Origin of the sequence: Actinoalloteichus caeruleus, from assembly GCF_049311605.1 — a bacterium.
GTDB lineage: Bacteria > Actinomycetota > Actinomycetes > Mycobacteriales > Pseudonocardiaceae > Actinoalloteichus_B > Actinoalloteichus_B caeruleus.
This window is the reverse complement of sequence record NZ_CP186005.1, coordinates 5,858,741-5,972,205: the sequence shown is the minus strand read 5'-3', so window position 1 is coordinate 5,972,205 and position 113,465 is coordinate 5,858,741. Positions and strand designations below refer to the sequence as shown.

106 protein-coding genes and 1 tRNA gene (1 of these 107 cut by a window edge) are annotated in these 113,465 nt (G+C 72.4%); 70 read left to right on the top strand and 37 right to left on the bottom strand.

Annotated features, from left to right (window positions below; all coding sequences use genetic code 11):
• Positions 1-71 precede the first annotated feature (71 nt).
• Complete coding sequence (locus tag ACOJVX_RS24805; protein WP_418153938.1) at positions 72-1,634, top strand: MDR family MFS transporter; 1,563 nt, start codon at positions 72-74, stop codon at positions 1,632-1,634.
• A 272-nt stretch (positions 1,635-1,906) separates the two neighbouring features.
• On the opposite strand, the gene ACOJVX_RS24800 is transcribed toward ACOJVX_RS24805, so the two are convergent.
• Positions 1,907-3,559 carry an alanine/glycine:cation symporter family protein gene (locus tag ACOJVX_RS24800; RefSeq protein WP_422647116.1) on the bottom strand — a complete coding sequence of 551 codons (1,653 nt, stop codon included), beginning with the start codon at positions 3,557-3,559 and terminating at the stop codon, positions 1,907-1,909.
• 551 nt (positions 3,560-4,110) lie between these two features.
• Here ACOJVX_RS24800 and ACOJVX_RS24795 point away from each other — a divergent pair.
• The 9 genes from ACOJVX_RS24795 (at position 4,111) to ACOJVX_RS24755 (ending at position 15,193) form a co-directional block, all read left to right on the top strand.
• A complete protein-coding gene (locus ACOJVX_RS24795; RefSeq protein WP_422647586.1) occupies positions 4,111-5,565 on the top strand; it encodes an SLC13 family permease in 1,455 nt (484 codons plus the stop codon).
• Positions 5,566-5,793: 228 nt separating this feature from the next.
• Entirely contained in the window at positions 5,794-8,388 is a 2,595-nt protein-coding gene (gene clpB / locus ACOJVX_RS24790) for an ATP-dependent chaperone ClpB (RefSeq protein ID WP_026419730.1), read from the top strand.
• 166 nt (positions 8,389-8,554) lie between these two features.
• A complete protein-coding gene (locus tag ACOJVX_RS24785; protein ID WP_026419729.1) occupies positions 8,555-9,268 on the top strand; it encodes a hypothetical protein in 714 nt (237 codons plus the stop codon).
• A gap of 101 nt (positions 9,269-9,369) precedes the next feature.
• A complete protein-coding gene (locus tag ACOJVX_RS24780) occupies positions 9,370-10,143 on the top strand; it encodes an SDR family NAD(P)-dependent oxidoreductase (RefSeq protein ID WP_103057029.1) in 774 nt (257 codons plus the stop codon).
• Between the two features lie 73 nt (positions 10,144-10,216).
• Positions 10,217-10,801 (top strand): orotate phosphoribosyltransferase, encoded by a 585-nt coding sequence (gene pyrE, locus ACOJVX_RS24775; RefSeq protein WP_418153899.1) that lies wholly within the window; start codon positions 10,217-10,219, stop codon positions 10,799-10,801.
• A gap of 104 nt (positions 10,802-10,905) precedes the next feature.
• Positions 10,906-11,721 carry a LemA family protein gene (locus ACOJVX_RS24770; RefSeq protein ID WP_043509877.1) on the top strand — a complete coding sequence of 272 codons (816 nt, stop codon included), beginning with the start codon at positions 10,906-10,908 and terminating at the stop codon, positions 11,719-11,721.
• Between the two features lie 98 nt (positions 11,722-11,819).
• Positions 11,820-12,464 (top strand): TrmH family RNA methyltransferase, encoded by a 645-nt coding sequence (locus tag ACOJVX_RS24765; protein WP_081715593.1) that lies wholly within the window; start codon positions 11,820-11,822, stop codon positions 12,462-12,464.
• Positions 12,465-12,526: 62 nt separating this feature from the next.
• Positions 12,527-13,720, top strand: a complete 1,194-nt coding sequence (locus tag ACOJVX_RS24760; RefSeq protein ID WP_035292524.1) for a glycoside hydrolase family 76 protein — start codon at positions 12,527-12,529, stop codon at positions 13,718-13,720.
• Between the two features lie 75 nt (positions 13,721-13,795).
• Positions 13,796-15,193, top strand: a complete 1,398-nt coding sequence (locus tag ACOJVX_RS24755) for an FAD-binding oxidoreductase (protein ID WP_422647115.1) — start codon at positions 13,796-13,798, stop codon at positions 15,191-15,193.
• 260 nt (positions 15,194-15,453) lie between these two features.
• Here ACOJVX_RS24755 and ACOJVX_RS24750 read toward each other — a convergent pair whose 3' ends face one another.
• The 3 genes from ACOJVX_RS24750 to ACOJVX_RS24740 all read right to left on the bottom strand — a co-directional run bounded on the left by ACOJVX_RS24750 (position 15,454) and on the right by ACOJVX_RS24740 (position 17,984).
• Positions 15,454-15,714 (bottom strand): hypothetical protein, encoded by a 261-nt coding sequence (locus ACOJVX_RS24750; RefSeq protein WP_030104364.1) that lies wholly within the window; start codon positions 15,712-15,714, stop codon positions 15,454-15,456.
• A gap of 36 nt (positions 15,715-15,750) precedes the next feature.
• Positions 15,751-16,980, bottom strand: a complete 1,230-nt coding sequence (gene nagA, locus ACOJVX_RS24745; protein WP_418153902.1) for an N-acetylglucosamine-6-phosphate deacetylase — start codon at positions 16,978-16,980, stop codon at positions 15,751-15,753.
• 407 nt (positions 16,981-17,387) lie between these two features.
• Positions 17,388-17,984 (bottom strand): SigE family RNA polymerase sigma factor, encoded by a 597-nt coding sequence (locus ACOJVX_RS24740; protein ID WP_422647114.1) that lies wholly within the window; start codon positions 17,982-17,984, stop codon positions 17,388-17,390.
• Positions 17,985-18,330: 346 nt separating this feature from the next.
• On the opposite strand from ACOJVX_RS24740, the gene ACOJVX_RS24735 reads away from it, so the two are divergent.
• The 6 genes from ACOJVX_RS24735 to ACOJVX_RS24710 all read left to right on the top strand — a co-directional run bounded on the left by ACOJVX_RS24735 (position 18,331) and on the right by ACOJVX_RS24710 (position 23,214).
• Positions 18,331-18,606 (top strand): hypothetical protein, encoded by a 276-nt coding sequence (locus tag ACOJVX_RS24735; RefSeq protein ID WP_418153904.1) that lies wholly within the window; start codon positions 18,331-18,333, stop codon positions 18,604-18,606.
• A 316-nt stretch (positions 18,607-18,922) separates the two neighbouring features.
• Positions 18,923-19,216, top strand: coding sequence for a YciI family protein (locus tag ACOJVX_RS24730; RefSeq protein ID WP_418153905.1), 294 nt, complete (start codon positions 18,923-18,925; stop codon positions 19,214-19,216).
• A 330-nt stretch (positions 19,217-19,546) separates the two neighbouring features.
• Positions 19,547-20,581, top strand: a complete 1,035-nt coding sequence (gene fbaA / locus ACOJVX_RS24725; protein WP_418153906.1) for a class II fructose-bisphosphate aldolase — start codon at positions 19,547-19,549, stop codon at positions 20,579-20,581.
• A gap of 92 nt (positions 20,582-20,673) precedes the next feature.
• Complete coding sequence (locus ACOJVX_RS24720) at positions 20,674-21,093, top strand: DUF3151 domain-containing protein (protein WP_026419717.1); 420 nt, start codon at positions 20,674-20,676, stop codon at positions 21,091-21,093.
• Positions 21,094-21,172: 79 nt separating this feature from the next.
• On the top strand, positions 21,173-21,880 hold the full coding sequence (locus ACOJVX_RS24715) for a hypothetical protein (RefSeq protein ID WP_418153907.1): 708 nt from the start codon (positions 21,173-21,175) through the stop codon (positions 21,878-21,880).
• Between the two features lie 95 nt (positions 21,881-21,975).
• On the top strand, positions 21,976-23,214 hold the full coding sequence (locus ACOJVX_RS24710; RefSeq protein WP_418153908.1) for an FUSC family protein: 1,239 nt from the start codon (positions 21,976-21,978) through the stop codon (positions 23,212-23,214).
• Between the two features lie 34 nt (positions 23,215-23,248).
• Here the strand turns inward: ACOJVX_RS24710 and ACOJVX_RS24705 are convergent, their stop codons facing one another.
• On the bottom strand, positions 23,249-23,509 hold the full coding sequence (locus tag ACOJVX_RS24705) for a hypothetical protein (protein WP_026419716.1): 261 nt from the start codon (positions 23,507-23,509) through the stop codon (positions 23,249-23,251).
• A 309-nt stretch (positions 23,510-23,818) separates the two neighbouring features.
• Here ACOJVX_RS24705 and ACOJVX_RS24700 point away from each other — a divergent pair, with 309 nt between their 5' ends.
• Positions 23,819-24,280, top strand: a complete 462-nt coding sequence (locus ACOJVX_RS24700; protein ID WP_051314188.1) for a pyridoxamine 5'-phosphate oxidase family protein — start codon at positions 23,819-23,821, stop codon at positions 24,278-24,280.
• Between the two features lie 107 nt (positions 24,281-24,387).
• On the opposite strand, the gene ACOJVX_RS24695 is transcribed toward ACOJVX_RS24700, so the two are convergent.
• Both ACOJVX_RS24695 and ACOJVX_RS24690 read right to left on the bottom strand, forming a co-directional pair.
• Positions 24,388-25,029: an HNH endonuclease family protein gene (locus ACOJVX_RS24695; RefSeq protein WP_418153910.1), complete on the bottom strand. Its 642-nt coding sequence runs from the start codon at positions 25,027-25,029 to the stop codon at positions 24,388-24,390.
• Positions 25,030-25,317: 288 nt separating this feature from the next.
• Positions 25,318-25,989: a hypothetical protein gene (locus tag ACOJVX_RS24690; RefSeq protein WP_418153911.1), complete on the bottom strand. Its 672-nt coding sequence runs from the start codon at positions 25,987-25,989 to the stop codon at positions 25,318-25,320.
• Between the two features lie 59 nt (positions 25,990-26,048).
• On the opposite strand from ACOJVX_RS24690, the gene ACOJVX_RS24685 reads away from it, so the two are divergent.
• Positions 26,049-27,338: an adenylosuccinate synthase gene (locus ACOJVX_RS24685; protein ID WP_026419713.1), complete on the top strand. Its 1,290-nt coding sequence runs from the start codon at positions 26,049-26,051 to the stop codon at positions 27,336-27,338.
• Between the two features lie 18 nt (positions 27,339-27,356).
• On the opposite strand, the gene ACOJVX_RS24680 is transcribed toward ACOJVX_RS24685, so the two are convergent.
• Entirely contained in the window at positions 27,357-28,976 is a 1,620-nt protein-coding gene (locus ACOJVX_RS24680) for a Na+/H+ antiporter (protein ID WP_422647585.1), read from the bottom strand.
• Positions 28,977-29,215: 239 nt separating this feature from the next.
• Here ACOJVX_RS24680 and purD point away from each other — a divergent pair, with 239 nt between their 5' ends.
• From purD to ACOJVX_RS24625, 11 genes are all read left to right on the top strand, one after another.
• Positions 29,216-30,481, top strand: coding sequence for a phosphoribosylamine--glycine ligase (gene purD, locus ACOJVX_RS24675; protein ID WP_030104374.1), 1,266 nt, complete (start codon positions 29,216-29,218; stop codon positions 30,479-30,481).
• Positions 30,482-30,588: 107 nt separating this feature from the next.
• Positions 30,589-31,104, top strand: a complete 516-nt coding sequence (locus ACOJVX_RS24670; protein WP_418153912.1) for a hypothetical protein — start codon at positions 30,589-30,591, stop codon at positions 31,102-31,104.
• A gap of 229 nt (positions 31,105-31,333) precedes the next feature.
• Positions 31,334-31,828 carry a hypothetical protein gene (locus ACOJVX_RS24665; protein WP_418153913.1) on the top strand — a complete coding sequence of 165 codons (495 nt, stop codon included), beginning with the start codon at positions 31,334-31,336 and terminating at the stop codon, positions 31,826-31,828.
• Positions 31,829-32,274: 446 nt separating this feature from the next.
• Positions 32,275-32,820: an RNA polymerase sigma factor gene (locus ACOJVX_RS24660; RefSeq protein WP_103055927.1), complete on the top strand. Its 546-nt coding sequence runs from the start codon at positions 32,275-32,277 to the stop codon at positions 32,818-32,820.
• The gene (locus ACOJVX_RS24655; protein ID WP_418153914.1) at positions 32,820-33,686 is read left to right on the top strand and encodes a hypothetical protein; all 867 of its coding nucleotides are present in this window, start codon (positions 32,820-32,822) and stop codon (positions 33,684-33,686) included. Before ACOJVX_RS24660 ends, ACOJVX_RS24655 begins: the two co-directional genes overlap by 1 nt.
• A 170-nt stretch (positions 33,687-33,856) precedes the next feature.
• On the top strand, positions 33,857-34,756 hold the full coding sequence (locus ACOJVX_RS24650; protein WP_418153915.1) for a hypothetical protein: 900 nt from the start codon (positions 33,857-33,859) through the stop codon (positions 34,754-34,756).
• A gap of 191 nt (positions 34,757-34,947) precedes the next feature.
• Positions 34,948-36,381, top strand: coding sequence for an adenylosuccinate lyase (purB, locus tag ACOJVX_RS24645; RefSeq protein WP_026419705.1), 1,434 nt, complete (start codon positions 34,948-34,950; stop codon positions 36,379-36,381).
• A 206-nt stretch (positions 36,382-36,587) separates the two neighbouring features.
• The gene (locus tag ACOJVX_RS24640; protein WP_026419704.1) at positions 36,588-36,971 is read left to right on the top strand and encodes a hypothetical protein; all 384 of its coding nucleotides are present in this window, start codon (positions 36,588-36,590) and stop codon (positions 36,969-36,971) included.
• Between the two features lie 150 nt (positions 36,972-37,121).
• Positions 37,122-37,874: an ESX secretion-associated protein EspG gene (locus ACOJVX_RS24635; RefSeq protein WP_162147323.1), complete on the top strand. Its 753-nt coding sequence runs from the start codon at positions 37,122-37,124 to the stop codon at positions 37,872-37,874.
• A 38-nt stretch (positions 37,875-37,912) separates the two neighbouring features.
• Positions 37,913-39,214, top strand: coding sequence for a PPE domain-containing protein (locus ACOJVX_RS24630; protein WP_422647113.1), 1,302 nt, complete (start codon positions 37,913-37,915; stop codon positions 39,212-39,214).
• A 132-nt stretch (positions 39,215-39,346) separates the two neighbouring features.
• Positions 39,347-40,252, top strand: coding sequence for a phosphoribosylaminoimidazolesuccinocarboxamide synthase (locus tag ACOJVX_RS24625; RefSeq protein WP_418153919.1), 906 nt, complete (start codon positions 39,347-39,349; stop codon positions 40,250-40,252).
• 47 nt (positions 40,253-40,299) lie between these two features.
• Here the strand turns inward: ACOJVX_RS24625 and ACOJVX_RS24620 are convergent, their stop codons facing one another.
• A complete protein-coding gene (locus ACOJVX_RS24620; RefSeq protein WP_030104385.1) occupies positions 40,300-40,935 on the bottom strand; it encodes an MBL fold metallo-hydrolase in 636 nt (211 codons plus the stop codon).
• A 920-nt stretch (positions 40,936-41,855) separates the two neighbouring features.
• On the opposite strand from ACOJVX_RS24620, the gene ACOJVX_RS24615 reads away from it, so the two are divergent.
• Positions 41,856-42,275 (top strand): hypothetical protein, encoded by a 420-nt coding sequence (locus ACOJVX_RS24615; protein ID WP_418153920.1) that lies wholly within the window; start codon positions 41,856-41,858, stop codon positions 42,273-42,275.
• A 355-nt stretch (positions 42,276-42,630) separates the two neighbouring features.
• The gene (locus ACOJVX_RS24610; RefSeq protein WP_418153921.1) at positions 42,631-43,221 is read left to right on the top strand and encodes a hypothetical protein; all 591 of its coding nucleotides are present in this window, start codon (positions 42,631-42,633) and stop codon (positions 43,219-43,221) included.
• Between the two features lie 106 nt (positions 43,222-43,327).
• On the opposite strand, the gene ACOJVX_RS24605 is transcribed toward ACOJVX_RS24610, so the two are convergent.
• A complete protein-coding gene (locus ACOJVX_RS24605) occupies positions 43,328-43,642 on the bottom strand; it encodes a hypothetical protein (protein WP_418153922.1) in 315 nt (104 codons plus the stop codon).
• A 784-nt stretch (positions 43,643-44,426) separates the two neighbouring features.
• Between ACOJVX_RS24605 and ACOJVX_RS24600 the strand changes: the two genes are divergently transcribed.
• The 4 genes from ACOJVX_RS24600 (at position 44,427) to ACOJVX_RS24585 (ending at position 46,573) form a co-directional block, all read left to right on the top strand.
• Positions 44,427-45,260, top strand: a complete 834-nt coding sequence (locus ACOJVX_RS24600) for a helix-turn-helix domain-containing protein (protein WP_418153923.1) — start codon at positions 44,427-44,429, stop codon at positions 45,258-45,260.
• Positions 45,261-45,280: 20 nt separating this feature from the next.
• Entirely contained in the window at positions 45,281-45,481 is a 201-nt protein-coding gene (locus ACOJVX_RS24595; RefSeq protein ID WP_418153924.1) for a DUF397 domain-containing protein, read from the top strand.
• Positions 45,482-45,510: 29 nt separating this feature from the next.
• Complete coding sequence (locus ACOJVX_RS24590; protein WP_418153925.1) at positions 45,511-45,717, top strand: hypothetical protein; 207 nt, start codon at positions 45,511-45,513, stop codon at positions 45,715-45,717.
• Positions 45,718-45,997: 280 nt separating this feature from the next.
• Positions 45,998-46,573: a hypothetical protein gene (locus ACOJVX_RS24585; RefSeq protein ID WP_418153926.1), complete on the top strand. Its 576-nt coding sequence runs from the start codon at positions 45,998-46,000 to the stop codon at positions 46,571-46,573.
• Between the two features lie 184 nt (positions 46,574-46,757).
• Here ACOJVX_RS24585 and ACOJVX_RS24580 read toward each other — a convergent pair whose 3' ends face one another.
• Complete coding sequence (locus tag ACOJVX_RS24580) at positions 46,758-47,123, bottom strand: winged helix-turn-helix transcriptional regulator (protein ID WP_026065982.1); 366 nt, start codon at positions 47,121-47,123, stop codon at positions 46,758-46,760.
• 120 nt (positions 47,124-47,243) lie between these two features.
• Here ACOJVX_RS24580 and ACOJVX_RS24575 point away from each other — a divergent pair, with 120 nt between their 5' ends.
• Positions 47,244-48,119 carry an NAD(P)-dependent oxidoreductase gene (locus ACOJVX_RS24575; RefSeq protein ID WP_026419697.1) on the top strand — a complete coding sequence of 292 codons (876 nt, stop codon included), beginning with the start codon at positions 47,244-47,246 and terminating at the stop codon, positions 48,117-48,119.
• Between the two features lie 52 nt (positions 48,120-48,171).
• Here ACOJVX_RS24575 and ACOJVX_RS24570 read toward each other — a convergent pair whose 3' ends face one another.
• Complete coding sequence (locus ACOJVX_RS24570; RefSeq protein WP_030104624.1) at positions 48,172-49,386, bottom strand: alpha-hydroxy acid oxidase; 1,215 nt, start codon at positions 49,384-49,386, stop codon at positions 48,172-48,174.
• Between the two features lie 348 nt (positions 49,387-49,734).
• Here ACOJVX_RS24570 and purS point away from each other — a divergent pair, with 348 nt between their 5' ends.
• Genes purS through purL form a run of 3 tightly spaced genes read left to right on the top strand, consistent with a single transcriptional unit; the run spans position 49,735 to position 53,011 of the window.
• A complete protein-coding gene (gene purS / locus ACOJVX_RS24565; RefSeq protein ID WP_016698769.1) occupies positions 49,735-50,007 on the top strand; it encodes a phosphoribosylformylglycinamidine synthase subunit PurS in 273 nt (90 codons plus the stop codon).
• On the top strand, positions 50,007-50,678 hold the full coding sequence (purQ, locus tag ACOJVX_RS24560) for a phosphoribosylformylglycinamidine synthase subunit PurQ (protein WP_016698768.1): 672 nt from the start codon (positions 50,007-50,009) through the stop codon (positions 50,676-50,678). The genes purS and purQ overlap by 1 nt, the downstream gene beginning before the upstream one ends.
• Positions 50,675-53,011 carry a phosphoribosylformylglycinamidine synthase subunit PurL gene (gene purL, locus ACOJVX_RS24555; protein WP_211237566.1) on the top strand — a complete coding sequence of 779 codons (2,337 nt, stop codon included), beginning with the start codon at positions 50,675-50,677 and terminating at the stop codon, positions 53,009-53,011. The genes purQ and purL overlap by 4 nt, the downstream gene beginning before the upstream one ends.
• Positions 53,012-53,250: 239 nt before the next feature.
• On the opposite strand, the gene ACOJVX_RS24550 is transcribed toward purL, so the two are convergent.
• Positions 53,251-54,159 (bottom strand): lysozyme, encoded by a 909-nt coding sequence (locus tag ACOJVX_RS24550; RefSeq protein ID WP_211237565.1) that lies wholly within the window; start codon positions 54,157-54,159, stop codon positions 53,251-53,253.
• A 180-nt stretch (positions 54,160-54,339) separates the two neighbouring features.
• Here ACOJVX_RS24550 and ACOJVX_RS24545 point away from each other — a divergent pair, with 180 nt between their 5' ends.
• The gene (locus ACOJVX_RS24545) at positions 54,340-55,377 is read left to right on the top strand and encodes an SAM-dependent methyltransferase (protein ID WP_081893393.1); all 1,038 of its coding nucleotides are present in this window, start codon (positions 54,340-54,342) and stop codon (positions 55,375-55,377) included.
• A 380-nt stretch (positions 55,378-55,757) separates the two neighbouring features.
• Entirely contained in the window at positions 55,758-57,926 is a 2,169-nt protein-coding gene (locus tag ACOJVX_RS24540) for a putative bifunctional diguanylate cyclase/phosphodiesterase (protein WP_026419692.1), read from the top strand.
• A 71-nt stretch (positions 57,927-57,997) separates the two neighbouring features.
• Here the strand turns inward: ACOJVX_RS24540 and ACOJVX_RS24535 are convergent, their stop codons facing one another.
• A complete protein-coding gene (locus tag ACOJVX_RS24535; protein WP_026419691.1) occupies positions 57,998-59,899 on the bottom strand; it encodes a glycoside hydrolase family 15 protein in 1,902 nt (633 codons plus the stop codon).
• A gap of 535 nt (positions 59,900-60,434) precedes the next feature.
• Here ACOJVX_RS24535 and ACOJVX_RS24530 point away from each other — a divergent pair.
• From ACOJVX_RS24530 to purM, 3 genes are all read left to right on the top strand, one after another.
• On the top strand, positions 60,435-60,821 hold the full coding sequence (locus ACOJVX_RS24530; protein ID WP_026419690.1) for a sterol carrier family protein: 387 nt from the start codon (positions 60,435-60,437) through the stop codon (positions 60,819-60,821).
• Between the two features lie 269 nt (positions 60,822-61,090).
• Positions 61,091-62,632, top strand: a complete 1,542-nt coding sequence (gene purF, locus ACOJVX_RS24525; protein ID WP_103057034.1) for an amidophosphoribosyltransferase — start codon at positions 61,091-61,093, stop codon at positions 62,630-62,632.
• A 162-nt stretch (positions 62,633-62,794) separates the two neighbouring features.
• Positions 62,795-63,901, top strand: coding sequence for a phosphoribosylformylglycinamidine cyclo-ligase (gene purM / locus ACOJVX_RS24520; protein ID WP_372492986.1), 1,107 nt, complete (start codon positions 62,795-62,797; stop codon positions 63,899-63,901).
• Positions 63,902-64,932: 1,031 nt separating this feature from the next.
• Here purM and ACOJVX_RS24515 read toward each other — a convergent pair.
• On the bottom strand, positions 64,933-65,118 hold the full coding sequence (locus ACOJVX_RS24515) for a DUF3073 domain-containing protein (protein ID WP_026419687.1): 186 nt from the start codon (positions 65,116-65,118) through the stop codon (positions 64,933-64,935).
• Between the two features lie 183 nt (positions 65,119-65,301).
• Between ACOJVX_RS24515 and ACOJVX_RS24510 the strand changes: the two genes are divergently transcribed.
• Complete coding sequence (locus ACOJVX_RS24510; protein WP_026419686.1) at positions 65,302-66,195, top strand: hypothetical protein; 894 nt, start codon at positions 65,302-65,304, stop codon at positions 66,193-66,195.
• Here the strand turns inward: ACOJVX_RS24510 and ACOJVX_RS24505 are convergent.
• From ACOJVX_RS24505 to ACOJVX_RS24490, 4 genes are all read right to left on the bottom strand, one after another.
• Entirely contained in the window at positions 66,188-67,144 is a 957-nt protein-coding gene (locus ACOJVX_RS24505) for an asparaginase (protein WP_418153936.1), read from the bottom strand. The genes ACOJVX_RS24510 and ACOJVX_RS24505 overlap by 8 nt on opposite strands.
• 81 nt (positions 67,145-67,225) lie before the next feature.
• Positions 67,226-67,801 carry a hypothetical protein gene (locus tag ACOJVX_RS24500; RefSeq protein WP_026419684.1) on the bottom strand — a complete coding sequence of 192 codons (576 nt, stop codon included), beginning with the start codon at positions 67,799-67,801 and terminating at the stop codon, positions 67,226-67,228.
• An 89-nt stretch (positions 67,802-67,890) separates the two neighbouring features.
• Positions 67,891-68,748 (bottom strand): 3-keto-5-aminohexanoate cleavage protein, encoded by an 858-nt coding sequence (locus ACOJVX_RS24495; RefSeq protein ID WP_026419683.1) that lies wholly within the window; start codon positions 68,746-68,748, stop codon positions 67,891-67,893.
• 93 nt (positions 68,749-68,841) lie between these two features.
• Entirely contained in the window at positions 68,842-70,014 is a 1,173-nt protein-coding gene (locus tag ACOJVX_RS24490) for a YgfZ/GcvT domain-containing protein (protein ID WP_030104613.1), read from the bottom strand.
• Between the two features lie 236 nt (positions 70,015-70,250).
• Here ACOJVX_RS24490 and ACOJVX_RS24485 point away from each other — a divergent pair, with 236 nt between their 5' ends.
• Complete coding sequence (locus ACOJVX_RS24485) at positions 70,251-71,108, top strand: aminodeoxychorismate lyase (protein ID WP_030104611.1); 858 nt, start codon at positions 70,251-70,253, stop codon at positions 71,106-71,108.
• 126 nt (positions 71,109-71,234) lie between these two features.
• On the opposite strand, the gene ACOJVX_RS24480 is transcribed toward ACOJVX_RS24485, so the two are convergent.
• The 8 genes from ACOJVX_RS24480 to ACOJVX_RS24445 all read right to left on the bottom strand — a co-directional run bounded on the left by ACOJVX_RS24480 (position 71,235) and on the right by ACOJVX_RS24445 (position 76,208).
• Entirely contained in the window at positions 71,235-71,873 is a 639-nt protein-coding gene (locus tag ACOJVX_RS24480; protein WP_418155812.1) for an FABP family protein, read from the bottom strand.
• A gap of 247 nt (positions 71,874-72,120) precedes the next feature.
• Positions 72,121-72,420 carry a DUF1416 domain-containing protein gene (locus ACOJVX_RS24475; RefSeq protein WP_030104610.1) on the bottom strand — a complete coding sequence of 100 codons (300 nt, stop codon included), beginning with the start codon at positions 72,418-72,420 and terminating at the stop codon, positions 72,121-72,123.
• A 2-nt stretch (positions 72,421-72,422) separates the two neighbouring features.
• Positions 72,423-73,265: a sulfurtransferase gene (locus tag ACOJVX_RS24470; protein WP_103055938.1), complete on the bottom strand. Its 843-nt coding sequence runs from the start codon at positions 73,263-73,265 to the stop codon at positions 72,423-72,425.
• 29 nt (positions 73,266-73,294) lie between these two features.
• The gene (locus tag ACOJVX_RS24465) at positions 73,295-73,765 is read right to left on the bottom strand and encodes a DUF4395 domain-containing protein (protein WP_026419677.1); all 471 of its coding nucleotides are present in this window, start codon (positions 73,763-73,765) and stop codon (positions 73,295-73,297) included.
• A 138-nt stretch (positions 73,766-73,903) separates the two neighbouring features.
• Positions 73,904-73,981, bottom strand: a complete 78-nt coding sequence (locus tag ACOJVX_RS24460) for a putative leader peptide (RefSeq protein ID WP_417853639.1) — start codon at positions 73,979-73,981, stop codon at positions 73,904-73,906.
• 170 nt (positions 73,982-74,151) lie between these two features.
• Positions 74,152-74,523 (bottom strand): thioredoxin family protein, encoded by a 372-nt coding sequence (locus ACOJVX_RS24455; RefSeq protein ID WP_051314167.1) that lies wholly within the window; start codon positions 74,521-74,523, stop codon positions 74,152-74,154.
• 120 nt (positions 74,524-74,643) lie between these two features.
• A complete protein-coding gene (locus tag ACOJVX_RS24450) occupies positions 74,644-75,435 on the bottom strand; it encodes an LmeA family phospholipid-binding protein (protein ID WP_026419675.1) in 792 nt (263 codons plus the stop codon).
• Positions 75,432-76,208: an alpha/beta hydrolase gene (locus ACOJVX_RS24445; protein WP_418155814.1), complete on the bottom strand. Its 777-nt coding sequence runs from the start codon at positions 76,206-76,208 to the stop codon at positions 75,432-75,434. Before ACOJVX_RS24445 ends, ACOJVX_RS24450 begins: the two co-directional genes overlap by 4 nt.
• A gap of 151 nt (positions 76,209-76,359) precedes the next feature.
• Here ACOJVX_RS24445 and ACOJVX_RS24440 point away from each other — a divergent pair, with 151 nt between their 5' ends.
• The 6 genes from ACOJVX_RS24440 to pstB all read left to right on the top strand — a co-directional run bounded on the left by ACOJVX_RS24440 (position 76,360) and on the right by pstB (position 82,280).
• On the top strand, positions 76,360-77,130 hold the full coding sequence (locus ACOJVX_RS24440; RefSeq protein ID WP_051314186.1) for a winged helix-turn-helix transcriptional regulator: 771 nt from the start codon (positions 76,360-76,362) through the stop codon (positions 77,128-77,130).
• 27 nt (positions 77,131-77,157) lie between these two features.
• Positions 77,158-78,120 (top strand): mycothiol synthase, encoded by a 963-nt coding sequence (gene mshD, locus ACOJVX_RS24435; protein ID WP_422647112.1) that lies wholly within the window; start codon positions 77,158-77,160, stop codon positions 78,118-78,120.
• A 219-nt stretch (positions 78,121-78,339) separates the two neighbouring features.
• Positions 78,340-79,455 (top strand): phosphate ABC transporter substrate-binding protein PstS, encoded by a 1,116-nt coding sequence (gene pstS / locus ACOJVX_RS24430; RefSeq protein ID WP_030104605.1) that lies wholly within the window; start codon positions 78,340-78,342, stop codon positions 79,453-79,455.
• A gap of 209 nt (positions 79,456-79,664) precedes the next feature.
• Entirely contained in the window at positions 79,665-80,570 is a 906-nt protein-coding gene (gene pstC / locus ACOJVX_RS24425) for a phosphate ABC transporter permease subunit PstC (RefSeq protein ID WP_035273710.1), read from the top strand.
• Positions 80,571-80,575: 5 nt separating this feature from the next.
• The gene (gene pstA, locus ACOJVX_RS24420; protein WP_026419672.1) at positions 80,576-81,487 is read left to right on the top strand and encodes a phosphate ABC transporter permease PstA; all 912 of its coding nucleotides are present in this window, start codon (positions 80,576-80,578) and stop codon (positions 81,485-81,487) included.
• Between the two features lie 16 nt (positions 81,488-81,503).
• Complete coding sequence (gene pstB, locus ACOJVX_RS24415) at positions 81,504-82,280, top strand: phosphate ABC transporter ATP-binding protein PstB (RefSeq protein WP_422647111.1); 777 nt, start codon at positions 81,504-81,506, stop codon at positions 82,278-82,280.
• Positions 82,281-82,328: 48 nt separating this feature from the next.
• Here pstB and ACOJVX_RS24410 read toward each other — a convergent pair whose 3' ends face one another.
• The 5 genes from ACOJVX_RS24410 to dusB form a co-directional block, all read right to left on the bottom strand.
• A complete protein-coding gene (locus tag ACOJVX_RS24410; RefSeq protein WP_245588873.1) occupies positions 82,329-83,177 on the bottom strand; it encodes a helix-turn-helix domain-containing protein in 849 nt (282 codons plus the stop codon).
• A gap of 146 nt (positions 83,178-83,323) precedes the next feature.
• The gene (gene phoU, locus ACOJVX_RS24405) at positions 83,324-83,980 is read right to left on the bottom strand and encodes a phosphate signaling complex protein PhoU (RefSeq protein ID WP_026419669.1); all 657 of its coding nucleotides are present in this window, start codon (positions 83,978-83,980) and stop codon (positions 83,324-83,326) included.
• A gap of 85 nt (positions 83,981-84,065) precedes the next feature.
• Complete coding sequence (locus ACOJVX_RS24400; RefSeq protein ID WP_422647110.1) at positions 84,066-87,353, bottom strand: LCP family protein; 3,288 nt, start codon at positions 87,351-87,353, stop codon at positions 84,066-84,068.
• Positions 87,354-87,564: 211 nt separating this feature from the next.
• Complete coding sequence (locus ACOJVX_RS24395; protein WP_051314165.1) at positions 87,565-88,368, bottom strand: GGDEF domain-containing protein; 804 nt, start codon at positions 88,366-88,368, stop codon at positions 87,565-87,567.
• A gap of 539 nt (positions 88,369-88,907) precedes the next feature.
• Positions 88,908-90,050, bottom strand: a complete 1,143-nt coding sequence (dusB, locus tag ACOJVX_RS24390; RefSeq protein ID WP_016697503.1) for a tRNA dihydrouridine synthase DusB — start codon at positions 90,048-90,050, stop codon at positions 88,908-88,910.
• 407 nt (positions 90,051-90,457) lie between these two features.
• Between dusB and ACOJVX_RS24385 the strand changes: the two genes are divergently transcribed.
• The 6 genes from ACOJVX_RS24385 to ACOJVX_RS24360 all read left to right on the top strand — a co-directional run bounded on the left by ACOJVX_RS24385 (position 90,458) and on the right by ACOJVX_RS24360 (position 94,853).
• A complete protein-coding gene (locus ACOJVX_RS24385) occupies positions 90,458-91,405 on the top strand; it encodes a DMT family transporter (protein WP_026419665.1) in 948 nt (315 codons plus the stop codon).
• 51 nt (positions 91,406-91,456) lie between these two features.
• Positions 91,457-92,386, top strand: coding sequence for an AEC family transporter (locus tag ACOJVX_RS24380; protein WP_016697506.1), 930 nt, complete (start codon positions 91,457-91,459; stop codon positions 92,384-92,386).
• 100 nt (positions 92,387-92,486) lie between these two features.
• Positions 92,487-92,559: transfer RNA gene (locus tag ACOJVX_RS24375), tRNA-Lys, on the top strand.
• A gap of 436 nt (positions 92,560-92,995) precedes the next feature.
• A complete protein-coding gene (locus ACOJVX_RS24370) occupies positions 92,996-94,165 on the top strand; it encodes an erythromycin esterase family protein (protein ID WP_337662249.1) in 1,170 nt (389 codons plus the stop codon).
• Between the two features lie 143 nt (positions 94,166-94,308).
• Positions 94,309-94,620, top strand: a complete 312-nt coding sequence (locus tag ACOJVX_RS24365; RefSeq protein WP_418154707.1) for a Scr1 family TA system antitoxin-like transcriptional regulator — start codon at positions 94,309-94,311, stop codon at positions 94,618-94,620.
• 26 nt (positions 94,621-94,646) lie between these two features.
• Entirely contained in the window at positions 94,647-94,853 is a 207-nt protein-coding gene (locus ACOJVX_RS24360; protein ID WP_026065773.1) for a DUF397 domain-containing protein, read from the top strand.
• A gap of 294 nt (positions 94,854-95,147) precedes the next feature.
• Here the strand turns inward: ACOJVX_RS24360 and ACOJVX_RS24355 are convergent, their stop codons facing one another.
• Complete coding sequence (locus ACOJVX_RS24355; protein WP_422647109.1) at positions 95,148-95,330, bottom strand: hypothetical protein; 183 nt, start codon at positions 95,328-95,330, stop codon at positions 95,148-95,150.
• A gap of 333 nt (positions 95,331-95,663) precedes the next feature.
• Between ACOJVX_RS24355 and ACOJVX_RS24350 the strand changes: the two genes are divergently transcribed.
• The gene (locus ACOJVX_RS24350) at positions 95,664-96,569 is read left to right on the top strand and encodes an alpha/beta fold hydrolase (RefSeq protein ID WP_418154709.1); all 906 of its coding nucleotides are present in this window, start codon (positions 95,664-95,666) and stop codon (positions 96,567-96,569) included.
• Between the two features lie 73 nt (positions 96,570-96,642).
• On the opposite strand, the gene ACOJVX_RS24345 is transcribed toward ACOJVX_RS24350, so the two are convergent.
• Together ACOJVX_RS24345 and ACOJVX_RS24340 are read right to left on the bottom strand one after the other, a co-directional pair.
• Positions 96,643-97,302: a response regulator gene (locus ACOJVX_RS24345; RefSeq protein WP_016697513.1), complete on the bottom strand. Its 660-nt coding sequence runs from the start codon at positions 97,300-97,302 to the stop codon at positions 96,643-96,645.
• Positions 97,299-98,447 (bottom strand): sensor histidine kinase, encoded by a 1,149-nt coding sequence (locus ACOJVX_RS24340; protein WP_026419661.1) that lies wholly within the window; start codon positions 98,445-98,447, stop codon positions 97,299-97,301. The genes ACOJVX_RS24345 and ACOJVX_RS24340 overlap by 4 nt, the downstream gene beginning before the upstream one ends.
• A 641-nt stretch (positions 98,448-99,088) precedes the next feature.
• Here ACOJVX_RS24340 and ACOJVX_RS24335 point away from each other — a divergent pair.
• Positions 99,089-99,805, top strand: coding sequence for a hypothetical protein (locus ACOJVX_RS24335; protein ID WP_016697515.1), 717 nt, complete (start codon positions 99,089-99,091; stop codon positions 99,803-99,805).
• A gap of 100 nt (positions 99,806-99,905) precedes the next feature.
• On the opposite strand, the gene ACOJVX_RS24330 is transcribed toward ACOJVX_RS24335, so the two are convergent.
• Positions 99,906-100,481 carry a hypothetical protein gene (locus tag ACOJVX_RS24330; RefSeq protein ID WP_016697516.1) on the bottom strand — a complete coding sequence of 192 codons (576 nt, stop codon included), beginning with the start codon at positions 100,479-100,481 and terminating at the stop codon, positions 99,906-99,908.
• Positions 100,482-100,625: 144 nt separating this feature from the next.
• Here ACOJVX_RS24330 and ACOJVX_RS24325 point away from each other — a divergent pair, with 144 nt between their 5' ends.
• The 4 genes from ACOJVX_RS24325 to ACOJVX_RS24310 all read left to right on the top strand — a co-directional run bounded on the left by ACOJVX_RS24325 (position 100,626) and on the right by ACOJVX_RS24310 (position 105,281).
• A complete protein-coding gene (locus ACOJVX_RS24325) occupies positions 100,626-101,144 on the top strand; it encodes a nitroreductase family deazaflavin-dependent oxidoreductase (RefSeq protein ID WP_155886208.1) in 519 nt (172 codons plus the stop codon).
• A 492-nt stretch (positions 101,145-101,636) separates the two neighbouring features.
• A complete protein-coding gene (locus ACOJVX_RS24320; protein WP_155886207.1) occupies positions 101,637-102,653 on the top strand; it encodes a GNAT family N-acetyltransferase in 1,017 nt (338 codons plus the stop codon).
• Between the two features lie 140 nt (positions 102,654-102,793).
• Positions 102,794-104,248, top strand: coding sequence for a hemolysin family protein (locus ACOJVX_RS24315; RefSeq protein ID WP_016697519.1), 1,455 nt, complete (start codon positions 102,794-102,796; stop codon positions 104,246-104,248).
• A complete protein-coding gene (locus ACOJVX_RS24310; RefSeq protein WP_422647108.1) occupies positions 104,238-105,281 on the top strand; it encodes a hemolysin family protein in 1,044 nt (347 codons plus the stop codon). Before ACOJVX_RS24315 ends, ACOJVX_RS24310 begins: the two co-directional genes overlap by 11 nt.
• 39 nt (positions 105,282-105,320) lie before the next feature.
• On the opposite strand, the gene ACOJVX_RS24305 is transcribed toward ACOJVX_RS24310, so the two are convergent.
• Positions 105,321-106,541: an ROK family protein gene (locus ACOJVX_RS24305; RefSeq protein ID WP_422647107.1), complete on the bottom strand. Its 1,221-nt coding sequence runs from the start codon at positions 106,539-106,541 to the stop codon at positions 105,321-105,323.
• 208 nt (positions 106,542-106,749) lie between these two features.
• Between ACOJVX_RS24305 and xylA the strand changes: the two genes are divergently transcribed.
• The 6 genes from xylA to ACOJVX_RS24275 form a co-directional block, all read left to right on the top strand.
• Positions 106,750-107,922 carry a xylose isomerase gene (xylA, locus tag ACOJVX_RS24300; protein ID WP_026419658.1) on the top strand — a complete coding sequence of 391 codons (1,173 nt, stop codon included), beginning with the start codon at positions 106,750-106,752 and terminating at the stop codon, positions 107,920-107,922.
• Between the two features lie 62 nt (positions 107,923-107,984).
• Positions 107,985-109,052 carry an alcohol dehydrogenase catalytic domain-containing protein gene (locus ACOJVX_RS24295; protein WP_030226646.1) on the top strand — a complete coding sequence of 356 codons (1,068 nt, stop codon included), beginning with the start codon at positions 107,985-107,987 and terminating at the stop codon, positions 109,050-109,052.
• Positions 109,049-110,473 (top strand): xylulokinase, encoded by a 1,425-nt coding sequence (gene xylB / locus ACOJVX_RS24290; RefSeq protein ID WP_030226643.1) that lies wholly within the window; start codon positions 109,049-109,051, stop codon positions 110,471-110,473. The genes ACOJVX_RS24295 and xylB overlap by 4 nt, the downstream gene beginning before the upstream one ends.
• Positions 110,474-110,679: 206 nt before the next feature.
• Positions 110,680-111,768: a Gfo/Idh/MocA family protein gene (locus tag ACOJVX_RS24285; protein ID WP_026419655.1), complete on the top strand. Its 1,089-nt coding sequence runs from the start codon at positions 110,680-110,682 to the stop codon at positions 111,766-111,768.
• Positions 111,769-111,906: 138 nt separating this feature from the next.
• Complete coding sequence (locus ACOJVX_RS24280) at positions 111,907-113,013, top strand: PmoA family protein (RefSeq protein WP_418154718.1); 1,107 nt, start codon at positions 111,907-111,909, stop codon at positions 113,011-113,013.
• A protein-coding gene (locus tag ACOJVX_RS24275; RefSeq protein WP_418154719.1) for a cupin domain-containing protein crosses the window boundary here: on the top strand, positions 113,010-113,465 show its 5' portion. Its footprint extends 336 nt past the window's final position; the window shows 456 of its 792 coding nt (coding positions 1-456); the start codon lies at positions 113,010-113,012; its stop codon lies off the right edge, out of view. The genes ACOJVX_RS24280 and ACOJVX_RS24275 overlap by 4 nt, the downstream gene beginning before the upstream one ends.

Genomic DNA, 113,465 nt, shown 5'->3' with positions numbered 1-113,465 from the left:
GGACGCAGGACGCGGCGGCGATCGTCGCGACGGGCGCGGCGGTGCACCCGGGGCCGGACGACCAGCCCCCGATGTCCCACCGCGAGATCATGCGTGTCTTCTCCGGACTGCTGCTCGCGCTGCTGGTCGCCATCCTCAGCTCGACCATCGTGGCGAACGCGCTGCCCACCATCACCGCCGAACTCGGCGGCACCCAGGCCCAGTACACGTGGGTGGTCACGGCCACCCTGCTCGGCGCGACCGCGACCACCCCGGTGTGGGGCAAGCTCGCCGACCTCTTCAGCAAGAAGCTGCTCCTCCAGATCGCGCTCTCCGTCTTCACGATCGGCTCGGTGCTGGGCGGCCTCGCCCAGTCGATGCCGATGCTGATCGGGTTCCGGGCGGTGCAGGGACTCGGCCTTGGCGGCGTGCAGGCCCTCGTCCAGGTCGTCATCGCCGCGATGATCAGCCCGAGGGAACGCGGCCGGTACAGCGGTTACCTGGGGGCGGTCTTCGCCGTGGGCACGGTCAGCGGTCCGCTGATCGGCGGCCTCATCGTCGACACCCCCTGGCTCGGATGGCGGTGGTGCTTCCTCGCGGGTGTCCCGGTCGCGGTGGCGGCGCTCGTGGTCATCGGCCGCACGCTGCGCCTGCCGACCGTCCGCCGCCCGGTGCGGGTGGACTGGCTCGGGGCGACGCTGCTGGTGGGAGGCGTGAGCCTGCTGCTGGTGTGGGTGTCCCTGGCCGGTCAGTCGTTCGCCTGGGCGTCGCCGACCACGGCGTTGCTGGTCGGAGGTGCGGTGGTGCTCCTCGGACTGGCCGTCCTCGTGGAGGCGAGGGCGGTCGACCCGGTCGTCCCGCTCCGCTTCTTCCGGGACCGGACGACCGCGCTCTCCGTCGTCGCCGGCGTCGGGACGGGGGTGGCGATGTTCGGAGTTCCCGTGTTCGTCGGCCAGTACTTCCAGCTGGGCAGGGGGTACTCGCCCACCGTGGCCGGGCTGATGACGATCCCGTTGGTGCTGTCGCTCGCGTTCACCTCCACCCTCTCCGGTCAGCTGATCAGCAGGTCGGGGCGGTGGAAGCGGTTCCTGCTCGTGGGCGCGGTGGCGTTGCCGGTCGGGCTCGGTCTGTTGGCGACGATCGACCACCGGACGGACCTGGTGCTGGTGGGGGTGTTCCTCGCCGTCGTGGGCGCGGGGGTGGGGTTGTGCGCGCAGAACCTCGTCCTGGCCGTGCAGAACACCGTTCCCGCCCGTGACCTCGGATCGGCGACGGCCCTGGTCACCTTCTTCCGATCCCTCGGAGGCGCCTCCGGCGTGTCGGCGCTCGGCGCCGTGCTGTCCGCCAGCGTGGCCGCCCGGGTGGGGACGGGAGGCGGCCAGAGCGCTTCCCTGGATCTCGCGGGGCTCCCCGAGGGGGTCCGGGCGGAGGTGATGACGGCGTTCGGCGACGCCACCGGAACGGTCTTCCTCGTCACCGCGCTGGCCGCCCTGGTGGCGCTGTTCGCGGTCCTCGCCATCCGGGAGGTGCCGCTGCGGACCACCGTCGACGTGGAGCACGCCGTGCCGGCTCCCGCCGTGGGTGCGCCCGTACCGAGCCCGGGTACTCCGGCCGGATCGGCTGGGCGGTCCGGGGATGGTGCTGACCGCAGGTGACGGCCTCGCCCGTGCGGTACCGCCGTCACCTGGAAGGCGTCACCCTGTGGAGTTGTCCACGGACTGTGGATAACTCCACAGCCGGCGGCCGTCCGCCCCAAGTTATCCACAGGCTGTGTGGACAACTTGGGGCGGAACTGTGGATTTGGCGTGGACTGGCTGTGGATAGTTGGGGATAACTGGGGATCAGTTGGGGATATCCGGTGGAGAACTCGGCACCGGCCGGGCGTGTCTGTGGATAACTCCCGGTGTCACCCCGCGTGGGGACGCCCTCAGCCCACGCCGTCCTTCTCCCGATCGGAGGGCTCCGGCGGTGAGCCGGCCGACGACCCGGAGGTGTCCTGGTCCACCGGTCGGATCTCCCCGGACTTCAGCTTGCCGAGGAAGTCCCTCAACTCGCGCTTGACGATGGGCGCGAGCAGGTAGAGGCCCAGGATGTTGAAGAAGGCGACACCGAACAGCACCGCGTCGGCGAAGTTCAGCACCGGCCCCAGTGTGAGGACCGTTCCGCACACGATGAGGGCGCAGTAGACCGCGCGGTAGACCACCGAGCTGACCCGCCCCGCGCCGAACAGGTGGTTCCAGGCCTTCTCGCCGTAGTAGCTCCAGGTGATCATCGTGGAGATGGCGAAGAGCGCGACCGCGACCATCAGGACGTAGGGGAACCACGGCAACACGGTCTCGAAGGCGTTGGACGTCACCGTCACGCCCTCCGGGCTGTCGGCGCCCGCCGCCACCGCGGCCCTGGCGTCGTGCCAGAAGTCCGTGCTGGCGATCACGATCGTCAGCGCCGTCATCGTGCAGATGATCACGGTGTCGACGAAGGGCTCCAGCAGCGCCACGAGCCCCTCGGTGACCGGATGGCGGGTGCGGACCGCCGCGTGCGCGATCGGTGCCGACCCCACTCCGGCCTCGTTGGAGAAGGCCGCCCGCTGGAAACCGATGATCAGCACGCCCAGCGCACCGCCGGCGACGCCCTCGGGCGCGAAGGCACCGGAGACGATCTCGCCGAAGGCGCGGGGGACCTCCCCGATGTTGACGAGGATGACGACGAGGCAGGCCAGCACGTAGATGACGGCCATGGTCGGTACGAGCCGCGAGGTCACCTTGCCGATCGACTTGATCCCGCCGATGATGACCAGCGCCACGAGGCCAGCGAGTAGTAGTCCGAAGATGAAGGCGGCTCCCCCTCCACCGAGGAGACCGTCCTCACCACCGGTCACCGAACGCAACTGGGCGAAGGTCTGGTTGGCCTGGAACATGTTCCCGCCGGCGAGGGCGAAGAACAGCAGCATCACCGAGGCGCCGATCGCCAGCACCTTGCCCAGCGAGCGGCCGAAGCCGTTGGGGAAGCGCTCGGCGATGCCCTGGCGGAGGTAGTACATGGGGCCGCCGTGGACAGTGCCGTCCGCGTCGATCTTGCGGTACTTCACGCCCAGGGTGCACTCGACGAACTTCGTGCACATGCCCAGGAGCCCGGCGAGGATCATCCAGAACGTCGCGCCAGGGCCACCGACGGTGACCGCCACGCCGACGCCCGCGATGTTGCCAAGGCCGACCGTCCCTGACAGCGCGGAGGAGAGTGCCTGGAAGTGCGTGATCTCGCCCGGCTCGTCGTTGCGCGTGTACTTCCCGCGCGCGACCTGGATCGCGAGCCGGAACTTGCCGAGCTGGATCAGGCCGAAGTACGCGGTGAACACCGCTGCCGCGATGACCAGCCAGGCGACGATGACCGGGAACGCCGCTCCGAAGACCGTGATCTCGGCGAAGATGATGGACGACGTGAATGACTCGATGGGTGCGAAGACGCTGTTGATGGCGTCCTCGACGCCGGAAAGGACTCCGCCGTCCTGTGCGAGGAGGACGGGTGCCGGGTCGCCGGTTGGCGGACTTGGCGGCGGGGTCGCCGTCGTGATGTGTGACATGGCATGACAGTGCACGGGTAAACCCCGGTTCACCGCAAGAGGGCGGGCCGAATTTGATGCGGAGCGTAACAATTGTTACTGCCCCGTTTCGGTTGATTGCGGTGGCGTATGCCCTAGCCACGGGAACGCTGCCGGGTTCCTGGTCGCCGTCCGTAGTGATCCGTATCACGGATGGTTCACGATTGCTCCTTCTGGGAGAGTGCCGTCGCGCCGGTGGTTCCTGGTGGGTCCCCGCTACGCCGACGATGAGCGTGGACTCGCCACTCCGCGGCCGGCTGGTCCCGTGGTCGACAGTCGGCTCCTGCTCGAACCCTCGCGATCGTCCCGATGGGCCAGGGGGCGCCTGCGCGCTGGGCGGGGCGAGGGTCGAGGGGCGAGGGTCGCCACCGGTGGAAGTGGTACGAGTCACACGTCTGGGGTATTTTTCGCACTCAGTGACTCACGGGAGGTGGCGGGTGGACCAGACCGGGCGCGAACCCCACGCGGAGGAGTCTCGGGGGCGAGTCCCCGTGACCGAGGGTGAGACCGGTGCGGGGGCTGCTGACCAGCGGATCTCCGCGGCCGCCGAACCCCCGGCCACGGTTCGGAGGCGGTGGATAGGCCTCGGGCTCGGCGTCGTGCTCGCGCTGGCGGCCTTCCTCGCGCTCCCCGACTCCCTCTCCCCAGCGGGACGCGGTACCGCGGCGGTAGCCGTGCTGATGGCCGTGTGGTGGATGACGGAGGCCATCCCACTGCCCGCGACCGCGTTGGTGCCGCTGGTGCTCTTCCCCGCGCTCGGGATCGCCGAGGTGGGTGACGCGGCGAGTCCCTATGCCAACGACGTCATCTTCCTGTTCATGGGCGGTTTCATGCTCGCGCTGGCGATGCAGCGGTGGAACCTGCACCGGCGGCTCGCCCTGGCGACGGTGCTCGCCGTCGGGACCAGTCCTCGCCGACTGGTGGGCGGCTTCATGCTGGCGACCGGCTTCATCTCCATGTGGGTTTCGAACACGGCCACGGCGGTGATGATGCTGCCCATCGGTCTCTCGGTGCTCGGCCTGGTCCGGCAGCTCGGAAAGGGTGAGGGCGACACCAACTTCGGGACCTCGTTGATGCTGGGAATCGCCTACGCGGCGTCCATTGGCTCGCTGGGAACCATCATCGGAACTCCCCCCAACACCCTGATGGTGGGTTACCTTCGCGACTCCCACGACATCCACATCGGTTTCGGGCAGTGGATGCTGGTCGGGGTTCCGCTCGCGGTGGTCTTCATGTTGCTGGCGTGGCTGGTGCTGACTCGCTTCGTGTTTCCCCCGCGGATCAGGAACATCCCCGGCGGTCGCGAACTCATCCGCCGCGAACTCGCCGCGCTGGGCCCTGTCAGCCGGGCTGAGTGGATGGTGCTGGCGGTGTTCGTCCTCGCCGCCCTCTCGTGGATCTTCCTGCCCCTCGTCACCGGGGCGAGCAACATCGACGCCGTGATCGCGATGGCGGTGGCGGTGATCCTCTTCGTCCTCCCCGTCGCCCCGAGGAAGGGGGTGGCGGTACTCGACTGGCAGACCGCCAAGGAGATCCCGTGGGGCGTGCTGTTGCTCTTCGGTGGGGGGCTGAGCCTGTCGAGCCAGTTCTCGGCGACCGGGCTGAGCGAGTGGATCGGAGAGCAGGTCGCCGGCGTTGGCGCCATCCCGGTGGTGCTCCTGGTGGCCGGGGTGACCGTGCTCGTGCTGGCGCTGACCGAGCTGACCAGCAACACGGCGACCGCCGCGACCTTCCTGCCGATCATGGGCGGGGTGGCCCTCGGGCTCGGGCTGGACGTGATGACCTTGGCCATACCGGTAGCCCTCGCCGCCACCTGCGCCTTCATGCTGCCGGTGGCGACGCCGCCCAACGCGATCGCCTTCGGGTCCGGGCACGTGCGGATCGGTGAGATGGTGCGTGCCGGTGTCTGGCTCAACCTCTCCGCCATCGTGCTGATCACCCTCACCATGTACGCCCTCGCCGGTTGGGTGTTCGGGCTGACCGTCTGACGTCGACGCGCTTCCGACGACCGCTCGCCCCCCGGTGCGCCCGCCGGGGGGCGAGTTCGCGTCCGTGCTTGGGTGGTCCACACCACACCCGGATACGTGGTTGAGTGGAACTGGCTCAACTTTTCTGACGTTGGACGTGTGGATGAGCGGAGCCGGGCGAGGGCGCGGCTCCGGTCGGGGCTCGGAGCCCCGGGAGCCGACCAGGTGTACGAGCTGACGAGGTGAGGGATGGACGCGTTCAATCCGACCACGAAGGTCCAGCAGGCGATCTCCGCCGCGGCGCGGGCCGCCACGCTGGCCGGCAACCCCGACGTGTCATCGGCCCACCTGCTCGGTGCCCTGCTGGCCCAGGGGGACGGAGTGGCGTCGCCGCTGCTCTCCGCGGTCGGCGTCGATCCGGCCGCGCTGCGGGGCGATCTGGAACGCCTCACGGCCGGCCTGCCCTCGGCCACGGGCGCCACGGTGAACGCGCCCCAGCTGTCACCGGAGGCGGTCCGCTCCGTCACCCACGCCCAGCGGTTGGCGACCGAGATGGGCGACGAGTACGTCTCCACCGAGCACGTGCTGGTGGGGCTGGCCAAGGAGGGCGGACGGGTGGCCGACCTCCTGCGCGACCACGGCGCCACCCCGGACAACCTCCGCGAGGCCTTCACCCGGGTCCGAGGCTCGGCCCGCGTCACCAACCCCGACCCGGAGGCCACCTACCAGGCGCTGGAGAAGTACGGCGTCGACCTCACCGAGCGCGCCCGCCGGGGTGAGCTGGACCCGGTGATCGGTCGGGACACCGAGATCCGCCGGGTGGTCCAGGTGCTGTCCCGCCGGACGAAGAACAACCCGGTGCTGATCGGGGAGCCCGGGGTCGGCAAGACCGCCATCGTCGAGGGCCTGGCCCAGCGCATCGTGGCCGGTGACGTCCCGGAGTCCCTGCGCGGCAAGCGGGTGGTCGGACTCGACCTCGGGTCGATGGTCGCCGGCGCGAAGTACCGGGGCGAGTTCGAGGAACGGCTCAAGGCGGTGCTCAAGGAGATCACCGACTCGGCGGGCCAGGTGGTCACCTTCATCGACGAGCTGCACACCATCGTGGGAGCGGGCGCCACCGGCGAGAGCGCCATGGACGCCGGGAACATGATCAAGCCGATGCTGGCGAGGGGCGAGTTGCGCATGGTCGGGGCGACCACGCTCGACGAGTACCGGGAGCACATCGAGAGGGACCCGGCCCTGGAGCGGCGCTTCCAGCAGGTCATGGTGGGGGAACCCTCCGAGGAGGACACGGTCGGGATCCTGCGGGGCCTCAAGGAACGCTACGAGGTGCACCACGGGGTGCGGATCACCGACAGCGCCCTCGTCGCGGCGGCCGCGCTGTCCAACCGGTACATCACCGCGCGGTTCCTGCCGGACAAGGCGATCGACCTGGTGGACGAGGCCGCGTCCCGCCTGCGGATGGAGATCGACTCCCGGCCGGTGGAGATCGACGAGGTGGAGCGGGCCGTGCGGCGGCTCGAGATCGAGGAGATGGCGCTGGCCAAGGAGGCGGACGAGGCGTCGCGCGAGCGGTTGGCCGCCCTGCGGGCGGAGCTCGCCGAGCGCCGGGAGGCCCTGGCCGGTCTCACCGCCCGCTGGCAGAACGAGAAGACCTCCATCGACCGGGTTCGGGAGCTCAAGGGGCAGCTGGAACAGCTGCGTGGCGAGTCCGAACGGGCCGAACGGGATGGTGACCTCGGGCGGGCGGCGGAACTGCGCTACGGGCGCATCCCCAGCCTGGAGAAGGAACTCGACGCCGCCACGCAGAACGGTCGGGAACAGCAGGTCATGCTCCAGGAGGAGGTGACATCCGACGACGTCGCCGAGGTCGTCAGCGCGTGGACCGGCATCCCCGCCGGCCGCCTGCTGGAGGGGGAGACGACGAAGCTGCTGCGGATGGAGGAGGCCGTCGGGGCTCGGGTGATCGGTCAGGCCGAGGCGGTGCGCGCGGTTTCGGACGCGGTCCGCCGGGCCAGGGCCGGCGTGGCCGACCCCGACCGGCCCACCGGCTCGTTCCTGTTCCTCGGCCCCACGGGCGTGGGCAAGACCGAACTCGCCAAGGCGCTCGCCGGTTTCCTGTTCGACGACGAACGCGCCATGATCCGTGTGGACATGTCGGAGTACTCCGAGAAGCACTCGGTGGCCCGGCTGGTGGGTGCCCCTCCCGGCTACGTCGGCTACGACCAGGGCGGGCAGCTGACGGAGGCCGTCCGCCGCCGCCCCTACTCGGTGGTGCTGCTCGACGAGGTGGAGAAGGCCCACCCGGACGTCTTCGACATCCTCCTCCAGGCGCTCGACGACGGCCGGCTCACCGACGGGCAGGGGCGCACCGTCGACTTCCGCAACACCATCCTGGTGCTCACCTCCAACCTCGGGTCGCAGGCCATCGCGGACCCCACCCTGGGAGAACGGGAACGGCGGGATGCCGTCCTCGCCGTGGTCCGCCAGCACTTCAAGCCCGAGTTCCTCAACCGGCTCGACGACCTCGTCGTCTTCCACTCGCTGTCCACGGAGGAGCTGACCAGCATCGTCGACATCCAGATCGAGGCACTGGGACGGCGGTTGGGGCAGCGTCGCCTGACCCTGACCGTGTCGAGGGCGGCCAAGGACTGGCTCGCCCTCAACGGTTTCGACCCGGTCTTCGGCGCCCGGCCGCTGCGCAGGCTGGTGCAGACCGCGATCGGCGACCAGCTGGCCCGGAAGCTGCTGTCCGGCGAGATCCGGGACGGCAACGAGGTGGTCGTGGAGGTCGACGACAGCGCCCCTGGCGCCAACCGCCTGCTGGTCACCGGGCGGGCCTGACCCCGACCCGCCGGGGGCGGTCCGCCCCGGTCGGACGTTGGGCCCCGCACCGCTCCCTGAGCAGCCGGTTCACCGCCACCCGCCGCTACTTCCGGTCAATTCGCGAACAACCGGGCATACGATCTTCGTGAACGTGCCCTGGCTCGCTACCCTGCGGAGTGTGGGGATGCCGACTTGGGTGTGGTTCACGGCGGCCGTAGTGTTCGCCATGGCGGGTGTCGCGCTGCTCGCCACCGACACGGCGCAACGCAGCGCGCGCAACCGGGAACGACGTCGATGGGCGGCGTTGCGGGGCTGGCAGTTCGCCGAGAGCGACCAGGTGCTGCCGACCCGGTGGAGCCACGGCTTCCTCGCGGCGCAGAGCGGCGGCGTCGCCAGGGACGTGGTCGCGGGCTCCACCTTCACCGCCGACGGCCGGCGACAGGTGTACGTGTTCGACCACGAGTCGGGCGGGAAGGCCGGCGCCGTGCTGGTCGCGGTGCGCTGCCGCCAGCAGTACGAGGTCGTGGTGGAGCTCTGGCTGCCCAGCGTCCCCGTCCCGCAGGAGTCCGGCCTGGACCTGCTCGGGCCCGTCGGTTCCCGGTACGCCTTCGTCACCCAGTTGTCGGCCGCGCGCCAGCTGATCACACCGGACCTGGTCGAGGCCGCGGAGGAGGTCGGCGACGACGTCACCGTGGTCTGGTTGGAGAAGGAGTGGGTGCTGGCCGCCGCGCCCTCCAACGCCTCGCCCTCCCGCCTGGAGCGGCTGCTGCGCGACGTCGGGGAGATCGCCGACCTGATCGACCCCGTGGACGAGGAGGAGCGGGAGCAGCAGCGCACCCACGCGCTCACCGTCGACCAGGAGGACGAGCGCATCTTCCGGCCTTCGAGCCAGTCCTGATCCCGCCGCCGGCGGAACGCCTCGCCGACCTGGCCCCCGAGCGGAGTCCGACTCCGTGCGACTCACCCCCATCACTCGTTCAGGTTGTTACCGTGCGGTACATGCCCACCGCGCTGATCACCGGTCCAACCTCGGGAATCGGGTTGTCCTTCGCCCGCCGCCTGGCCGCCGAGGGGTACGACGTCGTCCTGGTCGCCCGCACCGAGTCGAAGCTGATTTCCCTGGCCGCCGAGCTCGGTGACCGCTACGGGGTGGAGGCCGAGACGATCACCGCCGACCTCGCCGAGGCCGCCGACCGCGACCGGGTGGCGGCCCGCCTCCGGGACGAGGAGCGACCGGTGGACCTGCTGGTCAACAACGCCGGTTTCTCCACCGGCGGCCACTTCGAGCGCAACGAGTTCTCCGCGCTGCGCTCGCAGCTGGAGGTCAACGTCACCGCGGTGCTCCAGCTGACCCACGCCGCGCTGCCCGGCATGCTGGCGCGGCGGGGTGGCGACGTGATCAACGTGTCCAGCATCGCCGGCTTCCTGCCGGGGCGGGGCTCCACCTACACCGCCAGCAAGGCCTGGGTGACGTCGTTCACCGAGGGCCTGGCGGCGGGGACCCGGGGCAGCGGGGTCCGCCTGCTCGCGTTGTGCCCGGGGTTCACGAGGACCGAGTTCCACGAGCGGGCCGACATCGACATGTCCGGCCTGCCCCGGTCGTTCCGGCTGGACGCGGACTTCGTCGTGCACGAGTCACTGCGTGACCTGCGGCGCGGTCGCGCGGTGTCCGTACCGGGCAACCAGTACAAGGCGTTGGCGTCGGTCTCGCGGCTGCTGCCCCGCTGGCTGGTCCGCCGGGTCGCCGGTCGCACCGCCCGAGGTCGGGACTGACCCCGCCGGAACCGGGGTGGCCTCCCGGACCGGCGGCCGGTGCCGGTCCGGGGCTGTGCGAAGCTAGCGAACCGTGCGAGAAGCGGCGGCATCGAACTCCCCCACCCCGAACGTGGATTCCGAGGACAAGGCTCGGCTGGCCCGCCTGGTGCGGGAGCTCGCGGTCGTCCACGGCACCGTGACCCTGTCCTCGGGCGCCGAGGCCGACTACTACGTCGACCTGCGCAGGGCCACGCTGCACCACCAGGCCTCACCGCTGATCGGCCGGCTGCTCAGGCAGCTGACCGGCGACTGGGACTTCCAGGCGGTCGGAGGGCTCACCCTCGGCGCCGATCCGGTGGCGGGCGCCATGCTGCACTCGGCCGCGTCCGATGGCCTCGCGCTGGACGCCTTCGTCGTGCGGAAGGCCACCAAGCAGTACGGGATGCAGCGGCAGATCGAGGGACCCGGTGTCACCGGTCGTCGGGTGCTCGCGGTGGAGGACACCTCCACCACCGGTGGCAGCGTGCTGACAGCCGTCGAGGCCCTGCGTGCCGGGGGCGCCGAGGTAGTGGGCGTCGCCACCGTCGTGGACCGGCAGACCGAGGCGCGTGAGCGGATCGAGGCGGCGGGCCTGCCCTACCGCTACCTGCTGGACCTCGACGACCTGGGGCTCTGAGCGCCGCCCCGGCCACGGGGCCCGGCGCCGACGGTGTGAGGTTCGCGTCGGGATTTTTTCGCGGAGCCCTCTTCCCGACCCGCGTGGACGGGTAACCTGCGGGCGTGGATGCCCTGCTCGTGATCCTCGTGGTCCTGCTCGTGCTCGCGGTCGTGGTCGGAATCGGCTACGTCGTGAGCTACAACCGGTTCATCGCCCAGCGGAACACCGTCGAGGAGTCGTGGCGGCAGGTCGACGTCGAGCTCCAACGACGTCATGACCTCATCCCCAACCTCGTGGAGACCGTGCGGGCGTCGGCCCACTTCGAGCAGACGACGCTGCAACAGGTGATCGCCGCCAGGTCGCAGGCGATGCAGGCCCGTCAGACGCACGCCAGCGTCCACGACCAGGGGCAGGCGGAGCAGCAGCTGTCCGGAGCGCTGCGCGGCTTCTTCGGCATCGCCGAGAGCTACCCGGAGCTGAAGTCGAACCAGAACTTCCTCCACCTCCAGAAGCAGCTGGCCGAGACCGAGGACCGCATCGCCGCCGGTCGTCGCTTCTACAACGGGAACGTGCGGGCCCTGAACACCCGGGTCGAGTCGTTCCCCTCCTCCATCGTCGCCGGCATGGCCAAGATCACCAAGGCGGACTACTTCGAGGTCGACGACCCGAACGCCCGCGCGACCCCGTCGCTGTCCGGTGCCTTCGGTTCCCTCACCGGCGGGCCGCCCGCCGCGCCGCAGCTCCAGCAGCCCACCGGGGGCCCGCAGTACGGACAGCAGCCCGGTCCCCAGGTCCACGGCCAGCCGCCGCAGCAGTACGGGCAGCCGCAGCCGCCCCAGCAGTACGGGCAGCCGCAGCCGCCGCAGCAGTACGGCCAGCCGCACCCCGGGCAGGGGCAGCCACCGCAGGGCCCGGCCGGCCCCGGCGGCTGGCAGTGACCGCCGGCTCCCCTGGTTACCGCGACTCCGCCCCGACCACCGCCCGCCGCCCCTCGCCCGAGGCCGAGCCCTCGCCGGTGGTGGGGCCGGAGCCGGCGGTGGTGGGCCCGACGGAGTGGACCCCCTCGGGCCCGGTCGTGGGCGTCGGCCCCTGGGCGGGACCGCCGCCGGACGGCGAGCACTACGACCCCGAACTCCTCCGCGACGGCGACCGGCGCAACGTGGTCGACGCCTACCGGTACTGGCGGCGGGAGGCGATCGTCGCCGAGCTCGACACCCGTCGGCACCCGTTCCACGTGGCCATCGAGAACTTCCAGCACGACCACAACATCGGGACCGTGGTCCGCACGGCCAACGCGTTCGGGGCGCGTGCCGTCCACATCGTCGGTCGGCGTCGGTGGAACCGGCGGGGTGCGATGGTCACCGACCGGTACCAGCACCTGGAACACCACGACGAGGTGGCCGGCCTCCTCGGCTTCGCCGCCCGTTCCGGGCTGGCGGTCGTCGGGGTGGACAACACCCCGGGTTCGGTGCGGCTGGAGGAGACCGCGCTGCCCCGCGAGAGCGTCCTCGTCTTCGGGCACGAGGGGAGCGGTCTGAGCGCGGAGACGCGGGAGGGCGCCGACCTGCTCGTCTCCATCGCCCAGTTCGGCTCCACCCGCTCGATCAACGCCGGCGTCGCCGCGGGGATCGTCATGCACGCCTGGGTCCGCGACCACGCCGACCTGACCCTGGCCTGGTGAACAAGGGCCGCCGGCCGTGTCATCCGGGCGGCCGTCCCCGCCGCTGAGGGCACGATGTGCGCATGACCGAGGAACTGTTGCCGACGCGGCGGCGGGTGTGGGCCGCGCGAGCCGAGGTCGCCGAACGCGCCGTTCGGCAGCGCCACCTCCGGGGGGTGTGGGGGCTGCCCGGCACCCTGATCGGCCTCGCCAGTTGGCCGCCGAGCGCCGCACTGCGCCTCGGTGTCGGACCCTGGAACTACTGGTGGCAGGCGCACCTGATCGACTGCCTCGTCGACGCCGAGCTCCGGGACCCGAGCCGGGCGCGCAGGACCGCGCTCAACCGCCTGGTGCGGGGCGTGGTGCTGCGCAACCTCGGCTGGACCAACGACTACTACGACGACATGGCCTGGCTCGGCTTGGCCCTGCACCGCGCCGGCGAGGTGACCGGGGAGCGGCACCAGCACGCCCTGCGCGCGGTGGAGGCCGAACTGCGGGCCGCCTGGACCCGGCACGGTGGTGGCGGGATCTGGTGGCGGCGGCACGCCCGGTACCACGACGACTTCAAGAACACGCCCGCCAACGGCCCGGCGGCGATCCTGCACGCGAGGTTGGGCACCGACGCCCCCGGTCACGGGCTCGAACGGGCGGTCGCGATCGCCGAGTGGCTGGAGACCACCCTGGTGGACCCGGTGACCGGCCTGGTCTGGGACGGGGCCCGGGTCGACTACCGGGGCGGCGTGCGCCGGGTGGTCCGCCGCGTCTACACCTACTGCCAGGGGGTGTACCTCGGCGCCGCCCTGGAACTGGCCTCGGCGACCGGCGAGCAGCGGTGGTGGCTGCGGGCCAGGCGCACCGTGGACGCCGTCGCGACCCGCCTGGTCACCTCCAGCGGCGCGTTGCGGACCCACGGGGGCGGCGACGGGGGACTGTTCTCCGGGATCCTCGCCCGCTACCTCGCGCTCGCCGTCGCCCGGCTCCCGCCGGCGGACGTCGGATCGCGGGCCCTGGCGGCCGAGCTGGTCCTGGCCTCGGCGGAGGCGGTCTGGCGCAACCGGCGGGTGGTCGACTCCGGCCCGCTGTTCCCGGCGGACTGGAACCGACCGGCCCGGGTTCCGCCCCGGCCACCGGCCCTGTCCGAACGCCCACGGGGCGGCGAGGGCGCCGTCAGCCCCGACGTCATCCCGGAACGGGACCTGTCCGTCCAGCTCGGCGCCTGGATGGTGTTGGAGGCGGCCGCCTCGGTCGAGCGGTCGGGGGTGTCGGCCTCCGGTTGACCCGCCGCCACGAGCACCGCGGTCGCCGTCGCGCGTCCTTCCGGTCACCCGGCGGAACGGCTACCGTCAGGCAACATGGGCTCACTCGTCGACGTCGACCTGCTCACCGCCCTCCGTGCCGCCGTGGGGCCGGACCACGTCCTGGTGGACCGGGACGTCACCGAGTCCTACCGGCGCGACATGATGCCGCTCGCACCGGCGGGATCACCAGCCGCGGTGGTGCTGCCGGCCACCACGGAGGAGGTCCAGGACGTCGTGCGGGCCTGCGGGGCCGCCGGTGTCCCGATCGTGCCGAGGGGGGCGGGCAGCGGCCTGTCAGGAGCGGCCAACGCCGTCGACGGGTGCGTCGTCCTGGCGCTGACGCGGATGGACCGGATCGTCGAGATCGACCCGGACAACAGGGTCGCCGTGGTCGAGCCTGGGGTGGTCAACCTCGACCTGAGGTCGGCGGTGGAGAAGCACGGGCTGTTCTACCCGCCCGACCCCTCCAGCTACGACTGGTGCACCATCGGCGGGAACCTCTCCACCAACGCCGGCGGGCTGTGCTGCGTGAAGTACGGGGTGACCACCGACTCGGTGTTGGGTCTGGAGGTGGTCCTCGCCGACGGCGAGGTGCTGCGGACCGGGCGCCGCACCGTCAAGGGGGTCGCGGGGTACGACCTCACCAGGTTGTTCGTCGGCAGCGAGGGCACGCTCGGCGTGATCACACGCGCCACGCTCGCGCTGCGTCCGCTGCCCCAGGCACCGGCGACCGTGGTCGCCTCCTTCGGCTCCACCGGAGCCGCCGGCGTGGCGGTGTCCAGGATCGTGCGGGAGGGCATGGTCCCCTCCCTCCTGGAGATCATGGACTCGGTGTGCGTCAGGGCCGTGGAACGCCACCTGTCGACCGAGTTGGGGGACGGCGCGGGGAGCGCTGCCCTGGTCATCGGCCAGTCGGACCTTGGTGGGGCGGCGGGGCTCGCCGAGGTCTCGAGGCTCGAACAGGTCTGCCTGGACGCCGGCGCCGAGTTCACCCACCACACCGACGACCTCGCCGAGGGGCGGCTGCTGTTGGCCGCCCGGCGGGCGGTGCTGCCCGCCCTGGAGACCCTGGGGTCCTGGCTGACCGACGACGTCTGCGTCCCCAGGACCAGGATCGCCGAACTGATCGCGGGCTGCGCCGAGATCGGGGAGGAGGTCGGGTTGACCGTCGCCGTCACGGGCCACGCCGGCGACGGAAACATGCACCCGACCATCGTCTACGACGCGTCCAGGGCGGACGAGGCGGAGGCCGCGCGAGTCGCCTTCGACCGCATCCTCGCCCTCGGGTTGCGGCTGGGCGGAACGGTGACGGGCGAACACGGCGTCGGCAAGATCAAGCAGGACTGGCTCGCGACGGAGATCGGCCCGGTCGGGTTGCGCGCGCACCGGGCCATCAAGAACGCCCTGGACCCAGGGGGGTTGTTCAACCCGGGTTCGATGTTCCGGGGCTGACACCGCCACCGGGCGCGCCGCACCCCCGTCCCCCGCCACACGAGGTCGGGCGGCCCGGGATCGGGGCGGGCGTGCGCTCCGTTGGCGACGCCCGAGGGGCAGCGGCCCGCGACGGCGGTCCACCGCCCGTCGGAGGGGGCGGCGTCGGGGCCTTCGCGGCAGCCCAGCCCCGATCGGGGTGACCTGGCGGGATGACGCGGGGCTCGGCTCCGGCACGCGGCTCCGCCGGCGGAGGGGAGCGTGGCCCCGGCGGGAGGGCCTCAGAGCACGGTGATGACGCCGGCCACGGCCCCGCAGAGCAGGCCGAGCCCGAGGGAGATCCCCGCGACGACGGCCAGCCGCCGCCCGCCGCCCGCGGGTTGGTCCCGGCCGCTGGGGAGGAGGCCGCGCTGGGTCGCCGTCTCGTCCGGCGGTGGGTTGGTGACCTCCGCCGGAGCCGAGGGCGGGTCGGACCGGGCCTGGAGCGCCTGCGCGCGCAACGCTTTGGACAGCACCTGCTCCGGATCCGACGGATCTCCCACGGGAGGGAGGATACCGAGCGGTCCCCGAACTGATCGTCACCTCGACGGGTGACCAACCGGCGGGGCCTCGTCGGACGTGCCCGCTGGCGGAACCCGGGTCCCCTTCGCCAGCACGGCGCGGATGGTGAACTCCTCATCCAGCACCACGAGGTCCGCGTCGAGGCCGGGGCGCACCGCCCCGACGGCGGCGTCGAGCCCCAGCAGCGAGGCGGGCGTGGTCGAGGTGGCGCGCACGGCCTCCTCGACGGTGAGACCACAGCCCCGGACCAGGTTGGCGAAGGCGCGGTCCATCGTCAGGCTGCTGCCGGCGAGCGCCCCGCCCGGGAGCAGCGGCACTCCGCCGGTCACCGTGACGGGGAGGCCGCCGAGCACGTACTCGCCGTCGCCAGAGCCGGCCGCGCCGATGGCGTCGGTCACGGCGGCGGTACGCCGGGGGCCGGCGTGCCGGGCGGCCAACCGGGCGACCGTCGGGTGCAGGTGGACCAGGTCGCAGATCAGCTCGACCACGACCCGCTCGTCGTCGAGGAGCGCCGCGATCGGCCCGGGCTCGCGGTGGTGGAGCGGACGCATGGCGTTGAACAGGTGCGTGGCGACCCTCGCGCCGGCGTCCACCGCCGCCCGTGCCTGGTCGGCGGTCGCGTCGGTGTGCCCCACGGCCGCGAGCACCCCCGCCCGGACGAGACGGCGCACGGCGGGCAGGGCGTGGGGTAGCTCGGGTGCCAGGGTCACCATCCGCACGGTTCCCCCTCCCTCGGCCAGCAGCCGGTCCACCAGCGCGGGTTCCGGCGCGCACAGGGCGGCGGGGTCGTGGGCACCGCACCGCCCCTCGGCCAGGAACGGGCCCTCCAGGTGGATGCCGGCCAGCAGGCCGGAGCGCACCGCCGGTCGCAGCGCCCCGATCTGCCGGACCAGCTCGTCGGGTGCGGCCGAGACGAGGCTGGCCTGGAGGGTGGTGGTGCCGTGGCGCCGGTGGACGTCCACGGCGGTCGAGACCGCCTCGGCGGTCCCCTCGGTGAAGGACGCGCCGCCGCCGCCGTGGCAGTGGATGTCCACGAAACCGGGGACGACCCACCCGCCGGCGGCGTCCACCACGGACCGCGCGGCGGGTGCGGGCCCGTCACCGACGGCGGTGATCCTGCCGTCGTCGATCGCGACCCAGCCCGTCACCTCACCGTCAGGTGTGATCACCCTGCCCCCGGTGACCAGCGTGGACACCGCACTGGCCCGGCTGATCGAACCACGGACCTCGGAAGGCGTCCCGCCCACTGCATGCTCCCCAGGACGAACGTCGGCTGTCGCGAGGCGACCAGCCCGGCCGCCTAGTGGTCTACACCACCGGCCGTGCCGATGGCGAGAGGTTCCACCGAGCGGATGCGCACCGGCGGGTCGCGGTGGGCCCGAGGGCGGGGGTGGTGATCCGGACCGAGCGACGTGGTCGGCGGGCACCTGAGGGTGGCCGGCGGTGCCCCACGGGTCCCGGGAGCGCGTGTGCCGTGCCCGGAGCCACGCCGCCGGGGTCGGACGGGGAGCGTGGCGCCGCCCCGCCCCTCGTGGTCCACGGCCCTCCCCGACGGCCCGGCGGGGGTGGCTGCGGTGCCGGTGCGCTGGTGCCCGAGCGCCGGGCGACTGGGACGACCCGAGCGGCGCCAGGCGTGGGCCGGCGCGCGCGGAGGTCAGCCCTGGCCCTGCCGCAGGATCGCCTGCAACGCGTCGAGGGCGCGGGACGCGGTCGACTTCACGGTGCCCTTCGAGATGCCGGTGGCCTCCGCGATCTCCGCCTCCGACAGGTTGCCGTAGTACCGCAGCACCAGGACCTCGCGCTGGCGGGGTGGCAGCTGCGCGAGCGCGCGCACCACGGTCTGGTGTTCGGCGGTCAACATGGCCAGCGACTCCGCCGACCGGGCGTTCGGGCTGTGCGGCGGCACGTACTCCCGAGCGGTCTTGCGGCGTCGCAGGACGGACCGGCTGCCGTTGACCACGGCGGTGCGCAGGTAGCCCACGGCGGCGGCGGCGTCCCGGAGGCCCGACCAGTTCCGGTGCAGGCCCGTGAACGCCTCCTGGACGACGTCCTCGGCGGTGGAGATGTCGTCGACCAGCAGGATCGCCAGCCGAACCATCCGCATCCGGTGCTGGCGGTAGAGGTCCTCCAGCGTCAACGGCGTCTGGGGGGCGGTGGGTCCGGACATGTCGAGCTTCCTGAGGTGACCGAACGTGCGTTCGACCGATCGCTCAGTCGTGCCGGGCCCCCGGCGGAACCTCTCCACACCCACGGGCTAGACGTTACCCAGGTACGCCGGGTGTTCGTAACCCAGACCGGCGAGCCGGGGCCTCCGTGGCGGGGCGCCCCCGGGCCCCTCGGAGGGCCTCGCCCGGCGCACGCCCTCGGTCGAGGGAATTCGCCAGGTCAGGTGCTCCCGTGGCCCACCACTGCCCGGGGAATGCGCGCTCGAGGTCCGCGACGGCGGGAGAAAATCACGGCGAAAACCGATCTTCACTGGGTAGAGGGAATTGCCCGGTCTCCCGTGGCCGGCCCCACCGGGCTGCCGCACGATGGTTTCTGGCTGGGGAACAACGGGCCAGCCGGGAAATCATCGCAATTCGACGGAGGTCGGGACTGTGCGTATCGGAAAGAACGTCGCGAGGACTCTGGTTGTCGGCGCCGCCGTGGCCATGCCCCTGCTGATCTCTGCCCCCTCGGCCCTGGCCGGCGAGCAGGAGAGTGGCAAGGGCCACGACAAGGGCTACGGCCACGGCCACGGCCACGACCACGGCCACGGCCACGGCTGGGGGCCCCGCTTCCGCTTCGAGGCGGCTGACTGGTACAGCGTGAAGGTCAAGGTCAACTACGACGTGGAGTACGGTGGCTTCGAGTACGTCTCGATCGACTACTGAGTTAGTCGGTAGCGGACGAGGAATTTACCGAGGTTTTGGCAGGTCGCCCGCGCGGCCTGCCAAAACCTTTTTTGTCGATGAATTCCCCGTGTGGTCCGGAGTGGAATGTGGGGCGGGTGTTCGGAGTGCGTCGCCCGGTTCCGCGCATTCACGTTCCACGGTGCGCGGTCACTCCGCGTGCGCGGGTGGACGATCTTCTGTGATCTCGGTCGCGGCGGATGCCGCGCGTGTCGGGCGCCCACCGGCTGGTGCGGGCGGCGCTGGGGGAGGGGGGCGCGCGCGGTACGGTCCAGCGAACGATCGCAGGGAGGTACCCGTGGCCCGTTTCGCCGTCGAGTTCTCGTACAGCGCGGACACCGAGACCCGACACGCCGCCCGCCCCCGGCACCGCGACTACCTCGCGGCGCTCGCCGAGCGGGGAGTGCTCCTCGCCGCCGGTCCCTGGGCGGACGACGCCGGCGCCCTGCTCGTCTACGAGGTGCCGGACGAGGCGGCCCTGCGGGAGGTGCTGACCGCGGACCCCTACACCCCGGCCGGTGTGATCACGCGGACCCGGATCCGGGAGTGGACCCCGGTGCTCGGGGCCTGGCTCGGAACGTCGGGCGGCTGAGCTCCCGCCGTCGCGGCCCGCGCCCGTCGACGTGGCGCGGCGTTGGGCACGGCACGGGCTCGTACGCCGTCCGGTCGGGTGGTGGCCGCCGTTCGGGCGAACGGTCGCGTCGAGGTCGAGGTCGGGTGGGCGGTTCCCCCGCCCCTCCCCGGCTGAATCGTTCCGGCCACCCGTTATGTTGATCTCGCGCGGAACGTGTCGCCCGCCCGGGCGGCGGGGAGTTCACGTCACGTTCGCGGACCCGCAGCCCCTAGGATTCACGCGCACGGAACGTCAGGTTCCGCGTCGCCCGTCGACGTCGCGCAGCGGCACGCCCCGAGGAGGAGACCGATGCCCATCGCCACCCCAGAGGTCTACGCGGAGATGTTGGACCGGGCCAAGGCGAACGAGTTCGCCTACCCGGCCATCAACGTCACGTCGTCGGAGACACTGAACGCAGCGCTGCGCGGCTTCGCCGAGGCGGAGAGCGACGGCATCATCCAGGTGTCCACCGGTGGCGCGGAGTTCCTGTCCGGCACCAAGGTGAAGGACATGGTGACCGGTTCCGTCGCGCTCGCCGAGTTCGCGCACGTGGTGGCGGCGAAGTACCCGGTGAACATCGCGCTGCACACCGACCACTGCCCGAAGGACAAGTTGGACGGTTTCGTGCGCCCGCTGCTCGAGGTGAGCCAGGAGCGCGTGAACCGGGGTGAGAACCCCCTGTTCCAGTCGCACATGTGGGACGGGTCGGCCGTTCCGATCGACGAGAACCTGGAGATCGCCAGGGACCTGCTCGCCAGGGCGGCGAAGGCCCGGATCGTCCTGGAGATCGAGGTCGGCGTGGTGGGCGGTGAGGAGGACGGCGTCGACAACGAGATCAACGACAAGCTGTACACCTCGCCGGAGGACTACCTGAAGACCGTCGACGCGTTGGGCAGCGGCGAGAACGGCCGCTACCTGCTCGCCGCGACCTTCGGCAACGTGCACGGGGTCTACAAGCCGGGCAACGTCAAGCTCCGCCCGGAGATCCTCAAGCAGGGGCAGGACGTGGTCTCGAAGAAGCTCGGGCTCGCCGAGGGCTCGAAGCCCTTCAACCTCGTCTTCCACGGCGGCTCCGGCTCGCTGCTGGAGGAGATCCACGAGGCCGTGTCCTACGGGGTCGTGAAGATGAACATCGACACCGACACCCAGTACGCGTTCACCCGCCCGGTGGCGGCCCACATGTTCAGCAACTACGACGGTGTGCTGAAGATCGACGGCGAGGTCGGGAACAAGAAGGTCTACGACCCCCGCAGCTACCTCAAGGCCGCCGAGCAGGGCATGGCCGCCCGGGTCGCGCACGCCTGCGAGAACCTGCACTCCGCCGGTCGCAAGATCGCCGGCTGAGCTCGCCGGAGCCCCCGCCCCGTGGTGTCCGAGCGGAGACCGGGGCGGGGGTCGGAGCGGGCCGATGGCGGCCGGCCCGACACAATGCGGTCATGAGCCACACGAATCTGCTCGGACCGGACCCGACACTGCTGCCCGAGTTCACCGAAGCCCAGGCTGAGCTGGACTCCGGCACCGACCCCGGGGACGTGGCCCGAGCCCATCCGACCTTCAGCGCCGCCTGGGCGGCGCTCGCCGAGCGGGCACTGGAGCAGGGTGACCCGGTCGCCGCCTACGCCTACGCCAGGACGGGGTACCACCGGGGCCTCGACCAGCTGCGTCGGGCCGGGTGGAAGGGGCACGGCCCCGTTCCGTGGCGGCACCGGCCCAACCAGGGATTCCTGTCCGCGTTGGCCGCTCTCGCGTTGGCGGCCGAGCGGATCGGTGAGCAGGACGAGTTCGAACGCTGCCGGCAGTTCCTCGTGGACTCCGACCCGGAGGCCGCCGTGGCCACCGGACTGTCGGGGGACTGACCGGGAACCGACGGGGTGGGCCCGGGGAGTCGCGGTAGCGTCGACCACGGGTGAGAACGGCCGAGAGGGGACAGGGGCGTTGCCGGACAACGACTACGCGTTCGACAGCAGGTGGGAGGTGCCCGGTCTCGTCGCCGACGTGGCCGAGGTCCTCTTCGACCCGATGACCCTGCCCGAGTGGTGGCCGTCGGTGTACCGGACGGTCGACCGGGTGGACGGTTCCCCGCCCGACGCGCCCCCGGCCGTCGGCTCGGCCTACGACCTGCACACCACCGGCTGGCTGCCCTACACGCTCCGCTGGCGGCTCACCGTGGAGTCGGTGGGGCGGGACACCTGCTCGCTGACGGCGAGCGGGGACCTCGTCGGCCGGGGGGTGTGGCGCCTGCGTCAACTGACCCCCACCTCCACGGAGGTCCGCTTCGACTGGCGGGTGCGGGCGGACAAGCCCCTCCTCCGGGACCTGTCCACCCTGGTCAAACCGGTGTTCGCCGCCAACCACCAGTGGGCGATGCGGCAGGGGGACCGCAGCCTCCGGCTCGCGATCGCCCGCCGTTCGGCGACCCTCAACGGTGACGTGGCGGCCCTGGCGGCCATCCCGGCCCCGCCGCCGCCCACCGGAGCCCGGGAGGCCGCGCTGCTGGCGGCCGGTGCGCTCGTGGCGATCGTGCCGGTGGCCTGGCTGTGCAGCCGGCGCGCCCACGTCCGTGCCGGGCTCCCCGCCCACCCCCACCTGACCGCCGGCGCTCACCCCCGCCGCCCGGGTGGGGCCGGCACCCGCGTGGGCTGAGGGACGGGGGGCAGTTCGCGGCCGCCGACGGTCGTGGGCACGGCCACACGCTCGTCAGCCGGGCCTCCTCGGCGTACCGGGGCACAATTGCCCGTGTGAACCGGGTGCGTGAGGAGTTCGGCCGCGGTGCGCGGAGACTTCTGCGCAGCGGCATCCCGATCGTGCAGTGCGCGGTGGCGGCGGCGCTGGCGTGGTGGGTCGCCGCCAGCGTGATCGGGCACGCGAGCCCGTTCTTCGCGCCCATCTCGGCGGTGATCTGCCTGGGCGCCTCGCTCGACCAGCGGATGCGGCGGGTGGTGGAACTCGTCGCCGGGGTCAGCGTCGGCATCCTGATCGGTGACCTGCTCATCTCGGCGATCGGATCCGGGCCCTGGCAGCTCGCCCTGGTGGTCGGCCTGGCCATGTCGGTGGCGGTGTTCCTCGACGGCGGCGCGATGATCGCGCGGCAGGCCGCGTCCTCCGCGGTGCTCGTCACGGTGTTGTTGCCGCCGGGTGGCACGGGGGGCTTGGACCGCTTCGTCGACGCGCTCGTGGGTGGGCTGATCGCCCTGGCGGTGGCCGCCCTGCTGCCGGCGAACCCCCTGAGCGTCGCGCACCAGAAGGGCCGCGTCGTCCTCGGTGAACTCGCCGACGCGCTGCGGGGGCTCGCGGTGGCCGTGTCCACGGGTGATCCCCGGCGGGCGGCGACCGTGCTGACGAGGACCAGGGAGAGCCAGCACGCGGTCGACCAGTTCCAGGAAGCGCTCCAGGCGGGCCGGGAGATCGCCAGGATCGCCCCGCTCCGGTGGAGGCGGCGGCGGGACCTGGACCGTTACGTCACCGCGTCGAGCCGGGTGGATCTGGCGCTGCGGAACACCAGGGTTCTCGCCCGGCGGGCGCACGCGGCCCTGCGGGACGGCGAGGAGGTGGCCCGGGCGTTGCCGGCCCTGCTGGAACGCCTCGCCGGGGCGGTGGTGCTGCTGCGGGACGAGTTGTCCTCGGGCCGGGAGCCGGTGCAGGCGCGGGCCGCGGCCAGCGCGGTGGCGAAGGCGGCGAACGCCGAGCTGCTGGAGTCCGGCGGCTTCTCCATGCGGGTGGTGGTGGCCCAGCTCAGGTCGGTGGCGGTGGACCTCCTCCAGGCGACCGGGATGAGCCGGGACGACGCCGTGGCCGTGCTGCCACCGCTCCACCGTGGACGGCGGGCGCCCGAGGAGACCGGCGAGCGGCGGGCGGACGACGCGGCGAGGTCCTCCCGGTCGGAGGCGAGTGGACCGGCCGACCGCCACCCGCGTGACGACCAGGACGCCCCTGGCGCCGGGGAGCGAGGTGGAGGAGCGGGGCCGCCGGGCGGCTGAGCGTGGCCACCGGCGGCGGGTGGCCACGCCGGCCTCAGCCCCGGGGGCGGTGCAGCGCGCCGAGCAGCGCCCGGTGCAGGACCTCGTGGTCCCGGACGTCGTGGAGGGTGACCTCGCACGCTCCCAGCCGGTACCACTCGTCGGCCTCGGCGTACCGCACCCACACGAACACCCGCCCGTGCTCGTCGCACTCGGTCCGCAGTTCGAGGTCCCCGGTGATCACCCCGACCTCGTCGGTCATCACGCCTCCGGGCGGCGCGCTGAACGGGGAGAGTAGTTCCGGCGGGTTCGGCATGGGCCACCTGCTCTCGTTCGGGCGTGCGTCACGGACAGTCGCGACGCTACGTGTCGAGAGCCCCGCCGGCGACCGTCCACACGCGATGTCAAGTGGCCTCACCGGATCGAGGGAAGACGGGCGGGAGCGGTCCTCCCCGCCCACCCGGTGGTCTCCACCGGGTGGGCGAGCCGCCCAGGGCGCTCGGCGTACCGGGCTCCGTCGAACGACGGATCTCCACCGCGTCGGGGAATGACCGGCGCCGCACCGGTGTTGATCTCGGTGGCGGTCGGGCGCCGGGCCGACCGGGGCGACGGAAGGCGGATCTGCATGACGTTCAGGATGTCGGTCGACCAGCGCGAACGGTTCCTCGCCGAACCGCGCGTCGGTGTCCTGTCGGTGTCCCGGCCCGGCCGCGCTCCGTTGGCGGTGCCGATCTGGTACCACTACGAACCCGGCGGCGAGGTGACGATCTCGATCGAGGGCGGTTCGCTGAAGGACCGGCTGATCCGGGACAGCGGCACCTTCAGCCTCTGCGCGCAACGGGACACCCTCCCCTACGCCTACGTCACGGTCGAGGGATCGGTGCGGTGGGACGAGTCGCCGAGTGTCGAGGACAGGCTCCGGATAGCGAGCCGTTACCTGCCGGCGGAGCTGGCCGATCGTTACGTCGAGGACACGCACGCGGGGGCCGTGGTGCTGCGGATGCGGCCCGAGCGGTGGCTGAGCACCGACCAGACCGGGATGACGGGGGCGCTGCTGGCGGACCAGGGGACGTCTCCGATGACGTGATCCGCCGCGCCCCGTGGGGGCGCGGCGACCGGGGACGGGGCGGGCGGCGCTGGCAGGGCACGCCGCCCGCCGTGTCATCTCTCCTGGTCAGGGCTGGGGAGGCGCTGTCAGCAGGTGTCGAGCAGCCCGGTCAGGGCCTCCTTCTCGGCGGAGGTCACGCTCAGGTCGTACGCGTCCTTCGACGCGATCCAGATCTTCCCGTAGGTGCAGTGGTAGTCGGTGCGTGGCGGCACCCACTTGTCCGGGGTCTGGTCGCCCTTGGAACTGTTGACCCGGCCGGTCACCGCGATCAGCTGCGGGTTGGTGAGGTCGTTGGCGAACTCCTCCCGCTTGGCGGCCGACCAGGAGGAGGCGCCGGAACGCCAGGCCGCCGCCAGCGGAACGACGTGGTCGATGCTGATCTCGGAGGGCACCGAGGTCGTGACCCCGTCGAAGGGGCTGTACCAGCTGCCGGCGGTCGGGTAGCAGTCCGCGCCGACCTCGACGTCGGTGCCGTCCCGCCTGAGCACCATCTCCCGCGTGTTGCAGGTGCCCTCGACCGTGTTCCAGTGCGGGAACTTGTCCCGCGAGTAGCCGGACATGGAGCCCTCCGCTCGGACGGTCAGCCCGTCGAGCATGGACCGAGCGGTGCTCTCGCTCGGGATGCCGGGGGGTGCGGCGCTCGCCGGGGAGACCAGGGTGAAGGAGAGGAGGGCGGTGAGGATCGCGGCGAAGGTCAGCCGTAGCGCGCTTGCTCGTCGTGGTGACATCGATGCCTCCGATCGTGGATCACGAGTGCGAGATCCACACCGTCACCCAGTCACGGAAACGAAAGCAACACCCGGCAGTGAAGAATCGATGTCGGAGAGTGAAAATCCAGCAAGGCGTGAGCGGATTTTCACCCCCGGAACGGGGGTCGGGGCTTCCAATGGCTGAGCCGCAGCGCCGTCCCGGGCAGCCACCGGGCTCCGGGAGGCGTGCGGGACGCGACGCGCCGCACCGTCGCCTCGCGCGGTCCGGGAGGCGGTCCACGGCGGCGGAGGAGACGACGACGCCGCTCAGACGAGGCCGCGTACCAACCGCAGGTCCTCGGTGTGCCGGTACCAGGTCCACTTGCCGTGCTGGCGCTCGTGCGGGACCCCGTCGCGCACCACCCTCGCCGGAACGCACCCGATCTGCACGGCCCGGCCGCTCGTCTCCCGAACCCGCCTGCCCAGCAGGTTCCGCCGCACCGTGCGCACGACCAGACCGGGCCCCCGGTCCGGTCCGACCTCCAGCTGGCTGGCCTGCCCCCGCAGGACCAGCTCGTCATCGCAGTACACGACACCGCGCAGCGGCCCGATCACCCCACGGCCCACCAGTACGCCACCGACGTCGTCCCGCAGCAGCGGCACCGGGTCGGGCTCCCCGCCCAGGGCCAGCCGCAGCGCCGCCTCCCGGTCTCCCGCCGGCAAGCCCCACAGCCGGGCCACCTCGGAGTCGGGGTCGGAGGGCAGGTACCCCACGACGACCTCGGCCAGCCGTTCGGTGCGCAGGAGGCGCAGCACCACCGAGGCGAGATCCGCGTCGGTGCCCGCGACCAGCAGCCGTCGTCCGGCCAGTTCCCGCAGCACCGGGTCCACCTCCTCACGCCCCGGGGTGGCCGCTACCGAGTGCGACACGACGTCGTCACGCTCGGTGAGACCGGTGAAGTCCCGATTTCCGCAGGCCAATGCGACCACCGTCACCATGCGCTCCTGGTTTACTCTCTTTGACCGGCGTTGCCGTCTGTACTGCTTGGAGTGTGTACATGCCCGCGATCGTGCTGATCGGCGCCCAGTGGGGCGACGAGGGCAAGGGTAAGGCCACCGATCTGCTCGGCGAGAGCGTGCAGTGGGTGGTCCGGTATCAGGGCGGCAACAACGCGGGTCACACCGTGGTGCTGCCCAACGGCCAGAACTTCGCCCTGCACCTCATCCCGTCCGGCATCCTCACGCCGGGCGTCACCAACGTCATCGGCAACGGGGTCGTCGTCGACCCCGGTGTGCTGCTCGACGAGCTGGGCGGCCTGGAGGACAGGGGGGTGGACACCTCCGGCCTGCTGATCTCGGCCGACGCCCACCTGATCATGCCGTACCACGTGGCCATCGACCGCGTGACCGAGCGCTACCTGGGCAAGGCGAAGATCGGCACCACCGGTCGCGGCATCGGGCCCGCCTACCAGGACAAGGTCGCTCGGGTCGGCGTGCGGGTGCAGGATCTCCTCGACGAGAAGATCCTGCGCCAGAAGGTCGAGGCTGCCCTGGAGCTGAAGAACCAGATCCTCGTCAAGGTGTACAACCGGCGGGCGATGGACGTCGACGAGGTCGTCGACAGCGTCCTGGAGCGCGGCGCGAAGTTCGCCGGCCGGATCGCCGACACCCGTCTGCTGCTCAACCAGGCCCTCGAGCGGGGCGAGACGGTGCTGTTGGAGGGCTCCCAGGGGACCCTCCTCGACGTCGACCACGGCACCTACCCCTTCGTGACCTCCTCCAGCCCGACCTCCGGAGGCGCCGCCGTCGGTTCGGGGGTGGGGCCGACCAGGATCAACACCGTCATCGGCATCCTCAAGGCGTACACGACGCGGGTCGGCTCCGGGCCGTTCCCCACCGAGCTGAACGACGAGATGGGCGAGCAGCTGCGCAAGTCCGGCGGCGAGTTCGGCGTGACGACCGGCCGCTCCCGGCGGACCGGCTGGTTCGACGCGGTGATCGCCCGCTACGCGGCCAGGGTCAACGGCATCACCGACTTCTTCCTCACCAAGCTGGACGTGCTGTCCGGTCTGAAGACGGTGCCGGTCTGCGTGGGCTACGAGGTCGACGGCGAGCGGGTCGACGACATGCCCATGACCCAGACCGGGGTCCACCACGCCAAGCCGGTGTACGAGGAGCTACCCGGCTGGTGGGAGGACATCTCCGGCTGCCGGACCTTCGAGGACCTGCCCGTGAACGCCCGGAACTACGTCCTGCGGTTGGAGGAGCTGTCCGGGGCCAGGGTGTCGGCGATCGGGGTGGGCCCCGGCCGTGAGGAGACCATCGTCCGGCACTCGCTGACCGGCTGAACGCCCCCGGGCGCGCCGTCAGCGGTTGCGCCAGGAGTTGTCGAGCGCCGCCTCCTCCAGGTCCAGCTCGTGGAGGATGCGGCGCAACACCTCGTCGGCGAGCTTGCCGGTGTCCCGGCGGGCGATCAACGCGGCCCGCTGCGTGTCGAGCAGCTGCTTCCGCAGCTCCACGAACTCGCGGTGGCCGCTCTCGCCCCGCTCGGTGGGGTCTCGGCCGATCTGCCGGACCGCGGCCCGACCCTGGTACTCGATCACCCCGCGCAGTCGGGCCGCCATGCGTTCCCGCTCGCTGTTGCGGCCGGGCACCGGGTCCGCCGGGAGCAGTTCGTCCAGCCGGCGGAGCGCGGCCCGGGTGGCCAGCGTCCGCGCGGCCACCTCGGCCCGGGCGTCCTGCTCCGCCTCGCCGCCGTCGTGGACGCCGAGGCGGCGGGTCAACCAGGGCAGCGAGAGCCCCTGGAGGAGCAGGGTCCCGATCGTCACCGAGAAGGCCAGGAACTGCACGAGTTCGCGGGCCGGGAACGGGTCGCCGGCCTCGGTGGTGAGCGGTATCGCGCCGGCAGCCGCCATCGTCACCACGCCCCGCATCCCGGTCCAGGCGATCACGGCCGTCTGCCTGACCGGCAACCGCTGGCTGGGCCGGGTGGGCGCCAACAGCGTGGACAGGCCCGGCACGTAGGTCACCGCGAACAGCCACCCCACTCGGAACACGATGACCGCGGCGAGCACCAGGACCCCGGAACCCACCAGGGTCCAGGCGCTCGCGGTGAAGTTCGCCGTCTCCCGCAGGATCTGGTTCAGGTACAGGCCGATCAACGCGAAGACGAGGCTCTCCAGCAGGAGGTTCACCGTCTTCCACACCTGCTGCTCCTGGAGGCGACCGGCGACGCCCACCCGGGGGCTGTGGTGCCCCACGTACAGGCCGGCCGCCACCACCGCGAGCACACCCGAACCGTGCAGCTCCTGGGCGACCAGGTACGCGCCGAACGGCAGCACCACGCTGAGGGCGGTGCTCACCTCCTGGTCGTCGAGGCGCATCCGGACGAAGTGCACGGCCGCGCCGAGCAGCAACCCGACGGCGGTGCCGATCACGGCCGCCTCGACGAAGAACATGACGCTCTCGAGGAGGGACCCCGTCGCGCCCACCGCGGCCGCCACCGTCACGCGGTACAGGCTCAGGGCGGCGGCGTCGTTGACCAGGCTCTCGCCGCCGATCACCGACATCACCCGGCGCGGCAGCCGAAGCCGCCGACCGACCGCCGTCGCCGTCACCGCGTCGGGTGGCGAGACCACCGCGCCCAGCACCAGCGCCGCCTCCAGCGGCAGGCCGGGGATGAGCGCGTAGGCCAGGAAGCCGACCGCCATCGTCCCCGCGATGACCAGCAGCACCCCGAGCTGGGCGATCGCGCGGAAGTTCTCCCGGAAACTGATCAACGAACTGTCCTGGGACGCGGTGTAGAGCAGGGGTGGCAGCACGACGGTGAGCAGCAGCTCCGGCGGGATCTCGACGTCGATCGTCCCGGGGAGCGCGGACGCGGCCAGTCCCACGACGACGAGCAGCAGCGGCGCGATGAGGTTCCGGCGTCGGGCGAACGCCGTGACGGTCAGGGCGCACAACAGCACGACGAGGAGAGGCCCCATCCGCACCACCGCCTCCACCCGAGGGCGTCCGCCACCCAGTGCGGCGCCGGCTCCGTCCGACTCTAGGACCGGCGGGCCGGGCCCGCCGGGTACGTGAGCCGCGCGGAACCGGGGCGGGACGGTGAACTCGTCGAGGTGGGGTCCGAGTGGAGCCGGCCCGGTTGCCCCTTCGCGCCCGGGCGCCGCTCGACCGGGGTTCCTGACGGTTCTCCCGGGCGGGGCGACTACGCTCCCGCCTCGTGCGAATCCTGGTTATCGGCTCAGGCGCCCGCGAACACGCGCTCCTGCTCGCGCTGTCCCACGACCCGGAGGTGACCGGGCTCGCCTGTGCCCCGGGCAACGCCGGTACCGCCACACTCGGGGAGACCCTGGGCGTCGACCCGGGCGACCCGGACGCGGTGGCCGCGCTCGCGCGGCGGTGGAACGCCGACCTCGTCGTCGTCGGCCCGGAGGTCCCGCTGGTCGCCGGGGTCGCCGACGCCGTTCGCGCCGCGGGCGTGCTCTGCTTCGGGCCGTCGAGGGCGGCGGCGGCCATCGAGGGGTCGAAGGCCTTCGCCAAGGACGTGATGGCCTCGGCGGGTGTTCCCACCGCCCACAGCGAGATCGTGGACAACCCCGCCCACCTGGACGCCGCGCTGGCCCGGTTCGGCCCCACCTGGGTGGTGAAGGACGACGGGCTCGCCGCCGGCAAGGGCGTGGTCGTGACCTCGGACCTCGACACGGCGCGGGCGCACGCGATGACCCTGCTCGACGACGGTCACCCGGTGCTGCTGGAGTCCTTCCTGGACGGCCCGGAGGCCTCCCTGTTCTGCCTGGTGGACGGGACCACCGTCGTACCGCTGCTTCCCGCGCAGGACTTCAAGCGGGTGGGGGACGGCGACTCCGGCCCCAACACCGGTGGGATGGGCGCCTACGCGCCGCTGCCCTGGGCGGAACCGGGGCTGGTCGACGACATCGTCGAGCGGGTCGTTCGGCCCACGGCGGAGGAACTGGACAGGAGGGGGACCCCCTTCTCCGGCCTGCTGTACGCGGGTCTCGCGCTCACCTCGACCGGACCGCAGGTCATCGAGTTCAACTGCCGCTTCGGCGACCCCGAGACCCAGGTGGTGCTGGCCCTGCTGCGCACCCCGCTGTCGCGGCCGCTCAACGCGGTGGCCTCGGGGCGGCTGGCCGAGCTGCCACCGCTGGAGTGGTCGGACGGCGCCGCCGTCACCGTGGTCGTCGCCGCCGAGGGGTACCCGGGGAGGCCGAGGACCGGTGACGTGATCTCCGGCGGCGAGGGGGACGGTGTGCTCCACGCCGGCACCCGGCGTCGGGATGACGGCGCGGTCGTGTCCTCGGGTGGCCGGGTCCTGTCGGTGGTGGGCACGGGCCCCGACCTCGACGCCGCCCGCGAGGACGCCTACGAGCGGGTCGCGCTGGTCCACCTCACCGGTTCGCACCACCGGAGCGACATCGCGCTGCGCGCCGTCAAGGGGGAGGTCACCGCGCCACGCGGACGGTGAACCGCCGGCGCGAGACGCCCGGCAGGGGCTCGCTCCTCTACCCTTACCGGCGGTCCGACCGTGGTCGACACGCGGGAGGGTGGCGGCACGGCTGCGAGGGGGTCGGGGTGAGTGAGGACGTCCCCGCCCCGAACGGAGGCCGGTCCACGGTCCTGTTCCACGAACGACTGCCCGCGCCCCCGCTGATCCGGTGGACGGGCGTGTTGTCCGGCGCGTCGGTCGTGGTGGCGACCGGGCTCTCCCACATCCTCGTGGGGCTGTCCTCGACGGCGATGCTCGCCGGTTCTGGGGTCGGCGTGGCGTTCACGGTGCTCGCGGTGACCGCCGGCGCCAGCGTCTCGGTGCGGGGGCACGGTCTGGTGTTGCGTTGCCCTCCTCGGCTGTGGCGCACGGTCGCCGTCGCCGACATCGCCGGGTCACGCCGCACGGCGCGGGTGGAGCCCCTCACCTCCGGGGAACTGCCCGTCCTCGGCTGGTGCCGCATCGGGCGACGCCGGTGGGCGCTGGTGATGGCGGCCGGTGAGGGTGTCGAGGTGGAACTGGTGGACGGTCGGTGTTACCTGGTCGTCTGCTCGCGGCCGGACGAACTCCTGCTCGCCCTCGACGAGGCGCGCGGTGTGTGATCCCTCACGCCGGCGCCCGGTGACTGCCCGGTGGCGGTCGCTCCACGGTGTCCCGTCGGGTGACCCGCCAACCCCGTCCGGTCCAGGGGCCCCACTCGGGGTGTCCGGGCGGACGACCGGTGGTCCGAGTGTGCGGCCGGTCACGAAGCCATCGGAACGACCGACCTCGACGACCACGCCCGACCACTAGGGTGAACGGGCGGCACGATCGGGAGAAGGGGACGGTGCGGTGGGATCGAGGGACGAGGCCAGCCAGGGTGGAGTGCTCCACCGGGAGCGGCTGCCCACCCCCACCTGGGTGAGGATCGTGGGGCTCCTCGTCGGGGTGGGGACCGTGGTGCTCGTGATCTGCCTGCACCTCTTCGTCGAGGAGAACGTCGCCGGGCTCGTCGTGGGGGTCGTGACCGGGGCGGTGTCCGGGCTCTTCATCCTGCTCTCCAGCGGCGACATCGAGGTCCGTGAGCGGCAGCTGGTCCTGGTGGCCAGGCCGATCGTGCGGAAGAGGCTGCCGACGGCCGAGATCACCGCCGTCGAGGACGCCGGCCCCCAACGCGCCGCCGACTTCGGCGGCCCCGGGTGGCGGGTCTCGGGGCGGCGCAAGCGGACCCTGGTCATGCGCGGTGGCGAGGGCGTGCGCATCACGATGAGCGACGGCTGGGAGTACCTGGTCGTCTGTTCCCGCCCGGTGGAGCTGAAACGCGCCCTGGAGCGCGCCCGCCGCTGACCCACCCCCGACCCGGGTCCACCCCGGCCCGAGGGCGAGCGGCCGCGTGAGTGGCCGGCGGGTAGACGTGCGCGGCGGGATCGCCGCCGAAGGCGACACATCACGTTCCGCCCTGGCGTCGGTGACCAGCACCCGTCGTCGTCCTGGTCGAGTGCGGCGTCCCCGTCCCACACCTGCCGGCCCCACCCACCAGGGGCGGTTCCCTGAGGAGAGGTGCCGCGCGGCGTCCGGCCGAGATCCAGCGGGCGGCCCGCGACGCCGGTCCGGCCCCGCCCCGCCGCCCAGCGAATCCCCCTTCCGTGCGGGCGAACCATCGCCGCGCCGAGGCGTGTCGGAAGGCCGCCAACCGGGACCAGCCGGCCGGTCCCCCACCACGGCTCACCCGTTCGTGCAACCTCGGTCCCCCTTCCCGCGTGAGAGGACTGGCATCGCGGGAAGGGGAGTGGATGAGGGCCGAGGACGAGGCACAGTTCCGCGAGTTCGTCCAGCGGCAGGCCGCGCCACTGCGGCGCGCCGCCTACCTGCTGTGCGGTGACTGGCACCTCGCGGACGACCTCGTGCAGAACGCCTTCGTGAAGCTCTACCAGGCCTGGACGAGGGTCAACCGGCGGGACGCGGTGCACGGCTACGCCCGCACCGTGTTGACGCGGTGCTGGCTGGACGAGGTGCGCCGACCCTGGCGGCGGAGCGAGAACCGCGTGGACGCGGTCCCCGACACCCCCGACCGAGGCTCCGATCCCGCCGAACGGGGACAACGGCGGTGGGAACGGGAACTGGTCCGCCGCGCTCTGGCCGAGGTGCCGCCTCGGCAACGGGCCGCGCTCGTCCTCCGGTACTTCGAGGACCTCTCGGTGGCGGAGACCGCCACCGTCCTGCGGTGCTCACAGGGAACCGTCAAGAGCCAGACCGCTCGCGGCCTGAGCGCCCTCCGGGCCGCCCTCGTGCGCCTGGGCCACGGCGCGGGCGAACTGGTCGCGGGAAGGACATGTTGATGACGAACGAGAACAGCGGCAGGACGGCCGGGCGGGACTCCGCCGGCGGACCGGGATCCCCGGGCGAGGCCGCCCAGGGCACGGGTCGCCGACGCGGGAACGCCGTGGCCGTGGTGGCGGCGGGATTCGGCGTGCTCGCCGTCTCCGGAGCGGTCCTGGTCGGTCCGGGGCTGCTGTCGGGTGACGGCGTGCGCCTCGCCTTCGCCGACCAGCCCGTCGTCGCCTCCTCCTCGGCTCCCGCCCCGCCGCCGGCCGAGGAACCCGGCCGGGACTGGGCCGAGTCGCTGCCCGACGGGTTGGCCGCCGGGCCGCCCACCGGGTGGACACCGGTCGAGAGCGGGCCCCCCACGCACTCGGCCGGGGAGCTCGCCGCCAGGGCAGCCCAGATCGCCCCCCACGTCGAGGAACGGGTCAGGGAGCTCCTGCCAGGGGCGACCGAGGTCACCATCGGTGAGTTGGGAGGCGAGGGGCCGGGCTTCCACGACGGGCAGGACTACGTCATGGGCGTGGTGAGCTACGAGGACGACCAGGGCCCCGGCCAGGTCGCCTTCCAGTACAACTTCCCCGGCGTCTGGGGCGACTCGACGTCCGGCGAGAGCTGCTCCACCGCCCAGGCCTGCGGCCACGAGGTACTCGACGACGGTTCCGCCGTGAGGTACGCGGTGGAGCCGTGGGGGCCGGAGGAGCTCCCGGCGCTGCTCTACGCGGTCGACCACCTGCGAGTGGACGGTTCCGTGCTCTCGGTGTGGGGCTACAACTACGACTTCCCCACCGGGCAGGTCCAGCGACCGCTGCCGGTCCCCGGCTTCGACGGACTGGCCGAACTGGCCACCGACGAGGAGATCGACTTCCGGATCGACGGCTGATCCGCACGGGGTGGGCCGACCGCTCCGGCCCACCCCCACCAGCGGTGACGTCCACCTGCCGGGCCGACCACCCACCCCCACCGGGACCCCGGCACGGCACCACCCGCAGCACGCACAGGACCGCGATCCGCCGCCGGGAACAGGGATCGGGCCCACGAAAGGACGAGGGAATGGACGAGGACGAGGTACGCCAGCGGCTCCGGGACGTCGCATCCGACGAACCCCCGATGACCTTCGACCTGGAGCGGACGCTCCAGCGGGGCCGGGAGCGGCGCAGGAACCGGCGTGCGGCGCTGGCCTCCGCGGGCGGTGTGCTGTCGGTCTCCGCGCTGCTCCTCGCCTCCTCCACCTTCCTGGACGGCCCGGACGTGATCTCCCGGCTCGTCCCGGCCGCACCCGCCAGCTCGGTGGCCGCCCCGGAGCCGGCGGGGGTCGCGGAGCGGCGGGAGATCCTCCGGCACCACGACTGGCGCTCGATGCTGCCACCCGACCTGCTGGACGAACCCCCGGCGGACTGGGTGCCCGAGGACGTCGAAGAGGGCGAGCCACCGACGACCAAGGCGGATGAGATGGCGGCCCGGGCGGCGGAGGTCATCCCCTACCTGGAGCAACGGTTGGCCGAGCTGGCACCCGAGCTGTCCGTGCTGTCCGTGGACAACCTCGGGAACGAGGGGCCGGGTTTCGTCGACGGCGAGACGCACGTGAACGGGGACCTCGGGTTCGAGGACGAGTACGGCCACGGGCAGGTGATCTTCCAGCACACCTTCCCCGGCGCGGCACCGGGACCATCGGACCACCCCTGCGGTCCGCGAAGCACCTGCGGGTACCGAATGGTCGGCGACGGTTCACTGCTCGAGTACTCGGTGACCAGGCTGAACGAGCGCGAGGCCCCGCCCATGCTGTGGTCGGTCACCCACTACCGAACGGACGGCAGCACCCTCATGATGACCAGCTACACCTACGACATCAGCGGCCGGACGCCTGACGAACGCCCCCTGCCCGCTCCCGGCTTCGACACCCTGGCCGCGCTGGCAACCGACCCGGGGGTCGACCTGCGGCCACGGTGGTGAGCGGCGCCGGGACGCCGGGGCGGACACCTCCTCCCCGGGAATCGCGGCGCGAGTGGGCGGCCGAGGCGGCTCTCCCGGCTTGACCGGGGCGACGCGGCCCCGCCTCGTCGAGGCCGCCCACCTCCACCCGCCGGACCCGGTGCGGGCCGCCGCCGTCCCCCCTCCCGGCGTGTTCCGTAAGCTCCCCTGACGTGACGTCGAAGCCCCGTATCCCCAACGTGCTGGCTGGCCGCTACGCCTCCGCCGACCTCGCCACCATCTGGTCCCCCGAACACAAGATCGTGCTCGAACGACGGCTGTGGCTGGCGGTGCTCACCGCCCAGGCGGACCTCGGCATCCCGGTGCCCGCCGGGGCGGTGGCCGACTACGAGCGGGTCATCGACCAGGTCGACCTGGCGTCGATCGCGGCACGGGAGCGGATCACCCGCCACGACGTCAAGGCGCGCATCGAGGAGTTCAACGCGCTCGCCGGGCACGAGCAGATCCACAAGGGGATGACCTCCCGGGACCTGACGGAGAACGTCGAGCAGCTCCAGGTCCGGCAGAGCCTGCTCTGGGTGCGCGACAGCACGGTGGCGCTGCTCGCGCGGCTGGCCCGGCTCGCCCTGGAACACGGCGAGGAGGTCATGGCCGGGCGGTCGCACAACGTCGCCGCGCAGGCCACCACCCTGGGCAAGCGGTTCGCCACCGCCGCCGACGAACTGCTGGTCGCCCTCCGCCGGCTGGAGGAGCTGCTGGAGCGGTACCCGCTGCGCGGGGTGAAGGGCCCGGTGGGCACCGCCCAGGACATGCTCGACCTCCTGGGCGGCGACCCGGAGCCGCTGGCCGAACTGGAACGCAGGGTGGCCGACCACCTGGGCTTCGAGCAGGTCCTGACCAGCGTCGGCCAGGTCTACCCCCGGTCCCTGGACCACGACGTGGTCTCCGCCCTGGTCCAGGTGGCGGCCGCCCCGTCCAGCCTGGCCAGGACGATCCGGCTGATGGCCGGCCACGAACTCGTCACCGAGGGCTTCAAACCCGGCCAGGTCGGCTCCAGCGCCATGCCGCACAAGATGAACACCCGCTCCTGCGAGCGGGTGAACGGGTTGATGGTGGTGCTGCGCGGCTACCAGTCGATGACCTCGGAACTGGCCGGGGACCAGTGGAACGAGGGCGACGTCTCCTGCTCCGTCGTCCGACGGGTCGCACTGCCGGACGCGTTCTTCGCGATCGACGGCCTGCTGGAGACGATGCTCACCGTGCTGGACGAGTTCGGCGCGTTCCCCGCCGTGATCGCCACCGAACTCGACCGCTACCTGCCCTTCCTCGCCACCACCAAGGTGCTGATGGCGGCGGTGCGGGCCGGGGTCGGCCGGGAGCGGGCGCACGAGGTCATCAAGGAGCACGCCGTCGCGGCGGCGCTGGCCATGCGGGAGCAGGGGGCCAGGGGCAACGACCTGCTCGACAGGCTCGCCGCCGACGACCGGCTCCCGTTGGGCAGGTCCGAACTCGACGCGCTGCTCGCCGACCGGCTGTCCTTCACCGGGGCCGCCAGCCCGCAGGCCCACGCGGTGGCCCGCCGCGTCGAGGAACTCGTCGAACGCCACCCCACGGCCGCCGGCTACGCACCCGCGCCGATCCTCTGACGGACACGGCTCGGGTGCCACCCGGCACCGGAGTGGGGCCGGGCGGCACCGGCTGCCCGCCCCAGGACGTGGCGCCCCGTCCCTGACCGGACCCGGACGCGGGATGAACGCCGGACACCGCGCACAGGTATCCGGCCAGCTCGGCTCCGGCGGCACACCAGCGTTTGACCAGGGCGCTGGTCCACTGGACGGCGGAGGTGAGCGCCATGCCCGCGCGAGTCGCCCTGGCCCTGCCCCCCGCGTTCGGGGGCGCCGACGGAGCCGGTGCTTTCCACGTCGACCTGGATGGGGCGCCGGCCCTGCGGGCGCGCCTGCTCGATGCCGTGGGGGAGTTGCGGGCCGCCCGCGTCGCCGCCGGCGAGCTGGGCGGGCTGCGGGCGCCGGCCGCCGACCCGGTCAGCAGGCTGGCCGTGGACCGCCTCGTGAACCGTGCCGCCGGCCCGCACGGGTCGCTGGCCGTCGCCCTCGACGAGGCGATCGCCGCGCTCACCGACCTCGTGGACCAGCTCGACGCGAGCGTGCGCGACTACCAGTCGCGGGACGACGAGGTGGCGGACGCCGTCCGCGCCGCCGGTGAGCCCCGTGGATGACCGCCGGGTACCTGGCCCTCCACCGTCCGACCCACCTGGCGGCGACGATCTCCCTCGTACGACGCACCGGGTTGACCGCCGGCTCACCGGCGCCCTGCGATGCTCGGGCGACCGGTACCGATCCGCCCAACCGCGACCTCCGAGGGCACCGTGACGATCACTCTGGAGCTGGCCGAGTTCAACCTGGCGTGGCGTGAGCTGGGGCTCGGGCAGCGTCCGCTGGTGCTGTGCGCCGACGAGACCGCGACGACCCTGGCGGAGGCCGAGGACGTCGACCGGCGTTGCCGGTCCGCGCTGGTCGATCGGGGCCTGTTCACCGGGGGCGGTGAGCCGCACCCCGACCTGGACTGGTCGCTGCGCCTGTTCGCCGCGCCCACCCACGCGGTGGACGTGCGCTGGTCCCTCCCCGGTGGGCGACGGCTCCGGGCGATGACCGCGCTCTCCGGCCAGGACGCCGTCATCGGCGTGCTGGGTGACGGCGTCCTGGCCATCGACCCGTTGCGGCCGACCACGCTGTGCGAGTCGGCGGTGAGCGTGCTGGGCGCCGTGCGGGCCGGGCCGGGGCAGGTGGTCAACCTCCCGGGGGCCGCCGTGTCCAGGGCCGGCGGGAAGGGCCGGTCCGACGCCGACTTCGAGGACGCCCTGCTCGACGCGGGTGTCCGCTACGGGGACGCCCGCGCGCTGCTGGGCATGCTGGGGACCGACCGCGTGGGCGCCGGCCAGCTCGGGGTGAGCCGCTGGGAAGGACTGGGCCAGCGCCGCCGGGGCCCGTACGCGATCGACGTGATCGACACGACGCGGGGCAGGTACGCCGTCCACGAACGGGACGGCTGGCTGACCGTGGCACCGGTCGACCTGCCCCGGCTGGCGGAGATGCTGCGCGAACTCCTCGCCGTGACCTGAGACGGGCGCGGTGGGCCGACGAACGACGGGGGTGCGAGGTGGACGAGCGATCCGGCGTCTACTGGAACGGGATCAGCCACGAGCGGATCGTGGACTGGTTGCGGGAGCCCGCGACCGACTCGCTCGTCGACTCGGTGGACCAGTGGGAGCGGGGCCTCGGCGACCGGTTCCAGCGGGTCACCGACCTGATCGACCAGGCGCTCCACGCGAGCGGTGCGGTGTGGGACGGGCAGGCGGCGGACCGGATGCGGGCCGGTGTCTCGCCGCTCGCCCAGTTCGCCGTGGAAGCCGGGGAGACCGCGCGGAGCGTGGGGGCGGGGGCCCGCCAGGTCGCGGACTCCTTCGAACACCTGCGGCGGGAGATGCCGCCGGTCCCGGTCCGCCCGGACCACGACGCCTGGGTCAACGCGCCGGTCGCCGCGCTGGTGACCGGGCGGGTCGACCAGGAGTTGGCCGAACAGGAGGAGCGGGACGCCGCCGAACGGGCCCGGGACCTGATGCGCGAGTACGAGGGGGCGGTGGGCGAGGCGACCCACGGGCTGCCGGTGTTCACGCCCGTGCCGACCGCCGGCGCTGGGAGTGGCGGCATCGCCGACCGGCTGGTCACCACGTTCGGGGGCACCGCGTCGGCTCCCCTGGTCGGGGGGCCGGCTCCCGTGCCGGGAACGCCGCCGGTCACGGCGTCGGAGAACACCGGGCGGGCCGGGACGCTGCCGCCGCAGTACCAGCCGGGGGCGGCGGGCGGCCAGCCGGGCGTTCAGCCAGCCCCGGCGACCCCACCCGCACCCGCCCACCCGGGCGGCCCTGGCGCCGGGAACCCGGTCCCGTCTCCTCCCCCCGGCGGTGGGGCGGCCACCGGTGCGCCGGCCCCGGGCACCCCCGGCGGTCCCCTCCCCGGCAGCCAGGGGACCGGGTCGGCGCCCGCGACGGGTGGACCGGCCCCGGGGGCGGGGACCGGCGGTCCACCAGCGGGGGCCGGCCCCGGGACCCCCGGTCAGCCCCAGCCGGGCGCCGGGCGGGCCCCGGCACCCCAGCCCTTCGTCCCACCCGGGGCTCCGGCTCCGCCACCTCCGGCCTCAGCTCCCCCCGCCCCGTCCCCCGGTGCCCCGGCCGGCGGCCACGCCTTCGGTCCCGGCGCCGGTGCCCTGCCGACGGTCGGGCCCACCAGCCACGAACACCCTTCTCGCGCGGGTGGCGTCCGGCGGGCGTCGGCGCACCCTGAGGATGCGAGCGGCCGGGAGCGCGCCGACTACCTGGAGGACACCGACGACGTCTGGGGTGATGGCGACCGGGTCGCCCCTCCCGTGCTGGGCATGTCGGTCGACGAGGAGCACCCCTGAGGACGCCGGCCTCCCACGTCCGCGAGGCTCGGCGTCGACGCGGAGCTCCGGCCCCGACCGCCCCGCGCTCGCCCGCCGGTGGCCGGAGCGGGTAGCGGCTGGGGCGGCTCACCGGCGGGTTAGGGTCTCCCGGTGTCCGACATCGAGCTGGCCGACTACCCGCTGATCGCCGCGGGCAAGGTGCGTGAGCTGTACTCCGTGGACGACGACCACCTGCTGCTGGTCGCCTCGGACCGCATCTCCGCGTACGACTTCGTGCTGGAGACGCCCATCCCCGACAAGGGGCGGGTGCTGACCGCGATGAGCGTGTTCTGGTTCGAGCTGCTGGCCCAGCGGGTGCCCCACCTGGCCAACCACCTGGTGGCCTGGGACGACCCGCGCATCCCCTCGGAGGTCCGGGGAAGGGCGCTGCTGGTCCGCCGGCTGGCGATGCTGCCGGTGGAGTGCGTGGCGCGGGGCTACCTGGCCGGCTCGGGCACAGCCGACTACCGGCGCACGGGAGCGGTCTGCGGTATCGAGCTGCCGGCCGGCCTGGTCGAGGCGTCCCGCCTCCCCGAGCCGATCTTCACCCCGGCCACCAAGGCCGAGATCGGCGAACACGACGAGAACGTCTCCTTCGACGCCGTGGTGGGCACCGTGGGCCGGGAACGAGCCGAGGAGCTGCGGGCGACCACGCTGGCCGTGTACTCGGCCGCCGCCGAGCACGCCGAGAGCCGGGGACTGGTCCTGGCCGACACCAAGTTCGAGTTCGGCACCGACGCCGGTGGCCGGCTCGTGCTCGGGGACGAGGTCCTCACCCCCGACTCCTCCCGCTACTGGCCGGCCGACGAGTACGAGCCGGGCCGGGTGCAGCACGCCTTCGACAAGCAGTTCGTGCGGGAGTGGCTGACCTCCCCGGAGTCCGGTTGGGACCGCGCCTCGGAGGTGCCGCCCCCCGCGCTGCCCGCCGAGGTGGTGGCCACCACCCGCCAGCGGTACGTCACCGCCTACGAGCGGATCACCGGTCGCTCCCTCACCGACTGGCCGACCGCCGGCTGAGACCGGCCGAACGCGGTTCGAGCGAGTGGCCGGCCTCCCCGCCGGGGTCAGACCGCCGTGGCCTCGCCACGGGGCAGCACCCGCACCCGGGTGCCCTCGGGGGCCAGCTCGGTGAACCGGTCGTAGTGCATCCTCGGCATGGCCAGCACCGCCTCGTGGATGGGGACGGCCAGCCGGGGCTGGACGGCGCGGAGGTAGTCCACCGCCTCGGAGAGCTTCATCCAGGGCGCCGCCGTGGGCAGTGCCAGCACGTCCACCGCCTGCTCCGGGACGACGAAGGAGTCACCGGGGTGCAGGAACGCTCCCTCGGCCAGCAGGTAGCCGACGTTGGGCAGCCCGGGGAGGTCCGGGTGGATGACGGCGTGCGTGCCGCCGACCGCCCGCACCGGCAGGCCGGCGACCGTGATCACGGCGTCGGGGGTCGCCAGGTGGGGCCGGAGCCCGGCCGAGGTGAGCGCCTCGGCGGACCCGGGGTCGGCGATCAGCGTGGCGCCCGGGTTCGCCTGGAGCAGCGCGGGCAGGCGGTCGAGGTCGAGGTGGTCGGGGTGCTTGTGCGTGATGAGGACGGCGTCCAGGTCGCGGACCTCCTCGAAGCCCGAGGAGAAGGCCCCCGGGTCGAACAGCAACCTGGCCTGGTCGGTGGCGACCAGCAGGCACGAGTGCCCGAAGTGTGTGAGGTGCACGGCGACTCCCCCTCGACGCGGACGGTGGGCCGCCCGGCCTGCCACCCGGACGGCCCCAGGGCATCCACCACGCTAGCGGGCGGACCGCCGTCGTTCAGCAGGCGATCCGCCCACCTGCGAGGACGGCGGGGCGGGGGTGCCGGCGCGGGTGGAACCGCCGCGCACCGCGTCCCGCCGGGCAGCCGACGCAAGAGCCCCCGCCGTGGCCCGGAGCCGCACGGGCGGATGGCCGTCGACGGCGTTCCTGGTGCCGCACGACGACCGCCACGACGGGTGTCCTCCCTGTTCGGTGGAATTCCCCGCTGAAACGGGTCCGCCACCGGTCGTGAGGTGTTCTCCGGTGGTGGTGGAAGGAATCCCGCCGGGAGGAAATCGGTGTCCCCGACATTCCGCCGGACATTTCCGGCCCCTTCAGTCCGTATTTCCGGTGCGGCGTCGTGCGGAAAGCGGTACCGAGGGAACCAGGTACCGCATACCATCACCTCACCGCGTGGCCGCGCATCGGTCGCGGCTGGATTCTCGATGGGGGACCGTGCTGGTGGGGAAATTACGAGGCATGCCGCCGCCGACGTGTGAACAGGACCAGGTCGAGCCTTCTGGGAGGGCGGCTCGGGTCGGGCTTGGGAGATTCCCCGGTGCCCGTCCGTCCGGTCGCCACGGGCGCGCCGCGTCGGCGGGACCAGCCGCGCGAGTCGCCGATCGACGGTTCCACGGCGGCTCTGGTCGGCGAGCCGGAGCCGGCGCGGGGAGCGCGGCGGCCAGGGGCCGGGGGTTCTAGTATGCGTCCGCCCGGAGTGGGTCTGATGACACTGGTGCTCTGCCTGTCAGTGGGTGGCGACAGTTCTCCACGGATCAGTGATGTGCGAATCGGGGGTGTCGGTTCTCGGCTCTGCCAGAGCGACGTGAACGGTGAGACGTTCATGACGTTCAGCAGCGGGCTGGAGAACGAGGGTGGCCGCACGGTGCGGGTGACCGGGGCGTCGCTGCTGAACGAGGAGAATTTCACGCTGGTGGAGATGCTCCTCGTGCCGGTTCCGGAGCCGGAGGAGAGCGGCGACATCCTCCTCGTCCCCTACCAGGGCGGTGGGTACCCGTCCGACGAGATGATCGCCGACACCTCCTCTGAGAACGGGCAGGAGGCCTGGGCGGCGCGGGTTCCCGTCGTGGGCGCCGAGATCGAGCCGGGTGTGGAGTGGACCTTGGCGACGATCGCCGAGCGGACGGCGGAGTCCGCGTCGACGGACGGGGTGCGGCTGTTCTACGAGGACGACCGGGGGCGGGAGTACTACTCGGATTCCACGCTCCGGGCCGAGATGCGGCCGGAGTGTTCCTTCGACTGATCGCGTCGCTTCCTCACGGTGTCCTGAGCTGGTAGCTGGTGGCCTCGACCAAGGTTTTCTGGTCGGGGCCACCATCCTCTCGCTCGTGATCCTGGTTCCAGCGGTCAAGGGGCGAGTAGTCCCAGCGGGGCGGGTGAAATCCGGGGATCACCAGGCCAGGCGGGCACGGAGCTGGTCGACGCGGCGACAGTGGTTGGGGATACCGGCGCAGTGGAACGACGAGTGAACACCATGTAGTGGTCGTGGGGAGTTCGCTGTCCGTGGCAGAGCGATGGCGGGCAGTGGGTGGGCTCCTCGAAAGGCGCGGTCTCGCCGGATTCGAGACAGTCCGCTCCGGTGGCCGTGGACGGAGGGTGTGAGGAAGATCGTGGCTGAGAGCAGGGATCGTGGTAGACGGTGGCCAGTCGGGCTGCTGGGTGGGGTCGCTTCGTGGCTCGCGGGGTGTGGGTACGGGTCGCCGGTCGAGGGCGACGTCCACATCGGTGGTGAGGGATCTCGGCTTTGTCAGAGTGATGTGAACGGTGAGACGTTCATGACGTTCAGCAATGGTTTGGAGAACGAGGGCGGCCGCACAGTGCGGGTGACCGGGGCGACGCTGCTGAACGAGGAGAACTTCACGCTGGTGGAGGTGTTCCTCGTACCGGTTCCGGAGCCGGAGGAGAGCGGGGCCATCGTTTACGTCCCTGACCAAGGCGGGGCGAATCCGCTGGATGAGGAGGTGTCCGACACCTTCACCGAGAACGGGCAGGAGGCCTGGGCGGCGCGGGTTCCCGTCGTGGGCGCGGAGATCGAGCCGGGTGTGGAGTGGACGTTGGCGACGATCGCCGAGCGGACGGCGGAGTTCGCGTCGACGGACGGGGTGCGGCTGTCGTACGAGGATGACTGGGGGCGGAAGTACTACTCCGACTCTCTGTTCCAGGTCAGCATGGAACCCGAATGTTCATGAGGTGAGGGAGTAGTACAGCCTGGGAGGGACGAGTTCTCATCCGGCGTGGGGCCTCGATCGGGTCGAGGCCCCACGCCGGTGCTCGAACTGGTTCCAGCGGTCAGGTTCAGGTAGTTCCATTGGGCGGGCTTGTGTCGGAGTGCGGCCAGACCAGGCGGGCACGGATGTGTTCGCCGAAGCGGAAGGCGCGCAACGCGTGGTTCGGGGTACGCAGGCTCATTCGCACTCCTCGCTCGATGGAGACGACTTCGGCGCTGTCCGTGAAGGCTAGGCCCCAGGCGACGATCCGAGCGTCGACCCGCACCCCGTACTCTTGGACGACGGCGAACAGGCGTGGCTCCTGTTCCGTGACCATGCTTCTCAACTCGGCGGCGAACCGCGCCTCGTCGCACATCGGCGGGATGCCCGTCGGGTCTGTCACGAGTGCGTGTGCGGGGTGTTGGTAGGTCGTCGGTGCGGCGACGGAGATTCGGTGATGCGATCGACTCATCGCTGGTTCGGCCATGATTACCTTCCATCTGTGAGCGCTGCGGATGGGGCTGTCGGGTGTGTGATTCGCTGGCTTCCGAGTCGTGACTTCGTGAACAGGTGGGGTTGAACCGAGTGGTGACAGCTGGGGAATTCGGAGAAGGCTGAGCTGGTGAACCAGTAGAGGCGTCGCATGACTCCGCCGGCCGGTGCTCCGGGCGTGGTGTCGCCACACTTCGTGCTCGTTGTCGCGGTGGGTTGAGAGGTCCGGACGCTCGCGGGTGATCGGAGTGGACGTTATCGGCTCGTTGCTCAAGCGATGCGGGAAGCACTCGGCCCTTTTCGCTACGGGCTGCCTGTCCAGTACCAGCCGAGTTCTGTTGCTGGGAAAATGACAGAGGAGACGGACTTGTCAGGTGAGGAGCCGGGCGCCCGATGGCATGTGGGACTGCTGCTCACCGAGCGCTGGGGTGTGCTCTCCGTCGCATAGGTGGTCCTCCTGTAGGGATCTGTCGCATTGGGTCGAGTCGGCGAGGAGCCGGATGTCGTCGTGCTTGAGCCAGTCACCCTGGTCGTCAGCTGACCGCGAGGGACGCTGGTGAATCAGGCAGCTGTCGCAACAGAGACTACAATTGAGACTCAATCTTTGCCAGTGTGAAGCCGACATCGTTCGGGTGCGAGTTCTGGCCTCATCGACTACCGTCGGTGACTGTCGGCTGGTAGTAGAGACTGTGACCATGCACGACGAAGATCCCGGCCCAGTCGTCCAGCGGCTCATCCTGGGCGAACGGCTTCGCGCTCTCCGAGAGGCCGGCGGCGTTGGCCTGGACGACGCCAACTCTCGATTGAACTGGTACAGGGGCAAGCTCTCGAAGGTCGAGACCGGCATGCTCGGCCTGACGGACCAGGAGCTCGCGGTCCTGCTCGATCTGTACTGCGTGACAGGACCAGAGGCGGCGGAAGTGCGCCAGCTTCGCGCGGAGTCCCGGCGGAGAGTAGGGGCTGAGCGAGTCAATGACTGGGCGAAGCAGTACGTCTCCCTCGAGCGTGCCGCGTCGGAAATTCGGATGGTCTACAGCGAAATCCCGGGACTGCTCCAAACCCGGGAAGCCGCCAGGGCTCAGCTCGCGCGGTCCCCGGTTGTCACGGCGGCTGACCTCGATGGGATGGCTGCCGCCCGTGAGCAACGGGGAGATCGGCTGTTCCGGGACAACGCGCCGCAGGTGTGGGTCGTTCTCGGGGAAGAGGCGCTACTTCGGCGGGTGGGTACGCCGGCCACGATGGAAGCCCAGCTCAACAGGCTGCGGAAGATCGCCGCACTCCCCAACGTTTCCTTGCGGATCGTGCCCTTGGAGCACGGGCCCGAAGCAGGTCTCAGTTGTCCCTTCACGCTGTTGTGGATCGAGCGAGCCCGGGCCGCGATCGCGTACGTCGAAACCCTGACCGGTGCCGACTACGTGAAGACGACGGCAGCGTACGCAGCCGCGTTCGAGCAGGCGCGCAAGGCCGCGCTGGCCGAAGGCGACACACTCACGCTCATCGACCGCCGGATGGCGGGGCTGGACGTATAGGCGCCAAGTAGGGAGAAACGATGCGGGAGCCGGACGCGGAGCTTCAGTGGCGGACCAGCAGTTACAGCGGTGGAGCCCAACAGTGCGTGGAGGTCGCCCAGGACCCCGAGGGCGGGCGATGGTTGCGTGACACCAAGGATCGAACCCGTCCCGCCCACTACTACACCGCCGCGGAGTGGGAAGCCTTCATCAGGGGAGTCAAGGACGGCGAGTTCGACTGATCCCGCCGGAGAACGGGCAGGTGGCGTGGGTGGCGTGGGTGGCGTGGGTGGCGTGGGTTCCGGCCGTGGGCGCGGAGATCGAGCCGGGTGTGGAGTGGACCCTGGCGACGATCGCTGAGCGGACGGCGGAGTCCGCGTCGGCGGACGGGGTGCGGCTGTTCTACGAGGACGACTGGGGGCGGGAGTACTACTCGGATTCCACGCTCCAGGTCAGCATGGGACCCGCGTGTCTCTGAACTCGGCGGAAGGTTTGGCCAGGGAGGGTTCAACGGCCCGGCCGGAACGCGTCCGCCTTCCTCGTCGGATTCGACGGCTGGGACCGAACGGTGGTTGTGGGGCCGACCACGGTTGGAGAGGATCGTGCCCGGGGGAGACCAGCGCGGTCCTGACCTGGGTGCTCGGCCGCACCGGACCCGTTCAACGCGTGCCAACGTGCAGGAAGAACCGCCCGTGTTCGTTCCGTGCCTCGGTGCGGGGCGTTCGCGCGCCGGAGCGCGACTGCTGATGGGGGGAAAGGTGACCAGGACGTCGGTGTGGTGGGTGGGGGCCGTGGTGGCGGTCCTCGTGGCCGGGGGCAGCACGAGCTGCGTGGGGGCAGGGCAGGCAACCAGCGAGGAGCGGAGCTCCGCCACCAGTCAGCCGTCTGAGGCCAGCGACTCGGAGGAGCTCGGCGGCCCCGTCCTGGCCACCGGGTCCGTGGTCGAGGCGGACGGCACCACCCCGGCGGCGGGTGCCGAGGTGTGGTTGGAGGCGTGGCCACCGGCGGACGAACTGGCGAGGCTGACCGAGGAGGGCGAGGGGTTCGAGCTGGTGCGGATCGCCGAGACGCGCACCGACGACGCCGGCGGCTTCGAGCTGCGGCTCGACTCGGCTGCGGCCCTGGAGCACTTCGATGGCGTCGACGCGATCGTGGACCTCGGCATCCTGGCGGTGACCCCGACCTCGGTCACCAGCTTCGCCGCCAGCGTGTTCGTGGGCGAGGCGATATCGGAGGACGAGGATGCGACGCACCTCGTGGTCACGCCCGAACCCAGGGTCGACAACCCGCTGTCGGCCGGCGTGCTCCAGCTCGAGGAGCGGCCCGAGCGGTAAGTCGACGAGGGTGCACGAAGTCGCCGCCGGGGGCAGTTGCCGGAGTCGAGCCGTCGCCGTTTGACCCACTTCCATTCGGAGCACGTGCTCCGCGGAGTCGATCAGCCCGAGCCGCGAGCCGCCCGCTCGGGGCTCGGTCCGGGTCTGCCGCCGAGCGTGGCGCGAACCTCGCCGCCCGGCCCGGTCACCCCGCCGCTTCCACCCGCAGCCGCTCCGCGCCGATCCGCCCGATGCGGCCCCGTCCCCACTCGCCGAGGGGCGCCAGGGCCTCGTTCAGCGACCTCCCGTGCCCGGTGAGGGAGTACTCGACCCTCGGCGGCACCTCCCGGTACACCTCCCGGTGCACCAGGCCGTCGTCCTCCATCTCCCGCAGGTGTTGGACCAGCATCTTCTCGCTCACCCCCGGCAGGCCACGGCGCAGCTCGGCGAACCGGCGCACCCCGTGGTGGTCCAGCTCCCAGAGGATCAACGCCTTCCACTTCCCGCTGACCACGTCCATCGCGGCGTCGATCCCGCAGACGTAGGGCCCACGGCGGTTCCGGTTCCCCATCGGCTCCTCCACCACTTACTTCCTGGTGAGTACCCCACTAATTAGTCGGTACTTCCCGACCCTAGCCGCCCGGGGAAAGGATGGCGGCACCACACGGGAACGAGAGGGAGCGACGAGGAGATGTCGAACGACGAGGGCGTCCGGGTCAGCGTGCTGGGCCTGGGGGAGATGGGCCGTGCGCTGGCGGCCGCGCTGGTGGATGCCGGGCACCATGTGACGGTGTGGAACCGCACCCCGGGCCGGGGCGCGACCCTCGCCGAGCGGGGAGCGGTGGTCGTGGACGGCGCGCGGGAGGCGGTGACGGCCTCGGACCTCGTCGTGGTCTGCCTGCTCGGCCACGACTCGGTGCGGGAGGTGCTGGACCCGGTCGCAGCCCAGCTCGGCGGTCGGACCGTGGTGAACCTGACCACGACGACCCCCGAGCAGGCCAGGGAGTCGGCCCGATGGGCGGCCGAGCACGGGATCGGCTACCTGGACGGCGGGATCATGGCGGTGCCACCCATGATCGGGCAGCCGGGGTCCACCGTGCTCTACAGCGGCTCGCGGGAGGTCTTCGACCGGTACCGCCCGGTGCTCGACCTGTGGGGGGAGAGCGCCTTCCACGGGGAGGACGCCGGGCTCGCCTGCCTCTACGACCTCGCCCTGCTCGCGGGCATGTACGTGATGTTCGCCGGGTTCGCGCAGGGCGTGGCGATGGTGCGCCCGACGGGGATGTCCGCGACGGAGTTCGCGGGGATGGCCGCGCCGTGGTTGAGCGCGATGACCACGGGTTTCGCCGGTTACGCCTCGGTCGTCGACGGCGGCGACTACGCCGTGCCGGGTCAGCAGAGCCTGAACTTCTCCGACCTCGGCTACCTGGTGGAGGCCACTCGGGAGCAGGGGGTGGACACCGGGCTGATCTCGGCGGTGCAGTCGCTGATCCGGCGGCAGATCGACGCCGGGCACGGGGACGAGGGCTTCATCCGGATCGTGGAGAGCCTGCGGGCCGCGGGCTGAGCCGGGGTTCCCGGGGCCGCCCGGACCGGGTGGTTCGGGCGGCCCGAACGGTTCAGCGGCGGATGGTGACGTGGTCGGGGGTCAGTTCGGCGACGCTGTTCACCCCGAGGAGCTGCATGGTGCGGGTGATCTCCGCGCGGAGGATGTCCACGGACTTCGCCACGCCCCGCTCCCCGCCGGCCATCAGCCCGTACAGGTAGGCGCGGCCCACCATGCAGGCGCGGGCGCCGAGGGCCAGGGCGGCGACGATGTCCGCACCGCTGGTGATGCCGGTGTCCAGGTAGACCTCGGTGCGCTCCCCGACGGCCCCGACGACGGTGGGCAGCAGTTCCAGCGGGGTGGGCGCGCGGTCCAGCTGGCGGCCGCCGTGGTTGGACAGCACGACGGCGTCCGCGCCGTGCTCGACGACGTCGAGTGCGTCGGGCAGGCTCTGGATGCCCTTGATGACGAGCTTCCCCGGCCAGATGTCCCGCAGCCACCGCAGGTCCTCGATGGTGACGGTCGGGTCGAACATCTTGTTCAGCAGCTCGGCCACCGTGCCGTCCCAGTGCCGCACCGAGGCGAAGGTGAGCGGCTCCGTGGTGAGCAGGTTGATCCACCACGCCGGGTGCATGGCGCCGTCGAGGACGGTGCGGGGGGTGAGGGCGGGCGGGATGGACATGCCGTTGCGGACGTCGCGGAGCCGGGCGCCGGCGACCGGGACGTCCACCGTCAGCACCAACGCCTCGTAGCCGGCGTCCCAGGCGCGGCGGACGAGGTTCTCGCTGGCCTCGCGGTCCTTCCACACGTAGAGCTGGAACCACTTGCGGGCGTCCGGTCCGGCGGTGGCCACGTCCTCGATGGAGGTGGTGCCCATCGTGGAGAGGGCGTAGGGGATGCCGATGCGTTCCGCGACGCGGACGACCGCCCGTTCCCCCTCGTGGTTCATCATCCGGGTGAAGCCGGTGGGGGCGAAGGTGAAGGGCAGCGAGGAGGGGGCGCCGAGGATGTCCACGGCGGTGTTCGGGGAGGACACGTCCCGCAGCACCCGAGGGTTGAACTGGATGTCCCGGAAGAGCCGGCGCGCCCGCAGCAGGCTGACCTCGCCCTCGGCGGCGCCGTCGGTGTAGTCGAACACGGCCCGGGGGGTCCGTTTCCTGGCGATCGTCCGCAGGTCGCCGATGGTGTGGGCCCGGTCCAGCCTGCGCTCGGTGGGGTTGAGCTTGGGGACCTGCGGGCGCAGCAGCGGCGCGAACTCGGACCAGCGGGGCAGGCGGCGCTCGGACACGGACGGGACCTCCGGCGTGGACGTGTGACGTGCACCGCGCCCAGGCGCGGTGGCTCTCGAGGGCGGCCCGGCGGGCTCGCCGCGTCGCGGGACCGGCCGCAGGGCCATCCGCTGACGCTACCCCCGGGGAGGCCCGCCTGGCTCGTCCCTGGCCACAGCAGGCCGCGCACCCGGTGGCCCTCCGGTGCGAGGCCCAGTAGCTCCGAACGGACGATCTCGACCGACGACCGACAGAGTTTTCGTCACAGTGTGTGATCAAGCTTCTCACGACCCGTATCAACGGGTGAGTTCGTCGCTCGGCTAGGCTCGTGCGGTACCGCCGACCTGAACTAGCCAGGAGCATCGACCGTGGCCCGAGTCGTCGTCGACGTCATGCCCAAGCAGGAGATCCTCGACCCCCAGGGACAGGCGGTGGCGGGAGCGCTACCCCGGCTGGGTTTCGAGGGCGTGACGAGCGTCCGCCAAGGAAAGCACTTCGAACTGGAAGTCGACGACGACGTCGACGACGAGACCCTCGAGCGGATCGCCGAGACCCTGCTCGCGAACCCCGTCATCGAGGACTGGACCGTCCGCCGCGTGACCGTGGAGTCCGCCGACGGCTCCGTGGCGGGGGCCGTCTGATGCGCGTCGGTGTCATCACCTTCCCCGGCACCCTCGACGACGTCGACGCGGCCCGTGCGGTGACCACCGCCGGCGCCGAGGCCGTCCCGCTGTGGCACGGTGACGCCGACCTCCGCGGGGTCGACGCCGTCATCGTGCCGGGCGGCTTCTCCTACGGCGACTACCTGCGCTGCGGAGCGATCGCGAGGTTCGCCCCCGTGATGGGCGAGGTCGTCACCGCCGCCCGGGGCGGCATGCCGGTGCTGGGCATCTGCAACGGCTTCCAGATCCTCTGCGAGGCCGGCCTGCTGCCCGGTGCCCTGGTGCGCAACTCGGGGCTGCACTTCGTGTGCCGCGACCAGTGGCTGCGGGTGGAGAACACCACCAGCGCCTGGACCACCCGGTATGACCGGGGCGCCGAGATCCTCGTGCCGTTGAAGTCCGGTGAGGGCCGGTACGTGGCCGACGAGGCGACGCTGGACCGGCTGGAGGGCGAGGGGCGGGTGGCCTTCCGCTACGTCGGCGAGAACCGCAACGGCGCGCTGCGCGACATCGCGGGCATCACCGACGAGCGCGGCCGTGTCCTGGGCCTGATGCCGCACCCCGAGCACGCCATCGACGCCCTCACCGGACCCAGCGACGACGGGCTCGGCATGTTCCTTTCCCTCCTCGACACAGTGGTGACCGCGTGACCAGCACCGATCTGACCGGCCAGCAGACCGCCGCCCCTGTCGACACCGTCGACCATGCCGCCGCCACCCCGGGCCTGCCGCAGCCCTACCGGGAACTGGGCCTGAAGGACGACGAGTACCAGCGGATCCGGGCCATCCTCGGCCGGCGCCCCACCGACGCCGAGCTCGCGATGTACTCGGTGATGTGGAGCGAGCACTGCTCGTACAAGTCGTCCAAGGTCCACCTGCGCTACTTCGGGGAGACGACCACCGAGGAGATGCGGGCCGGGATGCTCGCCGGCATCGGCGAGAACGCCGGCGTGGTCGACATCGGCGACGGGTGGGCGGTCACCTTCAAGGTGGAGTCGCACAACCACCCCTCCTACGTGGAGCCGTACCAGGGCGCGGCGACCGGCGTCGGTGGCATCGTCCGGGACATCCTGGCGATGGGCGCCCGACCGGTCGCGGTGGCCGACCCGCTGCGCTTCGGCCCGGCCGACGCCCCGGACACCCGCCGGGTGCTGCCCGGGGTCGTCGCCGGCGTGGGCGGCTACGGCAACTGCCTGGGACTGCCCAACATCGGCGGTGAGGTCGTCTTCGACGAGACCTACGCGGGCAACCCGCTGGTCAACGCCCTGTGCATCGGGTCGATGCGGGTCGAGGACCTGCACCTGGCCCACGCGTCCGGCGTGGGCAACAAGGTGATCCTGTTCGGTGCGCGGACCGGCCTGGACGGCATCGGCGGCGTCTCCGTGCTCGCCTCGGACTCCTTCTCCGGGGACGAGACCGGGTCGGGCCGCAAGAAGCTGCCCAGCGTGCAGGTCGGCGACCCGTTCACGGAGAAGGTGCTCATCGAGTGCTGCCTGGAGCTGTTCCGGGACCGGCTGGTCGTGGGTATCCAGGACCTGGGCGGTGCTGGCCTGTCCTGCGCCACCTCCGAACTGGCCTCCGCGGGTGACGGCGGGATGCGGGTCGAGCTGGACCGAGTGCCGCTGCGCGCGAGCGGGATGACGCCGGCCGAGATCCTCTCCAGCGAGTCGCAGGAGCGGATGTGCGCCGTCGTCCGGCCCGAGGACGTCGACGCGTTCCTCCGGGTCTGCGCGAAGTGGGACGTGACCGCCACCGTGATCGGTGAGGTCACCGAGGTGAGCGAGGAGGAGGCGGCCCGGGGTGGTCGTCTCGAGATCACCTGGCACGGCGAGACGGTCGTCGACTGCCCGCCGCGCACCGTCGCCCACGAGGGCCCGGTGTACCAGCGGCCGGTGGAGCGGCCGGCCGACCAGGACGAGCTCATCGCCGACACCACCGAGGCCCTGGCCCGCCCGAGCGGTCCCGAGGAACTGCGCGAGACGGTGCTCCGCATGATCTCCTCGCCGAACCTGGCGAGCCGCGCCTGGGTGACCGACCAGTACGACCGGTACGTCCGGGGCAACACGGTGCTGGCCCAGCCCGCCGACAGCGGCATGATCCGCATCGACGAGACGACCGGTCGGGGCGTCGCGGTCGCCACCGACTGCAACGGCCGCTACTGCCGGCTCGACCCGTACACCGGCGCCCAGCTCGCGTTGGCCGAGGCGTACCGGAACGTGGCGGCCGGCGGGGCCACCCCCGCCGCCGTGACGAACTGCCTGAACTTCGGCTCCCCGGAGGACCCCGGGGTGATGTGGCAGTTCGAGCAGGCCGTGCGCGGGCTGGCGGACGGCTGCCGTGAGCTGGGCATCCCCGTCACCGGCGGCAACGTGAGCTTCTACAACCAGACCGGGTCGACGGCGATCCTGCCGACGCCGGTCGTGGGTGTGCTCGGCGTGATCGACGACGTCCGCCGGCGCGTCCCCACCGGTTTCGGCACCGAGCCCGGCGAGACGCTGCTGCTGCTCGGCGAGACCCGGGACGAGTTCGACGGCTCGGAGTGGGCGCGGGTCGCGCACGGCCACCTGGGCGGGGTTCCGCCGAGGGTCGACCTGGGCCGGGAGCGGCTGCTTGCCGAGGTCGTCATCGCCGGTTCGCGGGACGGCATGTTGTCGGCCGCCCACGACCTGTCCGAGGGCGGGTTGGCCCAGGCGGTGGTGGAGTCCGCGTTGGCCGGTCAGACCGGGTGCCGCGTCGTGTTGCCGGAAGGCGCCGATCCCTTCGTGTGGCTCTTCTCCGAGTCGGCCGGTCGGATGCTGGTGGCGGTTCCCCGGTCCGAGGAGCTGCGGTTCACTGACATGTGCCAGGCCAGGGGCCTGCCGGTCACGAAGGTCGGCGTGGTGGACCCGGAGTCGGACGCCGTGGAGATCCAGGGCGTGGCGACGTTCGGGCTGGACGAGCTGCGGACCGCCTGGGAGGGCACGTTGCCCGCGCTGTTCGACTGAGCCGACTCGTCGGTACGGACCGGCCGGCCGGTGGCCCCCGCGGGGGGTCGCCGGCCGGCCGCTTTCGTGGGGCCACCCGCGCTGGGCGCGGCGGAGCTCGCCTCCCCGGCCCCGTGCGGTGGGGGTCGGCGGCGGATGCCCTTCGCTGGTGCCGCGCCCGCGTTCCTGGTGTCCCCACACGTCCGGTCCCGGTCGAGTGGGGCTCGACCGGGACCGGGGGTGGGTGCCATGCCGGGTTGTCAGCCGTTGGCCAGTGCCTGGAGGCGGTCGTACGCGCCGTTGAACCAGTTCTGGTCGCCGGGGAAGATCCCGCTGTCGTTGTACTGCCAGATGGTGTGGAAACCCCAGCCGCTGGGCAGTTCTCCCACCGAGCTGGAGTACCTGGCCAGCCACAGCGGGTTGGTGCCGCCGAACGCGGAACTGTTGCCCGTGCAGGTCTTCCACCAGCTGGTGCTGGTGTAGATGGTCGGGTACCGGGTGGTCAACCGGTGGTACTCGTTGCTGAAGTCCCTGATCCACTGGACCATCGCCGACTGGCTCAGCCCGTAGCAGGTGTTGCCGTAGGGGTTGTACTCGATGTCCAACGCGCCAGGCAGCGTCTTGCCGTCCTTGGACCACCCGCCGCCGTTCTTCACGAAGTACTGGGCCTGGGCAGCCCCACTGGAGCGGTCGGGCAACGCGAAGTGGTAGGAACCCCGGATGAGGCCGTGGTCGTAGGAGCCGTTGTACTGCTGGGTGTGGTAGGGGTTCTTGAACCCCGTTCCCTCGGTGGCCTTGACGTAGGCGAACTTCCCGCCGTTGCGGACGACGCCGGCCCAGTCCACGTTCTTCTGCCACCCGCTGACGTCGAGGCCGTGCGTCTGCGTGACGCTCGCGGCCCTGGCGTCCGGGACGCCGCCGTCCCGCCCCTCGTGCTTGGCGATCTGGGAGCCGGCCCAGTGGCCCATCGGACCGGCGGGGTGCTCCGCCTGCTCCGCCTGTTCCGACTGCTGGGCCTGTCCCGCCTGCTGCGCGGCACCGGTCGGTTCGTCCTGCTCCTGACCGGCCGCGGCCGGAGTTAACAACGCGATCAGCACCGTGGCGGCCGATCCGATCGCCAGTCCGATTCGTGCCGGTAGCCGACGGGCTCCGCTGCTGGTTCTCAACATGCACCCCCACGCCATGGGTATCGGAACGGGAACTGCGTCGCGCCAGCCGGCGAACCGGACCAGCGATGTCAATGAATGACAGGAATTCGTAGGCTGTCGTGATTTTCCCACGGAGCCTATAGCAGGTTTGCCGCATTTGCCCGGTGGTGCGGCCGCGGCCGCCGAGGGTCGCGGCGTCGAATGTCGCATCCGCGACGGCCGCCGGCACTCCAGGACCGGGCCGGGTGGATCCGTCTCGTGGGTGACGCCGCCCGGGTCGGGGCAGGCGCTGCCAGCGCGGAGACCGCTTCGGCGGTGGTGGTCGGACCCGTGGAATGCAGCGATTCGGTGAGTTGTGACGCGACGTATGCTGATCCCCGGTCGGGTGAGAAACGGGGCGGGGGAGCTGCTTTGGACGCCACACGTCCGCGGGGAGTGCCATCCGAAGTCGACCTTCAGCGGCCGAATGTCGCCCGAATGCATGACTACTACCTGGGTGGTGCGCACAACTTCGCCGCCGATCGGGAATTGGCCGACGGGGTGCTGCGGATCTTTCCCCGAGCCTCCGAGCTGGCCATGACGAACAGGTTCTTCCTGCGGGACGCCCTGCGGCGCATGCACGCGGCGGGCATCCGGCAGTTCCTCGACCTCGGCGCCGGTATCCCCACCGTCGGCGCGCTCCACGCCGTCGCCCAGGACCTGGACCCGGCCTGCCGCGTGCTCGCCGTCGACCGGGAGGCGGTCGTCGTCTCGCGCACCAGGGCACTGCTCGCCGACAACCCGCTCGCGGACGTGGTCCAGGCGGACCTGCGGGATGTCGACCTCGTTCTCGGTAGCGCCCCGGGCCGTCGGCTCATTGACGGGGAAAAGCCGCTCGGAATTCTGGTCGGCGGTGTTCTGCATTTCCTTTCCGAGAGCGACGAACCGGAGAAGGCGATATTCGACTACCACCGGGAGGTCGCCCCCGGAAGTCACCTGGCCCTGTCCCACATCGTTTTCTCCCGGCAGGGCGACGACGGCTGCCCCCCGGGCGCGCGCGAGCGGATCGGCGACCTCTACGCCCGCAGTTCCGGCGCCCTGGAGTGGCGCACCCTCCCGGAGGTGGCCCGGCTGTTCGGCCCCTTCTCGCTGGTGGACCCGGGCCTGGCCCCCCTGGGGTGCTGGCGCACCGGTGAGTACGTGGCCGACTCGGCCAGCCCCCCGTTGCCCGCGGTGGCCGGATTGGCCCGCAAGAGATGAATCACTTTCCGATCCGGTGCGGGCACGGTTTCCTGGCGGACCCGTGGGCCGGCCCGGCGCCGGAAACCGGCTGCTGGCCGGTAACCTCCGAAAAAGCGGTCGGACCCGGTACCGTCAGGTGCTTCGGATGCTGTCAGACGTGTGGTGACGACGAGAGGTGCGGTTGTGCGATGCCCCAGCGGGTCGCCTGACGAGGACGGCCGTGACGCGACGGCCGCGACCCCCCACCGCCGGGTGGCCGGGGTCGTCCCGATGGCCTGGGGCGCGGTGCCGCAGCGTCGTTCCCGCTCGGGCGTTAGGGTCGAGCCCGTGAAGGGCGACGACGTGTGTCGGACCTCGGCCCGACTCCTGGTGCTGCCACGACCGGCGGGCGCGCTCTGATGTCCGAGCACACGGAGGGCCGGGTCCGGGATCTCCCCCCGGGCCAGGAGGTGGAGCGCCTGGATGCGGCCTGCGAGCGTTTCGGCCGTGACTGGGCGGCCCTGGTGTCCGGTACCAGCTACGTCTCCATGTCCAGATCGGAGATGGTCGAGTTCCTGAGCCGCCTCGCACGCCGTCTCCTCACCGCCCTGTCGACCGAACCCTTCGTGGCCCGGCCGGGCTGGGAGGTGGGCGCCGAGCTGGTCGAGGCCCACTTCACCTCTCCCGCCAGCATCGAACGGACGCTGGTGCTCGTCGGAACGGAACTCGTCGGTTCCCTGCCGGGCACGGACGTGCCCCGGGGCCGGGTCTCCGCCATCCAGGGAGCGGTCGCCGCGGGCTACGCCAACGCGCTCCGACAACGGACCCTGGAGGAACAGGAGGCGATCCGGGAGGCCGTCCTCGACGCGAGGCAGCAGGCCGAGGCGGCGCTGCGGGCCAGTGAGGCGCGGTTCCGGGCGCTGTTCAGCGACGCGGCCGTCGGCATCGGTCTCGCCGACCTCGACGGCACCTTCCTCGACGTCAACGTCTCGCTCCAACGGATGCTCGGCTACTCCCGGGACGAGTTGCTGCGCACGAACCTGCGCAAGTTCATGCACGCCGGGGACGCGGAGTCGACCTGGGAGGCGTACCGGCAACTCGCCAGGGGCGACCGCGAGTACTTCCAGGTGGACAAGCAGTTCTTCGGCAACGACGGTTCCGCCGTCTGGACCAACCTCACGATGTCCCTCGTCCGCGACGCCGACGGCCGTCCCCAGTACCTCGTCGCCATGGTCGAGGACGTCACCGACCGGCACGAGCTCCAGAACAGGCTCAAGTACCAGGCGCTCCACGACCCGCTCACCGGCCTGGCCAACCGGGCGTTGCTGCTCGACCGGCTGGCCCGCGTCTTCAGCAACCCGCCCGTCGGACAACGGGTCGGCCTCTGCTTCCTCGACCTGGACGGCTTCAAGGTCATCAACGACAGCCTCGGCCACCACGTCGGCGACGAACTCCTGGTCGCGGTGGGACGCCGACTGGCCGAGTGCGTCAACGGCGAGCACTGCCTGGTGGCCCGGATGGGCGGTGACGAGTTCGTCGTCCTCGTCGAGGACTCCACGGGCACCGAGCAGATCGTGGAGCTGGCGGACCGGGTGCTGACGTTGCTCAACCAACCGATCCGGATCGGCGGCCACCAGCTGTCGGTGTCGGCCAGCATCGGCATCGTGGAGCGCCCGGTGGTCAGCGGGGAGTCCGCCGACCTGATCCGCGACGCCGACGTGACCCTGTACTGGGCCAAGTCCGAGGGCAAGAGCCGGTGGGCGGTCTACGACCCCGAGCGCAACGCTCGGGAGGTGGCGCGGTTCCGCCTGTCCGCGACCATGCCGGCGGCGCTGGAGCGGGAGGAGTTCTTCGTCGACTACCAGCCGCTCGTCCGCCTGGCCGACAACGCGGTCGTGGGCGTGGAGGCACTGGTGCGGTGGCGGCACCCGGAGCACGGCCTGCTCTCACCCGACCGCTTCATCGGGCTGGCGGAGGAGACCGGGCTGATCGTCCAGCTCGGTCGCTGGGTCCTGGAGCACGCCTGCCAGCAGGCCAGCCGCTGGCAGCGGGAGTTCGGTCCCGCCGCGCCCTACGTCAGCGTCAACCTCGCCGCCCGGCAGTCGCGGGACCCCGGCCTGGTCAACGACGTGGAGTCGATCCTGCGGGACACGGGTATCCCGCCGACCGGTCTCCAGCTGGAGCTCACCGAGAGCGCGGTCATGGGAACGGCCGACGACCAGCTCGACGCGCTCCGCCGCCTCTACGAGATGGGTGTGCGGATCGCCATCGACGACTTCGGCACCGGGTACTCGAACCTCGCCTACCTGCGACGCCTCCCGGTGCACGAACTGAAGATCGCCGGTTCCTTCGTGGAGGGGCTGCGCGCACCCGACAAGCCGGCGGACCCGGTGGACAAGCAGATCGTCGGCGCGCTGGTGACGCTGGCGCACGCGCTGGGCCTGACCGTCACGGCCGAGGGTGTCGAGACGAGGGCCCAGGCCGAGCGGTTGCGGGACATCGGCTGCGAGTCGGGGCAGGGCTGGTTCTTCGCGCGACCAGGGCCGCCGGAGACCATCAGCAGGTTCCTGCGGGAAGGGCTCTTCTGACCGGACCCCGTGCCACCGGCGGGGCGGCCTGGCGGTGGTGGTGACCTGCCCGACCAGCGCCAGGCCGGACCTCAGCTGGCGCGGCGGACCCGACGCCGGTCCCGGTGGTGGCGGCCGTGCTCCCGGTCGGAGAGCAGGATCGCCGAGTTCACCAGCGCCAGGTGGCTGAACGCCTGCGGGAAGTTCCCGACGAGCCGCTGACTCGCCGGGTCGTACTCCTCGGCGAGCAGCCCGACGTCGTTGGCGTGTCCCAGCAGGCGTTCGAACTCCTCGGTCGCCTCGGCCACCCGGCCGCCGAGCGCCAACGCGTCCACGTGCCAGAACGAGCAGGCGAGGAAGGCACCCTCCCCGCCGGGGAGGCCGTCCACCGCCGACACGTCCCGAGGAGTGGCGTACCGGGCGAGCAGGCCGTCCGTCCGCAGCCGCGTCTCCACCTCGCGGATCGTGCTCGCCATCCTCGGGTCGGTGGCCGGCAGGAAACCGACCGCCGGCATCAGCAGGGTCGCCGCGTCGACCTCGCCGCTGCCGTAGTACTGGGTGAACGCCCCCACCTCCGGGTTCCACGCCCGGGTGAGCACCTCCTCCCGGACCCGGTCCCGCACCGACCGCCACCGGTCGACGGGGCCCGGTAGCCCGTGGTCCTCGACCGCCCGCACCGCCCGGTCGAAGGCGACCCAGGTCATGACCCGGGAGTGGGTGAACCGCCTCGCCGGCCCCCGCACCTCCCAGAGGCCGTGGTCGGGTCGCCGCCACCGGGTCTCCAGATCGGCGAGCAGGGCCCGCTGCACCTCCCACGACTCGGCCGTGTCGCCAAGGCCGCGTTCCCTGGCCAGGTGCAGGGCGTCCATGACCTCGCCGTACACGTCGAGCTGGAGCTGCCTGTGCGCCGCGTTGCCGATCCGGACCGGCCGGGAGCCCTCGTAGCCGGGCAGCCAGTCGGCCGTCCACTCCACCAGCTGGCGCTCACCCCGGATGCCGTACGCGATCTGGAGGTCGCCAGGGTCCCCGGCCACGGCCCGCCGCAACCACCGCCGCCAGGCCGCCGCCTCCCCGTGGCAGCCGGTGCTGTCCAGCGCGAGCAGGGTGAGGGTGGCGTCCCGCAGCCAGCAGTAGCGGTAGTCCCAGTTCCGCACGCCCCCCAACCGTTCGGGCAGGGAGGTGGTCGGGGCGGCGACCATACCGCCGCTCGGACCGTAGGTGAGCGCCTTGAGCGTCAACAGGGAACGGCGAACGGGCTGCTGGTACGGGCCGTCGTAGTCGATCTGCTCGGCCCAGGTCCGCCAGAACCGTTCGGTCGTCACCAGGTCGGCCGCGACGTCCCGGGGTCCGGGCAGCTCCTCCGGGTCCGGGGACCACTGCATGGACCAGCGGAAGGTCCGCCCTCGGGACACCGGGAACCGGGTGTGGTGGGCGCGGGCCCCCGCCACCGCCACGGGCAGGGGGTCCCCGCGCAGGACAACGGTGTCCGGTCCGGCGACGGCGAGGATGCCCTCGACGCCCCCCTTCCGGGTGCGCCGGACCCACGGTACGGCGGCTCCGTAGGAGAACCGCACCACCCAGCGCATCTCCATCTCCACGCTGCCCCGTAGCCCGGTGACCGAGCGGACCAGCACCGGCTGGTGCGGTCCGCCGTGCGGCGCGGGCGGCATCGCGTCCACGACGAGCACCTGCCCGTCCGGGGTCTCGAACTCCGTCTCCAGCACCAGCGAGTCACCTCGGTAGCGGCGGCGGACCCGGCAGTCACCCGAGGTCGGGGTGAGCGCCCAGTAGCCGTGGCTGTGGTCGCCGAGCAGTCGCGCGAAGCAGGACCCCGCGTCGAACCGGGGCAGGCAGAGCCAGTCCACCGAGCCGTCGCGGCCGACCAGCGCCGCGGTGCGGAGATCGGAGAGCAGGGCGTAGTCCTCCACCCGACCCGGGCCGCCTCCCGGGACGGGGGACCACCCCGTCCCGGGAGCCCTCCGGTCGACGGCCATGGCCCGAGGCTAGGACGGCGGGGGCACTCCCGCATCCAGGTTCGCCGGCGCCGACCGACCTCGGATCTCCGCTGGTCTCCGTGCGGGCGCGGAGACCACGCGCCGCGCCGGACGCATGTCCCTCGGACGGGTGAGGCGGTGACGGGGCGTGGTTGGGGTGGCCACTGAGGAACGGCGCGCCGCGGCGCCCCGGTCAGCGCCGCCGCGTCCCGGGAGGGACCGGGCCGGCGGCCCCAGGACCGCCCCACCGCCCGCGCCCCACCGCCCGCGCCCCACCGCGCGGCACTCCGAGGTGGTGGGAGCCGAACAGCGGCACCTCGGCCATCCCACCCGACACCCCGGCCATCCCACCCGCCCGCTGGGGCCGAGGGGAGTTCGTGGTCAGTCTGCCCAGCCCGTCCGGGACGCGCCCGGGTGCGGGCGGGCGGCGCTCTCCACCGTCGTGGTCACCCGACGGTCGGGGTGGCGACGACATGCGGCCCGGCCCCGGCCGCTCGCCTGTCCGCGCGGAACGGCCAGGTCCTAGGCTGCCCAGGTGCCAGCCCGCCGGTCCGTCGATCCCCACGAACTCCGAGCCGCCGTCACGGCCGTCGCGCCCTGGCTGCGCGGCGAGGCTCCCGAACCCGACCGCCGCGTCCTGGGACAGGCGGTCCGGCTCAGCCTCCGCACCCTGGCCGCCGTCGCGCCGGGCGGGGCCATCGAGGTGCGCGTACCCCCCTTCGCCGCCGTCCAGTGCGGGGAGGGGCCGACCCACAGCCGTGGAACGCCGCCCAACGTGGTCGAGACGGACGCCAGGACGTGGCTGGACCTCGCCACCGGCCGTGCGGAGTGGGACGAAGCGGTGGACTCGGGGCGTGTCTCGGCCTCCGGGAACCGCGCTGACCTGCGAGCTTGGCTACCGATGGTGAAACCGGACGAGTAGGTCGGCGACATGCCTGGCTGGCCCAATTCGCGGCTCGCGGTGCGGTGCCGGGAACGAGTCGGCTTACACTCGAAGACGAACGTGGCGATCCCGGGTGGTCCTCCGCGGCGCGTCCCGCGTCCGGCCCCGGGCACGCCGAGGCATCCAACTCCGTTGTGAGGGAGTTTCCGGTGGTCACCCACCAGCCCGCGGCCGCAAGTGGGTCGCCGTGCCGTTCCGAGTCCTCCGCTACCCCCGTCCCGCCGGGCGTGGCCGCCCAGCCAGGCGACGTGGAGCGGGACGTTCCGCACGAGGAGTGCGGGGTCTTCGGTGTCTGGGCTCCCGGCGAGGAGGTGGCGAAGCTCACCTACTACGGCCTGTACGCCCTGCAACACCGGGGTCAGGAGGCGGCCGGCATCGCGGTAGGGGACGGCTCCAAGCTGGTGGTCTACAAGGACCTCGGCCTGGTCAGCCACGTCTTCGACGAGCAGGTGCTCTCCTCGCTGCGGGGTCACGTCGCCGTCGGCCACAACCGGTACTCGACCACCGGCTCCGGCAGCTGGGAGAACGCCCAGCCCACGTTCCGGACCACGGCCACCGGCAGCGGTCTCGCGCTGGGCCACAACGGCAACCTCGTCAACACCGCGGAACTGGTTGAGCGGCTCCGCGAGCTGACCGAGGGCACGGGCGACGGTGACGGGCGGACCGCCCGGCGGCGGGACGGCAACCCCGAGGCCACCACCGACTCGGACGTCGTCTGCGCGTTGCTGGCGGCCGCCGCCGCCGACACCGGGCTGGAGAACGCCGCGCTGGAGCTGCTGCCCGCCCTGCGGGGAGCGTTCTCGCTCGTCTTCTCCGACGAGACCACCCTCTACGCGGCCCGCGACGCCCAGGGCGTCCGACCGCTCTGCCTCGGCCGGCTCGACCGGGGATGGGTCGTCGCCAGCGAGACGGCCGCCCTCGACATCGTGGGCGCGTCCTTCGTGCGCGAGGTCGAACCGGGCGAACTGGTCGCCATCGACGCGGAGGGACTGCGCAGCAGCCGCTTCGCCCCGCCGGAACCCAAGGGCTGCGTCTTCGAGTACGTGTACCTGGCCCGCCCGGACAGCACCATCTCCGGCCGTTCCGTGCACGCGGCCCGGGTCGCCATCGGGCGGCGGCTGGCGATCGAACACCCCGTGGACGCCGACCTGGTCATCCCGGTCCCGGAGTCCGGCACCCCCGCGGCGGTGGGCTACGCGCAGGAGTCGGGCATCCCCTACGGCCAGGGCCTCGTCAAGAACTCCTACGTCGGCCGGACGTTCATCCAGCCTTCCCAGACCATCCGGCAGCTGGGCATCCGGCTCAAGCTGAACCCGCTGCGCGACGTCATCCGGGGCAAGCGCCTCGTGGTGGTCGACGACTCGATCGTGCGGGGCAACACGCAGCGCGCGCTGGTGCGCATGTTGCGCGAGGCCGGCGCCGTCGAGGTGCACGTCAGGATCGCCTCCCCGCCGGTCCGCTGGCCCTGCTTCTACGGCATCGACTTCGCCTCCCCGGCCGAGCTGATCGCGAACGGGATCGACGAGGACGGGATTCGCCGGTCCATCGGAGCCGACTCGCTCGGTTACGTCTCACTGGACGGGCTGATCGCCGCGTCCGAGCAGCCCAGGACCAGGTTGTGCGCCGCGTGCTTCGACGGCGACTACCCGATCCCGCTGCCGGCCGACCGCATGATCGGCAAGTTTCTGCTCGAGGGTCTTGACGGTGGCGCGGAACGCGGAGTGGCCGGTCCCGCGGAGCCAGCACAGCCGCAAGGCAACGGCGCGGCCGACGCGCTACGTCGGCCATGAGTAAGCATCGGTCGTGAACGGACGTCTCACCGCCGATGAGGCGTCGACCTGGGAAAGGTGGATGGCGACCGCGCGCGTGTGACGCCACGGGCCGCCCCGCGAGGGCGATGACCGGGAATCACCGCGCGTAGCGTGGCCGACGAGATTTTGTCAGCAGATGACATGGAGCCAGTTGTGACTGCCCAGCCCGAGATGTCCAGCGCCACCTATGCCGCGGCCGGAGTCAGCATCTCCGCGGGGGACGAAGCCGTGGAACGGTTGAAGCCGTGGGCGGCCAAGGCCACCCGGCCAGAGGTGATGGGGGGCCTCGGGGGGTTCGCGGGCCTGTTCAAGCTGCGCCTCGACCGGTGGCGGGAGCCGGTGATCGCCTCGTCCACCGACGGGGTCGGCACCAAGATCGCCATCGCCCAGGCGCTCGACATCCACGACACGGTGGGCATCGACCTCGTCGCGATGGTGGTCGACGACCTGGTCGTGTGCGGTGCCGAGCCGATGTTCCTCCAGGACTACATCGCCGTCGGCAAGGTCGTGCCGGAGCGGATCGCCGAGCTGGTCAAGGGCATCTCCACGGGGTGCGTCCAGGCGGGGTGCGCGCTGTTGGGCGGTGAGACCGCCGAGCACCCGGGCATGATGGCCGCCACCGACTACGACCTGTCGGCGACCGGCGTCGGGGTCGTGGAGGAGGACGCCCTGCTCGGGCCGGACCGGGTGCGCCCCGGTGACGCCGTGATCGCCCTGGGCTCCTCCGGCCTGCACTCCAACGGGTACTCGCTGGCCCGGCACGTGCTGCTGGACATCGCTCGGGTCCCCCTCTCCGGGCACGTCGAGGAGTTCGGTCGCTCGCTGGGGGAGGAGCTGCTGGAGCCGACCCGCATCTACGCCAAGGACTGCCTGGCGCTGATCGCCGAGACCGAGGTCCGGACCTTCGCGCACGTGACCGGGGGCGGTCTCGCCGGCAACCTCTCTCGGGTGATGCCCGAGGGGCTCACCGCCGTGGTCGACCGGGGCACCTGGACGCCCTCGCCCGTCTTCTCGATGATCCAGCAGCGCGGCAGGGTCGGCCGGGACGAGATGGAGCAGACCTTCAACATGGGGGTCGGCATGGTCGCCGTCGTGGCCGCCGAGGAGGCCGACCGCGCGCTGGCCGTGCTCACCGCCCGGCACGTGCCCGCCTGGGTGGCCGGCGAGGTCCGCCGGACCCCGGACGTGGTCGGGGATGACGAGAACCGGCCAGCGGTCCTGCTGACGGGGGAGCACCCCCGGTTCTGACCGGTGGGCGGGAACGTCCGGCCGAGGCCGGTGCGGTCCCGCCCGGCCACTTCCCCGCACCCGGCGGGTGCCACCGCGTGCGCGGCGGGGCCGTGGGTCGCCGCGTGCGGGTGAGCGCGGGTTGGGAGTTCGTCCGACACCTTCGTGAACTCGTCGCGCACCCCCGGCTGGCCGTGCGCCCACCTGGTGATCAGGGGCCGGAGGCCGTCCAGCGGAGCGCGGGACGAGGTGGGGACGCCCTCGGCCCCTCGTGGGCGGGTGCCCGCGCCAGCCGTCGCGGCCACCTCGGAAGCGGCACCCCGGGGCCCGCGCCGGTGGGCCCCGGGCTCCGTGTCGCCCCCGTCGAGCAGCGCGACGCCGGTCCGCCCGCACCGGCCCCACCGAGGTGAGAACCCACGTACCGGGTTGTTGGGGAGGACCGGCGGTGCGGCGCGCCTGACGGGCCTGGTGGGATGCCCCTCGGCCACCTCGGCCCGCGCAGCGGCCGGACTACCTCGGGCCGCCGGGCACACCACTCGCGAGCGCGCCCGCCGCTCGGAGGGTGGGCCGCGTCAGGCCGCGACCAGACCAGACGCGGAGGCCGACCGATCAGGGACGCGGATCCAGCGGCCTGGCCGCACCGTGGACGGGGAGAGCGGACACCGCCGGTGCGACGTCGTCGGCACGAGAGCCGGCACCCCCAGCCGCCGCGCGCGAGGCGGCGGTGCACCGGACGAGCCCGGCCGTGCCGGAGGCCTGCGAGATCCGGCGGAGCGCGTCGCCGCCGGAACGGCGTGGTGCACCGGACCAGGACAGGCTGGATCGCCGCCGCACCGAAGCCCGGTGGGCGGGCGGCACCGGACCAACTTCGGCAACACGCGCGACAGGACCAGGCTTCTCACCTGGTCCTGTCGCGTGTGGTGCTTGCTGCTCCGGCAAGGCCCCGTAGTACAAGGACCCCGGACCCGTGACGAGACCCGACCGATTCGAGTGGCTGCCACAACACCCCCACGGGGTTCTCACCCCGTCGTTCGGTTGAGCAGTCAACCGAATCAGCGGCGGTATTCGTCGTACCAGTCGTCGTACGAGTCATCGGGTCGGTCGTTGTCCGACCGGTCGCCAGAGGACCCGGTGCCCGACAGCTCGCGCTGTAGGGCATCGAAGTCCGTGGCGGGGGTGTTGTACTTGAGCTCCCGGGCCACCTTTGTCTGCTTGGCCTTCGCTCGGCCGCGCCCCATGGCTCGACCCCCTCGCACAGGAACGGGGCGGCCGGGGGAACGGCGGCCCCGTATCGTCTCGACAGCTTTTCCTGCCCACTACCGTACCGTGACTGCCGGGGTAGATGCGACGTGGCATCCGTTCTACGTGACGCAGTCCCCACCGCCCACCCCCACCGTCCCTGCTCATGACAGGATTTGCTCGTGCCTCGTCCGTTCGTCGCCTACCTCCGGGTGTACGAACCGTTGTCCGCCTTCCACGGGGAGTCACGTTCGGCCGTGGAACGGGCGTTACGGGACGGCCCGCTCGATCCGGGAACCGTGGGCGACTGGGAACGCGAACTGTGGTTGCGTTCACAGACTTCCCAGCCGCGTCGGCTGCTGCCCCTCGACGGCCCTGACGGCGCGGGCCCCGGGCAGCACGTCCCCGGAGTCCTGGTCCTCGATCCGGAGGACGTCGCCGGCTACCCCTCGGTGGAGGTCGGCCCCGGCCCGCTCGTCTGCCCGCAGGACGTCCGCGCCAGGGCGGCGGCCGGTCTGGTCGGGTTCCTCGGCAGCGCGAGCCCCCCGCTGCTGCGCGCCGCCGTCGACGTGCCACCCGAGGTGGCGCGGGCGCGGGCGACCGCGGCGGTCTCCGGGGTGCTTGGCGGCGCCGTCCACGTCGTCACGGCGACCTGGCGCGTCCCGCTGCCGTGGTTCGCCCTGGTCCGGCAGGAGGAGCGCCAGGTGGTGCTGACGCCGCTGGGCGACGCGAACCGGCGGGTGTGTTGGCGGGTGCCGATGGTGCGCGCGTTGGAGCGGGCCGAGGAGGCCCGCCAGCGGCTGGAGGACACGCTCGGCACCGACGGGCCGGCGGCACTGCTCCGGGACACCTCCCGCTGGCTCGACCACTTCGACCCGGGTTCGGCCGTGGAACTCGACTACGGCGGGCTGGTCCAGCTGCTCGACGACGACACCCTCACCGACGACACCTCGGCGGCCGACGTCCAGGAGGCGCTCGCCGCGCTCGGCGGCGAGAACCCGGAGGAGGTCGCCATCCGGTACGAGAAGCTGCGGGACTTCTGGACCGAGGTGGCCACCCGCGAACGGCTCAACTGAGGACGCCAGGGAGCAGCCGCACCGAGCCGACCCGGCGGCCGCCGCCCTCGACGGGCACCTCCGCGAGTTCCGCCAGTTCCGGGGTCCAGGTCACCCCCAACGCGCGAAGCGCGCCCACTCCGACGGGCTGCCGGGCGCGGGACGCCCCGTCGTCGATCTTGAGGGCGGCGACCCGGCCGTCCGGCAGCGCCAGCGCCCACGCCCCCTCCGCGCCGATCTTGCACAACAACCCCGGGACCGCCGACATCAGCAGGGTGTCCTCGCGGCCGGTTCCGGCCACCAACCGGGGGTGAGCGCGCATCGCGTGCGCGATCCGCGCCTCCTGGCTGCCCGCCGGCGCGGTGACGAGCCGGGCGTAGGCGCGGGCCAGTCCGGTGAGGGACAGCGTGAACAGGGGCGCGCCGCACCCGTCGACCCCGGGCGGCCCCGGCTCCTCACCGGTCAACTCGGCGATGGTCTCGGACACCGCCGCCGTCAGCGGGTGCTCGGCGGACAGGTAGTCCTCGGTCGGCCACCCGTTGCGCACGCAGGTGGCCAGCATCGCGGCGTGCTTGCCGGAGCAGTTCATCGTCACCGCCGCCGGCCCGCCGCCCGCCGCCAGCACCCGGTTCCTGGCCGAGGGGAACAACGGGAGGTCCGGTGGGCACCGCAGCGCGGCCTCGGTCAACCCGTAGGTGGCCAGCAACCCCCGGACCCGGGCCACGTGGTCGGGCTCGCCGCTGTGCGAGGCGCACGACAGCGCGAGGTCCGCGTCCGAGAGGGGGGCGAAACCGGCGCGCAGCAGGGCGAGCGCCTGGAAGGGCTTGTTGGCCGACCGGGGCGAGACCGGGGCCAGGACCTCCCCGAGGCAACCGGCATCCCGCCCGTCCGCGTCCAGCAACGCCACCGAGCCGTGGTGGACGCTCTCCCGAAAACCTGACCTGACGACCTCTACGAGGGGCACGCTCATCACGGGGATGCTACGGACCGCCCCCCACCGGGCCCGTCACTCGGTCAGGACCGCGACCAGCGCCCCGTGTTCGGGGGCCGCTCAGCCGGGCTCCTGACCGGGGGTGTGCCGTTCCCTGGCGAGCAGTTCGTCGACCGAGGCCCTGCCCTCCCGGTACCTGCGCGCGATCTCCTCGTTCAGGGTGTCCACCACGGTCTGCACCTGGCGCCGGCGCAGGGACACCGACTCCTCCTCCGCCGAGTAGCCCTCGGCGGCCTCCGCCAGCTTCTCGTCCGGCAGCGAGGTGACGTCCGAGAGGTCCACGTCGGACACCAGCGCCTCGACGTGGCGCCGGTGGGACTCCGCCCTGGAGGGCTCCGGGTTCTGGTAACGCCCGGAGCCCGTCGCCGGGCCGATCGCGTTGCGGGACAGGATCAGGGCGAGCTGTTCCACCACGGACGCGGAACCGCCCTCGGCGCGTCGCCGCTGCTCGGCCACCACGATGTCGATGCGCGCGTGCAGCAACCGGCGCAGGTACGACAGGTCCGTCTCCTCCTGCGCCGCCTCGTCCCGCAGGTCACGAACCTCCGCCAGGGACCTGTCACGAACGCCGGTCAGGTAGTCGGGGGCCAGTACGCGGTCGATCCTCCTGCGCCCACCGGGTCGTACCTCGATCATGTCGACACCTTCAGCCTCATCGTCGTGCCCACCCAAGTCCGATGCGGTGTTCGCCCGTGGGGCCGCTCGCCGTCCGGTGCGCCCACGGTTCAGTCGCCGTCCACGGCGCGTACTCCGAGGAACTCGCGCGCCGCCGTGGGGGAGAGCGGGGGGCGCTGCGCGATCCTGGCCAGGCCGGCCGCCCTGGCCACCAGTTGCGCATTGTTCCGCACCCGCTCCCCGGCGGCATAGGACAGTGTTCCCTGCATACCCACCCGGAGGTGCCCGCCGACAGCGAGGGCGGCCAGCATCACCGGCAGCCCCACCCGCCCGAGCCCCATCACGGACAGGCTCGCTCCCGGCGGGAGCAGCCTGGCCGCCGCCACGACGGTGTCCGCGTCGCCGGGCATCCCACCGGGGAGCCCCATCACCAGGTTGACGTGGACCCGTCCCACCGGTGGACCGTGCTCGGCCAGCAGGCGGCGCAGGGCCGCGAGGTGCCCCAGGTCGTACGCCTCGTACTCGGGGACGATCTCGCGGTCCCGCATCCGGCGGTGGCACTCGACCACGAAGGGCCAGCGGTTGACGAGGACGTCGTCGCCCACGTTGACGGACCCGAGGGGGCAGGACGCCATGTCCGGCATCGCCTCGAGCACCCGGAGCCGCTCGTCCTCGCCGACCGCGCCGACGGCGGCGGTCGCGAGCTGGACCACCAGTGCCGTCTCCGCGCGGAGCGCGGAGACGGTGTCGATCAGCCGACCCAGGTCCAGGGACGGTTCACCTCCCGGGGCCCGCACGTGCACGTGCGCCCTGCTGGCCCCGACCCGCTCGCAGTCCCGCGCCGTCGCCACCAGTTCGTCCAGGGACACCGGCAGGTTCGGCACCTCGGCGGGGCGGTGGACCGAACCGGTCGGGGCGACCGTGATGATCGTGCCGGGCTCGGGCGGTCGCGCCGTCGGAGAAGCCATTCCGGAATCTTGGCACAGGCGGCGGAACGCGATCGAGAAGCCGCCCATCAAGATCAAATCCCCCGGGTCGGGGGCCGTCGCCCGGCGAACGGCTCAGCCCCGCAGGCGCTGCGCCGCGATCCGCCCGGGCGGATCGCCGGCCTCCGGCGGCACCGAGTCCGGATCCACCGCCGCGGCGACCTCGCGTTCGGGGATCCCGGCGGTGAGCTCACGTTCGACCGGAACCGACCGCTTGACCAGGGCCAGCGCGATCGTCCCCAACTCGTGGTGCCGGACGACGGTACCGACCCGGCCGACCGACCTGCCCTCCGAGCTGACCGGGTCGCCGGGCTCGGGCAGCAGTTCCGGCGTCCCGTCGAGGTGCAGCAGCAGCAGACGGCGGGGCGGACGGCCCACGTTGTGCACCTTCGACACGGTTTCCTGGCCCCGGTAGCAGCCCTTGGCGACGTGCGCTGCCCCCCCGATCCAGCCCAGCTCGTGCGGGATGCTCCTGCCGTCGGTGTCCAACCCGGCCCTGGGGCGGAGCGCCGCGACCCGCAGCGACTCGTACGCCCAGCTGCCCGCGGGGCGCGCGCCGAGCTCGACGAGACGACGCCACCAGTCGAGCAGCTCGCCACGCGGCACGAGCAGGTCGGCCGTCGGACCGGTGCGCCAGCCCACGACCCGGACCAGGCCACCTCCCGGGAGGGCGGCGACCGGGGTCAGGTTCGGGTCGGACAGCGGGGCCGGGGTGGAACCGAGGACGCCCTCCAGGATCGTGGGGACCGCTGGCCCGACCACGGACAGCACCGCGTACTCGTCGCTGGCGTCCCTCGGCTCCACCTTCGACCAGAACCGCATCTCCTCCAGGTACTGGAGCACCGGCTGGTTGGCCTGCTGGCGGGCCCCGGTCACGGTGCTGCCGGGGTCGGTGTCCATCCACACGCAGCCGTCGAGGTGGGCCAGCACCAGGTGGGTCTCGACCCGCCCCTGGCTGTCGAGGATGAGCGCCTCGGTCCCCGCCCCGTCGGGCAGTTCGGTGACGTGCTGGGAGATCAGCAGGTGCAGCCAGCTGAGCCGCTCCTCGCCGGGAACGGCGATGACCTGCCGGTGGGAGCGGTCCACCACGACGGCACCGGTCTCCGCGGCCCGCTGCTCGACGAAGGGATCGCCGAAGTGCCAGGGCACCGCGCTGTCCGGCGAATCGTCCGGGGCCGGCACCGCCTTCGGCAGCTCCAGCAGGGGGGAGCGGTAGGTGGTCGAGGACCCGCTGGTCGGGTCTGCCATGAGTTCAGTCCTCCGATTCGGTGGCCGCGAGCCCGTCGGGCACCGGAAGCCCCGGCGCGGGTTCGGTCGGGCCGTCGGCACGGCGGCGTTCCCGACGAACCGCACCGGGTGGGCTGGTTGGTCCCACGAGGCCCACCCGCCCGATGGTAACCACCTCCGGGACGGGCCCGGGGAGTTCGGCTGGCCGTTCCCACCGCCCACCGGGTGCGGCCACCGAGGTCGTATCGTCTGTGCCCATGACCGTGCTGGCGCTGTTGGACGGAACGATCGTCGACCACACCGCCCCCCTGCTGCGAGCGGACGACCTGGGTCCGCTGCGCGGGGACGGCGTCTTCGAGACGATCCTGGTCGTCGACGGCCGGCCCCGTGAGCTGGGTCCCCACCTGGAGCGGCTGGCCCGGTCGGCGGCGCTCCTCGACCTCTCCCCGCCGCCCAGGGCCGACTGGGAGCGAGGCGTCGAGGCGGTGCTGGGCGCGTGGCGCGAGCCGGGGGAGATGGCCCTCAGGCTCGTGTGCACCCGGGGCGTCGAGGGCGGCGACGGCACACCGACCGCCTGGGCGATGGGCACCGCCGTCTCGCCGGAGGTGCTGCGCAGGCGGGAGCAGGGCGTCTCCGTGATCACCCTGGACCGGGGGTACGCCCCCGACCTGGTGGAGCGGGCGCCGTGGCTGCTGCTGGGCGCGAAGACGCTCTCCTACGCCGTCAACATGGCCGCGCTCCGGGAGGCGGCCCGTCGGGACGCCGACGAGGTCGTCTTCGTCGCGACGGACGGGAGCGTGTTGGAGGGGCCCACGTCCACGGTCGTGCTGGCGGAGGGGCGCCACCTGCGGACCCCGCCGCCGGACAGCGGCATCCTCGTCGGCACGACCCAGCTGGCCCTGTTCCGGGCGGCGGAACGCGCCGGGTTCACGACCAGCGTCGAGCCGGTCGGCGTGGACGAGCTGGCGGGCGCCGACGGTCTCTGGCTCGTGTCGAGCGTCCGGCAGTTGACCCAGGTCAGGACGCTGGACGGGCGGGAACTGCCGGACACGGGGACGCGGGCGGCGCTGCACTCCGAGCTCACCGACCTGCTCGCCTCGGAGTACCGGGTGTGAGACCGGGAGAGCGCCCTCCCCGACCGCGTCCGGACACCCGGTGCCCCTCGTGGGGGTGATCGGGCCGGGCGGGCGGGGCACCGGGCGCCGGTGGGCGCCCGGCCGCCTCGACGTCGGGGGACCCCGTCAGCCGACGACGCGGCGCAGGCGCGCCGAGATGTGCGGCTGGGGCGGCTGACCGGCCAACGACCGCTCCTCGACGTAGGCGAGGTCACCGTCCTCGACGATGCCGTACAGCCGCTGCGCCGAGCTGACCTCCTCGGCGGACGCGGTCCGCGCCACGGTGTCGGTCGTCAGCTCCCAGGAGGTCTGGTTGTGCTGCCGCCCGTAGAAGATCTCCGCCACACCACCGGAGTGGGTCAACAGCAGTTCGATGGTGTCGTCCGGCTGCGGACGCCACCAGCCGACCTCCCGGGCACCCGGTCCGATCAGCTCGCCGTCCTGGTCCAACAGCCAGGAACGCGCCTCGTAGTAGAGGAACGGTCGCCCGTCGTGGGCGAAGGTCACCTGCTGGCGGTACTGGTAGGGCTCGTCGAGCGACGGGTGCTCCGCGACGCCGTCGCCGCGCCACACGCCGACCAGCGGCAGCAGGGACAGGCAGGCGTCGTTCAGGTTGGGTCCGAGCCGGAGGTTCGCGGTGTCCGGAGTCGACGGGAGGTCGTCGAACTCGGGGATGTTCCGGTCCCGTGTGCTCGCGGCGCGCTCATCGGCCCTGCGCACCGCCTCGTCGCCACTGCGGGTCCCTGGCTCGTCTGGCGTCGACATAGCTACTTCAGCAATCCCGGGTCAGCGCTGGTCGGAGTACAGCCGGTAGATGACGTACACGGCGAACCACAGTACGAGCACCGTGGCGAGCCCCAGCAGACCGGTGAAGAACCATTCCCATCCCACGTGCCGAGCATACCCATGAGGTCGTCGGCCACGACGGGAACCGTGGGCGAGGTCGCGGTGGACCAGGCCCGTGGCGGGGCCGGCGCCGCCGGGAACCCCGGCGTGGCGCCGGCCGCCGCGATCAGGTCAGGACGACGTCCGTGCGGTGGACGCCGACACCGTCGGCGGTGACCAGTGCCTCGCCGGTCCCCGAGCGGTGCAGGGCCCGCACCCGCCAGGAACCCGGGGCGGCGTAGAAGCGGAAGTCGCCGCTACCGGCGGAGACGACCTCGGCCGTGAACTCGCCTCCGCTGTCGAGCAGCCGGACGTACGCGCCACCCACCGGCTCGGACCCGGCCAACACCCGCCCGGTGACGACGACCTGGTCCCCGCTGTCCCGAGTCGGCTCGGCCGACTGCGGGGGAGCTCCGCAACCCTCCATCGTCAGGACACCTCCGAGGGGTTCGAGACGGGGACCCCGACCAGCGAGCCGTACTCCGTCCAGGAGCCGTCGTAGTTCTTCACGTCCTGGTGGCCGAGCAACTCCCGCAGCACGAACCAGCTGTGGGAGGAGCGTTCGCCGATCCGGCAGTAGGCGATGGTCGGCCGGGAGCCGTCCAGCCCGGCCTCCTCGTACAACGCCCTCAGTTCCTCGTCGGACTTGAAGGTCCCGTCCTCGTTGGCCGCCTTGCTCCAGGGCACGTTGATCGCGCTGGGGATGTGGCCGGCCCGCTGGGCCGCCTCCTGCGGCAGGTGAGCCGGCGCCAGCAACCTGCCGGCGAACTCGTCGGGGGAGCGGACGTCGACGAGGTTCTTCACGTTGATCGCGTCGACGACCTCGTCGCGGAACGCCCGCAGCGAGAGGTCCTGTTCTGAGGCGGTGTAGGTGGTCGCCTCCCGGACCGGGACCTCCTTGGTCAGCTCCCGCCCGTCCAGCTCCCACTTCTTGCGGCCGCCGTCGAGCAGCCGCACGTCCCGGTGCCCGTAGAGCGTGAAGTACCAGTAGGCGTACGCGGCGAACCAGTTGTTGTTGCCCCCGTAGAGCACGACGGTGTCGCTGTTCGCGATGCCCTTCTCGGACAGGAGCTTCTCGAACCCGGACCGGTCCACGAAGTCGCGTCGGACGTGGTCCTGGAGCTCCTCCCGCCAGTCCAGCCGGACGGCGCCGGGGATGTGACCACCGTCGTAGGCGGTGGTGTCCTCGTCCACCTCGGCGAACACGACCCCCTCGGTGTTCAGGTTCCGTTCGGCCCATTCGGTCGAGACCAGGACTTTCTCGCGGCTCATCTGGCGGCTCCTCGGTTGTTCGGTGGGTGTCAGGGGCTGTCGGTCATGGGGTGCCCGGTCGGCTCGGTGCGCGTGCTCCTCGTGACGACGACGCGCCGGACCAGCGCGTGCAGCTCGCACCCGAGGCAGAGACCGAACACGGCGTTGAGCAGGGCCGCGGCCAGGGCGACGGCGGTGGCGACGACTCCGAGCAGCGTGAGTCCGCTCGCGTAGCCGACCAACCCGAGCAGGGAGAAGGCGAAGCCCACCCCCTGGGCGAACCGGACCGGACCGCTGTCCTCCCGGTCCGCTTCCGACCGCAGCCGTGGCTGGATGGTCCTCCGGTAGAGATGCCCCCACGGGTTGAGCCGAAGACTCACGAACGCGCACATCGCGAACAGCACCACCTGCGCGGCCAGCAGGCGCCAGCTCCCGGTGAGCAGGACGATTCCCAGGACCACACTGGTGATCAGGGCGGAGAACCGCGCACCGCGCGGGTCGACGGTCTGCTCAACGGACATGCTGGCCCTCCTGACGGTGAGAAGACATCTCGGCGAAGTCCGTCAGGGGCGGTGGGGGACGACCCGCGCGCGGCGGACACGGCGTGGCCGGTCGGGCCACCTCTCGTATCGCGCGGCTGGGCTGCTGCTACCGCCCGGTCAGCAGGTGCGACACAGGCTGCTCGCGACGCGGCACAGGTCAACCGCCCGTCGCTTGGTCAGCAGCAGTACATGCACGTGTCCGAGATTACCCGAACGCCCGGGGCGCGGGAAGGCTTCCCACCATCCGAAACGGCCGTCCACGCGCCGGTTGTCAGAACCACCGGGAGCCCCGGGCCAGCGGCGGGCTCCCACCAGCCCGGTGTTCGACGGGTCCGAAGAGGAGCCGTGCCGGGTGCTCGGGTGGGTCAGGTCGGGCCAGCGGCGGGAGGAGGGGGCGCCAGCAGGGGAGCCAACGCCTCGGCGAGCGCCTCCCCCTTCGGGACACCGGCGAAGCGGAAGGCCTCGGTGCCGTCGGCCCGCAGCACGAGAGTGGTCGGTGTCCGGCTGACCCGGAGCCGTTCTCCGACCTCCGGTGCGCTGCCCAGGTCGAGCTCGGTGTGGCGCAGCCCGGGGGTCGACCGGGCGAGGCGCGCCAGCACGACCCTGGTGTGCCGGCATGGGGCGCAGAAGGTGCTGGAGAGCTGGACGAGGGCCACGGTGGCCGGGCGACCATCCTCCTCGGGCTCGGCGAGCAGCCGGGCGGCCAGCTCACGGACGCGTTCCGGCGGGCCTGTCACCGTTTCCACTCCCTTCCGAGGCACGCGGGGCCGGCCCTGCCACGCCCGGTGGGCCATCCCCAACCCCCCGGCGCCGACCAGGGCCGCCAGCAGCCCGACGAGTCCCGAGTCCAGCGCCGCTCACCCGTTCCGGATCACCACGTCGGTGGCGGAGCCCGCCACCAGCAGCGCCCCGCTCTCCACCCGCACGGCGGTGGGCGTGACGTCGAGCGGGAGGTTGCCAGCCTCCACCGTCGTGCTGAACGAACCCAGCAGGGACTGCTGGAGCTGGGGTGCGAGCTCCACGGGGCCCGTGCCGCCGGGATCGACCGCCAGCCGGCTCGGGGAGATCGCCACCTGGGTGCCGCCGGTGAGCGAGATGGTCCCGATCACCGAGACCTCCACCTGCTCGCCGGCCAGGTCGATGGACCCGGTCAGCTGCACGGCGGCAGTGGTGGCGTCACTGGCCGTGGCGGCCCCGTCGCCGGCCTCGTCGCCCCCCTCGGCAGCCTCCTCGACCTCCTCGGGGGGAGCGGGTTCGATCCGCAGGTCGGGGATGCCGATCACCCGGCCGAGGTCGCTGGCCCGGAGGCGGACCCGGCCCTCGACCTCGTCGATGCGCACCTCCTGGAGGGAGCCGCCGATGACGTCGGACAGCGAGAGCCGCACGTGGCGGAGGGTGGCCTCGACACCCACGTCCCGCAGCTCACCGACCGGGACCCCGTTCGCCGAGACCTGGACGTCCCGGAAGTCGCCCGCCGCCGCCTGGGTGAGGAACGGGAAGCCGTTCACCCGCACCTCGGGGTCGTCCGCGAGGCCGAGGACGTTGCGGAGCCGGTTGGACACCTGGTACTCGGCGGCGGCCGCCGCGCCGAAGTCGGCGACCACGAGGAGCCCGGCCAGGATGACGATCGCGATGACTAACTTCTTCAACCGGACATTCCCGTCTTGATGAGGTGGCGGTGGCGAGTCGGGGGAACCGCGTGGTCGAGCAGCCACTCGGCGACCCGGTCGGCGACGGCGGGGGTCATGCCGCCCTCGCCGTGGCCCATGTCCCGTTCGAGCCACAACTCGCCGTGTTCCCCGGCGGCGTCGTGCAGCGCCACGGCGTGGTCGGTGGGCAGGTAGTGGTCCCGTTCTCCGTGCAGGAGCAGCAGCGGGGTCGGTGCGACCCGGTCCGCGACCTCGACAGGGGAGAGCGGGATCTCCCGCCATGGAGCGCCGAGTCGGACCCCCAGCGACCTGGCCACCAGCCGCCCGGCCGGCTGCTCCAGCAGCCAGTGCACGCGGCGCATGGGAGCGGTCTCCCGGACCCACCAGCGAGCGGGACCGCTCACCGCGCAGACGGCCTGGGGGCGGTGGGCGGGGTCGCTCAGCGCGGTGTGCCGGAGCACCACGGCGGCGCCGAGGGAGAACCCGAGTGTCGCGACGTGCCGGAACCCGCAGTTGCGGGCGAACTCCACCGCGGCGGCGATGTCCAGGACCTCCCGGTCGCCCACGCTCGTGGCGCCGCCGGACCGGCCGTGCCCGCGGAAGTCGAAGGCGAAGACCGCCGCGCGCCTGGCGAGCCGGCGCAGGAGGCGGTCCATCGCCGGGGTGGCGCTGTGGTTGGTGAATCCGTGCGCGACCACGATGGCGGTGTCGGGGCGGCCGGGGGCCGGGCAGCCGACCGAGGGACCGGGCAGGTGTACGCCACGTAACCGCACGCCGTCGCTCGTCACGGCTGTGACATGCGCGGTCAGCTCTCGTTTCGGGCGGGTCACAGTGCTTATACTCCCTCATGTTCGGAGGGCAACGAGGCCTGGTACGCCGGTCGTGACGTTGCTCGCCGTGGCCGGCACGAAGGGAGGCCACGGCATGGCTGGTTTCGAGATTCTGCTCCTCACCTCCGCCCCGAATCCGCACGCCGTCCTACCGGCGCTGTCCCTGCTGCCGCACTGGGTGCAGGTCGCTCCCCCGGAGCCCACCACGCTCATCGACCGCAGGTCCAGCGATCTCATCCTGGTGGACGCCACCACCGACCTGGCCGAGGCGCGACGGCTCTGCGCCCTGCTCGAAGGGGCTGGATCCGAGACCCCGGTCGTGGCGATCGTCGGTGAGGGGGGCCTGGTCGCCCTCACCGAGGAGTGGGGCGTCGCGGACTTCCTCCTCCCCACCGCCGGGCCGGCCGAGGTCGAGGCGCGGCTCCGCCTGGTCCGAGGTCGAGGCGGACGTCAGCGGGACGGTGACGGCGACGTCGTCGCGTTCGGTGACCTCGTCATCGAGGAGGCCACCTACACGGCCAGGCTGCGTGGTCGGGCGCTCGAACTGACCTACAAGGAGTTCGAGCTGCTCAAGTACCTCGCGCAGCACGCGGGCCGCGTCTTCACCAGGGCCCAGCTGCTCCAGGAGGTCTGGGGTTACGACTTCTTCGGTGGAGCGCGCACCGTCGACGTGCACGTGCGGCGGCTGCGGGCGAAGCTCGGACCCGAGCACGAGCAGCTCATCGGGACCGTCCGCAACGTCGGGTACAAGTTCGTGCGCCTGGGTTCGGCGCGCGCGGCCAGGGGCGCGGAGGTCGACTCCACGCCGGAGTCGGGGGCCCGGCCGGAGCGTGGCGCGGTGCCAGTCGGACGGGGCGCTCGCTAGCCCGCCGGCGACGGTTACCGTGGAGTCGTGCTGACTGTGACCTGGCGCAACGGCCTGTCCGCCGGAACCGTGGCCGAGGTGGATGCCCTGCTCGACGCGGCGACGGCCGCCGACGGGGTGGCACCGGTGTCCGATCAGGTGCTGCGCCGACTGCGCGAGCGGAGCCCCGCCGCCGAGCAGGTGGAGCGGGTCCAGGGCGACCTCGCCGGCTCGGAGCACTTCGTCGCCCGCCTGGCCGGGGGAGAGCTGGCCGGGTACGCGTTCCTCGACACCGAGGGCGACTCCGAGGGGCGCGCCGTCGCCGAACTGGTCGTGCACCCCGAACACCGGGGTTCCGGGGTCGGCTCGGAGCTGGTCCGTGCGCTCCTCGAGCGGATGGGCCTGCCCGTGACCCAGGAGGGCGAACCCGGCGACACGCTGCGCGTGTGGTCCCACAGCGGGCACCCGGCGGCGGCGCGGCTCGCGGCCCGCTTCGGTTTCCGGGAGGCCCGCCAGCTCTGGCGGATGTGGGCGAAGCTGGCGCCGACCTTGCCGGAGCCCCGCTGGCCGGAGGGGGTCGAGGTGCGCTCCTTCGTCCCGGGGCGGGACGAGGAGGACGTGGTCGAGGTCAACCGCCTCGCCTTCGCCTGGCACCCGGAGCAGGGCTCGTTGAGCGTCGCCGACCTGCGCGGCCAGCAGGAGGAGGCGTGGTTCGACCCGGCGGGGTTCCTGCTCGCCGTTGACGGCGAGGGCGGGGTGCTGGGTTTCCACTGGACGAAGGTGCACCAGGGCGACCAGCCGCACGGCGAGGTCTATGTGCTCGGCGTGCACCCGGAGGCCCAGGGCACCGGTCTTGGCACGGCGCTGACCCTGGCGGGGCTGCGCCACCTCGCCGGCCAGGGGCTCGATGACGTGCTGCTCTACGTCGAGGGTGACAACGGGGCAGCCATCCGGGTGTACGAGAAGCTGGGCTTCACCCACCGCGAGACCGATGTTCAGTTCTCCCGGTGAGCTGCTGCGGCGGCAACTACCGAACGTGATGCACAAGTCGCCTGATAGGCGGGGTTGTTCCTGCCCCGAGGGGCCTCTTGTCGCGCGGAATCGTGACTCGCAGCGACTTGTTCACCTTTCGTTCACCTTCCCCCCAGGAGTAGGCCACCAGCACTGCCTACCGTCCTCATCGGCGGCAAACCGCTGCCCAGAGGGAAATCTCCGGTTCTGGAGGATCACGTGAAGACCAAGCGGCACCTCACCGCGTTGGGCCTGGCCGCCGCTAGCGCTCTGCTGCTCTCGGCCTGCGGTACCGACGACAACAGTGCCAGCCGTGGTGACGACGCGCAGGGGGGCAACGGCGGCACCAGCGGCGAGTGCGCTGGCCAGGAGAACATCCAGGCCGAGGGTGCGTCCTCCCAGGCCAACGCGATGGACGAGTTCAGCGTCGTCTACCAGGAAGAGTGCGCGGGCTTCTCCATCGACTACAACCCCACCGGTTCCGGTGCGGGCATCAAGCAGTTCAACGCGGGTCAGGTCGACTTCGCCGGTTCCGACTCGCCCCTGAAGGACGAGGAGATCACCGCCGCGACGGACCGGTGCGAGGGCGCGGTCCCGCTGCACCTGCCGATGGTCTTCGGCCCGGTCGCGATCGCCTACAACCTCCCGGGTGTGGACGACCTGGTGCTGGACGGCGAGACCATCGCCCAGATCTTCAACGGGACCATCACGTCCTGGAACGACGACGCCATCGCCGCGCTGAACGAGGGCGTGGACCTCCCGGACCAGGAGATCCTCCCGATCTTCCGCAGTGACGAGTCCGGCACCACCGAGAACTTCCAGCAGTACCTGGAGGCCGCGGCCGGTGACGCCTGGACCTCCGGCGGGGGCAAGTCCTTCACCGGCGGCGTCGGTGACGGCCGGGCCAAGTCCGACGGTGTCGCCAGCGGCGTCGCCAGCACCGAGGGCTCCGTCACCTACGTCGAGGTGTCCTTCGCGCACAGCAACGACCTGAGCATCGCCCAGATCGACAACGGTTCCGGCGCGGTCGAGCTGAACGACGAGAGCACCGGGGCCGCGATCACCAACGCCTCGCTCGCCGGCGACGGCGCCGACATGGTCATCGACCTCGACTCGGTGTACGGGACCCAGACCGAGGGCGCCTACCCGCTGGTCATGGCGACCTACCAGATCGTGTGCTCGGAGTACCCCGAGAGCGAGACGGCGGAGGCCGTGAAGTCCTTCCTGCGGGTCGCGGCCACCACCGGCCAGGAGAACCTCTCCACCCTCGGGTACGTGCCGCTGCCCGACGAGTTCCAGGAGCAGCTGCTGGACTCCGTCGAGACCATTTCGTGACCAGGGCGCCTGCCGTGTTCCCCCGCGCGGGACACTGGGTCAGCAGTAAGTGAGCGGCTTGACGCCCCACCCAGCGTGGGGCGTCACCGGCTTTTCCGGAGGGTCCCATCAGCAACGCAACCGAAACCACCAACACTGGCAGTGGCGCGGAGCCGCCAGCGGCCGGTTCCGCCGGTCGGGGTGGCACGGTCCGGCGTCCCGGCGACCGCGTGTTCCGGGGCCTCGCGCTCGGCTCCGGCGGCTTCGTGGTGGCGCTCATCGCCGCGATCGGGATCTTCCTGCTGCTCCAGGCGCTCCCCTCGCTCCAGGCCAACCAGGTCTCCTTCCTCACCAGCGGTGAGTGGACCACCGGGGACCCGAACGACATGCGGTTCGGCATCCTCTACCTGCTCTGGGTGACGGTCGCCACCGCCGCCTTCGCGCTGGTGCTGGCGATGCCGGTGGCGTTGGGCATCGCGCTGTTCCTCACCCAGTACGCGCCAAGGGCCCTGGCCCGGGTCTTCGCCTACATCATCGACCTGCTCGCCGCGGTGCCCTCGATCATCTTCGGCCTGTGGGGGCTCCAGGTGCTCGGCCCGGCGCTCGTCCCGACCGCCGAGTGGCTGAACACCAACCTCGGTTGGTTCCCGCTGTTCTCCGACGGCAACGTCTCCATCCGTGGCGGCGGCACGATCTTCACGGCCGGCATCGTCCTCGCGGTCATGATCCTGCCGATCATCACCGCCATCACGCGCGAGATCTTCGAGCGGACACCCAAGGACCAGATCGAGGGCGCGCTCGCGCTCGGCGCGACCCGGTGGGAGGTCATCAGGACCACCGTGCTGCCCTTCGGGCGCGCCGGGTACGTCAGCGGTTCGATGTTGGGCCTCGGCCGGGCGCTCGGTGAGACCGTCGCCCTCTACCTGATCCTCTCGGGGGCCTCCGGGAGGGCCCCGGAGCTGTCCCTGTTCGACGGGGACGCCACCATCGCGTCGAAGATCGCCAACGATGCCGCCGAGTTCAACAACGAGATCTCCGCCGGGGCCTACATCGCCGCCGGGTTGGTGCTCTTCGTGCTCACCTTCGTGGTGAACGCGCTGGCTCGCTGGATCACCACCAGCCGGACGGGGAAGTGAGAGAAGTGAGCACCGAACTCGAACTGGAACGCCCCGCCCAGCCCCCGTCGTTCCAGGGCATCAGCACCGGACGCAAGGCGAAGAACCTCGCGGCCACGGTGATGGTGTCGCTGTGCTTCGTCGTGGCGGTCATCCCCCTGGTCTGGGTGCTGTGGACCGTGGCGAGCCGGGGCATGGAGAGCCTGCTCCGAGCCGACTGGTGGAGCCACTCCCTCTCGGGAGTCCGGGCGAACGAGGACCTCGGTGGCGCGTACCACGCCATCTACGGCACCATCGCGCAGGGACTCGTCACCGCCGTGATCGCCGTGCCCATCGGCATCCTGGTCGGCATCTACCTGGTGGAGTACGGGGCCGGAACCCGCTTCGCCCGGGTGACGACCTTCACGGTGGACATCCTCACCGGCGTGCCGTCCATCGTCGCCGCGCTGTTCGTGTACTCGGTCTGGATCAGCATCTTCGGGTTCTCCCGCAGCGCGTTCGCGAACTGCCTCGCGTTGCTGCTGCTGATGATCCCGATGGTCGTGCGCAGCACCGAGGAGATGCTGCGGGTGGTGCCCAACGAGTTGCGGGAGGCCTCCTACGCCCTGGGCATCCCCAAGTGGAAGACGATCGTCAAGGTCGTCATCCCGACGGCCCTCTCCGGTATCGTCACCGGCGTCATGCTGGGCGTCGCGCGGATCATGGGTGAGACCGCTCCCGCGCTGATCCTGATGGCCTACTCGGCGCGGATCAACATGGACATCTTCGAGGGCAGCATGGCCAACCTGCCGCTGTTGATGGTCAAGGAGTTCACCAACCCGGAGGCCGCCGGCTTCAACCGGACCTGGGGAGCCGCGCTCACCCTCATCCTGATCATCATGCTCTTCAATCTCGCCGCCACCCTCGTGTCGAGGCTGTCCGCGGTCAAGACCAAGTAGTCGGGACGTAATCACGATGGCCAAGCGCATTGACGTCAAGGACCTGAACATCTACTACGGCAAGTTCCACGCCGTGGAGAACGTGACGCTCTCGGTGCCGCCGCGCAGCGTCACGGCGTTCATCGGCCCCTCGGGGTGCGGGAAGTCGACCGTGCTCCGTTCGCTGAACCGGATGCACGAGGTGATCCCCGGCGCGCGGGTCGACGGCAGCGTCCTGCTCGACGGCGCCGACATCTACGGCGCCGGCGTGGACCCGGTCGAGGTACGCCGCACCATCGGCATGGTCTTCCAGCGGCCCAACCCGTTCCCGACCATGTCCATCCGCGACAACGTTGTGGCCGGGCTGCGGCTCGCGGGGACGAAGAACCGCCAGCAGCTCGACGAGGTCTGTGAGCGGTCGCTGCGTGGCGCGAACCTCTGGGAGGAGGTCAAGGACCGGATGAACAAGCCCGGTGGTGGGCTGTCCGGCGGACAGCAGCAGCGGCTCTGCATCGCCAGGGCCATCGCCGTCCAACCGGACGTGCTGCTCATGGACGAGCCCTGCTCGGCTCTCGACCCGATCTCCACCCTGGCCATCGAGGACCTGATCACCGAGCTCAAGCAGGACTTCACGATCGTCATCGTCACCCACAACATGCAGCAGGCCGCGCGGGTCAGTGACCAGACCGCCTTCTTCAACCTGCACGGGGTGGGGCAGCCGGGCCGTTTGGTCGAGATCGACGAGACCAGCAGGATCTTCTCCAACCCCAGCCAGCGGGCCACCGAGGACTACATCTCCGGCCGCTTCGGCTGATCCGACCCGGTCGAGGCGGTCCGCCCGCCGCCGGCGGGACGGTGGGCCTCAACCCCCGATCCCGTCGGCGACCCCGGCGATCAGCCTGATCGAGTCCCTGGGGTCGAGGGCCAGTTTCTCCAGCTGGTCGAGGGCCGTCGCGTACCGCCGGGTCTGCGCAGGCTTGTCCAGGAAGGTGCAGGCGGCCGAGTTCTGGAGGAAGACCACGGCGGGGTTGGCGGGGTCCGGCAACTCGACGTAGGTCACGTTGTCACCGAGCAGGGGGTGCTCGCCGGCGCTGAACGGCAGCACGCGGACCGTGACGTTCCGGCGGTAGGACACCAGCACCAGGTGTTCGAGCTGGGCCCGCAGGACCCCGGGGCCGCCGACGAAGCGGCGCAGCGCACCCTCGTCGATCACCACCCGCAGGTCGAGGGGCTCCGGCGCGGCCAGCCGTTCCTGGCGCCGCTGCTGCACGCGCAACAGCCGCCCGGTCGCGCAGCCCGGGTCGGCGCCCGCCGCCATGCTGCACCGGGCGTACTCCTCGGTCTGGAGCAGGCTGGGCACCACGTCGGAGTGGAAGGACCGGAGCGCCGTCGCCCCGGCCTCCAACCCGATGTAGGTGTCGAAGCCGGGCTGGAGGATCTTCCCGTACTCCTGCCACCAGCCAACCCGCTTCGACTCGCTCGCCAGGGTGCGCAGGCGCTCGAACTCGTCCGCCGCCGCGCCGTAGAACTCGAGCATGAGCCGGACGTCGGAGGTGCGGACGGGGACCTTGCCCAGCTCGATCTGGCTGATCTTGCCCTGGGAGCAGTCGAGGTGGGCGGCGACCTCGCGGTGGGTCTTACCAGCCGCCTCGCGGAGGCCGCGGAGTTCCGTGCCAAGCCGGCGTCTGTCCAGCGTCGGATTACCGCCCACGAGTCCCCCTCGAAGTCACCCGACAAGATCCCAGCGACCCGAGTCAGCATCGCACACGGTTCACGCGGGCGGCGGAACAAAACGCCGGGGACGGCGGTACCCCGTGCTCGCAGCCGCTGCTACTAACAGCGCGCGGCCGCTGGGCCTCAGTCGTTGGTGGGGTGCGGCGGCTCGCCCGTCACGACGAAGATCACCCGACGGGCGACCGAGACGGCGTGGTCGGCGAACCGCTCGTAGAAGCGGCCCAGCAGGGTGATGTCCACTGCCGCGGGCAGGCCGTGCGGCCAGCTCTGCTGCATCAGCACGGTGAAGAGGTGCCGGTGCAGGTCGTCCATCTCGTCGTCGGCCTCCTCGAGCTGGCGCGCCAGGCTGATGTTCCTGGTCCTGATGACCTGCTCGGCCTGCTTGGCGAGTTCGACGGCGACGCGGCCCATCTCCACGAAGTAGGGGCGGACCTCGTCCGGCAGCACGGGCTGCGGGTGGCGGCGGCGAGCGGCCTTCGCGACGTGCAGCGCGAGGTCACCCATCCGCTCCAGGCTCTCGGCCGCGTGGATCGCGCTGATGACGTTGCGCAGGTCGCCCGCCACCGGAGCCTGGAGGGCGAGCAGCGCGAAGGCGTGCTCCTCGCAGTCCGACCTCGCCTCGTCGATCTTCGCGTCGTCGCCGATCACCTGCTCGGCGAGCGTGAGGTCCGCGTCCAGCAGTGCTTTGGTGGCGAGCTCGATCGCCGTGGCATCCATCTCACACATGCGGGCGAGCGCGTCCGCGAGCTGGTCAAGCTGGTCCTGGTAGGCCTCACGCATGCACCCACCATACGTAATCGGAGTGCCGCACACGGAATGCGCGGGTGAACGAGCGATGAACCTCCTCCGATCGGCCGCGCCCTGATCAGCGGATACCGCAGATCTCCTGGCCGGCGTTCACCGTGTCCAGGTTGCCGGGGAGCTGGGGCTCCTCGCTGCCCGAGGTGCCCTCGGCGCCTCCCGTCGCGGATGGCGAGACCGGCGGCGCCGACTCGACCCCGGTGAAGTTCGGGCCGATGACCAGCTGGATGGCGCCACCCAGCGCCGGGTCCTCCCGCAACTCCGCTCCCGGGACCATCGCGGCCAGCGTCGCCGCCTGGGCGTGGAACTCGGCCGAGTACAGCACCAGGGTGCCCTCGACCTGCTCAGGGGCGTTGGTGCTTGTGACGATCTCGAAGCCCGCCGCCGCGAGCGCGGTGGACGCCGTGGTGGCCGCTCCGGAGATCGAGCTGCCGTTGAGCACCTGGATCTTGATGCCGGTGGGGTCGACCAGGTCGGGACCGCCAGCACCCGCGCCCTCGGCCTGGTTCTCGGCGGCGTCCTCGCCCTCCGCCTCGTCGACGTCCTCGCCGGGCAGCGGGACGTCCTCGATGATCGCGCGGAACAACGCGTCCACGGCCTCCTGGATCATCACCTCGTTGCCCCGCTCGTTGGATTCCCCGACGGTCGGAAGCGTGACGAAGGTGACCCGGCCGGTGTCCAGGCCCTGCATGGACTGCGCGAGGCTGAGCAGGCCGTCGGTGCTCAGGTTGTCGCCGTAGGTGTTCCTCGCGAAGGTGCCGACGAAGTCGGTGAGACGCGAGGGGTCCAGCAGCACGTCGCCCGAGGTGACCTTGCGCAGCAGCGAGGACAGGAACAGCTGCTGCCGGTGCATGCGCCCGTAGTCCGAGGTCACGTCGCCCTGGACCTTCCTGGCCCGCACGAAGTTCAGCGCCGTCGAGCCGGTGATCGTCTGCCAGCCCGCCTCCGGGAGGATCGTGCCCAGCTCCTGGTCGATCATCGGCGCCTCGACGCAGACGTCCACGCCGTCGACCGCGTCCACCATCTCGCGGAAGCCCCCGAAGTCGAGGCCGACGAAGTTCGTCATCTTCAGGGTCGTGATGTTCTGGATGGTCTTCACCATGCACCGGGGCCCGCCGACGGCGTACACCGCGTTGAGCTTCACCTGGGTGGCCGGGCCGACGAGCTCCTCGGTGTAGTCGCGGGTCTCCGGGTTCCACCGGTCGCACTCCGGGCGATCCACCTCGAGGTCCCGGGGGAAGGACACGATCACCAGCCGCTCCCGGTCGGCGGGGATGTGGGCGAGCATCGTGGTGTCGGCCCGGTCGCCGTCGGCGTCCTCCACGGTGCCCGCGTTGTCCTCCTCGGTGGCGCCGTACCGGCTGTCCGAACCCACGATCAGGAAGTTCTCGTCGCCGTACTGCTTGTCGGGGTCCGCGATCGCGTCGGACTCGGTGTCCAGTGCGGACACATGGGAGAACTGGTTGTCGACCCAGCCCCGCGCGCCCCAGCCGAACCCGGTGGCCAGGAACGTGGTGACCGCCGCCGCGAGTGCGACGCCCTTGCCGACCACCCTGGCGCGGCTGGAATGGGGGGAGCGCAAGCCGCTGAACGCGACCAGCTTGCCGACCACCGCCTTGGCGGCCGCCTTCGGTTTCCGTTCCTCCGAGCCGGTGTCGTCCCGGTCGTCGTCCTTCCCGCTCGTCTCCCCAGGCCGCTCGTCCGCGTCGTCGACCAGACCGTCCTGGTGCACCTCGGTCCGGTCCGGATCGGCGGGGGCCGATCCCTGGGCGTCCGCCTCGGACATCCGAGGTTTCGTCGACGGGTCGAACTTCTCGACGGCGCTGTCCAGGTCCGCGTACTGGTCCTGGGGCTCCAGCTTGCTGATGAGCTTGCCGAGCCGCTTCCTGCGCTTCTTCTCGCGCTCCTGTTCCTCCTCGGCGAGTTCGTCGTGCACGGCGGAGAACCGCGCGAGGGTCGCGTCGATGGACCGGGTGCGGTGGGTGAGGACGGTCTCCTCGGTCTTCGGACCGTCGTCGTACTCGGGCGGCGGGGCCGGCCGGGGTGGCCTGGGCACGTTGGGGTTGGAACGGGGGCCAGGGTCCTGGTGCGGCCCGGCGGGGTCTCCCGGCTGCGGCGAGCCCACTCCGGCGGCCCCGGCTCCCGCTCCGGGGGGGCGCGGCCCGGGACGCGGGCCACCACCCCCCGGGGCCGGCGGGCGGCCGCTGGGCGCGGGGCGCTGACGTCCTGGCGGGCCGGCGCGGTCGCCGTCGTCGGGAACCGTGGGTAGCCGGGGGTTCGAGGAAGCCTGCCCCGCCGCAGCCTGCCCCGCTGGAGCCCGCCCGGTCGGCGGCTGCCCGGTCGGCGGTGCTGGCGGGCCCGGTCGAGTCGCTCGCTGAACCGCCGGCATCTCCTGCGTCAGATCAGGAGTGTCCTGGTCCTCCACCACGGGCGGCGGGGTGTCGGGCGGGGGAGGCGCCGGGCGGCGACCCAGCTTGCTCGGCCTTGACCTGCCCTGCTGGCCCAGTGGCCTGCGCGGCGGTGCGGGTGGACGCGCGGGAGGTTCGGCCGCGTCCAGCGGGGTCTCGGCCTCCCAGACGGTCGTCGGCGCGTCGTCGAGATCGGCGTCGGCCGGGCGGGCCGGGGGAGCGGGGTCCGGCCTCGGCGCCGGTCGCTGCTGCGCGCGCCGGGCGGATCCGAGTCCGCCGGCCGGAGGCCGCGCTCGTCGCCCGGGCGGGGGTGCGAGCGGCCCGGCCGGCCGCTCGTCCTGGTGCTCGGGTTCCTGAGGGCTGGGAGCCTGGTGCCGGGAGGAGAGCCGCTGCTCGGTCTCGGTGTCCCTCGCCGCGCGCCGGGCCCGGCGCCCCAGCTTCTCCGGTCGTTCCTCGGGGACGGCCGGCGTTTCCCGTGCCGCGCGCCGGGATCGGCGGGCCGGCTCCTCCGCCCGCTCCTCCTCGTACGCCCGCCCCTCGGTGTACGAGGGGTCCTCCGTGTACGAGGGGTCCTCTGTGTACGAGGGGGCACCGGGGTAGGAGCTGGCGTCGGAGTAGTGCGTCGGCGCCTCGTCATAGGGCTCGGCGTAGGGGTCCGGCTCGCCGTACGGGGATGGCTCAGCGTGGGAGTCCTCGAAGGACGACCCGGGTTGATCCGCTCGTAAGGCGGGTTCCTCGTCCTCGAGCTGGTCCGGCGCTCCGGTGCGGTGTCTGGCGAGCAGGTCGGAGACGGAGGTGCCGCCGGTGTCCTCCATCGAGCGACGGCGGCGGCCGGTGGGTGGCTCGGTGTACCGCGCGCGGCGGCGCCGGGGCCGGTCCTCGGACGAACCGGAGTCCTGGGAGCGCCGAGAGCGGAAACCACCGGGACGAGGATCGTCGGCCACCGGGTCTCCTTCCCTCTGGTGACAGGAACGTGGCGGTCTGACTCGCCATGCGTATAGACGCCGAGCTACCGAGCAGGTTGCCCGAACGGGTGAGCCGTCCGCCAGGCGATGGTACGGCTACGCCGTTCGGCCGCGAAGCATTCCCGGAGAACCGTCACCCTCCGCGCACGGCGCGGATCGGCTGACCGGAAAGGCGAACAACCCCTGACAATCAGTAGTACCCGACCACCCGGGGTTGCACCACGGTACGGCGGCCGCCGGCCGCCCCGGCGAGCCGAGCCCGGCCCTGGTCCCGGTAGGCGACGGCGTTCCGGCCGGACTGCTTCGCCGTGTACAACAGGCTGTCGGCCTGGAGCAACTGCTCCTCGTGGTTCTCCGGAGGTCTCGCGGCGCCCTCCGCCGGCCGGGGCTGGTGGGCGAGCCCGATGCTCACCGTCACCCGGAGACCCGCCGTCAACTGCTGCCACGGGTGCCGCTCGATACGAGCCCGGGCGGTCTCGCAGACGGCCACGGCGGTGGCCTCGTCGATGTCGGGCAGCACCAACACGAACTCCTCGCCTCCGTACCGGGCGCAGAACGCCTCGCCCGGGAGTCCTTCCTGCAACAGGTCGACGACGCGCTGGAGCACCCGGTCACCGACCAGGTGTCCGTAGGTGTCGTTCACCTGCTTGAAGAGGTCCAGATCGACCAGGGCCACCGCGAGCCCCCGACCGGGGGTCCCGGCCCGGCCGAGGTCGGCCAGCATGCCGACGAGGCGCTGGTCGAGGTACCGGCGGTTGTAGCTGGCCGTCAGGTCGTCCCGCAGGCTCTGCTCGTGCACCTCGGCGTGTTCCCGCCGCAGGCGGTCGACCTCCCTGCGGAGCTGTTCCGGTACCCGGATGGGCTCGGAACCCTCGGTGCTCGCCAGGTCGAGCGCGGACCGCAGGTGCTGGTACGCCTCCCGCCACTGCCCCCGCGAGGCGTGGAGCGCCGCGATGGACTCGTGCAGGCGGACGAGACCCGAGGTGTCGATCATGTCGGCGAGGTGGTGCGCCCGCTCTCCGCGTCGCCTGGGCCCGCCGTCCCGAGAGCCGGCGGCAGCGCCCGTGCCCGTCTGCCCTCGCTCACGCCCCGGTCCGGACTCGCTGACATCGGGTTGCAGTACGGTCACCGCACACACCTCCCTACATGTCTGAGGTGTCGACTCTCCGACGGTGTCGCTTGAGGCGCCATCGCAGTGAAGTTTCGATTTCGCTCATCTGGCTGACCGTCGTGGCGACGTCCGTCGGGGTCCTGTTGGGCTGATCGTGGGTGCCCTCATCCTCCCGGTGGAGGTCGTGGCGGCGGCCACCGCGGCGGCCGCCTCCTCGGGGCGCGGTTCGTTCGTCGGGAGCCGCGGCCGACGGACGCTGGGGGTTCGGCGGCGGGTCGGAGTGGAGGTCGCTTCCCGGCCCACCGCCCAGTCTCCTGCCCGCGCCCAGCGCTGTCACTGTGCGATGGATGGATTGCCAGGCGACACTCCGGTGCCGTAATCCGGGTTTACCGGCCGAATCCCACTCGTTCGAGCGAGCCCGGTCATCCTCCCGAGTGGTCGATCTCGGCTCCCGCTGGCACGGTGTCGTCCTCGGCGTCGTTCAGCCAACCGGCGGGCAGGGCCACCTTGCCGGCCGAGCCCTGCCGGCCTCTCGGTCCCTCGGCGTCCGAGGGGAACGGGGCGGACGCGTCCAGCCTGCCCAGCAGGTCGGTGAGCTCGGCGATGCTCGTGATGAGCCCGAAGGACCGGCGCAGGTCGTTGCCCACCGGGAACCCGCGCAGGTACCAGGACATGTGCTTGCGCAGGTCGCGGCAGGCCTTGTCCTCCCCGAGGTGGTCCGCCAGCAGTTCCGCGTGGCGGAGCAGCACCCCCGCCACCTCGCCGAGCCTGGGAGCGGGCGGCACCGGACGACCGGCGAACACCGCCTCCAGATCGCGGAACAGCCAGGGGCGTCCGAGGCAGCCCCGCCCCACCACCACCCCGTCACAACCGGTTTCCCGGACCATGCGCAGCGCGTCGTCGGCGCTGAAGATGTCGCCGTTGCCGAGTACGGGAATGGTGCGCACGGCCTGTTTGAGCTCGGCGATCCGCGTCCAGTCGGCGGTGCCGGAGTACCGCTGCGCGGCGGTCCTGGCGTGGAGGGCCACCGCCGCCGCGCCCTCCTCCTCGGCGATCCGACCAGCGTCGAGGAACGTCGTGTGGTCGGCGTCGATACCGACCCGGAACTTCACGGTCACGGGAATCCCGGCGGGGGCGGCCTCGCGGACGGCGGCCCGGACGATGGAGGCGAACAGCCGACGTTTGAACGGCAGCGCCGCGCCACCACCCTGCCTGGTCACCTTGGGGACGGGGCAACCGAAGTTCATGTCCACGTGGTCGGCGAGGTCCTCGTCGACGATCATGCGGACCGCGCGCCCCATCGTCACCGGGTCGACGCCGTAGAGCTGCATCGAGCGGGGGCGCTCGTCCTCGTCGAACCGGATCATGTGCAGCGTCCCCGGGTGGCGCTCGACCAGGGCGCGCGAGGTGATCATCTCGCACACGTAGAGACCCGCGCCGTAGCCGCGGCACAGCTGCCGGAAGGCGATGTTGGTGATGCCGGCCATCGGCGCGAGCACCACGGGCGGGTCGACCGCGTGCGGGCCGATCCGCAGCGCTGGCTTGGTCAGGGCCTCGGTAGTCACGTCCCCATTGTGGCCGTGACAGGGGACACCCCACGGGTGGAGGGCTGGTCGGTGGGCGGGCCGACGGGCCGCCTCCGGCCGACAGCGTTCGTCGAGCCCAGGCCGACCGCGTTCCTCGACGCCGAGCGGGGCGGCGCCCGGCGGCACGAGGACCCGAGGATCCGCGCCCTGTCGTGGACCGGCCAGGGCGGCGGACGGGACACCGCGGGCGCGGACCGGGCAGTGACCGTTGTCGCTTTGCGCCCCGCATCACTCCCGATCGGCCGGAACGGCCGCCGTCCCGCGTGGTCCAGCCTCCGTCGTACCTGGTCAGCGGCGGTGGGCGTCGACCAGTGCCCCGCCGGCGGAGGAGTGGGCGCGCGCCGGAGCCCGAAATGTCCCCTGGCCTCGGTGATTACCGTGTTCGAGTGACGACGGCAGGGGAGACAGCGGGCGGAGCCCGCACCTCGGGAACCGGAGACCGGACCTGGTTGGTCGCCTGCGCCGCCGCGCTGTGGGGCACGGACGGGCTCCTGCGCAAACCGCTGGCCGAGACCCTGCCCGCCTCCTCGGTGGTGTTCTGGGAACACCTGATCATCGTGCTGGTGATGCTGCCGTTCCTGCCGAGCGCCGTGCGGGCCTTCCGCCGCTCCGGGGTCCGGGAGCGGGTGGCGATGGTGACCATCGGCGTCGGCTCCTCGGCGCTGGCCACGGCGTTGTTCACCGCGGCCTTCGCGGTGGGCGATGGGATCACGCCACTGGTGCTCCAGAAGCTGCAACCCCTGTTCGCCGTCCTGGCCGCCTACCTCCTGCTCGGGGAACGGGTGCGGGCCCGCTACTGGGCCTTCGCGCTCCCCGCGTTGGCCGGAGCCTGGCTGCTCAGCTTCCCCGACCCGCTGTCCGTCCAGATCAGCGCCCTCCAGCCAGCCCTGCTGGCGATCGGGGCGGCGGTGCTGTGGGCCGCTGGCACCGTGCTCGGGCGGGTGGTGAGCCGTTCGATCCCAGCCCGTGACGTCACGGTCCTCCGCTTCGGGCTCGGGCTGCCCGCCGCACTGGCGGTGCTCACCGTCCAGGGCGATCCCCTCGCGGTGGGCTGGGAGAACGCGGTCGGTCTCATCCTGCTCGCGCTGATCCCCGGGCTGATCTCGCTCAGCGTGTACTACCTGGGGCTGCGGGGGACACCGGCCGCCAGGGCGACCCTCGCCGAACTCGCCTTCCCCGCCACCGCGGCGTTCATCGGCGTCACGGTGCTCGGCGAGCACCTAGTCGCCACCCAGTGGATCGGGTTCGTCGTCGTGATCACCGCGATCACCGCGCTGGGGTGGCACGAACGCGTGGGGCGCAGGGCGGTGCTGGCCGGCACGCCACCGGCCTGACCCGCTCCGGGTGCCGGGGCGAGCGGAGGGCCGAGGAACGGGAGGAGTGCGGTGCAGGGCGTCATCGCCGGGTTCAGCGTCATCGCGGTGGTCATCGGGATCGGCTACCTCCTCGGTCGCACCGGGACCCTGGGGCCGTCCGGTCGGGACGTGCTGTCCACACTGGCCTTCTTCGTCGCGACTCCCGCGTTGCTCTTCGAGACGCTCGCCACCGCCGACGTGGGAACGGTCTTCTCCCCCACGCTCGTGGTCACCGTCGCCAGCACCGTGGTCGCCGCGCTCGTCTTCGTCCTCGTCAGCTGGCTGGTACTGCGGCGTTCCGTCGCGGAGACCACGATCGGCGCGCTCACCGCGAGCTACGTCAACGCCGGGAACCTCGGCATCCCCATCTCGGTCTACGTGCTCGGGGACGCCGCCTACGCCGCACCGATCATGATCTTCCAGCTCGTCGTCATGACGCCCCTGTCGTTCGCCGTGCTCGACACGGCGACCGCCGGGCGGCGGCGTTCCCTGTGGCGCGTCTTCGCCCAGCCGCTGCGCAACCCGGTGACCATCGCGTCATTCCTCGGGCTGGGGGTGGCGCTGGCGGGCCTCCCGCTGCCCGAGCTGGTGCTCCAGCCGTTCCAGCTGGTCGGCGCGATGGCGGTTCCGGCGATGCTGTTGGCGTTCGGGATCTCGCTGCACGGCGGAGGCCGCCCCGGCAGCGGCCGGTACAAGCGGGACCTGTGGACCGCCGTGGCGCTGAAGAACCTGCTGCAACCGGTCGTGGCCTTCCTCCTCGCCCGCTACGCGCTCGGACTGGAGGGGACCATGCTGCTCGCCGCGACCATCACCGCGGCCCTGCCCACCGCGCAGAACATCTTCGTGTACGCCATCCGCTACGACCGGGCCGTCGACCTGGCCCGGGACGCCATCCTCATCACCACGGTGGTCTCGGTGCCGGTGATCGTCACCATCACCGCCCTCCTGGCCCCCGGCTGACCCCGGAGGAGCGCCTCGGCGAGATGGGAGCCGGGGCCGAGCCCCGGCCACCGCGCTCCAGGAACCCCGGGCGCGTCGCGGTGGTCTAGAATGCCAGCGCGGGGCGTTAGCTCAATTGGTAGAGCTGCGGACTTTTAATCCGTAGGTTCTGGGTTCGAGCCCCAGGCGCCCCACCTCGCGCACGAGGCTCGAACCCTTGCCGATGGGATCGTTGGCCGGGGTTCGAGCTCGTTCTCCCGCATCGGGCGGGGCCGCTCCCGTGTCGTCGCCATCGTGGTGCCCTGCCGAGCCCCGAGCACCGGCCGGTCAGGCCCGGTGGCCACCACGCCGGGAACACGAGCAACGACACAAGGGACGACGTGCCCATCCGGCACGGCGGTGCACCCGACGAGTCCCTACCGGAGCACCAGCCTCGGCGATCGGATCGCCACGCCAGGCCGAGCAACGGGTGGCCGACCTCAATGGCCAGCTGAACTCGCCCGGTTCGGCTGAGCTCGGTGAGCCGGGCGCGGCACCGGGCTCCTGAGCTCCGCCAGCCCGTGGACGCGGCTGAGGTGATCCGGCCGCACCCCTTGACCTCAACATATGTTGAGAGACGAGGCTGCTGGTATGAGCACGCCACCAGTCCTCCCGCCCGACCCGTCGCCTCCCGTTGCCGCATGGCTCACCACGCAGCCTGTCGGCGCGCGCCCGGAGCTGATCGCCGAGGCCGCCCGCGAGGCGGTGATCGTGGGCCTGGGTGTGAGCACCCGCGAGGCCCACGAGGTGTTCGCCTTCGTCACCGACACCACCTGGCTCCTGGTCGAGCGCGGGTTCACGACCATCGCCGTGCTCGACAACCAGCGCGTCGCCGACCTGTACGACCGGTACGTGTCCGGTGAGGACATCGACCTCGACCGCGCGCTCGCCCAGGCGTGGGGACCGTGGCAGGTCGTTGAGATGCGAGACGCGCTGGTCCGGTTGCGTGAGCTCAACCGGACCCGGACCGGTGCTCGGGTGCGGATCGTCGGCGTGGCCAGCTCGCGCGTCCTGTCCTCGGACTATGACCGCGTCGTCGACCTGCTGGCCGGGATCGACGCCAGCACGGCCGTGAGGGTCGAAGCGCTCCTCGACGTCATCCGCGTCGCGCACGGCAGCGGCGAGCACGTCCTGCGCGCACGCGGCACCCACCCCGGCACGCCCTTCGTGGAGATGGCCCGCACAGCCCGAGCCCACACGGCCAGGCTGGCGCCCAGCGGCGAGAGGGATGCCGCGCTGGAGCTCCTCGACGCGGTGGTGGACTTCCACGCGAACGCGATCGGTGTCGGCCACGACATGGCTCGCGAGGAACACCTGGCCGCCGACCGGCTCCTGGACCACCACCGCCGCACCGGGGAGCGGATCGTGCTGTGGGAGGGCAGCGCCCACATCGCCGCGCACCCCGGCCCGATGCTCGGTTCACACCTGCGCACCGCGTTGGACGATCGGTATCTCGCCGTGCACATCACCTTCGGCCAGGGCCACATCACCAGAGCGACGATCCCCGCTCCGCGCGCGGACTCCATCGACGCACGACTCGCCGGCGCGCACGGTGAGCGCACCATCGACCTGCGCACACCACCCCCGGCGACGGTCGCGGGAGACCTCGGCCGCTCCTGGCCGACCAGGCTCATCTCCGGGCTGTACGACCCCGCCGACGATGACGAGCACTACTTCGACCTGCCCTCCCTCACCGGGAGCTTCGACGCGCTCGTGTACATCCCGACGATCACGCCCATCCGTCCACTCGCCGACGAATGACGTCCCGGCCGCTCCTACGAAACCCGGGCAAGGGGTGGGCATGCCAGCCAGCGGGTGACCTCGACCCAGGTCTGGGCGGCGGTGTACCGCGGCGGCTGCCCCGTACAGCGGCCGGAGCAGGGGCAGCGGCGGCTGAGATGGTCATGGCAGCCCAGCTGGCGCACCTGCTCGACATCGGCGAGCGCGCGAACGTCGACATCCGCGTACTGCCCTTTCGGCCCGAACCCACGTCCAACCACGACGAGTCGTTCGTCGCCGGAGCGCGGTTCACCTTGTTGAAGCTGCCCGAACGAGGCACGATGCTCTACCTCGACGACTTCGCCGGAGCGACCTACCCCGAGGACATCACCGTCATCCAGGAGTATGCCGCCGCGTACCAGCGGTTGCGCGACGTCGCACGGGATCCGGGGTCGTCCCGCGAGCTGATCTCTAAACTGGTTGAACGATACCGGTGACCAGACAAGGAGAGGAGGTGGCTGCGATGGTTCCAGTGGACCCCGGCCAGCTCCGATGGCGTACCAGCAGCTACACCGCGAGCAACGGCTCCTGCGTCGAAATCGCGCCTGTGGGCGGCGGCGCCGCGATCCGCGACACGAAGGACCGGGACGGCGGCATCCTGATCGTGAGCGAACGTTCCTGGAACACCTTCCTCGCGGCGGTCAAGGCGGGCAGAGCGGGTAGCGCCTAGTCCAGCTCCTCGAGGTTGCCGGGGCGGGCGTCCCACCCCTTCCTGTCCGAACCCCTCGGGTCCACCGGACCGGCCCCGGCGCACCGTCGGGCGGCTCGATGTCCCATCGGTGAAGCGAATCCCACCTCGCCGGTGCTCCGGTCGACATCGCGTCGATCCGGGTGGTCGGCGGGTCGGCGCCGACCCGGGTTCCGTCACCGGATCAGCAGGGCACCGGGCCGAACCGGGTCCAGGCGACGACCCCGGCCACGGGGTCGAACTCCCACCTCCCGCCGTGCACGACGATGGCCCCGATCACCAGCGGCACCACCCCTGCGGGCGGCGATCGGCGGCGGCACCGGTCAGGAGGTTGAGCGGGCCCGGCACGTTCGTGCCCGCCGCGTCCACCGCGTCCGGTTCGGCCGCCCAGCCCCGTTCCCTCCCCCGCCCGTCCCGGGTCGTCTCTCCGCCGTTGGGCGATCGCGGCCAGCGGGTCACGGCCGGGCCGTCCTTGGGGAGGTGGGATCGCCGCCCAGGACGGGCGACCACCTCCGTCGCGACCGACGCGCACGAACCGTCGCCGGTGTGGCTCCGCGCTGTCCCCCGAGCGAGCTACACGCGAGTGTCCACCGAGTGGTGACGACATGGCGCCCGTGGCTCCGTAGCTTCTTGACCCAGCGATGGCGCGGGGCGGTGGACCCCGCAACGGGCCAGTGGTCCGACCGGCTCGCCCGGCCCCCGACTTCCCGTTCCGTGCCAGCGACACCGGTTCCGGCACGCCCGCGTCATCGCGTGCCGGTCCGCCCACAGCTTCCGCACCTGGAGTTCCTCATGACCCGTAAGGCATCCGTCGCGGCCGCGTTGGTGGCCGCCGTCGCCGGAACCGCGTTGGCGGGCTGCGGCGCGGCCCCGCAGCCCTCCCCGGCCCCCTCCGCGAACGCCACCTCGACCGCCGGCGAGCCACGGGACGCGTTCACCGGCGTCTCGTCGGTCGACGTCGACGGCCGTTCCGTGCGGGTGTCCTGTTCGGGCGACCCGGTGGAGGGCAGGCCGGTCGTCGTCCTCCTGCACGGGGGAGGCGACGGGCTCGCGGAGCTGGCGGACCTCCAGGAGACCCTGGGTGAGCGGGACCGGGTCTGCTCCTACGACCGCCTCGGCGCCGGTGACAGCGACGAGCCAGCCGGCCCGCAGACCCTCGACAGCACCGGGGAGGTCCTGACCGAGGTGATCGACCAGGTCGCCGGCGACGCCCCGGTCGTCCTGGCCGGGCATTCCCTCGGCGGGCTGATCGCCGCCCGGTACGCCCCCGACCACCAGGACCGGGTCCGCGGCCTCGTCCTCATCGACGCCACCTCCCCGACGCAGGGCGCGGACCTCCGGGCGAGCATCCCGGAATCAGCCACCGGGCCGGCGGCCGAGCTGCGGGACCAGACCCTGGCCGTCTTCGAGGGGGAGTGGCCCGAGCGGCTGGCGGTCGCCGACGGCGAGGTCGCCTCCGCCGGGGACATCCCGGTGGAGGTCCTCCAGCACGGCGGGGACTACCTCACGGCCATTCCCGAGTACGGGCCGGACCTGGAGCGGGCGTGGTCCGAGGGGCAGCGGAAGTGGCTGGCCGTGTCGAGCCAGAGCACCCTGAGCACCGCGAGCGACAGTGGGCACCACATCTACCTCGACGAACCCGAGGTCGTGGTCGAGGCGATCCAGCGGGTCGTCTCCGAAGCGGCGGACCCCTCGTAGGCGCCGAACCGCCGCTTCCCGGCGCGGGCTGGTGCTGGTCGCCGCCCGCGCCACGCGCCTGGCGGCCGAGCGATCAGGTGACCAGGCCGTTGCGGTAGGCGAAGACGACGGCCTGGACGCGGTCGCGCAGTCCGAGTTTTCCGAGCATGCGGGACACGAAGGTCTTGACGGTCTCCTGGCTGAGCACCAGTGCCGTGGCGATCTCCCTGTTGGAAAGGCCGTCCGCGACGAGCCGGAGCACCTCGAGTTCACGCGGGGTCAGCGGCAGGTCGTTCGGGGCGCTGGCCGCCGGCCGGATCCGCGTCGCGTACCTGCCCACGAGCTGCCGCGTCACCTCCGGCGCCAACAGCGCCGCGCCCGACGCCACGGTCCGGATGCCGTCCAGGAGCTGGCTCGGCGGAGCGTCCTTGAGCAGGAACCCGCTCGCCCCGGCGCGCAGCGCCTGGTAGACGTACTCGTCCAGGTTGAACGTGGTCACCACGAGCACCTTGACCGGTTGGGCGACGTCGGCACCGGCCAGGAGGCGGGTCGCCTCGATGCCGTCGAGCACCGGCATCCGCACGTCCATCACGACCACGTCCGGCTCCAGCCGGCCGGCCAGCGTGACGGCGGTCTTCCCGTCCCCGCACTCGCCCACCACGTCGAGGTCGGGTTGCGCGTCGATGATCGTCACCAGCCCGGTGCGGACCAGCACCTGGTCGTCGCAGACCAGGACGCGGATCGGAGCGGTCATGACGGGACCCCGGTCGGGAGGCGGGCCCGCACGAGGAACCCGCCGTCGGCGTCCCGGCCGGCGGTGAACTCGCCGTCGAGGGCGTCGACCCGGTCGCGCAGCCCGGCGAGGCCCCGGCCGTTCCCGCCTGGTGAGCCGGCCGAGGTGCCGGAACCGTCGGTGCTGACCTCCACGGTGATCTCCTCCTCGCCGTGCCGCACCCGCACCCGGGTGCCGCTGCCGTGCGCGTACTTGAGGGCGTTGGTCAGTGCCTCCCGCACCACGCGGTAGGCGACCGGACCGGCACGCCCGGCCACCGTCGAGGGGGTGCCCTCCTCCGTGAACTCCACGGGTTGCCCGGCCTGGCGTGTCCGCTCGACGAGCGCGCGGAGCTCGTCGGAGGACGACGACTGGACCTCGTGGTCCGGACTGAGCACGTCGAGCAGGTGCCGCAGGTCGGAGATGGCACGCCGGCCGGTGGCGGTGACCGAGGTCAGGCTCTGGTCCAGGCGTTCGGGCGCCGAGGTGAGGTAACGGGCGGCCTCGGCCTGCACGACCATCGCCGTCACGTGGTGGGTGACCACGTCGTGGAGCTCCCGCGCGATCCGGGCGCGTTCGGCGGCACGGGTGTCCTCGGCGACCCGGCGGCGACGTTCGGCCTCCAGCAGGCGGGTGGAGCGCAACCACGTCCCGACGGCCCAGAAGAGGACCAGCGCCAGGTAGAAGGTCAGGACCTCCGCGAGCGGCTCACCGGCGCCGAGCAGGGGGAACGCGGCGGCGAACGGCACGTACGCCGCGGAGAACCCGAGTGCGGTGGCCCGCCGCCGCCGGTCGAGCCGTGACCCCGCGTTCAGCAGGGCGAGCGGCAGGGCGGTGCCCGCGAACGAGTGGTAGCCCAGGAGCTGGTCGGCGGCGAAGCCCACGGACACCAGCGCGAGGCAGGGCACCGGCCACCGCCGGCACGCCACCAGCGGGAGGCACTGGAGGGCGATCGCCACGACGGCCAGGACGTCGAACGGGCGGTCCGGCATCCCGCCGAACCTCGTTCCGTGACCGTGCGACGCCGGTACCAGCGACCCGACGAGGAGCACCAGTCCCAGCAGGGAGTACCAGGCCGTGCCGCCGAACCGTTGCCACGACTCCGGGATCCACCTCGGAGTGATCACCGGGGAAGCCTAGTGGCGGCCCCTCGGACGAGTGACAAGCTCCCGGAGCTGGCCGTCGCTGAGCGGGGGAGGTGGTGCCGGGGTGAGCGCCCCCAGGGGGCCGTGGCGGCGGGATCGGTGGCCGTCGCCGAGGATCGCGGTACCCGCTCGCCGGCGTGGGGGCGTGCCGTCGCGCCGTTCGGTGCCTGGTGGGGAGCTTGGGTGTTCCCGAGGGGTCGCCAGGCGCGATGTCCTGAACCGGGCGAGCAGTGCCCGAACGCGTGGCTGGAACCCGAGGCACCGAACGAGGCGGGAACGACCAACACCTCCCGTCCCACCTCGTCGGTGCTGTGGCCTGGCATCGATCGGGATCCGGGGCCGGAGCGAGGGCGTGCCAGCCGGACCCGATCGCCTGGTGCGGCCGTCGCCGGTCGCCGTCCTCGCGTGGCCTGCCGCCTGTCGGCGCGGTGGTAGCGTCGGCCCGCCGCCTGCCCGACAGGCCGGCTGTCGAGCGTCGCGAGCTCGTCCCGGTGTCGACTCGAAGGCTGTAACGGCGGGTCGCTGGCCGTCGATCTCCGGGGCGACACGGTGGCCCTCGGCGGGAGAGCGTCGGTGGACATACCAGCTGACGTCGGACGGGCGTCGTGGTGAGGGGGAGGGACATGACGAGCCAGGAAGGCACGCGGGGCGACCAGACCGGTGCGGTCGCCACCGGCGGCAGGGGGCCTCGCGGCTTCTGGTACTACCCGGTGGTCCTCGTTTCGCTGGGCCTGTTCGCCTGGGTGCCGTTCGCCCACGCGGCGTCCAGGCTGCGCACCCCCAAGGCGCGGAGGTACGCCTGGCTGTTCGGCGCCATCGACGCGGTCCTCTACGTCCTGGTGTTGGCCACGCCCGAGACGGGGCCCGAGGGCGAACCCTCGGTGGGTGCGTTCGGCGGGCTGTTGGCGTTGACCGCCATGATCCTGGGTTGTGTCCTGATCTCGCCGTTGCGCCGCCAGGTGTACGAGGGGGCTCCCCAGGAGGGCGCGCCCGCGTCCGCGTCCGATCCCGCCGTCGCCGCGGCCCTCGCCGCGCGGGCGAAGCGCGACGAGGCCCGCACCCTCGTCGCGGATGACCCGCTGCTCGCCAGGGAACTCAAGATCGGCCGTCCCGACCTGGCGGGCACCTACGACGACGGCGGCCTGGTCGACCTCGGTGCCGCCCCGGCCGAGGCGATCGCCCAGACCTGCGGCCTCACCCCGGAGCAGGCCGCGACCATCGTGCGGACCAGGGGACAGCAGGGGACGTCCTTCTTCACGGTCGAGGAGTTGCTGATCGCCGCGGAGCTCCCGGTGGAGGTCTGGGACCGCGTGCGGGACCGGGCGATCCTGCTCGTCTGACCCGGCCGCCGGGAACCGGCACGGTTCGCCTGCCCCCTGTCGACCCGACAGCCAACAATGTGGTGGCAGGGCACCCCGGTGCGGGGTGCCCTGACCGCTGTCAGCCGCCGAAGGCGGCGGCGTTCTCCCGGACCCACCGCTCGAAGGCCCGAGGCGGGTGACCGGTGACCTCCTCGACGGTGGGTTGTGGCACGGCCCCCTGCCGGGGCGGATTGGTCCGCATCTCGAGGAAGAACTCGATGTGTTCCTGGGTGAAGCCGGCCGCCCGCCAGCCGGCCACCGCCTCCTCACGGGTCTGTTCGACGTACCGGATCTCCCGCCCCAGCACGTCCGAGATCGTCCGGACCTTGTCGTGCACGGTGAGGGCCTCCGGCCCGGTCACCCAGTACTCGCGTCCACCGTGGCCCCCCTGGACGAGGGCGGTGGCGGCGACGGCCGCGATGTCGGCCTCGTGCACGATCGCGCTCCGGACGTCGGGGAACGGTTCGGTGACGTACCCGCGTTCCCGGAGGGTCTCCGCCCACTCCAGCAGGTTCGACATGAACTCGCCCGGGGTCAGCGCCGTCCACTCCAGGTCGCTGTCGGCGGCACACTCGCTCGGCCGGATGAGCGCGGTGGCGTGTCCCCTCGCTACCGGCCAGCCGACCAGCGGGGAACGGCGGAGCGGCGGGACCACCCCGCCCGGGTCGGTTTGGGGGCCACGACCGCGGGTAGGTCTTGCGGGCCGGTGGTACGTGGCGGAGCGGGGACGCGGTCCTCGGCCAGGGCCGGATGGCCCCGGCCCGGCTGGCCGTGCCCTGGCGGGGGAGGGAGGCGGCCGATGGGCGCGTTGGTCGCGACGCGACGACTCGCGGTGGTACCCGGCTGGTGGCGTCGCGCCCGTGTTCCCGCTGGCGGGTCGCTCCGCCGGCTCCGAGGCGGGATGGGCACGGTTGCCGGGATGGTCCTCCAGCTCCGGGGGAACGGTCGGACGACGCTGCGGGTGCGCGGTTGGCGCGGCGGCCGTGTGGTCGCCAGGCCCGTCCTCGTCACCCGGTACGAGGGCGGCCGATACCTCGTGTCGACGATTTCCGGTTCGGAGTGGCTCGCCGACGTGCGTGCCGCCCGAGGCCGGGCCGTGCTCGGCCGGGGGCGGAGGCCGGTGCGCCTGGTGGAGGTCGATCCGGCCGACAGGGCACCCGTGCTGCGTCGGCGCCTGGAGTGGCGTGGGAGCCGCTGGCCGGGACGCCCCCTGCCCACCGGGCTGTCCGAACCGGATTTCGCGCGGGCGGCCCGGCACGTGCCCGTGTTCCGCGTCCTACCAGTCGGAGGTCGGCGGTCGCGTTCCCGCCGTGGTTGACCGCCCGCCGGAGCCGCGCCGTGCGCCTGCCGGCCCCGCGCCGCCCCCGGCGGAAGCGGGCGGATCCCGTTCCCGCGCCGCGCGGTGCACCCGGTGGGGCCGCCGGGTGCTCTGAGGGCCGGGGCGTGGGGCAGGGCGTCCCCGACATCTGAGGTGCGACGTCCGGGCAGGTGCCGGTGGATCCCCCACCCGGACTCCCGGCGGCATGCGGTCGGCCCCGACCACCCCCAACGCGGTCGGCGGCCGGGGTCGAAGTGAGTGGTCCCTCGTCCCGGGCGGTGCGTGGCGGCGTGCGAGGAACGGTCACCGGTGGACGGGGGAGAGCCGAGCACCGAACGAGATCGGGTCGACCTGGAAGTGATTCACTGTCCCCACGTAATCATCAACACTCGATGGATACCTCGCTTTACCCGATCGAGTCCCGTATCAATAATGGGTCATGGTCGCTGCGGTGAGATCGACGGGTGACGGGCTATCGGTAGGGCTTCTGGTATGACTGGCCATCGCGTGGAGACGCGAGGCGCCGGGGTGCCGCGACCACGCACGGCCGAGGATTCGGCGAGGCTGGAACGAGACGTTCTCCGGACCTACGCCTACGCCATCCGAGTGCGGGAGGACTTCGACCCGCAGGTGCGCGGCCCGTCGAGGCGCGGTTCCTCCCGCTCGGCCGGTGGTCCGCAGCGACTCGCCCTCTACATGAGACTCCTGGTCCGCAGCGTCGACAGCGATCCGTCACGGCTGGCCGCGACACGGCAGGTCTGCCGTCGTCGCTCGGAGGGCCACACCGCGACGGAACTCGACGACGACCGCCGGCAGGTGTACCGGGTCGCGGCCGACCTGGTGGGACAGGCACTCGACACCATCGAGCCCCGTGGGCCGGTGGACGGCCGACAGCGCGGACCAGCCGGGGCGGGGACGCCCTTCGGCACCACGGAGCCCTACGTCCAGGGCTCCTGGCACCGGCACGGCGCGGTGCGCCGTGGGTTGCGCCGGCTCAACCCCGTGTACTGGCTGCGGAGACTCCGCGCCGAGCAGCTCAGGCTGGTGCACCGCCGGCCGGCCCGCCCGGCCGGGATCCAACGCATCGAGGTGCGGCAGGGGCGGACCGCCGTCGGCTGGATGCTCTTCCAGGTGTGCGCGGAGTGCCGGCTCGGGTACGTCGGCAACGTGGTCGTCGACGACGCGTTCCGTGGGCGCGGGCTGGGGAGGCGGATGGTGCTGGCGGCCCGCGAGCTGGCGCCCGGGTGCAGCTGGTTGACCACCAGCCAGTACGACACGGCGGAAACGTTCTGGCGCGAGATGGCGCGCCGGACCGGTGACGCCTACCGCGAGGTGAGCGGGGTGTCCGCCTGCCCGCACACCGGGCACGAGGTGATGCGGTACGCCGCAGGGGCGGACGTGCGGCGCAGCGTTCCGCTCACCCGGGTCGAGCTGCCCGCCGACCTGGCGGCACGCGGCCCGCGCGGGCCGGTGGGCGGGGCGCCCCGCCCCGGCCGTCCCCGCTCCTGATCCCCGGGAAGGTGGTCGGGGGGCCTGGTGGTGCCCGCTCCTGATCTCGGGGGAGGGGCGGCGGGTTTGGTCCTCCGGCCGGTGGGGCACCAAGGCGGTACCGTCGATCCACGGTCGGCGATCATCCGCGGGGGTTGTCTGTGACCGAGTGGTTGCTGTTGGGCGTCGTGGTCCTGCTGGTGTTCCTGAACGCGTTGTTCGTCGCCGCCGAGTTCAGCCTCGTCACGGTCGACCGCGCCACCGTCGAGGAGCGGGCCCAGCGCGGGGACGCCCGTTCCGCCGGGGTCCTCTCCGCGCTGCGGACGCTCTCGACCCAGCTGTCCGGCGCGCAGCTGGGCATCACCGTGACCAGTCTCGTCGCCGGGTACGTCGCGGAGCCCTCCCTCGGCGCGTTGCTGGTCGGCCCGCTCGACGCCGTCGGTCTGGGGGCCGCCGCCTCCGGCGTGGCGTTCACCCTGGCGTTCGTCCTGGTCACCGCCTTCCAGATGGTGCTGGGTGAGTTGCTGCCCAAGAACTGGGCGATCGCGAGGCCCCTCGTGGTCGCGCGGGCGGTCGCCGGTGCCCAACGTGGTTTCACCGCGCTCGCCCGCCCCCTGCTGCGGGTGCTGAACGGCAGCGCCAACGCACTGCTGCGGGCGGTCGGTGTCGAGCCCCGGGAGGAGCTGGCCTCGGCGAGGTCCGCGCAGGAACTCGCGTCACTGGTGCAGCGGTCCGGTGAGGAGGGCACGCTCGACTCGGGGACGGCGCGCCTGGTCACCCGGTCCCTCGAGTTCGGCGAACGCACCGCGGGGGACGTGATGACCCCGCGCGGGCGGGTGCGCTTCGTCCGGGCGGACGCGCCGGTGTCCGAGGTGGTCTCCCGAGCCAGGGCCACCGGCCACTCCCGGTTCCCGGTGGTCGTCGACGACCTCGACGACCTGGTGGGGGTGGTGCACCTGAAGCACGCGGTCGCGGTCCCCGTCGACCGCCGGGCCGCCACCGAGGTGCGGGCGGTCGTCTCCGACGCCCTGCTCGTACCGGAAACGCTGCCGCTCGACCCGTTGCTGGTCCGGCTGCGGGGGTACGGGCTGCAGCTGGGGGTGGTCGTCGACGAGTTCGGTGGCACCGCCGGCGTGGTCACCTTGGAGGACGTGGTCGAGGAGATCGTCGGGGACATCAGCGACGAGCACGACCGGCCGGTGTCCCAGGCGCGCCGACTCGCCTCGGGGGCCTGGCTGCTGTCCGGGTTGCTCCGGCCGGACGAGATCGCCGAGATCACGGGGACCGCGCTGCCCGAACACCCCGACTACGACACGGTGGCCGGGCTGGTGAGCCACCTGCTGGGCCGCATCCCCGAGGTCGGTGACGAGGCCAGGCTGGCGCTGCCGGGCCAGGAGGTGGTCCTCACCGTTCGGCGTCGGGACGCGCTCCGGGTCGATCTGGTGGAGCTCCTGGTGCGGGACGAGGCCGAGGGAGAGCCCGGCCGGCGCGCCGGTCCGGATGCCGAGCCGGGTGACCCGGCGTCGGGTTCACCGGGTGGGACGAGCCGGGGCGACCCCGGCCCGCACGGCCGGGGCGGCCGCGCGGATCGAGGGGGTGAGGACCGTGACCGGTGAGCTCACCGCCCTGGTCGTGGCCGTCGCGCTGCTTGCCGGCAACGCCTTCTTCGTCGGAGCGGAGTTCGCCCTCATCTCGGTGCGGCGCACCCAGTTGGAACCGCGGGTCCAGGCGGGTTCCCGGGTCGCCCGGCTCACCCTGCGCGCCGTGGAACGGGTGTCGTTGATGATGGCCGGCGCGCAGCTGGGGATCACGATGTGCTCCCTCGGCCTGGGCGCGGTGGCCGAGCCGGCGGTCGCGCGGCTGTTGGAGGGGCCGTTCGAGGCGTTGGGGGTTCCGGCGGGGCTGGTCCACCCGGTGGCCTTCGCGGTCGCGATGGCGGTGGTCGTCTACCTGCACATGGTGTTGGGGGAGATGGTGCCGAAGAACCTGGCGGTCGCGGGCCCCGTGCCCGCCGCCCTGGTGCTGGGGCCGCCGCTCTACCTGCTGGTCACCATCCTGAAACCCGCGATCGTGGTGCTCAACGCGGTGGCGAACGGCCTGCTCCGGCTTCTGCGGGTCGAACCGAGGGAGGAGGTGGCGTCGGCCTTCACCCGGGAGGAGGTGTCCGCGCTGGCCGCCGAGTCCCGGCGGGAGGGACTGCTGGACGCGGACGAGTACCGGCTGCTCACGGGTGCGCTGGCGCTGCCGGAGAGCAGTGTGCGCTCGGTGCTGCTCCCCTTGGCCGACCTGGACGCGGTACCGACCTCCGTGACACCGGCCGACCTCGAGCGGGCGGCGACCCGCACCGGTTTCTCCCGGTTCCCGGTGGTCGACGACGCGGGAGAACCGGTCGGCTACCTGCACCTGAAGGACGTCCTCGAGGAGGACCCGGCGCGGCGGGAGCGGCCGGTGCCCTCGGAGCGGGTGCGGCCCCTGATCGGCGTGCGGCCGGAGGACACGCTGGAGAGCGCGTTGGGGTTGATGCGTCGGCACCGCGCGCACGTCGCGGCCGTGCGGGGCGCGGACGGGCGGACGCTGGGGATCGTGGCGCTCGAGGACGTGGTGGAGGAGCTGGTGGGGGAGATCCGGGACGCCACCCGTCGGCACTGATCCCGGCCACGCCCTCCGTCCCCGGGGCCGGGTTCCGGCTCAGGTGGGCGGTCCGACGAGGAAGGGCTCCGGGTCGTCGAGGATTCCCCGCACCACCCAACCGGCGGCCCCCTGGACGGCGGCCCGGCTGCCCAGCACCGAGGGTTCCACCGCGATCGGAGCCCACCCGGAGGACACGACCCTGCGGTCCAGCTCGGCCAGCAGCGTCGAGCGCAACCAGGGCTCGAGCCTGGCGTAGGTACCCCCGAGCACGACGGTGGGGATGTCCACGAGGTTGATCACGTCGGCCATCGCGATCCCGAGCCAGCGTCCCGCGTCGGTCACCGCCGTCAGCGCGGCGGTGTCGTGGTCGCGCAGCCGCCCGAGCAGGTCGGCCATCCCGTCCCCTCCACCGCCTTCGGGCTCGGCCGGAACCCCGGCCGCGGCGAGCACGGCCGCCCGGCCGGCGAGCCGTTCGAGGCAGCCCCGGCCGCCGCAGGAACAGGGTGGGCCGGCCGGGTCCACCGACAGGTGGCCGATCTCGCCGCCGAAGCCCCGCACGCCGGGGAAGAGCTCTCCCGACACCACGAGACCGGCCCCGATGCCGATCTCGCCGGACACGTGCACGAAGTCGCGACGGTCCTCCCGGCCACCGAACCAGAGTTCGGCGAGGCCGGCGAGGTTCGCCTCGTTCCCGACGAGCAGGGGGCGGTCGGTCACACCCGTGCGGGCGCGCAGCTCGGTGTGGAGCGGGACGTCGCGCCAGCCGAGGTTGGGGGCGCTCCGCAGCAGGCCGGTCGAGGACTCCACCAGGCCGGGGACCGCCACGCCCACGCCGCCCACCGACACCCCGAGCCGGGCCGCCTCCGCCTGGGCGAGCCCGACGAGGTCCGCCACCTGGGAGAGGCCCTCCTCGACGGTCCGTCCCCGAGGTTCCACGTCCCGCGTCCAGCTGACGCGGACGCGTCCGGTGAGGTCGACCAGCGCGCAGGAGAGGGTGTCCACCCCGATCTCGACGCCGAGCCCGTGCGGCCCGGTGGGGGACAGCGACAGCGCGGTCCCCCGCCGCCCCCGGCCGACCCGGTGTTCGGGGCCGCCGTCGACCACGAGGCCGGCCGTGATCATCCGGTCGACGAGGCTGGAGACGGTGGCCTTGGTGAGGCCGGTACGCGCCGCGACGGACGCTCTCGACAGCCCGTCGGCCGTCGCGATGGTGTTGAGCACCAACGCCGAGTTGTGCCTGCGCACCGTGTGCTGCCCGGCCGGGCCCGACTGGTTCACCCGGCCACCCTAGTTTCCGGCCGGTGCCAGACGGACGAGCGCGGTGAGGTCCTGGCCGCCGCGCCCTGAGGGGAACGTCCTGGCCAGGACGCCCGCTGGGTCGGGCCGCACCACCCCGGTCGTGCGCCGGCCAGGTGGAGGGTTGACCCGACCGGACCACGCGCGTACAAATTCAGTCATCAAACTATTTGGGGCACCGGGAGGCAGCGTGGCCGACAAGCCGACTCGCGAGGACAGGTTCAGCTTCGGTCTGTGGACCGTTGGCTGGCGGGCGAACGACCCCTTCGGGGACGCCACCCGCGCCGCGCTCGACCCGGCGGAGGCCGTGCGCCGACTCTCCGAACTCGGCGCCTGGGGCATCACCTTCCACGACGACGACCTCATCCCCTTCGGGAGCGACGCCGCCGCCCGCGACGGGCACATCGGCCGCTTCAAGCAGGCCCTCGAGGAGACCGGGCTGGTCGTCCCGATGGTGACCACCAACCTGTTCGGGCACCCGATCTTCAAGGACGGCGCCCTGACCAGCAACGACCGGTCGGTGCGCCGGTTCGCGCTGCGGAAGGTCATGCGCAACATGGACCTCGCCGCCGAACTCGGGGCGAGCACCTACGTGCTCTGGGGCGGCCGTGAGGGTTCCGAGACCGACGCCGCCAAGGACGTCGCCGCCGCGCTGGACCGCTACCGCGAGGGCGTCGACACCCTCGCCCAGTACTCCATCGACCAGGGCTACGGCCTGCGGTTCGCCATCGAACCCAAGCCGAACGAACCGCGCGGGGACATCCTGCTGCCCACGATCGGGCACGTGCTGTCCTTCGTGTCCACCCTGGAGCACCACGAGCTCGTCGGCGTGAACCCCGAGGTCGGCCACGAGCAGATGGCCGGCCTGAACTTCGTCCACGGCATCGGCCAGGCGCTGTGGCAGGGCAAGCTCTTCCACATCGACCTGAACGGCCAGAAGGGACCGCGCTACGACCAGGACCTCGTGTTCGGGCACGGTGACCTGCTCTCGGCGTTCTTCCTCGTCGACCTCCTCGAGCACGGCGGGTACGACGGACCCCGGCACTTCGACTACAAGCCGCTGCGCACCGAGGACACCGACGGCGTGTGGGCGAGTGCCGCGGCGAACATGCGCACCTACCTGCTGCTGAAGGAGCGGGCGGCCGCCTTCCGCGCCGACCCCGAGGTCCAGGCCGCCCTGGAGGCGTCCCGGGTGCCGGAGCTGTCCCAGCCCACCCTCGCGCCCGGCGAGTCCGTCGCCGCCTTCCGCGCCGACCGCACCGCGTTCGAGGACTTCGACGTGGAGGCCGTGGCACGCCGGGGTTACGGTTACGTCGATCTGGCCCAGCTGGCGCTGGAGCACCTGGTCGGCGCTCGCGGCTGACCCGAGACGCCCTGGGTGTGGCGCGGCCGGCTGGGCGCGCCACACCGAGCACGGGGGTGAAGATGACCAGGCAGCGCGTGGCCGTCCTGGACCGCGTCGGTCATGTCAGGACCGAGGAGCGGGAGGTACCGGAACCGGGAGTGGGGCAGGTCCTGGTCCGGGTCGCCGCCGTCGGCGTCTGCGGTTCCGACGTCCACTACTACGAACACGGCAGGATCGGGGACTTCGTCGTCGACTCGCCGCTGGTCCTCGGCCACGAGGCCTCCGGAACCGTGGTCCGACTCGGCCCGGAGGTCCTCGGACCGGAGGTGGGCCAGCGGGTGGCACTGGAACCGCAGAGCACCTGCGACCGTTGCGAGCAGTGCGCGCGGGGCCGCTACAACCTGTGCCCCAACGTGGTCTTCTTCGCGACGCCCCCGGTGGACGGCGCCTTCGCCGAGTACGTGGTCGTCGACGCCCGTCGGGCCCACCCGGTGCCCGACGGGTTGTCCGACGAGGCCGCCGCCCTGATCGAGCCGCTGGCCGTGGCCGTCCACGCCACCGCCAAGGCCCGGGTGGAGCCGGGGCAGAGCGTCCTGGTCAGCGGAGCCGGGCCCGTCGGACTGCTGTGCGCCCAGGTCGCGCTGGCCAGGGGCGCCGGCCGGGTGACCGTCACCGACGTCAACGAGCACCGGCTGCGGGTGGCCGCCCGCCTCGGCGCCCACCAGGTGCTGAACGTGGCGGAGGAACCCGACGCGGACGTGGCACCCGCCGAGGTGGTGCTCGAGTGCAGCGGGGCTGCCCGCGCGGTCGAGTGGTCGGTGCGGCGCGCCGCACCGGCCGGCACCGTCGTCCTGGTCGGGATGGGCGCCACGGTGACCTTGCCGCTCGACCTGATCCAGGCCAGGGAACTGTGGATCACCGGCACCTTCCGGTACGCCCACGCGTACCCCGCCGCGATCGCTCTCGCGTCCTCGGGAGCCGTCGAGCTCGACGACCTGGTCACCGGCCGGTTCGACCTCGACGGCGTGGAGGACGCGCTCCTCTCCGCCCGCCGGGACCCGACCGCACTCAAGTCCGTGGTCAGCCCCGGAGGGCTCTCCCGGGCGTCGGCACCAACCACCTCCGACCGAGCAGGAGAACAGGCATGACCGAGCAGCGCACGCTGGTCGCCGGCATCGACTCGTCCACCCAGTCCTGCAAGGTGGTGGTGCGGGACGCCGACACCGGGGAGCTCGTCCGGCAGGGGCGGGCGAGCCACCCGGACGGGACGGAGATCGACCCCGCCCTGTGGTGGGGGGCCTTAGGCGAGGCGGTGGACCAGGCGGGAGGGCTGGACGACGTCCAGGCGCTCTCGGTGGGGGCCCAGCAGCACGGCATGGTGTGCCTCGACGAGGCGGGGGAGGTCGTCCGGCCCGCCCTGCTCTGGAACGACACCCGTTCCGGTCAGGCCGCGCTCGACCTCCGCGCCGAACTGGGCGCGGACGGTGCCGGCGACCGGGCCTGGGCCGAGGCGGTCGGGGTGGTCCCGGTCTCCTCCTTCACCGTGACGAAGCTGCGCTGGTTGGCGCGCAACGAGCCGGCGGCGGCCGAACGGACCGCGGCGGTCGCGCTCCCCCACGACTGGCTCACCTGGAAACTGGCCGGCGCCGCCGGGATCGAGACCCTCGCCACCGACCGCAGCGACGCCAGCGGTACCGGGTACTGGTCGGCCACGACCGGGGAGTACCGGCGCGACCTGCTCACCCTCGGCCTCGGGCACGACGCGGTGCTGCCGGCGGTGCTGGGGCCGAGGGACACGGCGGGCAGCACGCCGACCGGGGCGGCCCTGGGGGCCGGTGCTGGCGACAACGCGGCCGCCGGTCTCGGTGTCGGCGCGCGCCCCGGTGACGTCGTCATCTCGATCGGCACCTCCGGCACCGTGTTCGCGGTCGCCGACAACGCCGTCGCCGATCCCAGCGGCATCGTCGCCGGGTTCGCCGACGCCACCGGTCGGCACCTCCCCCTGGTCTGCACCCTCAACGCCGCCCGGGTGCTCGACGCCGTCGCCGGCACCCTCGGGGTCACCCTGGACGAACTGGGGCGCCTCGCGCTGTCCGCCCCGGCGGGCAGCGACGGGCTCGTCGTCGTCCCCTACCTGGAGGGAGAGCGCACCCCGGACCGCCCGGACGCCACCGGTTCGGTGCACGGCCTGACCCTGCGCACCTCCACGGCCGCGCACCTGGCCAGGGCCGCGATCGAGGGCATGCTCTGCGGCCTGGCCGACGGGCTCGACGCCCTCATCGCCCAGGGGGTCCGCTGTGACCGGGTCCTCCTGGTGGGTGGGGGCGCGCGGTCGGAGGCCGTGTGCCGCATCGCCTCGGCGCTGCTCGGACGTCCCGTGGTGGTGCCCGCTCCCGGCGAGTACGTGGCCGACGGCGCGGCGCGGCAGGCCGCGTGGCTGCTCTCGGGCGGCACGGAGCCGCCGGAGTGGTCCATCGGTGACACCCTCGGTTACGAGGAGGACGCCGCTCCCCAGGTGCGGGAACGGTACGCCGCCGCCCGGGACAAGGTGCTGCCCCAGGTCGGTTGACCTCGCGCACCCCGGGTGGTGGGCCGATGCGGGTTCGGGACCGTCGCGGTGTCGGCCACCCGCGGCACCGGGACGTCCGTTCCAGCGGCTCCGGGCGCGGGCGGGCGCGGCGGAACCGGGCCGCCGGCGCGCCGCTCGTGGCCGGCACCGGCCGCGTGTCCCGCCGTGGTCGGTCCGTTCCCACGTCGGTGTGAAACAAAGGAACGATGGGACGAACGCGTATCGCCATCGTCGGCACGGGGGGCATCGCCCACGCCCATGCCGACGGGCTCAGCGGGCTGGCCGAGCGTGCGGAACTGGTCGCCGCGGTCGACGTGGACCAGGGGCGGCTCGACGAGTTCGCCGAGCGGTGGGGCATCGAGAACCGGTACACCGACCTGGCCACGGCGTTGCGGGAGGCGGCACCCGACCTCGTCCACCTCTGCACGCCCCCTGGGGCGCACCACCAGCAGGCCATCGCCTGCCTGTCGGCGGGTGTCCCGGTGCTGTGCGAGAAACCCCCGACCCTCTCGCTGGCCGAACTCGACGACATCCTGGCCGCCGAGCGGGCCGGCGGGGCCCGGTTCGCCACCGTCTTCCAACACCGCTTCGGCAGCGCCGCGCTGCGGCTGCGCCGCCTGGTCGAGGCCGGTGACCTCGGCAGGCCGCTCGTGGCGGTCTGCCACACGCTCTGGTATCGGCCTGACGAGTACTTCGCGGTGCCGTGGCGCGGGAACTGGGAGATCGAGGGCGGTGGCCCCACGATGGGCCACGGCATCCACCAGATGGACCTCCTGCTCTCCGTGCTGGGCGAGTGGGCCGAGGTCACCGCCGTCGCCGACCGGAAGGCGCGCCCCACGGCCACCGAGGACGTGTCCTGCGCCCTCGTGCGCTTCGAGAACGGTGCCGTGGCCACCGTGGTGAACTCGCTGCTGTCGCCCAGGGAGACGAGCTACCTGCGGTTCGACCTCGAACACGCGACCGTCGAGGTGGAGCACCTGTACGGGTACCAGGACCAGGACTGGCGGGTCACCCCGGCGCCGGGGCGGGAGGCGGAGGTGCGCGCGGCGTGGGACACCGGGGACGAGGACGTGGCCAGTGGGCACCGCGCCCAGTTCGACGCGCTGCTGACGGCCCACGAGGGCGGCCTGCCGCTCCCCGTGTCGGCCGCCGACTCGCGGTCCACCCTGGAACTGGTGGCGGCGATCTACGCCTCGTCCTTCACCGGCACGCCGGTCCGCCGGGGCGAGATCACCGACGGCCACCCCTTCCACGGCCGGATGAGCGGTGGCGCGGTGCCGTGGCCAGCTCCCTAGGAAAGCGTTGTCCACCTGACATCCGTCCCGAGAGGGGTCTGGCGCGGGGCGAGCGCGTCCGTACGGACCGCCACCCGGCACCCGGCACCAGCGGACCAGCGGACCAGCGGACCAGCGGACCAGAGCGTTCCCCGGGTGATGACCGCCCCCGGGACCCCGGACCCGAACCCCGAGAGCACCGACCCGACCAGCGGAGGCGAGCCGTCCGTGCGCACCGAGTACGCCAGCCCCCGTCCGGAGCAACCTGCCTCCGGACACCGGCCACTGCCCACCTCGACAGAACCAGCCCCGGCCGGCCTCGGCCTCCACCACGACGCGGAGCGCTCGCTCCAGGTGACCGTGGACGGTCGGGAGATCGTCCGCTACGTCTACCGGCCCTGGGACGTCCAACTGGAGTCCCCCCGACCGTTCTTCCACCCGCTGCGGACGCTCGGCGGTGACCTGGTCAGCCTGTTCCGCCCGCACGACCACGTGTGGCACCGGGGCATCGCCTGGTCACTGCCGCACGTCGGCGAGGACAACTTCTGGGGCGGCCCCACCTACGTGACGGGCAGCGGTTACCAGCAGCTGGACAACGACGGGTCGATGGACCACGAGGGCTTCGCCCGGGCCGAGCTCACCCGGGGCACCGCCGTCGTCGAGGAGGCGCTGCGCTGGCACACCCAACAGGGCGTGCCGAGGATCGCCGAACACCGCCGCTTCGCGGTCGGGCTCGCTCCGGAGGTCGACGCCTGGGCGCTGGCCTTCGAGTCGACGATGACCAACCTCGGAGCCGACGCCGTCGCCTTCGGCAGCCCCACCACCAAGGGCAGGGAGAACGCGGGCTACGGCGGTTTCTTCTGGCGGGGGCCCCGATCCTTCACGGGTGGGCGCATCGAGCTGCCCGGCACCACCGGAGCCGACGAACTCATGGGCGAACGGGCGCCGTGGGCGGCGTTCGTCGGCCAACACGACGACCACGGCAGGTGGTCGACGCTCACCTTCGTCGACGACGAGTCCAACGCGGCGGCCACCGGGGCCGGCGGACCCACCCGGTGGTTCCTCCGGTCGGACCCCTTCGCGGCGGTCTGCCCCGCTCCCTTCTTCTCCACCGAAGTCGACCTCGACCCCGGGGCGGCGCTCACCCTGCGCTACGCCGTCGTGATCGCGGACGGGGACCGGGGACAGGACGGCTGCGCTCGTCTGGCCGAGGCCGGGGTCCGCGCGCTCGCCTCGCTCACGTCGGACGAGGGGGGCCAGCGGTGACTGGCGGGATCGAGCCCGGGGCCGCCGAGGGCTTCCCCGGCGCGACGGCCGTCTCCCACCTCCGCGTGTACGACTGGCCGGCCGAGGACGGCCGGCGGGGCGGGTCGCCGCACCTGCACACGGCCTCGAGCGAGGGCTACGTCGTGCTGTCCGGCGAGGGCCGGCTGGAGACGCTCGGCGCCGATGGATACCAGGAGACCCCGCTGACCAGGGGGACCCTGTTGTGGTTCACCCCGGGGACGGTGCACCGGCTGGTCAACCTCAGTGGTGACCTGGAGATCCTCGTCGTCATGCAGAACGCCGGGCTTCCGGAGGCAGGTGACGCGGTCCTCACCTTCCCCGCCGAGGTGCTGGCGGACGGGGCGCGGTACGCCGACGCGCACCGCATCCCCGCCCCGGCACCCGACGAGGGACCCGAGGACCTCGACAGCCCCGCCGCGCTGGCCGCCCGC

Bases quoted from the DNA above. Each gene is read 5' to 3' on its own strand.
- ACOJVX_RS24805 (WP_418153938.1), top strand. From the start codon at position 72: ATGTCCCACCGCGAGATCATGCGTGTCTTCTCCGGACTGCTGCTCGCG.
- ACOJVX_RS24800 (WP_422647116.1), bottom strand. From the start codon at position 3,559: ATGTCACACATCACGACGGCGACCCCGCCGCCAAGTCCGCCAACCGGC.
- clpB (WP_026419730.1), top strand. From the start codon at position 5,794: ATGGACGCGTTCAATCCGACCACGAAGGTCCAGCAGGCGATCTCCGCC.
- ACOJVX_RS24785 (WP_026419729.1), top strand. From the start codon at position 8,555: ATGCCGACTTGGGTGTGGTTCACGGCGGCCGTAGTGTTCGCCATGGCG.
- ACOJVX_RS24780 (WP_103057029.1), top strand. From the start codon at position 9,370: ATGCCCACCGCGCTGATCACCGGTCCAACCTCGGGAATCGGGTTGTCC.
- ACOJVX_RS24760 (WP_035292524.1), top strand. From the start codon at position 12,527: ATGACCGAGGAACTGTTGCCGACGCGGCGGCGGGTGTGGGCCGCGCGA.
- ACOJVX_RS24755 (WP_422647115.1), top strand. From the start codon at position 13,796: ATGGGCTCACTCGTCGACGTCGACCTGCTCACCGCCCTCCGTGCCGCC.
- fbaA (WP_418153906.1), top strand. From the start codon at position 19,547: ATGCCCATCGCCACCCCAGAGGTCTACGCGGAGATGTTGGACCGGGCC.
- ACOJVX_RS24720 (WP_026419717.1), top strand. From the start codon at position 20,674: ATGAGCCACACGAATCTGCTCGGACCGGACCCGACACTGCTGCCCGAG.
- ACOJVX_RS24705 (WP_026419716.1), bottom strand. From the start codon at position 23,509: ATGCCGAACCCGCCGGAACTACTCTCCCCGTTCAGCGCGCCGCCCGGA.
- ACOJVX_RS24700 (WP_051314188.1), top strand. From the start codon at position 23,819: ATGACGTTCAGGATGTCGGTCGACCAGCGCGAACGGTTCCTCGCCGAA.
- ACOJVX_RS24695 (WP_418153910.1), bottom strand. From the start codon at position 25,029: ATGTCACCACGACGAGCAAGCGCGCTACGGCTGACCTTCGCCGCGATC.
- ACOJVX_RS24690 (WP_418153911.1), bottom strand. From the start codon at position 25,989: ATGGTGACGGTGGTCGCATTGGCCTGCGGAAATCGGGACTTCACCGGT.
- ACOJVX_RS24685 (WP_026419713.1), top strand. From the start codon at position 26,049: ATGCCCGCGATCGTGCTGATCGGCGCCCAGTGGGGCGACGAGGGCAAG.
- ACOJVX_RS24680 (WP_422647585.1), bottom strand. From the start codon at position 28,976: ATGGGGCCTCTCCTCGTCGTGCTGTTGTGCGCCCTGACCGTCACGGCG.
- ACOJVX_RS24660 (WP_103055927.1), top strand. From the start codon at position 32,275: ATGAGGGCCGAGGACGAGGCACAGTTCCGCGAGTTCGTCCAGCGGCAG.
- ACOJVX_RS24655 (WP_418153914.1), top strand. From the start codon at position 32,820: ATGACGAACGAGAACAGCGGCAGGACGGCCGGGCGGGACTCCGCCGGC.
- ACOJVX_RS24650 (WP_418153915.1), top strand. From the start codon at position 33,857: ATGGACGAGGACGAGGTACGCCAGCGGCTCCGGGACGTCGCATCCGAC.
- ACOJVX_RS24640 (WP_026419704.1), top strand. From the start codon at position 36,588: ATGCCCGCGCGAGTCGCCCTGGCCCTGCCCCCCGCGTTCGGGGGCGCC.
- ACOJVX_RS24615 (WP_418153920.1), top strand. From the start codon at position 41,856: ATGACGTTCAGCAGCGGGCTGGAGAACGAGGGTGGCCGCACGGTGCGG.
- ACOJVX_RS24600 (WP_418153923.1), top strand. From the start codon at position 44,427: ATGCACGACGAAGATCCCGGCCCAGTCGTCCAGCGGCTCATCCTGGGC.
- ACOJVX_RS24595 (WP_418153924.1), top strand. From the start codon at position 45,281: ATGCGGGAGCCGGACGCGGAGCTTCAGTGGCGGACCAGCAGTTACAGC.
- ACOJVX_RS24580 (WP_026065982.1), bottom strand. From the start codon at position 47,123: ATGGGGAACCGGAACCGCCGTGGGCCCTACGTCTGCGGGATCGACGCC.
- ACOJVX_RS24575 (WP_026419697.1), top strand. From the start codon at position 47,244: ATGTCGAACGACGAGGGCGTCCGGGTCAGCGTGCTGGGCCTGGGGGAG.
- purQ (WP_016698768.1), top strand. From the start codon at position 50,007: ATGCGCGTCGGTGTCATCACCTTCCCCGGCACCCTCGACGACGTCGAC.
- ACOJVX_RS24550 (WP_211237565.1), bottom strand. From the start codon at position 54,159: ATGTTGAGAACCAGCAGCGGAGCCCGTCGGCTACCGGCACGAATCGGA.
- ACOJVX_RS24545 (WP_081893393.1), top strand. From the start codon at position 54,340: ATGTCGCATCCGCGACGGCCGCCGGCACTCCAGGACCGGGCCGGGTGG.
- ACOJVX_RS24540 (WP_026419692.1), top strand. From the start codon at position 55,758: ATGTCCGAGCACACGGAGGGCCGGGTCCGGGATCTCCCCCCGGGCCAG.
- ACOJVX_RS24535 (WP_026419691.1), bottom strand. From the start codon at position 59,899: ATGGCCGTCGACCGGAGGGCTCCCGGGACGGGGTGGTCCCCCGTCCCG.
- purM (WP_372492986.1), top strand. From the start codon at position 62,795: ATGGAGCCAGTTGTGACTGCCCAGCCCGAGATGTCCAGCGCCACCTAT.
- ACOJVX_RS24515 (WP_026419687.1), bottom strand. From the start codon at position 65,118: ATGGGGCGCGGCCGAGCGAAGGCCAAGCAGACAAAGGTGGCCCGGGAG.
- ACOJVX_RS24505 (WP_418153936.1), bottom strand. From the start codon at position 67,144: ATGAGCGTGCCCCTCGTAGAGGTCGTCAGGTCAGGTTTTCGGGAGAGC.
- ACOJVX_RS24500 (WP_026419684.1), bottom strand. From the start codon at position 67,801: ATGATCGAGGTACGACCCGGTGGGCGCAGGAGGATCGACCGCGTACTG.
- ACOJVX_RS24495 (WP_026419683.1), bottom strand. From the start codon at position 68,748: ATGGCTTCTCCGACGGCGCGACCGCCCGAGCCCGGCACGATCATCACG.
- ACOJVX_RS24490 (WP_030104613.1), bottom strand. From the start codon at position 70,014: ATGGCAGACCCGACCAGCGGGTCCTCGACCACCTACCGCTCCCCCCTG.
- ACOJVX_RS24485 (WP_030104611.1), top strand. From the start codon at position 70,251: ATGACCGTGCTGGCGCTGTTGGACGGAACGATCGTCGACCACACCGCC.
- ACOJVX_RS24480 (WP_418155812.1), bottom strand. From the start codon at position 71,873: ATGTCGACGCCAGACGAGCCAGGGACCCGCAGTGGCGACGAGGCGGTG.
- ACOJVX_RS24475 (WP_030104610.1), bottom strand. From the start codon at position 72,420: ATGGAGGGTTGCGGAGCTCCCCCGCAGTCGGCCGAGCCGACTCGGGAC.
- ACOJVX_RS24470 (WP_103055938.1), bottom strand. From the start codon at position 73,265: ATGAGCCGCGAGAAAGTCCTGGTCTCGACCGAATGGGCCGAACGGAAC.
- ACOJVX_RS24465 (WP_026419677.1), bottom strand. From the start codon at position 73,765: ATGTCCGTTGAGCAGACCGTCGACCCGCGCGGTGCGCGGTTCTCCGCC.
- ACOJVX_RS24440 (WP_051314186.1), top strand. From the start codon at position 76,360: ATGGCTGGTTTCGAGATTCTGCTCCTCACCTCCGCCCCGAATCCGCAC.
- pstB (WP_422647111.1), top strand. From the start codon at position 81,504: ATGGCCAAGCGCATTGACGTCAAGGACCTGAACATCTACTACGGCAAG.
- phoU (WP_026419669.1), bottom strand. From the start codon at position 83,980: ATGCGTGAGGCCTACCAGGACCAGCTTGACCAGCTCGCGGACGCGCTC.
- ACOJVX_RS24395 (WP_051314165.1), bottom strand. From the start codon at position 88,368: ATGATCGACACCTCGGGTCTCGTCCGCCTGCACGAGTCCATCGCGGCG.
- ACOJVX_RS24370 (WP_337662249.1), top strand. From the start codon at position 92,996: ATGAGCACGCCACCAGTCCTCCCGCCCGACCCGTCGCCTCCCGTTGCC.
- ACOJVX_RS24365 (WP_418154707.1), top strand. From the start codon at position 94,309: ATGGCAGCCCAGCTGGCGCACCTGCTCGACATCGGCGAGCGCGCGAAC.
- ACOJVX_RS24360 (WP_026065773.1), top strand. From the start codon at position 94,647: ATGGTTCCAGTGGACCCCGGCCAGCTCCGATGGCGTACCAGCAGCTAC.
- ACOJVX_RS24350 (WP_418154709.1), top strand. From the start codon at position 95,664: ATGACCCGTAAGGCATCCGTCGCGGCCGCGTTGGTGGCCGCCGTCGCC.
- ACOJVX_RS24345 (WP_016697513.1), bottom strand. From the start codon at position 97,302: ATGACCGCTCCGATCCGCGTCCTGGTCTGCGACGACCAGGTGCTGGTC.
- ACOJVX_RS24335 (WP_016697515.1), top strand. From the start codon at position 99,089: ATGACGAGCCAGGAAGGCACGCGGGGCGACCAGACCGGTGCGGTCGCC.
- ACOJVX_RS24325 (WP_155886208.1), top strand. From the start codon at position 100,626: ATGGGCGCGTTGGTCGCGACGCGACGACTCGCGGTGGTACCCGGCTGG.
- ACOJVX_RS24320 (WP_155886207.1), top strand. From the start codon at position 101,637: ATGACTGGCCATCGCGTGGAGACGCGAGGCGCCGGGGTGCCGCGACCA.
- ACOJVX_RS24295 (WP_030226646.1), top strand. From the start codon at position 107,985: ATGACCAGGCAGCGCGTGGCCGTCCTGGACCGCGTCGGTCATGTCAGG.
- xylB (WP_030226643.1), top strand. From the start codon at position 109,049: ATGACCGAGCAGCGCACGCTGGTCGCCGGCATCGACTCGTCCACCCAG.
- ACOJVX_RS24285 (WP_026419655.1), top strand. From the start codon at position 110,680: ATGGGACGAACGCGTATCGCCATCGTCGGCACGGGGGGCATCGCCCAC.
- ACOJVX_RS24280 (WP_418154718.1), top strand. From the start codon at position 111,907: ATGACCGCCCCCGGGACCCCGGACCCGAACCCCGAGAGCACCGACCCG.